Below are 112,645 nucleotides of genomic sequence, written 5' to 3'. Positions count from 1 at the left end.
GACGATCGCATCGCGCCACTTGTCGGCGCCCGCGCTGGTGAGCTGCACCACGACGACGTCGCCGAAACGGTCCGCGATCACGCCGGGCAGGCCGTCGGATTCGCCATGGATCAGGCGCACGCCGCTCTCGTGCGCGAGCAGCGGATGCGTCGCCCGGCGGGCAACCGATTCGGCGACGCGGCGCTTGAAGAAGACATGATCGATCGATACATCCGGCGCAAAGGTCCACATGCGCGCGCGGATCTGCGACTCCGGCGACCACGCGGCGCGCCCGAGCGGACGGCCGTCGTCGGCGACGACCTCGACGGTGTCGCCGGGCCGCGCGCGGCCTTCGAGGCCGGCCACGGAACCGGCGAACACCCACGGGTGGCGGCGCAGGAGCGAACGCTCCTTGCCGGGATGGAGAACGAGCTTGGACATGGTGCGGATCGCAAAGGAAATCAGGCGCGTGAGTTTATCGCCGCGCGTCCCGCCTCGCCAGCCAACGCGCCGCCGTCCGATGGCGACGCGCCACGTCTCACTCCTGCATGCGTCGGCGGATGCGGTCGGCCGTGTCGAGCAGTTCGGGCAGATCGCGCGAGCCCAGCAGGCTGCCGAAATGATCGATCGCGCGTGGCGTCAGGAACAGATGGCCGTTCTCGCGGCGCACGATCCAGCCGAGTTCGACGAGATGCACGATCTTGCGCCGCACCGTCTCGCGCGGCAGACCGGTCGCGGCGGCGATCGAATAGGCATTGCAGGGACGCATGACGGAAGCGAGCCGGTCGGCGTCGAGGTCCAGGGCGGACTCGCTGTTGTTCTCGAGCGCACCGAGGTTATGCAACGCGATCTCACCGAGCAGCAGCGGCAACAGGATGTCGCGCTCGAACTCTTCAAACAGGCGCCTCAGGCTGCGGATCTGGTAGCGCGCAAGCAGGATCGCCGCAGCACGCAGCGGGCTCGCGCAAGCGCCCTCCTCCACCGCATACCCGCGCTCGCCGGCGTTCGGGCTGATGGCTTCGTTGTATTCTTTAGTAGTGCGGCTCATGGCTGCCTTGCTCCTGACGTCCCCACCAACGGACGTAAGGCAGACTTGTTGGGGTCGGACAACCGGGCTTATCCGGTTGTGCTCGTTTTGAGCATAGCGCACGCGCGACTTCCAATCGGGATTTTCGCTACCCGATTTGGGCATGCATTTGCAAGCCCCTAATATCTAGAAAGTATTTCCGCCCGAAACGTCCTCAGCGACGGCGGGCGCGGGGGTGCGCGGCGTCGTAGACCTTTGCGAGATGCTGGAAATCGAGGTGCGTATATACCTGTGTGCTACGAATGCTGGCATGGCCGAGAAGTTCCTGAACCGCACGCAGATCGCCGCTCGACTGCAGCACGTGGCTCGCGAAACTGTGGCGCAGCATATGGGGATGCACATGGACGCCGAGCCCGCGCGTCTGCGCCCAGCGCGCCAGGCGCGAGCGGATCGCCCCGGCGCTCATGCGCGTGCCGCTACGCGTGACGAACAGGGCGGCCTCGTCCCCCGCGGCGAAATTGCCGCGTTGCGCGAGCCACGCCTGCAGCGCTTCGACGGCCCGGGAGCCGACCGGAACCGTACGCATTTTGTTACGCTTTCCCCGCACGGTCACCAGCCGCTCGACGAGGTCGAGGGCGGGGCCGACGTCGAGCGCGGCCAGCTCCGCGAGGCGCAGCCCGGAGGAATAGAGCAGCTCGAACATCGCGTGATCGCGCACGTCCAGCCCGTCGTCGGGCTCGGCGTCGAGCAGCGCCTGCGCCTGATCGGGCGACAGCGCCTTCGGCAGCGGCTGCGGGGATTTCGGCGGACGCACGCCTTCCGCGGGGTTGACCTCCATCTCCCGGCGCTGGCGGATGAACCAGCGGAACAGCCCGCGCCAGGCCGACAGCACGCGCGCAATCGAACGCCCGCCCAGGCCCTCGCCATGCATGCGCGCGACGAAGCGGCGGATGTCGTGCCCCGTGAGCGCCTGCGGCGGACGCCCGTCGGCGAGCCGCTGCAGGCGCTCGAGATCGCGGCGGTAGTTCTCCAGCGTCAACGCCGCGGCGCGGCGCTGGGTCGCGAGATAGCCAAGATAGTCCGCCAGCCACGCCGGCGGCGGCTGATCCGCGACAACGGCGGGGTCGTCGCGGCCCGTCATGCTCAACCCAGCTGGCGACGCAGCGCGGAGGCGACGATGTCGCCGATGCGCGAGACGTAGAGCGTGCCCATCTCGGGGTAGAAGCGCTCGCTCTCCTGGCTGCCGAGCGCGAGCAGGCCGAACACCTGCGCCTCGCGCCGCAGGGGGATCAGCGCGACCGAGCGCACGTGCGCGGCGGCGGCGCCGAACCACTCGAGCACTTCGAGATTGACCGGCGCGCCGCAATAGGGATGGCGCATGTCGCCGACGAAGGAGCGCACGGCCTCGCTGATCGGCGCGAAATCGTCGCCCTCGCGGGTCAGCACCGAGTTCCAGACGCGCAGCGCGATGTTGGGCACGGCGAAATCGTCGCGCAGGTTCTCGAACAGCGCATGGCGCAGGCCTTCGTAGTCCTCGGCCTCGAGCAGATCGAGCGTCAGCCGATGGATCTTCTCGCCGATCTCGTCGTTCTCCTCGCCGAAACGGATCAACTCGGAGAGCTTGCCTTCGAGGAGCCGGATCTTGTCGCGCAGCGCGTGCAGCTGGCGCTCGGCGAGCGAGATCGCCTGCCCGCCGTGCGGATGCGGCACGGTCAACTGGGTGAAGAGTTCGCCGTGGTCGGCGAGAAAATCCGGATGTTCCTTGAGATAGCGTGCGACGTCGGCTGCATTCATGGAAAGACCACTCCCTGCGGACGGTTCGCGCCCGCACGTGTTCGTTGGCAATCGGCACGGCGCGTGGATGGCACGGCACCGCCCGCTTCGATCAGGCGAGCTCGATCTCGCCTGCAAATACCGTCACGGCCGGCCCCGTCATCAGCACCGGCTCACCGACTCCCCCCCAGGCGATCTCGAGCTCACCGCCGCGCGTCTCGACGCGCACCGGCGACGCCAGCAGCCCGCGCCGGATGCCCGCGACCACCGCCGCGCACGCGCCCGTGCCGCAGGCGAGCGTCTCGCCGGCACCGCGCTCATACACGCGCAGGCGGATGCGGTGCTCGTCCGCCACCTGCATGAAGCCCGCATTGACGCGGGCGGGGAAACGCGCATGGTTCTCGATCAGCGGTCCCTGCGCCGCCACCGGTGCGGCATCGACGTCGGCGACGACCTGCACCGCGTGCGGATTGCCCATCGACACGGCGGTGATCGCGACCGCGGTGCCGCCCACGTCGAGCGGCTGCACGACGGCCTCCGAATCCGAAACGAAGGGCACGCGCGCCGGCTCGAACACCGGCACGCCCATGTCGACGGTGACGAGGCCGCTGTCCTCGAGGCGCGGCGCGATCACGCCGGACTTCGTCTCGACGCGGATCTCGCGCTTCGCGGTGAGCCCCTGCTCATGCACGAAGCGCACGAAGCAGCGCGCGCCGTTGCCGCACTGTTCCACCTCGCCGCCGTCGGCGTTGAAGATGCGGTAGCGGAAATCCACGCCTGCCTGCGTCGCCGGCTCGACGACCAGCAGCTGGTCGCAGCCGACGCCGAAATGGCGGTCGGCGAGGAAACGGACGCGCCCGGGCGTGAGGTCGACGTGCTGGCGCACGGCGTCGATGACGACGAAGTCGTTGCCGAGGCCGTGCATTTTGGCGAAGCGCAGGTGCATGGAGGGTTCCGTCAGAAGGGTTCGAAGCGGCGCGAGCCGAATCCGAAGATTCTCGCGCAGCATGCGGGGGGAGTCCAGCGACGTCCCGATGGCACTACGCCAGCCGGCTCAGGATCGGTAGGGACGCTTCTCGCCCGGCGGACGCGTCTTGAAGCGCCGATGCACCCAGTAATACTGCTCCGGCATCGTGCGCACGACCGACTCGATCCACTGGTTCACGCGCAGGGTGTCGGCCTCGGCGTCCGCGGTCGGGAAGTCGGGCAAGGGGGCACCCAGTTCGACGACGTAGCCGCGCCCGCCGGGCAGCTGGCGCGTCACGCAGGGCACGACCGCCGCGCGGGCGAGCCGCGACAGGCGCGACACCCCGGTGATCGTCGCCGCCGGCACGCCGAAGAAGGGCACGAAGATCGTCTCCTTGCGGCCATAGTCCAGGTCCGGCAGGTAGTAGAACGGCCGTCCGGCCCTCATCGCCTTCACGGTGCTGCGCACCCCGTCCTGGCGCGACAGCAGCTGCTGGTCGCCGAAGCGGTTGCGGCCACGGTAGAGCAGGCGGTCGAAGACCGGATTGTTCTGCCGCGCATAGACGGTCACGCAGTCGAACTCCATCCCGATGCGCACGCCGCCCAGGTCGAGGCCCACGAAGTGCGGCGACAGCAGCATCACCGGCGTGCCGGCCTCGACCAGCGCACGCAGGCGCTCCAGTCCGGTGAAACGGACAATCCCCTTCAGCCGCTCCTCGCTCGCCCAGAACACCAGCCCGCGCTCCAGCAGGCTGCGGCCGAGCGCGCGGAAATGCGCACGCGCGAGGCGCCGGCGCGCCGCGGCGTCGAGTTCCGGAAAGCACAGGCGCAGGTTGACGTCGACGACGTGGCGGCGGTGGCGCGCGACCAGGTGCAGCAGCTCGCCGAGGCCTTGCCCCAGGAAAGCCAGCATCGGCAGCGGCAGCCAGTGCAACAGCCAGAAGAAGGCGACCGCGAGATAGCTGAAGAGCCTCATTGCGCCCGCCCTTCAGCCGGCGCCGGTTCGACCCCGGCAGGGCGCTTGTAGCGGTTGTAGCCCCACAGGTATTGCTGCGGGCAGGCGAGGATCAGGCGCTCGATCGCCCGGTTGATCGCCACGCAGCGCTCCTCGAGCGAACCGGCGATCGGCTCGGCCGGCTCCGACAGGCGCAGCACGTAGCCCGCGCCGCGCGGCAGGCGTTCGGTCCACAGCATGATCACGCGCACGCCCTTCACTTCGGACAGGCGCGCCGCGAGCGTCATCGTCCACGCAAACTTGCCGAAGAACGGTACCCACACCCCTTCGCCCTGCCCCGGCGCCTGGTCCGGCAGCATGCCGACCATCTCGCCGCCGCGCAGCGCCTTCACGAGGCGGCGCACGCCGGAGACGTCGGCCGGCGCGACGCTGATGTTGCCGCGCGCGCGCCCCGCCTCCATCAGCGGTCCCAGCGCGGCCTTGCGAGGCGGGCGGAACAGCACGGTGATCGGGCCGTGCGTCGAACAGTACTGCGCGCACAACTCGAAGCAGCCGAGGTGCGGCGTCAGCAGCAGCACGCTCGCGCCGTCGGCACGCGCGCGTTCGAGCAGCTCGGCACCTTCGACGCGGACGATGCGCGACAGCACCTCGTCCTGCGGACGCAACCACACGTAAGGCAGCTCCAGCGCCTGGCGACCGGCTTCGCGGATCGCCGCGCGCAGGATCGCGGGATCCTCGCGCCCAAGCGCACGCGCGAGGTTTTCTTCGAGGCGGCGGGCGTACTTCGGCGAGAAGCGCCAGGTCAGCCAGCCGGCGAGGCCGCCCAGCCGGTGCAGCCAGGCGAGCGGAAAGCGGGCGAGAACACGGAACAGGAAATCGACGGTCACGGTCACAAGCGTCGGCGCGGGCACAGCCCGTCGGGCGGCGCACATTTGACCGACTGAATTCGGAAGCTATAATTATCGCTTACCCGCCGAGTTAATACGACAACTTGCAGGGCGGGGCCGCGAGCGCACCAGACCGGTCGCGGCGAACAAATACTGCTAAAGCGTCGCCTGCTCGACGAAATCCCCGGAGCCGGCAACGCCGGACAGCACCGGGGATTTTTGTTTTCAGGAGCAGTGCATGAGCAAGGAATTCCTCTTCACCTCGGAATCGGTCTCGGAAGGCCACCCCGACAAGGTGGCGGACCAGGTGTCCGACGGCGTCCTCGACGCCATCCTCGCGGACGACCCGAAGGCGCGCGTCGCCTGCGAGACGCTGGTGTCAACCGGCCTCGTCGTGATCTCCGGCGAGATCACCACCTCTGCGCACCCGAATTACCGCGAGATCGCGCAGGAAGTCATCCGCCGCATCGGCTACGACAACTCCGACATCGGCTTCGACTACAAGAGCTGCGCGGTGCTCGCCGCGATCAACCGCCAGTCGGCGGACATCGCCCAGGGGGTGAATGAAGGCGAAGGCATCGACCTCGACCAGGGCGCGGGCGACCAGGGCCTGATGTTCGGCTACGCGTGCAACGAGACGCCGAGCCTGATGCCGCTGCCCATCTACTATGCGCACCGCATCATGCAGCGCCAGGCCGAGCTGCGCAAGGACGGCCGCCTCAACTGGCTGCGCCCGGACGCGAAGAGCCAGCTCACCGTGAAGTACGTCGACGGCAAGCCGGTCGCGATCGACACCGTGGTGGTGTCGACGCAGCACAGCCCGGAGGTGTCGCATGCGCAGATCAGCGAGGCGGTGATCGAGGAGGTCATCAAGCCGGTGCTGCCGAAGGAGCTGATGCAGGGCGACGTGCGCTACCTCATCAACCCGACCGGCCGCTTCGTCATCGGCGGCCCGCACGGCGACTGCGGCCTCACCGGCCGCAAGATCATCGTCGACACCTACGGCGGCGCGGCCCACCACGGCGGCGGCGCGTTCTCCGGCAAGGACCCGTCCAAGGTCGACCGTTCGGCGGCCTACGCCGGCCGCTGGGTGGCGAAGAACATCGTCGCCGCGGGCCTCGCCGAGCGCTGCGAAGTGCAGGTCGCCTACGCGATCGGCGTCGCGAAGCCGGTGTCGCTGATGGTCAACACCTTCGGCACCGGCAAGGTCGCCGACGAGAAGATCGTCGAGTTGATCCGGCGCCACTTCGACCTGCGGCCGAAGGCGATCATCCAGGAACTGGACCTGCTGCGCCCCATTTACAGCAAGACCGCCGCCTATGGCCACTTCGGCCGTGACGAGCCGGAGTTCACGTGGGAGAACACCGACAAGGCCGCCGCGCTGCGCGCCGACGCCGGGCTGTAACACGCCTCATCGCGGGGCGCATGCCGCCCCGCGATGCGGCGCGCGCCGGGGCGGTCAGCGCCCGCGGGCGTCCGCCGTGTCGCTCAGGGCAGCTGGGCCGGATGGGTGAAGACGAAGTCGCGATCCTTCACCGGCTGATGGCAGTTGAAGCACTCCTGCACGAAGTTCGCGTCGGTGCCGTAGGGCTTCTGCGCCATGCCGACCCAGCGCGCGAAGCCCCAGCCGCCGGTCGCGGGGTACCTGGCGCTGTCCTTGACCATGAACTCGGCATGCACGAAATCGCCCGGCGCCAGCGCCGTTTCCCAGCGATCGTGCTTCACCCCCTTCCACACCAGCTTGCCGAGCACGGCGCCGTCCGGCCACGGATTGGTCTTGCCTTCGCGCACCGCCTTCACGGCGGCGTCGTTGCCGAGCACGGCACGCAGCGTGGTGTTGTCCGAGCGCTGATGCACGGCCAGCACCTGCCACTGGCGGTAGCCTTCGGGCAGCGTGATGCCGTTGGGGGCTGGCTCAACGGCAAAGGCCGATGTCGCGGCGCAAACCAGCGCGCCGATCAGCATGGGAAATCGTTTGCTCATGGAAAAATCCTCGTCGTCGGGGAAGGACGTGCCCGCAGGCGCGGCGCACGCTCAACTCAAACAGTCGACGAGCGCGAATTGTTCCAGGCAGAAAAAAGTTTCAGCGACGGCGCCGCTGCTGCGGGCTCACCGGGCCACGACCTTCGATGTGGCGGAACGTGATGCGCCCCTTGCTCAGGTCGTAGGGCGACAGTTCCAGCGAAACCTTGTCGCCGCACAGGATGCGGATGTGGTGTTTGCGCATCTTGCCTGCGGAATACGCCACAAGGTCGTGACCGTTGTCCAGGGTCACACGGAATCGGGCATCGGGCAGGACTTCGGTCACTACGCCACCCATTTCGATCAGTTCTTCCTTGGCGATGACAGTTTCTCCGGGGAAAGATGAAAAAAAGAAAAGGCCGGGCTTGTGCCAGGCCTTTCGGGGATGCGTTCCGGAACGGATTCCGGGATCCCGGTCCCGCCAGGGACCGGGGCGCGGCACGGTTGCCGCGCCGGCGCGGGCTTAGTCAGCCGCGCGGATGTTCGACGCCTGCTGACCCTTCGGGCCGGTCGTGATGTCGAAAGTGACACGCTGACCTTCGGCCAGGGTCTTGAAGCCAGACCCTTGAATCGCGGAAAAATGGGCGAAGAGATCGTCACCGCCGTTTTCCGGGGTGATGAAACCGAAGCCCTTGGCGTCGTTGAACCACTTCACAGTACCTGCTGCCATGTCTTGAATATCCTGAAAAACTGAAAAAATTGCCCTAAGGCGCGGGCGAAGGTCAAGACGGCAGGATGCAGAGGATGGAGTACCGCAGAAACAACAGCAGAGACCGAACCAGACAAACAACTGTGCTACTTGAAGATCGCTGGGCGCACTATGGACTGCATTGCCCGGTCTTGCAAACAAAATATGAATTCTTACATTTTTCGCTGTGCGGCCGGAGCCCGGCGCGTCCCGCCGGAGGGCATCGTTACATCCCGCCTCGTGCATGGCTTGCAGCGCCTGAAGCAAGGGGCGAGAGGAACCTGTATCGCCGAACCGCGAGCCCCCGGGATGCTCTAATATCCATTCTCGCACCCCCACTCCGGATTTACCCCATGCTTCATCCCGCGCGTCGCCTTCCTGTCCTGCTTTCGGGACTGCTGCTCGCCGGCTGCGCCTCCGCGCCCCCTCCCGCCGCCTACGAGGGCGAGAGCTTCTCCGCCGAATCGCCCTTCGTCACCTGGAGCACCCGCGACCCGGATGCCGCGTGCGAGGTGGCCAAGCGCGCGCTGCTGAGCCAGGGTTACCAGGTCGACGCGACCAAGGCGACGCGCATCAAGGGCGAGAAGTTCTTCCTGCCGAAGGCCAACTACGGCATGACGCTCGACATCACGCTGGTGTGCCTGCCCAGCAACGTCGGCACCGCGATCTACGCGAACGCGCTGCAGACGCGCTACGAGCTGAAGTCCGCGGCGACGAGCGCCGGTGTCGGCGTCGCGGGCATCGGCTCCATTTCGCTGCCGTGGACCGCCGACAAGGAGGCGCTGATCAAGGTCGGCGAGGAGACGATCTCAGACCCGGACTTCTACAAGCGGCTCTTCAGCCTGATCGATTCGCTGCAGGGCAGTTGACCGGCGGCGCCTTGCGGCATCCGGCAGTGCGTACGCTATAATCCGCTTCTGCCGAGGAGCGCTGCGAGACCTTCGTCCCAGGCTCGGCTATCCGGAACTGCGCTCACCTTAACCCGTGCCGGGCACGGGGTGACGAGGTGAGTCCACCCGCAGCACCCCTTCCCGGCCACACGTTCAAGGAGTTCACATGAACACTGTGGCTGAAACCTTCACCGATTACGTCGTCGCCGACCTCAAACTCGCCGACTGGGGCCGCAAGGAAATCCGCATCGCGGAAACCGAGATGCCCGGCCTGATGGCGATCCGCGAGGAATTCGCCGCCGCGCAGCCGCTCAAGGGCGCACGCATCACCGGCTCGCTGCACATGACGATCCAGACCGCGGTGCTGATCGAGACGCTGACCGCGCTCGGCGCCGAAGTCCGCTGGGCCTCGTGCAACATCTTCTCGACGCAGGACCATGCCGCCGCCGCGATCGCCGCGCAGGGCATCCCGGTGTTCGCAGTGAAGGGCGAGACGCTGGTCGACTACTGGGACTACACCCACCGCATCTTCGAATGGAAGGATGGCGGCTACTCGAACATGATCCTCGACGACGGCGGCGACGCGACGCTGCTGCTGCACCTGGGCGCGAAGGCCGAGCAGGACATCTCGGTACTGGCCAAGCCGGGCTCGGAAGAGGAGACCATCCTCTTCGCCGCGATCAAGGCCAAGCTCGCGGTTGATTCCAAGTGGTACTCCACGCGCCTCGCGCAGATCAGGGGCGTCACCGAAGAGACGACGACCGGCGTGCATCGCCTGTACCAGATGCACGCGCGCGGCGACCTCAGGTTTCCGGCGATCAACGTCAATGACTCGGTCACCAAGTCGAAGTTCGACAACCTGTACGGCTGCCGCGAGTCGCTCGTCGACGGCATCAAGCGCGCCACCGACGTGATGATCGCCGGCAAGGTCGCGGTGGTGGCCGGCTACGGCGACGTGGGCAAGGGCTCGGCGCAGGCGCTGCGCGCGCTCTCCGCCCAGGTGTGGGTCACCGAGATCGACCCGATCTGCGCGCTGCAGGCGGCGATGGAAGGCTATCGCGTCGTCACGATGGAATATGCCGCGGCGCACGCCGACATCTTCGTCACCACCACCGGCAACTTCCACGTCATCACGCACGATCACATGGCGGCGATGAAGGACCAGGCGATCGTGTGCAACATCGGCCACTTCGACAACGAGATCGACGTGGCCTCGCTGGAAAAATACCAGTGGGAAGAGATCAAGCCGCAGGTCGATCACGTGATCTTCCCCTCAGTTGATGGAAAACCTGGCAAGCGCATCATCCTGCTCGCCAAGGGCCGCCTGGTGAACCTCGGCTGCGCGACCGGCCACCCGTCCTACGTGATGTCGTCCTCGTTCGCGAACCAGACGATCGCGCAGATCGAGCTGTACACGCGCACCGCGGACTACCCGGTGGGGGTGTACACGCTGCCCAAGCACCTCGACGAGAAGGTCGCGCGCCTGCAGCTGAAGAAGCTCAACGTGCAGCTCACCGAGCTCACCGACGAGCAGGCGGCCTACATCGGCGTGCCGAAGCAGGGGCCGTACAAGTCGGCCCACTACCGCTACTGATCGAGGTGCGTCATGCACAAGCCTGAACTTTCGATCGAGTTCTTTCCGCCGCAGACGCCCGACGGCGTCGAGAAGCTGCGGGCGACGCGCGACAAGCTCGCGCGCCTCAAGCCCGCGTTCTTCTCGGTGACCTACGGCGCCGGCGGCTCGACGCGCGAGCGCACCTTCGCGACCGTGAAGGAGATCGCCGCGCAGGGCTTCGAGGCGGCGCCGCACCTGTCGTGCATCGGCTCGACGCGCGCGGGCATCCGCGAGATCCTCGCCGACTACGCGGCCGCGGGCATCCGCCGCATCGTCGCGCTACGCGGCGACCTGCCGTCGGGCGTGGGCGATCCGGGCGAGTTCCGCTACGCCAACGAGCTGGTGGAATTCATCCGCACCGAGACCGGCGACCGCTTCCGCATCGAGGTTGCGGCCTACCCGGAATGGCACCCGCAGGCGAAGAGCCCGCGGGACGACCTGAAGGCGTTCAAGCGCAAGGCGGACGCGGGCGCGAATTCGGCGATCACGCAGTACTTCTACAATACCGACGCGTACCTGCATTTCGTCGACGAGGTGCGTGCGATGGGCGTCGACATCCCCATCGTGCCGGGGATCATGCCGATCGTCAGCTTCTACAAGCTGGCGCGCTTCTCGGACGCGTGCGGCGCGGAGCTCCCGCGCTGGATGCGCCGGAAGTTCGAGGCCTTCGGCGACGACGCGGAGTCCATCCGCGCCTTCGGCCTCGACGTGGTGACCGAACTGTGCGAAAGGCTGATCGCCGCCGGCGCCCCCGGCCTGCACTTCTACAGCATGAACCAGGCCGGCCTCACGACGGCCATCTGCGAGCGTCTCAAGCTGGTGTGAGCGGAGGGCCGGCCCACTCCTGCGGGAGCGGCTTCCGTCGCGAGACTGCCGATCGCACGATCCGGCAGTCTCGCGGCGGAACCGCCCGCAACGATCTTCTCCCGACGTTCAGGACATGCCGTGGCGGCGCATCCACGCACGGAAATCCGCCTTCGCCGCGGCGCCGCGCAGGCGCCCCAGATGCAGCACCAGGTTCTCGACCATCGTGTGCGCCGCGATGGCCGCCATCACCTCCAGCCGGCTCTCCGCGCTCAGGCCGTGCTCGGCGAGCCGGCGGTCGATGTCGCAGAAATGGCGCGCCATGAGGCTGCGCGCCTCCTCCTCGCCGATGGCGAGGTCGCCGAAGTCGATATGCTCCTCGGCCTCGATCTCGGCAATCAGGGACTCGACGGATTCTGGCGTCATTGCGGGACCTCGCGCGAGTGGTGATGCCCGGTTGGACAGCCCCCGCTCCCCGCGAGTTGCCGCGAACGGGCGTCAGCGCCGCGCCATGACCAGCACGCCCGCGATCACCAGGGCCGCGCCGGCGAGCTGCGACACGCCGAGCGCCTCGTCGAGCAGCAGCCAGCCGAGGAAGATCGTGACGACCGGCCCCAGCGAGCCCATCAGCGAGACCGGCCCGGCGCCGAGGCGGCGGATCGCCTCCGATACCAGCCACACCGGGGCGACGGTCGACATCAGGGCCATCGCGGCGCCGAGCGCGTACACCTGCCAGGGCAGGTCGAGCGCGGACACCGGCCGCAGCACGAGGAACTGCCCGATGCACAGCACGCACGCGACGCTGGTCGCGAAGGCGGTCACACGCATCGCCCCGAGGCGGCCGACGACCTGGCCGTTGCCCATCAGGTACAGCGCGTAGAAGAGCGCACTGGCGAACACCAGGGCGCCGCCCATGGCGACGTCGCGCGCCTCGCCCGCGACGTGGAGGTCGTGTCCGACGGCGAGGCCGATGCCCGCGTAGCACAACGCCAGCGCCGCCAGCGTGCGCCGGCCGATCGGTTTCGCGAGGAACAGCGCCGACAGGAGGATCACGAGCGTCGGATAGAGGAACAGGATCAGGCGTTCGAGCGCCGCGGTGATGTAACGCAGGCCGAGGAAGTCGAGGTAGCTCGACAGGTAGTAGCCGGAGAAACCCAGCGCCACCATCCACAGCCAGTCGCCGCCCCCCAGCCGGTGCGTGGCCCGCCGGTCGGCAACGAGCCCCATCACGAGGAAGAAGGGCAGCGACAACCCCATGCGCAGGGCGAGCAGCGTCTCCGCGTCGACGCCGTAGCGGTACGCGAGCTTGACGAAGATCGCCTTGAACGAGAATCCGACCGCGCCGAGCGTCGCGAAGAGCAGCCCGGTGCGGTTCGGGGAGGCCCGTCCGCTCAGTTTCGGTGCCTCATCGGCGGCGTCCGCCCAGCAGCGAACCGAGCAGGCCGCGCACGATCTCGCGCCCGACCGAACTGCCTATCGTGCGCACGACGGTCTTTGCCGCGACCTCGACCAGCCCCTCGCGCTTGCCGCCGCGCGGCCCGGTCGAACCGAAGAGGATGTCGCTCATGCCGCCCAGCATGCCCCCGCCCGCCTGCGCTGCCGGCGCCTGTCCCGCCGGCGCACCGGCGGGGGTCCCGGCCGTGCCGGCGCCGCCCTGCCCGCGCAACCTCTCGTAGGCCGATTCGCGGTCGAGCTGCTGCTCGTAATGCCCGTACAGCACCGAGCCCTGGATCGCGGCCTTGCGCTCCTCGGGCGTCATCGGGCCGAGACGCGACGCGGGTGCGATCACGAAGGCGCGCTCGACGACGTCCGGGCGGCCCTTGTCGTCGAGGAAGGACACCAATGCCTCGCCCACGCCCAGTTCGGTGATCGCGGTCGCGGCGTCGAAGGCCGGGTTCGCGCGCATCGTTTCGGCCGCGGTCTTCACCGCCTTCTGGTCGCGCGGCGTGAAGGCGCGCAGCGCATGCTGCACGCGGTTGCCGAGCTGGCCGAGCACCGTCTCGGGCACGTCGAGCGGGTTCTGCGTGACGAAGTACACGCCGACGCCCTTCGAGCGGATCAGGCGCACGACCTGCTCGACCTTCTCGACCAGCGCCTTGGGCGCGTCGCTGAACAGCAGGTGCGCCTCGTCGAAGAAGAACACCAGCTTGGGCTTGTCCAGGTCGCCGACTTCGGGCAGCTGCTCGAAGAGCTCCGCCAGCATCCACAGCAGGAAAGTCGAATACAGCTTGGGCGAGTGGTAGAGCTTGTCCGCCGCGAGGATGTTGATCACGCCGCGGCCCTCGCCGTCGGTCTGGATCAGGTCGGCGAGATCCAGCATCGGCTCGCCGAAGAAGCTGTCGCCGCCTTCCTGCTCCAGCGCCAGCAGGCCGCGCTGGATCGCGCCGATCGACGCCGCGGAGACGTTGCCGTATTCGGTCGTGAAGGACTTCGCGTTGTCGCCGACGTGCTGGATCATCGCCCGCAGGTCCTTCAGGTCGAGCAGCAGCAGGCCGCTGTCGTCGGCGATCTTGAACACCAGCTGCAGCACACCCGCCTGCGTGTCGTTGAGGTTCAGCAGGCGCGCGATCAGCAGCGGCCCCATGTCGGAGATCGTCGCGCGCACGGGGTGCCCGCCTGCGCCGAAGACGTCCCAGAACACCACCGGGTTCGCGCGCGGCGTGTATTCGGTGATGCCCAGCGCCGCGAGGCGCTGCATCAGCTTGTCGGACGCGACACTCGCGGCGCCGGCCCCCGACAGGTCGCCCTTCACGTCGGCGAGGAACACCGGCACGCCGATGGACGAAAAGGCCTCGGCCATCTTCTGCAGCGTCACGGTCTTGCCGGTGCCGGTCGCGCCGGTGATGAGTCCGTGGCGGTTGGCCAGGCGGGGCAACAGGGTGATGTCCTTCTGGGCGTTCTTTGCAATCAACAGTGGTTCGGCCATTTCGGATGCCTCATGGGTACGTTCAGGGCGGATTCGGTACAGCAGCGGCGCATCGCGCGCCGCTCAGGGCGGCGAGCGGAAATCGCACAGGCTCGCGCAGCGCTCGTAGGCGTCCTCGCACGCGGCCGTGCGCGGCGCGCAGGCGCGCAGGCGTGCGCCACAGCCGCGCACGCAGGCGTTCCATTCGGGCTGCGCCGGCGTCGGGCGCGTGAGGATGCGGCGGGCGGCGGTCTCCGCGGCGCAGGCGCGCAGCGCGAAGGCTCGCGGCGGCCCCGGGACGCGCTCCCACTCCCCGTCGGCGAACTTCAGGTCGCGCTCGAGCGCGTCGATGCGCGCCGCATCGAGCAGCCCCGAGCGCAGCAGTGACGCGAGGCCGTGGCAGTCGGCGCGCCGCGCATCGGCTTCCGAACGCGCACCGGCGAGCGGCTGGCCGAGATTGTGGCGGGCGCATTCGTGTGCGAACAGGAACAGCCGCGTCTCGGGCTGCAATCGCGGCAACGCGGACTCGTTGTAGCGGATCTCGGGCGCGCCCGGCCGGCTGGCCACGACGCGGTCGAGGGCGGGATCGCTCACCGCGGCCACGGCACGGCCGTCGGCGTCCGTGCAGCCGTGGTAGGTCGTCTGCTCCTGGGCCTGCGCCCATCCGCCCGCGCACAGCTGCGCGAGTACTGCGACCAGCATGAGCCTGCGCCGCATCGTCTCTCCCTTCGCATCGCGCCGTCGCGTCACGCCGGCCCTCCGGCATGCACGACCGCAAATAATGACGGGAATCTACCAGAGCAGGCCGCCGCCGGGACAGCCCGCAAGCAGTGAAGTCGCGGGCAGCGCGCCTGTATAATGCCCGCGGTTCTGTTCTTTCAACGCCACCCGGCAGGATTCGAGGTTTTTATGGCTGGTCATTCCAAATGGGCCAACATCCAGCACCGCAAGGGCCGTCAGGACGCCAAGCGGGGCAAGGTCTTCACCAAGCTGATCAAGGAAATCACCGTCGCCGCGCGCATGGGCGGAGGCGACCCGAACTTCAACCCGCGCCTGCGCCTCGCCGTCGATAACGCGAAGACGCAGAACATGCCGGGCGAGAACATCGACCGCGCGATCAAGCGTGGCACCGGCGAACTCGAAGGCGTGAGCTACGAGGAAGTGCGCTACGAGGGTTACGGCATCGCCGGCGCCGCGGTGATGGTCGACTGCCTCACCGACAACAAGACCCGCACCGTCGCCGACGTGCGCCATGCCTTCTCCAAGTACGGCGGCAACATGGGCACCGATGGCTGCGTCGCGTTCCAGTTCAAGCACTGCGGCCAGCTGATGTTCGCCCCGGGCACGAGCGAGGACGCGCTGATGGAAGCCGCGCTCGAGGCCGGCGCCGAGGACGTGATCCCCAACGACGACGGCTCGATCGAGGTCGTCACGGCGCCGTACGAGTTCTCCAGCGTGAAGGACGCGCTCGAGAAGGCCGGCTTCAAGGCCGAGTTCGGCGAAGTGACGATGAAGCCGCTGAACGAGACCGAACTCACCGGCGACGACTCCGTGCGCATGCAGAAGCTGCTCGATGCGCTGGAGTCGCTCGACGACGTGCAGAACGTGTATACGTCGGCAGTGCTGGACGACGAGGAATAAGCCTCCCGCCTCACCATCGCCACAAGCAGGGCCGCCACGGGGCGGCCCTGTGCTTTTTGCCCCCGTACTTCGGTATCCGCTCGGCAATATCGATCACGCACAGGTACTATCGTGCACTTTCGATTCTCCGCCGCCGACCGATGCCCCCACAGCCTTCCCGCCTCACCGCCGCGGCCCCGCTGCTGTTCGTGCTGCTGTGGAGCACCGGCTTCCTCGGCGCGAAGTTCGGCCTGCCCTACGCGGAGCCGCTGACCTTCCTGAGCACGCGCTACGTGCTGGTGATCACGCTGATGGGCGCCCTGGCGCTGGCGATGCGCGCACCGTGGCCGCGCGACTGGCGCCAGGTCGCGCATATCGGCATCGCCGGCCTGCTGGTGCAGGCGACCTACCTCGGTGGCGTATTCATGTCGATCCACCGCGGCCTGCCGGCCGGCGTCACCTCGCTGGTGGTCGGCATGCAGCCCCTGCTGACCGCGCTCGGCGCGGGCTGGCTGCTGCGCGAACGGGTCACGCCGCGCCAGTGGACGGGCCTCGCGCTCGGCTTCGCGGGCGTCACGCTGGTCGTCAGCAACAAGGTCGGCGTCGGCACCGGCGGGGATCTCGGCTGGATGCTGATGCCGGCACTGGCGGCGCTGGCCGGCATCACCTGCGGCACGCTGTACCAGAAGCGCTTCTGCCCGAGCTTCGACCTGCGCACCGGCGCGGTGATGCAGTTCATCCCCAGCCTGGCCGTCACCGCCTTCCTCGCCAGCCGCACCGAGACGATGCATGTCGCCTGGAGCGGCGACTTCGTCTTCGCCCTGCTGTGGCTCGTGCTGGTGCTGTCGCTGGGCGCGATCAGCCTGCTCAACCTGCTGATCCGCAGTGGCAGCGCGGTGAAGGTCGCGAGCCTGTTCTACCTGACGCCGCCCACCACCGCGCTGCTGGCCTGGCTGCTGTTCGGCGAGACGCTGACGGGGCTCGCGCTCGTCGGCATGGCCGTGGCGGTGGCCGGGGTGTGGCTCGCGCGCAAGATTTGACACCGGCCATGGACAGCCATGGTGCCGGTGTCATACGGCTTGCTCCTGTACGATGCCTCCGTCGGCGCGCCGGGAATTCGTTTTCCCGGCGCGCCGAATCGGCTGTGCGATTCTGCCTCCGGTCTAGTCGTCCTCAGCCGGCAGCAGGTGCCCGCGGATCACCCCGCCCGGATGGGCGACGGAGTGAACGTTGACGTACACGTTGCCGGCCCGGATCGCTGCGACGAACGCCGCAAGGCCCGTCCCGCACACGGGGTGGTCAATCACGCTGGCATCGGTCAGCGTGGCGTTGGCAATCCACTTCCCATCGACATCGTAACCGCGCTCGGGGGTCACCCAGTGCGCGAGGGACACCACGATAGGGCCGTTCTCGCCGGGCACGCCGCAATGCAGGTGGGACCCGATGATGCTCATCCCGTCCCGGACCACCAGCCTGACCTCGGCTTCATTCGCCAAGCTGTCGAACTCGAGCCTGAACTTGCCGATGGTGTCGGTAACGACTGGCGGGACCTCCTGATCCCCGGTCAACATGGCCTTGAACGTTTCCGTTTCTGCAGCCCAGACAACCGGGGAAATGGCGAACACCGCGAGAGCCAGCGCAGCGATGCGCCGGCAACCGCTTCGAGTACCGAAGTTCGTTTGTTTCATTTTCGTTCTCCTCTCTCCGTGGGTATGACCGCGATCACGATGCGGTCGCCTCGCAACGGGTCAGGCCAGCGGTCCTGGTGCCGAATGCCGCAAGAGGGAGGGGTGTGCTGGGCGCAGGCCCGGTCATGAAATCCGCCCGGCCCGCGCGAGTTCGAGGGGGCCGATTGCCGGCCCTGCACCCCCCGATTCCGGAGTGCATCGGACAGAACGCGCCCGTCTGATCCGATTTGAATTTAACCGTAGGCAATACACCGCCGGTTGCAAGAATTTCACCCCCGCATCGGCGCATGTTTGCAGTAACAGTTGGTAACTGCCTGCAACGGGACTGCCGGTCGGACAGGACCGTTACGCGCAACGCGGAATCCCTGCCACTGCGCGCGCAGCGTCCGATCTCCGTGATATCCACAATGCGGAAATTCACACTGCCCACAAAATGGGCTTATGGAAATAATCGCGCCACAAATGGAGGAGAAAACCGTGGCCAAGACACCGCTTTACCGTTCGCTGTATTTCCAGGTCATCGTCGCCATCGTCATCGGCGTGCTGCTCGGGCACTTCCATCCCGAGACCGGCGCGGCCATGAAGCCGCTGGGTGACGGCTTCATCAAGCTGATCAAGATGATCATCGCCCCGATCATCTTCTGCACCGTCGTCGTCGGCATCGCCGGCATGGAGGACATGAAGAAGGTCGGCAAGACCGGCGGCCTCGCGCTGCTTTACTTCGAGGTTGTCAGCACCATCGCACTCCTCATCGGCCTCGTGATCGTCAACGTCGTCCAGCCCGGCGCCGGCATGAACATCGATCCGACGACGCTCGACACGAAGGCGCTCGCCGCCTACACCGACCCCAAGAAGATGCAGGGCACCGTCGAGTTCCTGCTCAACGTGATCCCGACGACCGTCGTCGACGCCTTCGCGAAAGGCGAAATCCTGCAGGTGCTGATGTTCTCGGTGCTGTTCGGCTTCGCGCTGCACAAGTTCGGCGGCCGCGGCACGCTGGTGTTCGACTTCATCGAGAAGTTCTCGCACGTGCTGTTCGGCATCGTCGGCTACATCATGAAGGTCGCCCCGATCGGCGCGTTCGGCGCGATGGCCTTCACGATCGGCAAGCACGGCGTCGGCGCCCTCGCCCAGCTCGGGATGCTGATGGGCACTTTCTACCTGACCTGCATCGTGTTCATCTTCGGCGTGCTGGGCCTGATCGCCCGCATCCACGGCTTCTCGGTCGTGAAGCTGATCGCCTACATCAAGGAAGAGCTGCTGATCGTGCTCGGCACTTCGTCGTCGGAATCGGCACTGCCGCGCCTCATGGCGAAGATGGAAAACCTGGGCTGCAAGAAGTCGACCGTCGGCCTCGTGATCCCGACCGGCTACTCGTTCAACCTCGACGGCACCTCGATCTACCTGACGATGGCGGCCGTGTTCATCGCGCAGGCGACCAACACCCCGCTCGACCTCACGCAGCAGCTGACGCTGCTCGCCGTGCTGCTGCTCACCTCGAAGGGCGCCGCCGGCATCACCGGCAGCGGCTTCATCGTGCTCGCCGCGACCCTGTCGGCCGTCGGCGGCGTGCCGGTCGCCGGCCTCGCGCTGATCCTCGGCATCGACCGCTTCATGTCGGAAGCGCGCGCGCTGACCAACCTGATCGGCAACAGCGTCGCGACGGTCGTGGTGGCGAAGTGGTGCAAGGACGTCGACATGAAGACGCTCAACAGCCACCTCAACAACGAGACGCTCGAGGAAGCCAACGACCCCGAGGCCGTGCTCGACCTGCAGGACGCGCACATGGACCTGCGCCCGGCCGTGGCAAAAGTGGAGCAGCAGGCCGAATTGCCGCACCACGCAGTCCCTGCCCGGGCGTAAGCACTTCCCGGTGGCCGTTCCGCGGCCACCACGATGAAAATCGGCCCGCCGGCAAATGTCGGCGGGCCGATTGCTTTGGCAACGGCGCACGGAGCCGGGACGCCCGGCTCGCGATCCGGTCAGCCGGGCAGCAGCACGCCCGCGTTGCGGATCGCCTTCTGGTATTCGGTCGTCGATTCGTCGATGTTCTTGAGCGCACCTTCGAACTCGTTGCGCCTGGCCTGGGCATCGGCTTCGGTGCGCAGCTTCGCGGCGCGGTCGAGCATGTCCTTGAGGCGTGCATCGCGCGCACTGCCGTTCTGCACCAGCATCGGGATCAGCATGCGGTAGGTCTCGTTGCGATCCTGCTCGTAGCGGTATTCGTCGCCCTTGCTGTCGAACTGCAGCGTGCGCACCAGCGTCTCGCCGCCGCGCAGGCGTTCGATCTGGACCTTGGTGCGCAGGTAGGCATGATCGAGAATCGCGCGGCCACGCCTGGCGTTTTCGGCGCGTTCGGTATCGGCATCGCGCATCAGCTTGTCGATGACCTGCACTTCGGCCCGGCCCTTGTCGTCGTTCTTTTCGTCGGCGATGCGGGCCAGCGCGTCACGCAGCGCCTGCGTCGACTCCTTGCGTGCGGCATAGTCCTTCTGTTCCCGCGGATCGGGCGTGTCGCGGCCGGCTGCGGGCGCCGCGGGCCTGGCGGCCGGCGGCGCCGCCTGCACCATGTCCGCGATCGCGAGCTTGGCCGCCAGATAGGCGTCCTCGAGCATCAGGCGCGCATCGACGATCTTGCCGTCGGCCGCCGCGGCTTCCGCCTGCTTGATCTTGGCGTCGTTGTCCTGCACCACGCGCGAGTTGTCGACCTTCCTCTGCTCGCTGACGCGCTTGAGCGCCTTGTTGAGTTCCCTGGCGCTGTCGAGCAGGCGCGGGAAGGCGCTTTTCATGCGTGCTTCCTCGGCGGCCACGACGCGGGCCGACTGTGCGTCGGCAAGCACGTCGGCCGTCGCCAGCAGGCCGGCAGACGCGATCAGCGCAGCTCCGAGCGCATGTTTCGATCTGTTTTTCATGATTTTCCCCTCGTTTTGGCTATCCAGAGCCCGGCCTCCCCGCTCCGGGCCTCCCGGAGCATCAATCCGGAAACGGGGCAGCCACACGACTCATGTTGCCAGTCTAGCTCATTGACCATGACATGATCGTGGATTTGATCGAGACGGGGAGACGTGCCGGCCGCTGGCGACCGTCGGGGAAAGGCGGCGCCGCGCCCGCCAGGCCGCGGGATATGCCACGGTCGACGGGCGCGGGGGAACGACCCGTCGTGCGCAGGTCAGAATCCGAGACTGAGGCCGGCCTGCAGCGCCCAGGCGCGCACGTTGTCCTGTGCGACGCGGGTCGACAGTGCCAGGTTGCCGCTCAGGGCCGGCGAGAACTTGGCGCCGACACCCACCGCGGCCGTCCCCCAGGTGCGCTCGGGCGCGAAGGCCGGCAGCGCGAAGCTGTTGGCCGGCAGGCTGGCGAGGTTGGCGCGCACCGTGCGGTCGTCGTCCTCGAAGTCGTGGTGGAGGGCGACGCGCGCGTACGGCAGGTAGCGGCCGAGGTCCCAGCTCGCCTGATAGCCGATGCTGCCGACGAGGGAATCGCGGTCCTGGCTGCGGAAGGCCATCGTCGTCGAGGACTGCCCCTTCTCGGCGAAGCCGTCGACTTCGACCTGCTGCACATGCACGCCGGCGGTCGGCCCGTGCCGCAGCGCCCCGGCGCTGAAGTCGTAGCCGGCCTGCAGCCCGAGCGAGACGTTCGTGCCCGACGTGGAGCCTTTCATCGTGCGCTGCGCCGCGCCGAGCGTGACATCGCGCCGGGTGTCGTAGTCGATGTTGCCGAAGGCGCCGACGGCGGTCGCATGCAGCGGGCCGCTGCGGTAGCCGGCGTACACCGCGACGGTCTGCTCGCGCTGTTCGTAGTCGCCGCCGTCACGGGCGAAATCGGCCTCGAGCGTGGCAAGACCGAGCGCCGCACCGACGCTGAGCGAGGGCGTCACCCAGGTATCGACGCCGACCGCCAGATCGTAGGGGTCGCCGCTGGCGCCGGGGATGGCCTCGCTCGACGAATACTTCAGGCGCCCGCCGCCGAGGCTCGCCCACACGTTGCGTCCGCTCTGCCCGCGCGCCCAGGCGCCGAGCGCGAGCTGGTCCTGCACCGTGGTGTACAGCGCCTCGCGCGTGTAGAGGGGCGACTCGGCGAGCAGCGACACGGCGCCCGGCGCACGCAGCACGCTCAGCGCGTAGTCGGCGATCACGCGGTGGCCGGCAGTCGTCGGATGCACGCCGTCGGCGAACAGGAAGCTCCGGTCGGCGCCGGGTGCGATGAGATCGGCGGACGTGCACAGCAGCGAAGGCGTCGCCCCGCACGCGGGGAGCGTCACGTTCGCGAAGCCGTAGCGTGCCGGATCGGCACCGACCTCGCGCAGCAGCGCGAAGGTATCGAGCGGAATCACCTGGATGCGGGCGGCGGCGAGCCCGCCGAACAGCACCTGGTTGTAGGCGCCGACCAGCGCGGTGACGCCTGCCGCGGCCGGCCCCAGCGAGGCGCCGAAGGGCGTGGCGCCGACATCGGGCAGGTTCGGCACAAGGATGTAGCGCGCGCCTGCAGCCTGTAGGGTGCCGACGGCTGCCACCTCGTCGCTGGCAGCCGTGACGACGCCGACCAGCGGGGTGGGGGAACTTTGGAGCGCCACGAAGAGGTCGTTGGCACCGCCCCACACCGAATAGAGGGCACCGGGATCGGCGCGTCCGCCGTTCGCGGCGAGATGGGCGTCGATCTGGCTGCGGATCGGCGTGGCGAACCGGGTCGGGTTCTGGTCGGGGAAACCGGGCAGGGACGAGATGCGTGCGCCGCCCGCCGCGAAGTTCGTGCCCCCCACCACGGCCGGCCTCGCGCCGGTGCCAAGCCCAGCGGCGAGGTTCTCACTCCACACCGGCCCCGGATTGGTCGTGAAGCGGCCGGTTCCCGGCGGCAGGAAGGCGGAGAAGGTCCCCGCGTCGCTCAGGCTGTCGCCGAAGAAAATCGTGTTGCTGAAGTCGGCGGCGAGGGCGCTCGCGCTGAATGCCGCCGTGACGGCCATGCCGAGCAGTGCGGGTCTGATCATCGGGGGATCTCCGGTTTGTTATTGACGCTGCATCGGGTGGCAGCGAGAAACGGGTATCTTACCGGCATCGACCGCAATCAACCCGTTCGTCATGAAAGGATTTGTATATGAAGGCATCCGGGCGACGGAGCGCGGCCTTCCTTTAGAATGCGCGGATGAAGGAATCCTCCGCATCGCGCATCGTCGCCACCCGCATTCTCGGCCTGGACCCGGGGCTGCGCATCACCGGCTTCGGCGTCATCGACAAGCTCGGCAGCCAGCTGCGTTACGTGGCGAGCGGCTGCATCCGCACGCGTGACGGCGAACTGCCGGGGCGGCTGAAGACCCTGCTCGACGGCGTGCGCGAGGTCGTCGCGAGCTATTCGCCCGACCAGGTCGCCGTCGAGAAGGTGTTCGTGAACGTGAACCCGCAATCGACACTGCTGCTCGGGCAGGCGCGCGGGGCGGTGATCTGCGGCGCGGTGTCCTGCGACCTGGCGGTGCACGAATACACCGCGCTGCAGGTCAAGCAGGCCGTCGTCGGCTACGGCAAGGCGAACAAGGAGCAGGTGCAGCACATGGTGCAGCGCCTGCTGGCGCTCGACGGCAGCCCCGGCCCGGACGCCGCGGACGCGCTCGCCTGCGCGATCTGCCATGCGCATGGCGGCGAAGGGATGACCGGCGGGATCGGCGGACGCCGCCGCGCCGGGCGCATCCTCGTCGCCCCGGAGCGGCGCTGACGCCGGTCGCGCGGCGGCGGACTCAGACCTTGGGCAGGCGCCCCATCAGGTAGAACTCGTCGTTCGGCCGCATGCTGGTCATGTTGGCGAGGCGGTTGCTCAGCGCGAAGAAGGCGGCGATCGCGCCGATGTCCCAGATATCGGCCTCGCCGAAACCGTGTTCGCGCAGCGCGGCGAAGTCGGCCTCCTCGACCGCCGCCGCCTCGAGCGCGACCTTCATCGCGAAGTCCAGCATCGCGCGCTGGCGTGGCGTGATCTCGGCCTTGCGGTAGTTGGTCGCGACCTGGTCGGCGACGCGCGGGTTCTTCGCGCGGATGCGCAGGATCGCGCCGTGCGCGACGACGCAGTAGAGGCAGTTGTTGGCGCCCGAGGTCGCGACGACGATCATCTCGCGCTCGGCCTTGGTCAGCCCCTCGTTCTTTTCCATCAGCGCGTCGTGGTAGGCGAAGAACGCGCGGAACTCGTCCGGGCGGTGGGCGAGCGTGAGGAAGACGTTGGGCACGAAGCCCGCCTTGTCCTGCACCGCGAGGATCTTCTCGCGGATGTCGTCGGGCAGGTCCTTGAGTTCGGGGACCGGAAAACGGCTGATCGCTTGTTCGCTCACGTCACCACTCCTTTCTGGAAAACATCAGATTCTTCTTATTTTGAGATTCTATCCGCAACCCGGCCCTGCATCAGCTTCGCCGCGACCAGGCCGTTGACGAGGCCGAACAGCGTCGCGGCGGCGGCGAAGAGCGGCACGAGGTAGAACACGCCGTCGTGCGGCACGAGCCATAGCCGCGCCAGCGCGAGCTGACCGCCGATGTGCGCAAACGCAGCGAACACGCTGAGGCTCACGGGGCCGAACCAGCGGCGCGGCAGATGCATCGCGAGCCCCAGCGTCGCCAGGCTCGCGACCGCGCCCGACAGGCTGAGGAAGAAACCGGGCGCGAAGAGCTGCCCGAGCAGCAGGCTGCCGGCGAGCACGCGCAGCAGCGCGACCCACACCGCGTCGCGCCAGCCCCAGCGCGCGAGCACGATCAGCGTGACGATGTTCGCCAGCCCCGGCTTCACGCCGGGCAGCGGCAGCGGGATCGCGGCCTCGGCGACGGTCAGCACGATCGCGGCGGCGGCCAGGCGCGCGATGCGCCGGTCGTCGGGCGTCGGCACGATCTCAATAGTTGAGCGAGTCATAGTCCGCGGCACCGCCGGCGAGGCTCAGGGACACCTGGTTGGGCGCACAGATCGCGACCGCGCCCGAGCGCGTGAGCCAGCCCTGGCGCACGCAGTACTGGCGCGGCCCCGGGTCGGCGGCGACGCGCGCGCGGCCCGGGGCGATCTCGATGCGCGTGACCCCCAGCGGGCCGGGCACTTCGAGGATCTGCGCGCGGGCGAGCCCCACTTCGGCAAACACCTTGCCGCCGGCACGCACGACCGCCTTGTCCGGCGCGCCGCCGCGCCACAGCGTCAGGGCGGACAGCACGCACAGCGCGAGCGCGCCGACGAGCACCAGCCAGTCGCCCGGCCGCAGCAGGACGATCCACTCGGCCAGCCGCGCTCTCACTGATCGGTCGGCCGTGCCCCGCGATCGACGTCGCGGCGCGCAGCCGAGCGATGGCGAACGAGCACGCGGACCGATCCGGCGAAGTGCTGTCCCAGCCGCTCGGCCAGATACACCGAACGGTGCTGGCCACCGGTGCAGCCGATCGCGACGGTGAGGTAGCTGCGGTTGTCGCGCGCGTAGCTCGGCAGCCAGCCGGCGACGAAGCGGCGGATATCCTCGTACATGCGCTCGACTTCCGGCAGGTTGGCGAGGAAATCGATCACCGGTTGGTCCTTGCCGGTGAAGGGGCGCAGCAGCGGGTCGTAGTGCGGGTTGGGCAGGCAGCGCACGTCGAACACGAGGTCGGCATCGAGCGGAATGCCGTACTTGAAGCCGAAGGATTCGAACATCAGCGTGAGCCCGGCGGTGGGCTCGATCTGCATGAAGTCCTTGATCCACGCGCGCAGCGTGTTGGCCTGCAGCTCGCTCGTGTCGATGCGATGGCCCAGCGCGGCGATCGATTCGAGGGCGTCGCGCTCCTTCTGGATCGCCTCCTCGAGCGAGACCTCGTCGCTCGCCAGTGGATGGCGCCGGCGCGTTTCGGAGAAGCGCGCGAACAGCACGTCGTCGCGCGCTTCGAGAAAGATCACGCGCAGGTCGCCGACGGTTCTGCGCAGATACTCGACCTTCTGCGGCAGCGCGTCGATGTTGACGCCCGAGCGCACGTCGACGGCAACCGCGACCCGTTCGTAGCCGGTGCGGCGCAGCTCCGCGACGAGCTTCGGCAGCAGGCTCGCCGGCAAGTTGTCGACGGCGTAATAGCCGGCGTCTTCGAGCACCTTGAGTGCGACGCTCTTCCCCGAACCCGACAAGCCGCTTATCAGAACGATCTGCATGACCCCAAACTCCGCCGTGGAGCGGTGATTATCGCCAAAGCGCCCCGTGGCGGCCAGCGCGCGACGATGACACGTACGACGAAAGTCGGATCAGGCGGCGACGAGGAAGTCGCCTTCGCGCCGGGCGACGCCCGCGCGCGTCAGCTCACCGACCAGCCAGTCCGCGAGCGCGTCGGGCGCGAGGCCGAGGAAGCGGGCGTTGGCCTCGCGGTACAGCGGCACGCTGGCGAGATGCGCGGCGAGCGTGTCGATCGGCATGCTGCGCGTGTCGAGCAGCGAGAAGGTCACGCAGGCGCGGATCGCGTTGCGCGCCATGCGCGTGCCGTCCTCCTCGAAGGCGCGCAGGCGCGCAAACGCGCGCGCGAGCGCATCGTCGAACTCGACGAAAGGCGCGCCGTGGCCGGGGATCACGACGTCGACCGGCAGGCGCGCGATCGCCTCCAGCGTGCGCCGTGTCGCGCCGATGCCGTCGCCCAGGCCCAGCACCTCGGCGAACAGGATGCCGAAGCCGTCGCGCCACAGCGCGTCGCCCGAGATCAGGATGCGCCGGTCGGGGTTGTGGAACACCAGCGCATCCATGTCGTGGCCGGGCGCGGCGATCGCCTGCCACACCAGTTCGCCCATCTCCAGCGTGTCGCCCGGATGCAGCGCGCGGTCGGCGTGGAAGCGCTCGGCCGACTGCGCGGCGGTCGTCAGCAGCAGCGCGTCCTCGTCCCACGCCGCGACCGCCGGCAGCATGCCCGCCGGCACCGTGATCGCGCAGCCGAAGGTGCGCTGCAGCAGCGCATTGGCGCCGATGTGGTCGGAATGCGAATGCGTGTTGACGAGATCGGCGAGTTCCCGCCCCGCCAGCACTTCGCGCAGCAGCGCGACGGTCTGCTCGCCGTGGCTGACGTAGCCGCTGTCCACCACGGTCGCCCTGCCGCCATCGAACAGCACGACGTTGTTGGCCGACAGCCAGCCGCGTTCGAGCACGCGGATGGTGTCGGGGAGCCTGGCCGCGGCGCTCATTCGGAGCCTTCGCCGATCTGCACGGCGACGTTGTCGGGCAGCGGCGGCGCAGCCGGTTGCGGCGCCGGTTGCACCTCGGGCACGGGAACGCCGTCGATCTCCTCGGGCGTGCGCCCGCAGCCGAGACACACGCCCGAGTCCCAGTCGATCATGCACACGCCGACACACAGGGATTCGCTCACCGGACTACCCTCCTGTCGCTGTGCAACATCCTCCCCGAGGGAGGAAGAGCGCCCCCTTCGGGCGGCCGGGCGGGGGCGCTCATGCGCCCTCCGTCGAAGCGAGCGTCGGCGCCGCCGCGGCGCCCGGGTCGGCGCGGCGCTGCGCAACCCGTTCGAGGATGCGCAACTTCTCCGCGTCGTCGTGGCGGCTCCAGCGGGCGATCTCGTCGAGGCTGCGGAAACAGCCTTCGCACAGGCCGGTCGCCGCACTCATGCGGCAGATGTTGATGCAGGGGGAGGCGATGCTCATGTCGGGGTCGGGGGTGTCCTTGGGATCGGGCGCGGCGTGTTGTGTGGGTTGGTCCGCCGCTGCCCGATTGAGTTCATTGTGCGGGTGCGGCATCAGCCGGCGCACGCCGCCTTCGCGCGCTTCGCGAGCACCGCGCGGGCCACGCGGGAGGCCGGCTCGCGCCCGAGCACGCTACTGATCCAGGCCGCGATGTCGACGAGGCGTTCGAGATCGATGCCGGTCTCGATGCCGAGGCCGTTCAAGAGCCACACGACGTCCTCGGTCGCGACGTTGCCCGACGCGCCGGCCGCGTAGGGGCAGCCGCCCAGCCCGCCGACCGACGCGTCGAACACCGCAACGCCCATCTCGAGCGACGCGTAGATGTTCGCCGCCGCCATGCCGTAGGTATCGTGGTAGTGCCCGGCCAGCTGCTCCACGGGCACGCGCTTCATCACGGCTTCGAGCATGCGCGCGATGGTGGCCGGATTGCCGCTGCCAATCGTGTCGCCGAGCGACACTTCGTAGCAGCCCATCTCCATCAGGGTCGCGGCGACTTCGGCGACCTTCTCCGGTGCGACCGGCCCCTCGTAGGGGCAGCCGGCGACGCAGGACACGTAGCCGCGCACCTTCACCCCAGCCGCATGCGCCGCTTCGGTGACGGGGCGGAAGCGCTCCAGGGATTCCGCGATCGAGCAGTTGATGTTCTTCTGGCTGAAGGACTCGGACGCCGCGCCGAACACCGCGACCTCCTGCGCGCCGGCGGCGAGCGCCGCTTCGAACCCCTTGAGGTTGGGCGTCAGCACCGGATAGGCGACGCCCGGACGGCGCGCGATGCGCGCCATCACCTCGGCGTTGTCGCCCATCTGCGGTACCCATTTCGGCGACACGAAGGACGTCGCCTCGATCGTCCTCAGGCCCGCATCGGCGAGCCGCGCGATCAGCTCGACCTTGGTGTCGGTCGCGACGACCAGCTTCTCGTTCTGCAGCCCGTCGCGCGGGCCGACCTCGACGATGCGTACGCTTTTCGGCAATGGCACGATCTTCTCCTCGCTGTTACTGCGCCGGAATCCACGCCGCCGGACGCTTCGACAGGAAGGCGTCGAGCCCCTCCTTCGCTTCCGGCGTCGCGCGCAGGCTGGAGATGCGGCGCGCGGTGTCCTCGACGAGCTCGTCCGACACCGGCCGGTTCGCGACCGCGCGGATCAGGTCCTTCGCCGCCGCCTGCGCCTTCGGCCCGCCCTGCAGCAGCGCGGTCACGATCTCGGCGACCTTCGCATCGAGTTCCTCGGCCGCGACGACTTCGTGCGCGAGGCCGATCTCGCCCGCGCGCCCGGCGGAAATCCGCTCCGCCGACTGGAAGTAGCGGTAGGACTGGCGCTCGCCGATCGCACGGATCACGTAGGGGCTGATCGCCGACGGGATGATGCCGAATTTCACTTCGGAGGTCGCGAACACCGCCTTGTCCGACGCCACGCAGATGTCGCACGCGGACGCGAGGCCCATGCCGCCACCGAGCGCCGCGCCCTGCACGCGCGCGATCGTGGGTTTGCGCATCTCGGACAGCGTACGCAGCATGCCCGCGAGCTTGCGTGCGTCGGCGAGGTTCTCCTCGACGCTCGCTTCGCCCGCGGCCTTCATCCAGTTGAGGTCGGCGCCGGCGGAAAAGCTCTTGCCGCGCCCGGCGAGCACCACGACGCGCACCGCGTCGTCGGCATCGAGCTCACGGCAGGCCGCAGTGATGTCGGCGATCAGTTGCGCGTTAAAGGCGTTATGGACGTCCGGACGGTTCATCCAGATCGTCGCGACGCCCTGTTCGAGCGCGATTTCGAGGGTTTCGTAGGTCAAGATCGTCTCCTGTATCGTGGCGCCGGCGCTCTGCATGGCGCCGGTCGATGACGCATAAAGGATCCCGCGGGACGCCGGGGGCATCGAGAGGAAGGCTGCAGGGAGAACCCCCAGGCGCCTGCTCCCGCAGGATCGGAAAACACTGCCGTGGCCGCGCGATGTGCGAGGGCGGATGAGCCGAAGGCGTTATCCGCCGAATGAAGCGGGCGGAAACCCGCATGCGGCGGAAGGCGCTACGCTTTTCCGCCCTACGTGGGCTACGGCAACTTGCTGCTCAAACCGCCAGAGAACGGCCGATCACGAGACGCTGGATGTCGCTCGCACCTTCGTAGATCTGGCACACCCGCACGTCGCGGTAGATGCGCTCGACCGGGAAGTCGCTGACGTAGCCGTAGCCGCCGTGGATCTGGATCGCATCCGAGCACACCTTCTCGGCCATCTCGGAAGCGAACAGCTTCGCCATCGACGCTTCCTTCAGGCAGGGCCGACCGGCGTCCTTCAGGCTCGCGGCGTGCCACACGAGCTGGCGCGCGGCTTCCAGTTGCGTCGCCATGTCGGCGAGGCGGAAGTTCACCGCCTGGTGCTCGAAGATCGGCTTGCCGAAGGTCTCGCGCTCGTGGGCGTACTTCACCGCCGCCTCCAGCGCCGCCCGCGCCATGCCCAGGCACTGCGCGGCAATGCCGATGCGGCCCGCTTCGAGGTTCGACAGCGCGATCTTGTAACCTTCGCCTTCGGCACCGAGCAACGCACCGGCCGGCACGCGGCAGTTCTCGAACAGGATCTGCGCGGTGTCGGAGGCCTTCTGGCCCATCTTCTCCTCGATGCGCGCGACGATGTAGCCCGGGGTGTCCGTCGGCACGAGGAAGCACGAGATGCCCTTCTTCCCGGCGGTCTTGTCGGTCACCGCGAACACGATCGCGACGTCGGCCTCGCGGCCGGTGGTGATGAACTGCTTCACGCCGTTGATGACCCACGAGTCACCGTCACGCACAGCCGTCGTTTTCAATGCGGACGCGTCGGAGCCCACGTGCGGCTCGGTCAGGCAGAAGCAGCCGAGCTTCTCGCCGCGCGCGAGCGGCTTCAGCCACTCCTCCTTCTGCGCATCGTTGCCGTAGCGGTTCGGGATGCCGCAGGCGAGCGAGTTCTGCACGCTGACGATGGTCGAGGTCGCGCCGTCGCCGGCCGCGATCTCTTCCAGCGCGAGCACCAGGCTCACGTAGTCCATGCCCGCGCCACCCCACTGCTCGGGCACGACCATGCCCAGCGCGCCGAGCTCAGCCAGTTCCTTCAGGGCTTCGCGCGGGAAGGTGTGGTTGCGGTCCCATTCGGCGGCGAAGGGCGCAAGGCGCTCCTGCGCGAAGGCGCGCAGGGAGTCGCGGATCATTTCCTGTTCTTGCGTGAGGATCATTTACGCGAGCTCCACCGCAACCGCCGTCGCCTCGCCGCCGCCGATGCACAGGCTGGCGACGCCGCGCTTCTTGCCGTACTTCTTCAGCGCACCGAGCAGCGTGACGAGGATGCGCGCGCCCGAAGCGCCGATCGGATGACCCAGCGCGCAGGCGCCGCCATGCACGTTGACCTTGTCGTGCGGCAGGTCGAGCTCCTTCATCGCCGCCATCGTGACCACCGCGAAGGCTTCGTTGATCTCCCACAGGTCGACCTGGTCCTTGGTCCAGCCGGCCTTCGCCAGCACCTTCTGCATCGCACCGACCGGGGCGGTCGTGAACCAGGCGGGTTCCTGCGCGTGGGTCGCGTGACCGACGATGGTCGCGAGCGGCTTCAGGCCCAGCTTGTCGGCGGTCGAGCGGCGCATCATCACGAGGGCGGCCGCGCCGTCGGAGATCGAGCTCGAGTTCGCGGCGGTCACCGTGCCGTCCTTCGCGAACGCCGGTTTCAGGCCGGCGATCTTGTCGATCTGCGCCTTCGGCGGCTGCTCGTCCTTGTCGATGACGATGTCGCCCTTGCGGCCCGACACGGTCACCGGAGCGACTTCCCACGCGAAGCTGCCGTCCTTGATCGCGGCCTGCGCGCGCGTCGTGGAAGCGATCGCGAACTCGTCCTGTGCAGCACGCGTGAAGTCAAAGTGGCTGGCGCAATCTTCGGCGAAGGTACCCATCAGGCGCCCCTTCGTTTCCTTCTTGTAGCTGTCCTCGAGGCCGTCATAGAACATGTGGTCGAGCAGCTGGCCATGGCCGAGGCGATAGCCGCCGCGCGCCTTCGGCAGCATGTAGGGCGCGTTCGACATCGACTCCATGCCGCCCGCGACCATCACGTCATTGGTGCCCGCCACCAGCAGGTCGTGCGCGAGCATCGTCGCCTTCATGCCCGAGCCGCACACCTTGCTGATCGTCGTGCAGCCCGCGGACAGCGGCAGGCCCGCGCCGAGCGCCGCCTGGCGGGCCGGCGCCTGGCCGACACCCGCGGGCAGCACGCAGCCCATCAGCACCTCCTGAACCTGCTCGGGAGTGATCCCGGCGCGCTCGACGGCGGCCTTGATCGCGACAGCGCCCAGCTGCGGGCCGGTCAGGCCGGACAGCTCGCCCTGGAAACCGCCCATCGGCGTACGCGCGGCGGAAACGATAACGACGGGATCACTCATGCTTCTCTCCTGTAAAACGTCTTGGTTACCCGGCTCTCAGGCCAGTGATTCCAGTGCCGCGACATAGCGCGGCATCAAGTCTTCCGGACGGCGCACGTTCAGTCCCAGGTCGCGCACCAGTCCGTCCTTCAATCCGTAGATCCATGCATGCACCGTCAGCGGCTGGCCGCGGCGCCATGCGTCCTGCACCACCACCGTCTGGCACACGTTCACGACCTGTTCCAGCGCGTTCAGCTCGCACAGGCGGTCGTGCGCGAGCTCCGCGGGCAACGCGTCGACCGCCTTCTGGTGCTTCACATGCACGTCCTGCACGTGCCGCAGCCACAGGTCGACCAGCCCGATGCGCTCGCGCATCAGCGCGGATTTCACGCCGCCGCAGCCGTAATGGCCGACCACCATGATGTGCTTGACCTTCAGCACATCGACGGCGAACTGGATCACCGACAGGCAGTTGAGGTCGGTATGCACGACCACGTTCGCGACGTTGCGATGCACGAAGACCTCGCCCGGCAACAGGCCGATGATCTGGTTCGCCGGCACGCGCGAATCGGAGCAGCCGATCCACAAATATTCCGGCGACTGCAGCTTCGACAGCTTCTCGAAGAAACCGGGATCGACCTGCTGCATGCGCTGCGCCCAGGCGCGGTTGAAATCGAACAGATGGAACAGGTTCTCGTTCGCGACCTCCTCCTCGGACCAGTTCTCGAGGTCGAGCGCCAGGAACAGCGTGCCCTCGACCGGCGTCGGGTAATACGCCGGCGCCTCGGTAAAGCCGAGTTCGCGATACAGCTTCACCGCGATGCGCATCGCGGGCAGCGTGTCGAGCATCATGCGGCGGTAGCCGAGCGACTTCGCCGTGCGGATCGCCGCCAGTACCAGGTCGCGCCCGATTCCCAGCCCGCGGAACGTCGGCTCGACGTACAGGCGCTTCATCTCGCAGATGCCTTCCGAGTACGGCCGCAGGCCCACGCATCCGGCCGGCTTGCCCTCGCACTCCGCGTAGAACAGCCGCCCCTCGGGAGCCGAATACGGGCCGGGCAGCGACGCCATTTCCTCGCCGAAGCCCTGGAACCCCAGGTCCACACAGAGCCACGCCGCGTAATTGCGGAAAAACTGGCGCACGTGCTCCAGTTCCACCTTGTCATCAACAGTCAGTACGCGAAGCTTCGCCGTCATCGTCACTCCCAGGAACAGTCACAGCGGGTGCGTCCCCGCTCGCGGATTATCGGTGTGCGCAGCGGACCGGAGGTCCCGCCGCATGCGCGTGCCCGCCGCTCACGGAAGCGGACGCGCCCAACTCACCATCCTGCCACAATCCGCGCACATCCCCGCACGCCACGGAAAGGCATGGGCGCCGCGAAATTCGTCACGCCGACCCGTACCGTCCCTACCGTTCCCGTTGTAATTACGTTTACGTCAACGTAAACTAACCGTCAAAAAAATCAAGCCCCGGCGCGCATGCGGCGCACGACTTCCGCGCGCTCCTCGGCGGCACGCGACGTATCGTGGCCGAGCAGTTCCGAGCACTGCTTTTCCAGCGAATCGATCTCGCCCAGCACCGCCTCGATGTCCTCGCGCTGCTGTTCGAGCGCCGCGCGGCGGTCGGCGAGCACGACGAGAAAACGCAGCAGCTGGGGCGCCGAATTGCCCACGCCGCCGTGCATCTCGATCAGCTCCTTGATCTCGGCGAGCGACAGGCCCAGGCGCTTGCCGCGCAGCGTGAGCTTGAGGCGCGTGCGGTCGGACTTGGAGTACACCCGGGTGCGGCCGGCGCGCGTCGGCTTCAGCAGGCCCTGGTCCTCGTAGAAGCGGATCGCCCGCGGGGTCACGTCGAATTCCCGCGCAAGTTCCGTGATGGTATAGGTCTGTTCGCTTGCCATTGGCCGATTGCTCGAAGTAAAACGGTCGGACACCGACCGTGTTTTTGCCGGAGCCGCCCCGACAGGGCGGAAAAGTTAATCAGAATTCAGGGGTTTGGGCAATGCTCGCGAGCCCCCGCCGACCGAGAGAGACGCAAATGACGACCTTGCAGGATCTGCAGTACCCGTTTCCCGACACCCCCGGCGCAGCCGAAGTGCGGCAGGTGGCGCCCGGCGTGGGCTGGGTCCGCATGCCCTTACCCTTCGTGCTGAACCACATCAACCTGTGGCTGCTCGACGACGGCGACGCGCTGACCGTCGTCGATACCGGCTTCGGCATCGACGCGGTGCGCGACAACTGGAGCGCGATCCTCGATCGCGACCCGCGCCCGCTGTCGCGCGTGCTCGTCACCCACAGCCATCCCGACCACCTCGGCCTCGCCGCGTGGCTCGCCGAACGCAACGGCGCGCCGGTCGTCATGACGCAGGGCGAGTTCTTCAACGGCCACGCAATCTGGAACGAAATCGCGGGCACCGCGGTGGATGAGATGGTCGCGCACTTCGCCGCGCACGGGCTGGACCCCGCACGCCAGGGGGCGCTGCGCGACCGCGGCAACTCCTATCGCCGCGGCGTGCCGGCGCTGCCCAAGTCCTATCAGCGGATCTTCGACGGCGACGTCGTCCACATCGGCGGCCGCGACTGGCACGTGATCGTCGGCTTCGGCCATTCCCCCGAACACGCGAGCCTGTATTGCGAGTCGCTCGGAGTGCTCATTTCGGGCGATATGCTGCTACCGCGCATCTCGACAAACGTCAGCGTTTACGCCCTCACGCCCGAGGACGACCTGCTCGGCTGGTTTCTCGAATCATTAAATCGCTTCAAGGACTTGCCGGACGATACGCTCGTGCTACCATCACACGGGCATCCGTTCCGCGGCATCCGTGCGCGCATCGCCCAACTCGAGGCGCACCACCGTGAACGCTGCAGTGCACTATTGAAAGAGATCGAGACCCCCCGCAGCGCAGGGGAACTGCTATCGACGCTGTTCCCCCGCGAACTGGATACGCATCAGGTCATGTTCGCCATGGGAGAGGCGATTGCCCACCTCAACTACCTTGCCGCGCGCGGCGAGGTCCGCAGGGTGGGCGACCGGACCAGCATCATCCGATTCGAAAAAACAGCTGAAGCTTGAAGAGAGGAGCAAGAACAGAATGGCCGCACCCACCCCCGAGACCGTGTTCGCCGACCTGCCCGACCCCAAGGAAGTCGCGAAGACCTACTCCGAAGTCGCCCAGCGGGCCTCGCACCTCATCAGCGAACACGTCCAGCGCCAGCTGAAGAAAGGCGTCGCCACCCCCAGCGACGAGCTGGGCATCGCCCAGGCTTTCATGGACATGATGGCCAAGCTGCTCGCCAACCCGTACAAGCTGGCGCAGTCGCAGATGAACCTGGTGTGGGACTACTTCTCGCTGTGGCAGCACTCGATGCTGCGCGTGATGGGCATGCACGGCACGCCGATCGCCCAGCCGGACAAGGCCGACAAGCGCTTCAAGGACGAGCAGTGGGAAGAGCATTTCCTGTTCGACTTCATCAAGCAGTCCTACCTGATCGCCGCGCGCCACGTACATGACACGGTGTGCTGCGTCGACGGCCTCGACGAGCAGACGCAGAAGAAGGTCAATTTCTACACCCGCCAGTACATCGACGCGCTGTCGCCGTCGAACTTCGCGCTGACCAACCCGGAAGTGTTCCGCGAGACGGTCAAGAGCAACGGCCAGAACCTGATCAAGGGCCTGAACAACCTGCTGCGCGACATGGAAGACGGCGGCGGCCAGCTGCGCGTCAAGATGACCGACACCAGCGCCTTCGAGCTGGGCAAGAACGTCGGCACGACGCCGGGCAAGGTCGTGTTCCAGACCGACATGATGCAGCTGATCCAGTACTCGCCGACGACCGAGAAGGCCTACAAGCGTCCGCTGCTGATCGTGCCGCCATGGATCAACAAGTTCTACATCCTCGACCTGCGCGAGAAGAACTCGTACGTGAAGTGGTGCGTCGACCAGGGCCACACGGTGTTCGTGATCTCGTGGGTGAACCCGGACGAGCGCCTCGCGGACAAGACCTTCGAGTCCTACGTGCTCGAAGGCGTCGTCGCGGCGCTGGACGCGATCGAGAAGCAGACCGGCGAGAAGGAAGTGAACGCCTGCGGCTACTGCCTGGGCGGCACCCTGCTGGCGACCACGCTCGCCTACCTCGCGGGCAAGAAGCAGAAGCGCATCGCCGCCGCGACCTTCTTCACGACCATGACCGACTTCGCCGAGCCGGGCGAGCTGGGCGTGTTCATCGACGAAGGCCAGGTGTCCAGCCTCGAGAAGAAGATGTTCGAGCGCGGCTACCTCGAAGGCGCCGAGATGGCGGGCACCTTCAACATGATGCGCGCGAACGACCTGATCTGGTCCTTCGTCGTCAATAACTACCTGATGGGCAAGGATCCCTTCCCCTTCGACCTGCTGTACTGGAACTCCGACTCGACGCGCATGCCGGCGAAGATGCACAGCTTCTACCTGCGCGCGATGTACATGGAAAACCGCCTCGTCCAGCCCGGCGGCATCGAGGTCGATGGCGTGCTGATCGACCTCGGCAAGATCAAGGTCCCCTGCTACTTCATCTCGACGCTGGAAGACCACATCGCCCCGTGGAAGAGCACCTACGCCGGCGCGACGAACTTCGGCGGTCCGGTGCGCTTCGTGCTGGGCGGCTCGGGCCACATCGCCGGCATCGTCAACCCGCCGGTGGCCAACAAGTACGGCTACTGGCTGAACCCCGCCGCGAAGCTCGCCGAAACCGCCGACAAGTGGTTCGAGGGCGCCGAGCACCAGCCGGGTTCGTGGTGGACCGACTGGCAGGCCTGGCTCACCGCGCACGACTCGGAACAGACCGACGTGCGCGATCCGGCGAAGGGCAAGCTGAAGGTGCTCGAGGACGCGCCGGGCTCCTACGTCAAGATCCGTATCGACGCCCAGGAAGCCGCCTGATTCCTGTCCGTCAGGGATGAAGCCGAGGGGGCATCGCCCCCTCGATTTCGTTTACCGCCTGCCGATGGCCACCGCTCCTGTGCCGCCCCTGCCCGCGCCTTCGACCCTGCGCCTCGTGCTCGATACCAACACCGTGATGGCGCTGTGGGTGTTCGAGGATCCCCGGCTCGCGCCGCTACGCGCGCTCGTCGACACCGGCGCGCCGGTGCTGCTCGCGAACGACGCGACGCTCGAGGAGCTGCGCCGCGTGCTCGCCTACCGCCAGTTCGGCATTGCGCCCGAGCGCCAGGACGCGCTCTGCGCCGCCTACGCGGCCCGCGCGGCCATACTGCCGGCGCAGGACGACGCCAGCGCCCCGCCGCTGCCCGCATGCCGGGACGGCGACGACCAGAAGTTCCTGACGCTCGCACGCGACGGCGGCGCGACCCACCTCGTCAGCCGCGACAAGCTGCTGCTGAAGCTCAACCGCCATCGCCTCATCCGGCCGCTGTTCGCGATCCTGACGCCGGAAGCCTTCGTCGCGGCGCTGGCCGCGGCCTGAGGACCGCCTCCTCAGCGCAGACGGCGGCGCAGCGCGGCGAGATAACGCATGCCGTCGATCGCGCGGCTGCCGTACCAGGACGCCATCTCGCCATCGATCATCGCCACCGGCCGCCCCGACAGCGCCTTCACTTCGTCGAGATGGGTCTCGTCGAAGCGGTAGGGTTCGCTCGACAGGAACACGCGCGTGGCGCGCCCCATCCACGGCGCCTGCCAGTCGACCTCCGGATAGCGTGCGCCCGCCTCCGCCGGCAGCGTGTCCCAGCCCACGGCGGCCAGCGTCGCGGAGATGTAGGTTTCGCGCGTGACCGTCATCCACGGCGCGCGCCAGATGAGGTAGAGCACCTCCTCCCGCGGCAGCTCGCGCGCGACCGCCTGCGCTTCCGCGAGCGCGCCTTCCAGGACCGTCACGAGCTGCTCCGCGCGGGCGGCGCACTGGAACACGCCGCCGAAGAGGCGATACAGCGTGATGTTGTCCGTCGGCGTACAGGGATGCGTGACGATCACGTTGGGCACGAAGGCGGCCAGTTCCTCGACCGTCTCGCGCCGGTTCTCGTCGATATTGACGATCAGGTGCGTCGGCGCGAGCTCCCGCACGGCATCGATCTTCACGTCCTTCGTGCCGCCGACCTTGGGGACGAGCTTCAGCACACTGCGCGGATGCACGCAAAAACCCGTACGCCCGACCAGGCGATCGGCCAGGCCGAGGTCGCACACCAGTTCGGTCAGCGAGGGCACGAGCGAGACGATGCGGACCTCGCCGGCGGCCGGCCGGTGTTCGGTGCCGATCGCATCGCGCAGGGGCAACGCCAAGTCCGGTGATAGGGAGTGACTCATCGGCAACCTCGCGGGATGATGGAGAGGGGATCACAGGCGATTGTAGGGCAGTCGCGGCAGCCGTGCGCAACCGGCTCGATGCGCTTGTCCTGAAAGGCTTTTTCCGGTGCCGCGGCAGCGCAAATTCCCCTGTCTCGGGTTGTTGCATTGCAGTATGCTTAGCCTCCCAAAAAAACAACCAGGTCCTGTCGTGCACACTGCAGACCGTGTGGAACAACCGGCCGCGGCCCCTCCCACCGAACATCGCGCTGGCCTCGCAGGGCTCGCCGTCGCCGCGATCGGCGTCGTCTACGGCGACATCGGCACGAGCCCGCTGTACACGCTGAAGGAAGTGTTCAACGGCCATCACGCCGTGCCGGTGACGCCGGCGAACGTGTACGGGGTCCTGTCGCTGGTGTTCTGGGCGCTGATGCTGGTGGTGTCGGCCAAGTACGTAGTCTTCATCACCCGCGCCGACAACCGCGGCGAAGGCGGCATCATGGCGCTGATCTCGCTCGCCCTGCGCGTCGTCCCCGACGGGCGCAAGGCCTGGGTGCTGTCGTCGATGGGCGTCTTCGGCGCCGCACTGTTCTACGGCGACGGCATGATCACGCCGGCGATCTCGGTGCTCTCGGCGGTCGAAGGCCTCGAAGTCGCGACGCCGGCCTTCGCGCCCTATGTGCTGCCGATCGCGCTGATCGTCCTCGTCGGCCTGTTCATGATGCAGCGCCACGGCACCAGCCGCGTCGGCGCGATCTTCGGCCCGGTGATGGTGTGCTGGTTCCTCGTGCTGGCGGCACTGGGCATCTCCGGCATCCGGCTGCATCCCGAGATCCTCGGCGCCCTCAACCCCGTCTGGGCGATCGGCTTCCTCGCCGACAATCCGCTGCTGGGCTGGCTCGGGCTGGGCGCCGTCGTGCTGGCGATCACCGGCGGCGAAGCCCTCTACGCGGACATGGGCCACTTCGGCCGCAAGCCGATCAAGCTCGCGTGGTTCACGGTCGTGTTCCCGGCCCTCTACCTGAACTACCTCGGCCAGGGCGCGCTGATCCTCGACCACCCCGACAACGTGCGCAACCCCTTCTACCTGCTGGTACCCGACGAACTCGTGTATCCGATGGTGGGCATGGCGACGCTGGCGACGATCATCGCCAGCCAGGCGGTGATCTCGGGCGCGTATTCGCTGACGCGCCAGGCCATGCAGCTGGGCTACGCGCCGCGCATGCGCACAATCTTCACCTCGGCACGCGAGATGGGCCAGATCTACGTGCCGAGCATCAACTGGATGCTCCTCGGCGCGGTGGTCGCGCTGGTAGTCGGCTTCCGCTCGTCGAGCGCGCTGGCCTCGGCCTACGGCATCGCGGTGACGATGACGATGATGATCGACACGGTGCTCGCCTTCGTCGTCGTGCGCGCGCTGTGGGGCTGGGGCAGGCTGAAGGCCGGCCTCTTCCTCGCGGTGTTCCTCGCCGTCGATATCGCCTTCTTCTCCGCGACGACGGTGAAGATCCTCGCCGGTGGCTGGTTCCCGCTGCTGATCGGGGCGGTGATCTTCACCTTCCTGACCACCTGGAAGCGCGGCCGCTCGATGCTCAACAGCCGCATCCGCACCGACACGATCCCGATCGACCTGTTCATCCAGTCGATGTTCACGAGTCCGCCGCCGCGCGTCGCGGGCACGGCGGTGTTCCTGACGACCTGGCTCGACGGCGTGCCACGCGCGCTGCTGCACAACCTGCTGCACAACAAGGTCCTGCACGAGCGCGTGGTGCTGCTGAAGGTGCATACCGCGGACGTGTCCCACGTGCCGGAGAAGGACCGCATCGAGATCGAGGAGATCGACTATGGTTTCTATCGCGTGCGCCTGACCTTCGGCTTCATGGACGACCCGGACATCCCCGCCGAACTGGCACGCTGCGCGGAGAAGGGGCTGCGCTTCGAGACGATGGAAACGTCGTTCTTCCTCGGCCGCGAAACCATCGTCCGCCGCATGGGCTCGGGCATGGCGCTGTGGCGCGAACGCCTCTTCATCGTCATGTTCCGCAACGCCGGCAGCGCCGCCGACTACTTCCACCTGCCGCCGAACCGTGTTGTGGAACTGGGCACGCAGGTCGAGCTATGATTCGAAAATAACCGGCTTTCCGGCAGAGGGGGGTACGCCAGCATGCAGTGGATCGTCTCGGCCGTACCCGGCCGCATCCGCATCCGCGATGCCCGGCTGCGCGACGCAGCGCGGCAGGAGCGACTGGGTGCCGCCCTTGCGGAAATCGACGGGGTCGTCGAAGTCGAGGGTAATCCGCGCACCGGCAGCATGCTGTTGCGCTACACCCCGGAACACGCGACGCGCGTCGAGATGGAGGCCCGCGTATCGGCCGCCGTCGGCGCCGAGCTCGCGCCGCCACCGGCAGCCCCGCGTGAGGAAGCCCGCACCCCGCGCACGCCGCGGCGGTGGCAGCGCGACCGGCGCCTCAACACCTGGGCCAAATACGGCATGCTCGGCAGCCTGGGCGTGTCGCTCGCGCTCGCCGCGGCCGGCAACAAGAAGGCGCATGCGGCAACCGGGGGCCTGTTCCTCGGCCTGCTGGGCATCCACATGGCGGTACACCGCCGTCATCTGTTCAAATAGCCGGCGCACGAACGCCGAGAATCCCTTCCGACCACTGCACCGATGGACGCATTCGAGCAACTGCAACGCTTCTCGCGCAACCTGCGCATCGCCCACCACATTCCGGGGCGCATCCGGCTCAAGCTCGAGAGCGATCTCGACGCGGGCCAGATGGACGCGATCGGCGACGCGAAACGCTTCGGCCGGGTACTCGACGACATCCCCGGGATCCGCTCGGTGAAACTGAACCTGCTCGCCCGCTCGTGCACCGTCGAGTACGACACCGGGGCGATCCCCGCCGCCGCGTGGCCCGACCTGCTCGGCGGCGTACGCTCGCCCGCGGCGGAAGTCCTGCTCGGCATCCTCGTCACCAAGCACCGCGAGGTGACGGGTGCGTAACTACGACGAGGCGATCCTGCGCGGCCGGCGGATCGAGCGCAAGGCGCCGTTCCCGCCCGCGCACCAGGCGCTGCGCATCGCCCTGTACGACGAATTCGCCGCGCGCGCCTTCTACCGCAAAGCCGTCGAGGCCTACGGCCCGCGCGAACCGTTCGCCGCGAGCCTGAAGGCGGCCGAGGCGCGCGTCGCGACGCTCGCGCGGCTGTGCCGGCGCTACGGTGTCGCCAGCCCGCTCGACCCCTTCCCGCTGGAGACCAGCCTCGCGCCGGGCTGGCGCGCGAACTGCGAGCGCGCGCTCGCGGGCACGCTAGCGCGGCTGCGGCTTTACGAAACGCTGATCGCGCGCACCGACGGCGCCCTGCGCAAGCGCCTGCGCCGGTTGCAGGCCGAGGATGCGCAGCAACTGCAGGTATGGCACGAAGCGCTCGCCGAGGCCGTCCGCCTCGAACAGCTGCATGCGCAAGGCGGCATCGCGCCCGACGAAGCGCACATGGAACACGGGCTGATCGGCGACTTCCTGGAAAGGACCTTTTCGGTGCTCAGCGGCCAGCACGCCGCCATCGGCGTCGTCGGCCCGCTGCTGAGCAGACTCAACCCCGCACTGCTGGCCGGCATCGCAGCCGGCGGCGCAGGCGTCCTGCTTGCCCGCGGCAAGCTCAATTTCACTCAAGACGGAAAGGAGGGATGAGATGTATCCCGTGCTTCCATTCGCAATCGGCGCAATGGTCGGTGCCGCGGCCGTAAGGCTGCTCAAGACGGTGAGCCTGCAGAGCAGCCTGGACAAGGCGCAGGAACGCCTGCGCGAGGCGACGATCTCCAGCCTCGACGCGATCGAACATTCGTCGGCCGGCCTGAAGGCCAAACTGGCGGCGGCACCCGCAGCGCCGGAAGCTGCAGCGCCGGAAGCCGCGGCCCCGGCGGCCAAAGCCGCACCCGCACGCAAGGCCCCGGCACGCCGGCGCAGCACGCCCCCCACGACGGGCACTCCCACGACGGGCACTCCCACGACGGGCTCTCCCACGACGGGCACCGCCAAGACGGCCGCGCCACGCACACGCGCGCGCAAGAAGACCACGCCGCCTGCCGACACCGGGGATTCGGCCTGATGCGAGCGATGCACAAGCTTCCGGTCAAGGTGAAGACGGGCGAAGCGCCGGCGAATTTCGTCCGCGGCTTCGTCGCCACCGGCCTCCTCGCGGCGCTGCAGGAACCGGGCGGGCGCGTCACGGCCGGCGCCGCCCGCGGCGTGCTGAAGCAGGCGCTGCAGGGCGGCGCGGCACTGGCGGCGGGTTGTGCCGCAGCCGACGCCTGGCAGCGCCAGGATTACCGCGGCGTGCTCGTCGCCGTCGCCGGCGGCGCGGCGGGACTGGCCGCCATCGATTACCTGGCGCGCAAATCGGCGCGCCGCAGCAACGGACACAGGGAGAAGCACCTTGGGCAAGAAGAAGCACAAGAAAGCGCAGCGTGACGAGTACGCCGGCTATGCGCCGGGCGGCTGGGGCAGCGGCTATGGCATGCCGGCCGGCGGCGCCGCGGGCCACGGCTTCGACGAAGGCCTGCTGAAGGCAATGCCCGGCCTGCTGAAATCGCGCCAGTACGACCAGTTCCTGCTCGGCGCGGCGATCGGTGCGGCGGCCGCCTACGTGCTCGGCGACGAGGAACTGCGTGGCAAGCTGCTGAAGACGGGCATGAAGCTGTATGCGGGCCTGCTCGGCGGCGTCGAGGAGTTCAAGGAACAGATGGCCGACCTGAAGGCCGAAGTCGAGGCGGAGCAGCACGGCGGCGCATGAGCGGCGGATCATGGTTCCGCTCGCTGACGGTCGCGCATCGCACGCGCGGGCGGGTGCGTTTCCGCTTCGCGTGCGCGCCCGGCACGCCCGCGACGCCGCTCGCGATCGAACGCGCGGCGGAGAACATTCCGGGCGTGCAGGAGGCGCGGGTCAATCCGCGCACGCACTCGCTGGTGCTGAGCTTCGATCCGGCCACGATCGGCGTCGAGGCCTTGCAGCAGGCACTTGCGGCACTGCCGCCGCCGGACGGGCGCGCGACACGGACGAAACCGGCTGACGCCGATGGCGGCGCGGGACCGCTGGTGGCGAGCCTCGCGACGCTGCTGGGCACGCGCTACCTGCCCGCCTCCGTGCAGTTGCCGGTGACGCTCGGGGCGGCCGCGCCGCTGCTCAAGCACGCGCTCGACGACTACCGCGACAACGGCATCTCCTCGCACGTGCTCGAGGCGCTGGCCGTGTCGATCTCACTTGCACGCGGCGACTTCAGCGCGGCCAACACGACGACCTTCATGCTCGCGCTGGGCGAGTACCTCGAGGACTCGATCGCGCGGCGCTCGGACGATCTCCTCAAGCACCTGCTGCGCCCGTCGAGCGACGAGGTGTGGGTCGTGCGCGACGGACAGGAAGTCCTCATCCCCGCCCCCGAGGTGCGCGTCGGCGACACGGTCGTCGTCGGCACCGGCGCCGTGATCCCGGTCGATGGCACCGTGCTCGGCGGCGAAGGCACCGTGAACGAGGCGGCGATGACCGGCGAGAGCGTCGCGGTCGCCAAGGCGCGCGGCGACGCCGTGCTTTCGGGCACGCTGATCGAGGAAGGCCGGCTGCAGATCTACGCCGAGCAGGTCGGCGCACGCACCGCCGCGGCGCGCATCGCCGACTACGTCGAGCAATCGCTCACGGCGAAGAGCGAGGCGCAGCTCGGCGCGGCGCGGCTCGCGGACCGGCTGGTGCCGATCGTGCTGGGGCTGGCCGGCTCGACCTACCTGCTGTCGCAGGACTGGCGCCGTGCCGCCGCGGTGCTCCAGGCCGACTACTCGTGCGCGCTGAAGCTCGCGACGCCGGTGGCGTTCAAGTCGGCGATGTACCGCGCCGGGCGCACCGGCATCCTCGTGAAGGGGGCGAGCGCGCTGGAACGGCTGGCCGAGGCCGACACTTTCATCTTCGACAAGACCGGCACGCTGACGGCCGGCCGGCTCGCGGTCACCGACTCGGTGACCTTCGACCGCAGCTACTCCGCCGACGACCTGATCTGGCTCGCCGCGTCGGTAGAGGAGCATTACTTCCATCCGCTGGCGCTGGCGGTCGTCGCGGCGGCGAAGGAAATCTCCGGCAAGCACTTCGATCACCAGGAAGTGCAGTTCATCGTCGCGCACGGCGTCGCCAGCGTGATCGACGGCCGGCGCATCGTCGTCGGCTCGCGCCACTTCATCGAGGACGACGAGAAGATCGACGTCTCGGCGCACACGGAGACGATCGATCGCCTGTACCGCGAAGGCAAGACGCTGCTCTACATCGGCTTCGGCGGCAAACTGCTGGGCGTGCTGGCGCTGAAGGACGAGGTACGCGCCAACTCGGCCGCGACCATCGCGCGGCTGCGCGCGCTCGGTGCCCGCCGCATCCTGATGCTGACGGGCGACCACCACGAACGCGCCGCCGAGCTCGCCGCGGAGCTGGGCCTCGACGGCTTCCACGCCGAACTGCTGCCCGAGCAGAAGGCGAGCATCGTCGAGGACCTCGGCCGCCAGGGCGCGCGCATCGCCTTCGTCGGCGACGGCATCAACGACGCCCCCGCGCTCGCCGGCGCCCACGTCGGCGTCGCGATGCAGAAGGGTGCCGACATCGCGCGCCTGACCGCCGACGTCGCGCTGCTGGAAGACGACATCGGCTGCGTCGCGGACGCCAAGGCGCTCGCGCAGGCGACGATGACGCGCATCCGCAACAACTACCGCCTGACGGTCGGCCTCAACACCGCGATCCTCGGCGCGGCGGCGATCGGCGTGCTGTCGCCGGTGACGACGGCGATGCTGCACAACGGCAGCACGATCGCGATCCTGCTCAACGCGCTGCGCGGCAGGACGGGCTAGCGGCGACTGCGCAGGGAGGATGAGCCGAAGGCCGCGTCCGGCAACCGAGCCGCCGAATGATCGGCCATTCAACCCCAGGCGCTGCGTGGCGGAAGGCGCTGCGCTTTTCCGCCCTACGATCCGTGCCTACGACACTCATTTCGGCAAAGCGTACCCTTTGGGAGTCGCTGAAACTTGAATTTTCGTTGATGCACCTGCCCTGTCGAACCGCCGATCTCCTTCCCCGGCTTCGCCGCCTGCTCGGCGTCGTGGTCGCGTCGATGTGCCTCGGCGCGCCGCCGGCCGATGCGCAGACCGCGACCGAGCAATGGCAGGGCGCCGCCTTCGAGGGCGATCGCGCCGCGCTGGAAAAGCTCGCAGTAGCCGGCGCACGCGTCGTGCGCGTGTATCGCGAGTCCGACGCGTGGGTGCTGGACGCCGCGCAGGCGCTCGGGCTGAAGGTCGTGATGGGCCTGTGGGTCGGCCATCCGCGCCACGGTTTCGATCTCGGCGACCGGGCCGCCGTGCAGGCGCAGGAACGCGCGATCCGCGCCTTCGTCACCCGCTATCGCAGCCACCCCGCGCTCCTCGCGTGGGGTGTCGGCAACGAGGTCGAAACGGGCGAGGCGGACCCCTTGCCTGCCTGGCGCGAGGTGGATCGGCTCGCCGGCATCGTCAGGGCGCTCGATCCCGCCCACCCGACGATGATGGTCGTCGCCGACACCGGCATGGCGCAGTTGCGCACGCTCGCCGGCTGCTGCCCGAACGTCGACCTGCTGGGCATCAACCTCTACGCCGGCGCCGTGTTCGACCTGCCGCAGCGCCTGCGCGACGCGGGCATCGCCAAACCCGCCGTCGTCACCGAACTGGGGCCGCTCGGCCAGTGGCAGGCCGGCAAGAAGCCGTGGGGCGCGCCGGTCGAGCCGACGAGCAGCGAGAAGGCTGTCTTTTTCCGCGATGCGCTCGCCTTCCTGCGCAAAGAGCGGCAGATCGCCGGGGTGTTCCCCTTCCTGTGGGGCGCGAAGCAGGAGCAGACGGCGACGTGGCACGGCCTGCTGCTGGCCGACGGCAGCCTCACGGCGATGACCGACGCGCTGACGCAGGCGTGGGGCAAGCCGGTCGCCGAGCCCGCACCGGCGATCCGCGGCATCGGCATCGCGGCGGACGTGTTCGCGCCGGGAGCGGAGATTTCCGCGGGCGTCGACGCCGCCTCGTTCGACGGCTCGCCGCTGACGGTGGAGTGGAACGTCTTCGCCGAAGCAACCGATCTACGCAAGGGCGGCGACACGGAAGCCGCGCCGCCGCGCATCGACGTGCGCATGCTGCATGCCGATGCGACCAGCGCGCGCTTCCTCGCCCCGCGGCAGCCGGGCGCCTATCGCCTCTTCATCACGCTACGCGACCGCCAGGGCAAGGCGGCGACCGCCAACCTCCCCTTCCTCGTGCGCTGACGCGCGCCCTCAGTCGCCAAGCTGCGGCCGCGTGCCCTTGCCGACGCGCCGGCCGACCACGTGCATCTCGCACTTCTTGCAGTCGAAGCGCAGCGTCAGCGGTTCGCGCACGACGCGCTCGCCGTCGCCGCGCTCCTGCCACAGCGTCATCGGATCGGGGCGGATGCCCTTCACCTGCTTCGGGCACAGGTTGAAGCTGTAGCGCAGGCAGTGCTTGGTGATCATCAGCGAGACGAGCCCGTCCTCGTGGTTCGCCTCGAAGGCGTCGGCGATCAGCTCGACGCCGTGCTTGCGGTAGAAGTCGCGCGCGCGGGCGTTGAAGACGTTGCCGAGGTAGTTGAGCGAGGTGTCCGGGTAGCGCGCCGGCGGATCGACCGGCACTGCCCGCGGCGGGCGCTGCCAGGCTGCCGCGCGCGCCGCGGCGAGCGCCTCCACCGCGGCACGCCGCAGCGCGTTGAGCTGCCCGACCGGCACGAACCACGGCTGCGCGGTGTCGAGCACGACCTCGGCTGCCGCGGTGACGAACATCGTGCCGCCGAGCTTCGCGAGGCTGTCGCGCAGCGTCGCCTCGGCACGCAGCGGGTCACGCGGCGCGGCCTTGTCGCAGGCGAGCGTGGCCGTCGCCGACACGCCGGCCTCGTCGGTGATCGTCAGGGCCAGCCCGTCCGCCGTATCGTCGAGACGCAGGCGCACCTGCACGCGGCGCTCGGCCGACTTGCCGGCCAGGAGCTTCTCGAACACGTGATCGACGTTGCGGTACAGCGTCGCGCCGGTGACGAGCCCCTGCGGCAGGTCGACGAGCTGGATGCGCCCGCCGTCGACACGATTCACGCGGGCGCCCTGCAACTCGCCCGTGGCGCCGTACCACGCCAGCCCGTCGCCATTCGCGAGCGGCTCGGCCGCCTCGACGGTGACGAAGCGCCCGCTCACGCCCAGCACACGCCCGACCGGGGCGCCGACAAACTTGGGCGACTCGAAGGACTCGATGTCGCCGTGGCGGCCATTCACGAAGTAATCCGTGCTGCCGCGATTGAAGGTCTTTTCCGGCCGCGGCGTGAAGCTGAAGGTCGAGCGCCCCCCCGAACTGCGTGCGAATTCGGGCCGCGTCTCGAGGATGCGGTCGAGCTGCTGGCGGTAGTGCGCCGTCACGTTCTTCACGTAGGCCAGATCCTTCAGCCGCCCCTCGATCTTGAACGAGCGGACGCCGGCGTCGATCAGCGCCTCGAGGTTCGCCGTCTGGTCGTTGTCCTTCAGCGACAGCAGGTGCCGCCGGTCGGCCACCGGCGTGCCGTCGGCGTCCTTCAGCGACCACGGCAGACGGCACATCTGCGCGCATTCGCCGCGATTCGCGCTGCGCCCGGTGAAGGCGTGGCTGATCGTGCATTGCCCCGAGTAGCTCACGCACAACGCGCCGTGGATGAAGAACTCCAGCGCGCAGCGCTCGCGGTCGGTCGCGTCGGCGATCGCGCGGATCTGGCGCAGATCCAGCTCGCGCGCCAGCACGATCTGCGAGAACCCCACGTCCTGCAGGAAGCGCGCCTTCGCTGGCGTGCGGATGTCGCACTGTGTGCTCGCGTGCAGCTGGATCGGCGGCAGGTCCAGCTCCAGCAGGCCCATATCCTGCACGATCAGCGCATCGACGCCGGCCTCGTAGGCCTGGATGACCACCTGGCGCGCACCGTCGAGTTCGTCGTCGCGCAGGATGGTGTTGAGGGCGAGCAGCACGCGCGCGGAATAGCGGTGCGCATGCGCGGCCAGCGCCGCGATGTCCGCCATGCTGTTGCCCGCCGACGCGCGCGCGCCGAACGACGGTCCGCCGATATACACGGCGTCGGCCCCGTGCTCGATCGCGGCGATGCCCGATTCGAGGTTGCGGGCGGGAGCGAGAAGTTCGAGGGCGAAGGCGTGCGACATCGGAAAGGCCGGGCGAAATCGAAAGGCCGTCCGGCACATCGCGGACGGCCCCGCATGATAGGCCTTTTCGCGCCGGACCGTCGTTCGCCGGGTCCGCGGCAACCGTGCTCGAAACAGATCGTTACATCCGTGACATGCGTCACGAAAGCTGCCCCGCCCCTGTACCTCCGGCCAATACCTCCCACATGCCTCCGGTCATATTCTGTTACCAAGTGTAATAGGCATCGCGCGACCGCCCCCGGCGGCTTCGCCAGACCATCAGAGGAGCAGCGAAAATGGCACAAGCAATTGCGGTAGTCGTGGCGGTCACGGGCAAGGCGTTTGCGCGCGATGTGAAGGGCAACCTGCGTCCGCTCAAGGCGGGTGACACGCTGCAGGAAGGCGAATCGGTCATCACGATGGCCGGCGGCCATGTCGAACTCGCCATGTCCGACGGCGCGCCGATGGCGATCGCCGCCGACCAGACGGTAACCCTCACCGCCGACGTGTCGGCAACGACCCGTCCCGCGCCCGAGGATGCACAGGTCTCGCAGGCTACCGTCGACCAGGTGATCCAGGCCCTCGAACAGGGCGGCAACCTCGACGACATCGAAGCCCCGGCGGCGGGTCTCGCCGGCGGTGGCGGCGGCGACGGCAACAGCTTCGTGCGCCTGCTGCGCATCAGCGAAGGCGTCGGCCCGCTCGAGTTCCAGTTCGGCCAGGAATCCATCGCCCGCATCGAGCCGGAGGAATCCGCGCCGCTCCCGCAGGAACCGCAGCCCCTCAACGCCACGGTCACGCTCGGCAACATCGTCGTCACTGAAGGATCGGGCACAGCCACCATCGTCGCGACCGTGAGCAGCCCCGTCACGGGCAGCGACCTGGTGATCACGCTGAGCAACGGTGCCACGATCACGATCCCGGTCGGCGCGACGACCGGCACCTCGACGCCCTTCCCGATCCAGGGCGACGACCCCTACATCGACCCCGAGACCTTCCCGGTGGATGTCGTCGGCAGCACCGGCAGCGACTTCGGCACGGTCACCCCGACGGGACCGGCCATCGTGGAGGTGCGTGACACGATCGACACCACGAATTCCGCCATCAACGTCGAACTCAACGCCGCCCCGACCTTCACCGAAGACGGCACCACCCTGACCTACGTCGTCACGCTGAGCGCAGCGGTTCGCCCCGGGGACGACCCGGTACGCGTGAGCTTCACCGACCTGGCCGGCAACGCCCAGACCATCGTGATCACGAGCGGCACGTCCGGCTCGGTCGCCGTGGCCATCCCCGAATCGCTGTTCGAGGATGTTTACGAGGAAGCGCCGGCCGACCTGCTCGTCGCCACCAATGTCACGATCGGCGGAGGTGCGAACTTCGAGGCGCTCAATCCACCCTCAGTCGGCACCGTGCAGCTGGTCGACACCGTCGATACGACCACCGTCAGCCTCGCCGCCGCCCCGAACTTCACCGAGGACGGCATCACCCTCACCTACACGGCGACCCTCGGGGCCGCCGTGCGCGCGGGCGATGATCCGGTCACGGTCAACTTCACCGACCTCGCCGGCAACGCCCAGACCATCACCATCGCCAGCGGCACCACCGGCACCGTCACCGCAGTGATCCCCGAGGCCACCTTCGAGGATCCCTACAAGGAGGCGGACGCCAACCTCGCCGTCGCCACCAACGTCACCGTCTCCGGCGGCGCGAACTTCGAGGCCCTGGGCACTCCCACGGTCGGCACCGTGCAGCTGGTCGACACCGTCGATACGACCACCGTCAGCCTCGCCGCTGCCCCGAACTTCACCGAGGACGGCATCACCCTCACCTACACGGCGACCCTCGGGGCCGCCGTGCGCGCGGGCGATGATCCGGTCACGGTCAACTTCACCGACCTCGCCGGCAACGCCCAGACCATCACCATCGCCAGCGGCACCACCGGCACGGTCACCGCAGTGATCCCCGAGGCCACCTTCGAGGATGTCTACAAGGAGGCGGACGCCAACCTCGCCGTCGCCACCAACGTCACCGTCTCCGGCGGCGCGGACTTCGAGGCCCTGGGCACTCCCGCGGTCGGCACCGTGCAGCTGGTCGACACCGTCGATACGACCACCGTCAGCCTCGCCGCTGCCCCGAACTTCACCGAGGACGGCACCACCCTCACCTACACCGTGACCCTCGGGGCCGCCGTGCGCGCGGGCGATGATCCGGTCACGGTCAACTTCACCGACCTCGCCGGCAACGCCCAGACCATCACCATCGCCAGCGGCACCACCGGCACCGTCACCGCAGTGATCCCCGAGGCCACCTTCGAGGATCCCTACAAGGAGGCGGACGCCAACCTCGCCGTCGCCACCAACGTCACCGTCACCGGCGGCGCGAACTTCGAGGCCCTGGGCACCCCCACGGTCGGCACCGTGCAGCTGGTCGACACCGTCGATACGACCACCGTCAGCCTTGCCGCCGCTCCGAACTTCACCGAGGACGGCACCACCCTCACCTACACCGTGACCTTGGGGGCCGCCGTGCGCGCGGGCGATGAGCCGGTCACGGTCAACTTCACCGACCTCGCCGGCAACGCCCAGACCATCACCGTCACCAGCGGCACCACCGCCACGGTCACCGCCGCGATCCCCGAGGCGACCTTCGAGGACGTCTATGCCGAAGCACCGGCCAATCTGACCGTCGCCACCAATGTCTCGGTCACCGGCGGCTCGGGCTTCGAGGCCCTGGGCACGCCCACGGTCGGCACCGTGCAGCTGGTCGATACCGTCGATACAACCACCGTCAGCCTTGCCGCCGCTCCGAACTTCACCGAGGACGGCACCACCCTCACCTACACCGTGACCTTGGGGGCCGCCGTGCGCGCGGGCGATGAGCCGGTCACGGTCAACTTCACCGACCTCGCCGGCAACGCCCAGACCATCACCGTCACCAGCGGCACCACCGGCACGGTCACCGCCGTGATCCCCGAGGCGACCTTCGAGGACGTCTATGCCGAAGCACCGGCCAATCTGACCGTCGCCACCAATGTCTCGGTCACCGGCGGCTCGGGCTTCGAGGCCCTGGGCACGCCCACGGTCGGCACCGTGCAGCTGGTCGATACCGTCGATACGACCAAACTCACGCTCACCGGCACGACCTCGGTTCTTCCCGGCGGAACGATCACCTATACCGCGACACTCGACCACGAAGTGCGCACAGGCGATGCGCCGGTAGTGGTGACTTTGTCCAATGGGTTGTCGTTCCAGATTACTTCGGGCACCACAGGCTCAATCACGGACACTGCCCCGAACGACGGGACCACCCCTGCTGTCGGGCCGATCACCGCGACGGCGACCCAAACCGTCAGCGGAACGCAAGGCTCGTTCGAGCTCCTGACCGCCACCGGATCGGTGACGACCGACATCAACTACACGCCTTCGCTCACCACATCGAACCAGACGGTCGATGAAACCGGCGGACTCGACAGCGTCATCGGAACGCTGACCGTCAATTACGGCGGCGACAGCGCGGGCACGCTGGCGCTCCGGGCATCCAACGCGACTTGGTCCGCAGGCACGAACACACTGACCGCCAACGACGGAAGCTGGAAGGTCGCCGTGAATGGCGACGGCACCTACACCTTCACGCAGCTGAAGGCGATGGCGCACCCCGATGCGTCGAACCCGAACGACGCGATCGATCTGACGATCACGGCGAATGTCGTGGATGGCGACGGGACGACCGCGTCGAAGACCTTCACGGTGACGGTGCTCGATGACGGTCCAGTTGCGTTCGTGCCCGCAACGACAGTGATGTTGAACATAACGACCTCGACTTTCACGGCCCCCCTGGATCTTGACATCAACATCGCGAACAACTACGGCACCGATGGCGGCACGATCCGTTTCGCACCCGGCCTCGCCGGCAGCACGACGCTGACCTCCGGCGGACTGCCGATCACCTATGCGCTCTCGACAAACGGGCAGGTTCTCACGGCCTCGACGGCAGCGGGCACCGTATTCACCGTGACGCTCGATCCGGCAAGCGGCCAGTACACGATGCAGATGCACGGCACTGTCGATGGCGGCGCGACAACGATCGACTTCAATGCGGGCGGATACAACTTCACGGGCGGCAATGCAAACTGGGCGGGGTTCTTCACCAATGCCAACGACAACAGTTCGGATCTGCTCATCACACCGATGGTCAAGAGTGCCGGTGGCAATTATGTGAGCGGTAGCACCGTCAATACCAACGCGAATGAGGGTGGCGTCGGGGGGAACAGCGTCGGCAGCGGAGAAGCCATCCGCATCGACTTCGTCACCGACCTGAGCGGGACTTCGGTCAGTGGCAAGGATTACGTTCCCGGCGACACGACCCATTCGTTCGATGGACATTACACGACGAACGGTGCATCGGCGCTCTTCACCGCCATTACCGGCGGAAGCGCGAAGAGCAGCGTACTCATCAAGGCATTCGATGATTTCGATTCCGACAATACTGTGGGGAATGGAACCCAGGACTCCGTAATCGCCATCGGCATTACCTACGGAGGCCAGACCCGCGTGATTTCGGAGAAAGAGATCGGATTGGGCGCAACGCTTATCACGATCGGAGGCAAGGAATTCACGGTCGACTTTGACGACGTTGATCCGGGCGCTGGAACGAAATACCAAGTCACGGTTTCCGGGGTCGTATCCAACACGCAGATCGCCACTTACACGGCGGATGGTTTCAGCAGCGTCGAATACCAGCACGCCGGCGGCCAGGACTTCAAGGTCGGCGACTTCGGCACCACCCATATCAACCAGGGGCTCCCGATCAACTTCGGCCTGCCGCTGGAAGTGGTGGATGCGGACGGCGACAAGGTCGGCGCCACGCTGGACATCAACCTCGTCCCGAACCACCTGACAACGCAGGACTACTCGGCCTCGGCAACGGGCGTCACGGCGGCCGCGACGACGGATGCACCGCACATCTTGGGCTCCGACCAAGGCGACACGCTCACCGGCAACAGCGGTGACAACGTGCTGTACGGCGGCAAGGGCGACGATCAGCTCTCCGGGCTGGGCGGCAACGACCGGCTGGGCGGCGGTGAAGGGAACGACACCCTGATCGGCGGAGGAGGCAACGACATCCTCACCGGCGGCATCGGCGCCGACACCTTCAAGTGGGCCCTAGTGGACGCCAGTAGCGCTTCGGTGCCCACCGACACGATCAAGGACTTCAACACCGCAGCCTTTGCGAGCGGCGGCGACCGCCTCGATCTGAAGGACCTGCTCGAAGGCAACTCGTCCGCCACCGATCCGCTGACGGACTACCTGCATTTCAGCTACGACGCAGGCACCAAGGCGACGACGATCGAGGTGCATTCCGGCGGCACGGGGGCTCCGATCGATCAGAGGATCGTGATCGAAAACGTCGATCTCACCAACGGCGGTGCGCTCACGAGCGATCAGGCGATCATCACCGACCTCATGAACAAGGGCAAACTCATCACCGACTGACGCCCTGACCACTCGCCCGGCGGCTCACGGCCGCCGGGCTTTTTTTCGTCCGCCCCGCTCACACCATCCCGCGCAACTCCCGCAACAGCACCGACAGCATCGACATCTCGATCGATTGCGTCGTCTTCACGTCGGCGAGGAGGTGGCGGTAGCGGTCGATCTGGGGCGTGCGGCGGGCCTCCCAGGCGGCGATGAGGTCGTCCGGCTGGGCGAGGTCGGGCGAGGCTTTCAGGGCTTCCGCGGCGAGCGCGCGGGCGAGGTTCGAGAGGTCGACGCGCAGGGCGCCGCGGGCGAGGTTCTGCCAGCGGGTGTCGGCCGGCAGGGCGTTGATCTGCGTGCCCAGCCAGTACAGGTCGAGGTGGCCGCCAAGGGTGAAATACACGGCGGCGACCGTCGGCCCAGGGCGGCCGGTGTCGGCGACGATCTCGACGAGGTCGAGCGCCGAGTAGAGTTCGTCGAGCGACGCGATGCGCAGCGCGAGCTCCTCGGGCACGCCGCGCTCGACGTAGCGCGCGACGGCCGCATCGAGCTGCGCACGGTAGTCGTCGGACACCAGGCGGTGGAGGTGTTCGGACAGCGCGGCGACGCCGGGCGAGAAGTAGGCGAGCGTGGCCGGCAGGTCGGCGAGCCATTCGCGGTGGCGCAGGAACCACAGCGTGCCGCGCTGCACGAGGCGGCCGCAGTCGATGATCATCGCGGTCTGCACGGCGTCCTCGACGCGGTTGTCGAGCGCCTCGATCGCATGCCACGTGGGCACCAGCCCGAACACTTCGCGCGTGGCCATGTAGGCGCGCACGACGTCCGCCGCGGTGACGCCGAGCTCGCCCTGCAGGCGGCCGACGAAGGTCGGGCCGACGCGGTTGATCATGCTGTTGATGACGTGCGTGGAGATGATCTCGCGGCGCAGCGGATGCCTGGCGATGTGCGCGGCGAAGCGCTCGCGCAGCGGTTCGGGGAAGTAGCGCGACAGCGCGCTGCCGATGTAGGGATCTTCCGGCACGTCGGACGCGAGCACCTCGTCGTAGAGCTCGATCTTGCTGTAGGCGAGCAGCACCGCGAGTTCCGGCGTGACCAGGCCGGTGCGGGCGGCGGCGCGTTCGGCGATCTCGTCGTCGAGCGGCAGGAATTCGAGCTTGCGGTTGAGGCGTCCGGCGAAGCTCAGGCGGCGGATGAACTCGGCCTGCTCGTCGAGCAGCGCCATGCCGCGCGCGCGCGTCACCGACAGAATCTGCGTCTGCGCGTAGTTGTCGCGCAGCACCAGCGCGGCGACCTCGTCGGTCATCTCGACGAGCAACGCGTCGCGCTGCTTGCCGGTGAGTTCGCCTTCCGCGATCACGCTGTTGAGCAGGATCTTGATGTTCACCTCGTGGTCGGAGCAGTCCACGCCGCCGGAGTTGTCGATCGCGTCGGTGCAGAGCTTGCCGCCCTTGAGCGCGTATTCGATGCGCCCGAGCTGCGTCATGCCGAGGTTGCCGCCCTCGCCGATCACGCGGCAGCGCAGTTCGGCGCCGTTCACCCGCACCGCGTCGTTGGCGCGGTCGCCGACCGCGGCGTCGGTCTCGTTCGTCGCCTTGACGTAGGTGCCGATGCCGCCGTTGTAGAGCAGGTCGACCGGCGCGCGCAGGATCGCACGGATCAGCTCGGACGGCGTCAGCGACTCGGCCGCGACGCCCAGCACCGCCTGCATCTGCGGCGACAGCGCGATCGACTTCGCGCTGCGCGGCCACACCCCGCCGCCCGCGGAGATCTTCGTGCGGTCGTAATCGTTCCACGACGAGCGCGGCAGCGCGAAGAGGCGCTCGCGCTCGACGAAGGACGCTTCCGGGTCCGGGTCGGGGTCGAAGAACACGTGGCGATGGTCGAAGGCGGCGATCAGGCGGATCTTGCGCGAGCGCAGCATGCCGTTGCCGAACACGTCGCCCGACATGTCGCCGATGCCGACCGCCGTGAAGGGCTGCTCCTGCGTGTCGAGGCCGAGCTCGCGGAAGTGGCGCTTCACCGATTCCCACGCGCCGCGCGCGGTGATCGCCATCTTCTTGTGGTCGTAGCCCGCCGAGCCGCCGGACGCGAAGGCGTCGCCGAGCCAGAAGCCGTATTCCGCCGCGACGCCGTTGGCATAGTCGGAGAAGCTCGCCGTGCCCTTGTCCGCAGCGACGACCAGGTAGGGGTCGTCGCCGTCGTGGCGCACCACGTCGGGCGGCGGCACGACGCGGCCCTGCACGAGGTTGTCGGTGAGATCCAGCAGGCCATGCAGGTACAGCCGATAGCAGGCGATGCCTTCGGCGAGCACGGCCTCGCGGTCGCCCGCGGGCGGCGGATTCCGGACGACGAAGCCGCCCTTGGAGCCGACCGGCACGATCACCGCGTTCTTGACGATCTGCGCCTTCACCAGGCCCAGCACCTCGGTGCGGTAGTCCTCCATGCGGTCCGACCAGCGCAGGCCGCCGCGCGCGACCTTGCCGCCGCGCAGGTGCACGCCCTCGAAGCGCGGCGCATAGACGAAGATCTCGAACATCGGCAGCGGCTGCGGCAGGTTCGGGATGCGCCTGGGGTCGAGCTTGAAGGACAGGTAGGGCTTGATCGCGCCGTCGGCGTCGCGCTGGTAGTAGTTCGTGCGCAGCGTCGCGCGCACCATCGCGAGGAACTGGCGCAGGATGCGGTCTTCGTCGAGGTTCGCGACGTCGTTGAGGGCGTCGTCGATGCCGGCGAGCACCGTCGCCTCGTGCCGTGCGCGCTCGGCCACGCGCGCCGGGTCCAGGCGCAGCGAGAAGAGCTCGATCAGCTGACGCGCGAGCCGCGGATGGGCCGCGAGCGTCTGCTGCATGTAGGCCTGGCTGAACGTGAAGGCCGCCTGCTTCATGTGCTTCGCGTAGGCGCGCAGCACCGTGATCTCGCGCCACGTGAGGCCCGCGAGCAGCGTCAGGCGGTTGAAGTCGTCGCTCTCGATCTCGCCGCGCCACGCGCGCAGGAAGGCGTCGTGGAAGAGCGGGCGCAGCGTGTCGATGTCGAGCTCCTCCGCCCCGTCGTAGGCCAGCCCGAAGTCGTGGATCCACACGCACTGGCCGTCCTGGCGCGCGATATCGGACGGCCGCTCGTCGATCACCTTCACGCCCATGCGTTCGAGCATCGGCAGGCTCTGCGACAGCGGCACCGGCGCGCCGACGCGGTAGATCTTGAAATTGAGCCGCCCCGACGGCGCCTCGAGCGGGATGTAGAGGCTCATCGCGAGGCCGTCGCCCGCCACCGATTCCATCTGCTCGATGTCGAACACCGCCACCCGCGGCGAATACTCCTCGCGGTAGCCCGCCGGGAAGGCGCTGCCGTAGCGGCGCAGCAGCGCCATGCCGCGCTCCTCGCCGCAGTGTTCGAGCAGCACGCGGTGCAGCTCGTCCTCCCAGCGCCGTGTCGCGCGCACGATGCGCTGCTCCAGTTCATGCACCTCGAAGGGCGGGATCGCCGAACCGCGCGTGCGCACGGTGATCAGCACGCGCGCCAGTGCGGATTCGAAGAACTGCACATCGAAGTCCGAGCTCACGCCGTTGAAGGCTTCCATCAGCACCGCCTGCATGCGCAGGCGCTGGTCGGTGTTGTAGTGCTCGCGCGGCACGTAGATCAGGCAGCAGACAAAGCGCGCGAACGGGTCGCAGCGCACGAAGAGCCGCGTGCGCTGGCGCTCGCCCAGGTGCAGGATGCCCATCGCCTGGTGGAAGAGTTCCTCGGCCTCGATCTGGAACAGCTCGTCGCGCGGATAGCGTTCGAGGATGGTCAGCAGCGCCTTGGCCGCATGGCTTTTGGGCATCAGGCCGGCGCGGGCGATCACCGCATCGACCTTGCGGCGCAGGAAGGGGACCAGCTTCGGGCTGGTGCTGTACGCGGTCGACGCCAGCAGGCCGATCACGCGGCGTTCGCCGCACACGTGGCCGTCCGCGTCGAAGCGCTTGATGCTGAAGCGGTCGATGTAGCCGACGCGATGCACGGTCGAGCGCGTGTTCGACTTCGTCACCGTCAGCAGCACGGGCAGGTTGGGCAGCGTCGTCTTCAGCTCCGGCGGCAGGGCGCCGAACGAGCGCGACTGCCGCTCGCCCTCCTTCTCGCGCAGCAGGCCCAGGCCCGAGCCGGCCACGATGCACAGCTCGGGCTTGCCGTCGAGCTCGGCCAGTTCGTAATCACGGCAACCCAGCAGCACGAGGTTGTCGTCCATCAGCCACTTCAGGAAGGCCACGCTCTCGCCGATATCCCCGACCGCCACCGGCGGCGGATTCTGCTCGACCTCCGCGATGATGTCCGCGACCCGCTGCTGCATCGCCGGCCAGTCGGCGACGGCGAGGCGCACGTCGGCCAGCACCTGCTCGAGCCCCACGCGCAGCGCGTCGAGGTCCTCCGCATCGGTGCGCCGGTCGACCTCCACGTGGATGATCGATTCGTAGTGCCCTTCGGACGCATCGGCGTCCTCGACGATGCGCTGATGCACGCCCTCCGCATCGCGCACGACGCGCATCACGGGGTGAATGATAAGGTGCAGCGTGAGGCCCTGGCGGTTGACCTCCATCGCGATCGAATCGACGAGGAAGGGCATGTCGTCATTGACGATCTCGATGACGGTGTGGGTCGACTCCCAGCCGTGCTCCTCGAGCTTCGGGTTATAGACCCGCAGCCGGGTGCCGCCGCGGTGCTTGCGCGCGAAGTTCCAGTGGCTGAGCACCGCGCCGTAGAGGTCGTCGACGGTGTAGTCGGCGATGTCCTCCGGGGTGACCTGGCCGAACCAGCGCCGGGCGAAGGCGCCGACGAGCGCCGCCTGGTCGGCGGGCAGCTTGATCGCGATCTGTTCCAGGATCGTTTCGAAACTTGCGGCACCGCTCTCCACATGGCGTGTCTGCATCGCTGTCTCCCGCGTGACGGGGGCCGCACCGCGACAAGGCGACGAGTCCGGCGACTGCCCACTTGATCCGGATAACCATACCCGCATCGCGTGCCGCGGGGAAGGGGCGGGAGCTGCGGCGGGGTGCGCCGCGTGCGGGGAACTACAGCGGCAATCCGCGCGGCTTGCGCCCGGCGCGCGCGAACAGGGCGTCGAAGACGGGATTGGGCAGCGCCCGCAGCACGCGCGCGACCACGCCCATCTGCCAGGGCACCACGGCATAGCCGCGGCCGGCGTCGATGAGCTTCGCCATGCGCCGCGCGGCCTCGTCGGCCTGCAGGATGAAGGGCATCGGATAGGGGTTCACGGCCGTCATCGGCGTCGCGATGTAACCGGGCGCGAGCGTCACAACCCGCACGCCGCTGCCACGCAGCTCGACGCGCAGGCTCTCGAGGTAGGCGATCGCCGCGGCCTTGGACGCACTGTAGGCGCCCGCCCCCGGCAGGCCGCGGATGCCGGCGACCGAAGCGATGCCCACGAGCCGCCCCGAGCCGCGCTCGCGCATCGCGTCGACGAAGGGCTGGAAGCTCGCGACGATGCCATTCACGTTGGTGCGCATGACGCGCTCGAAGGCGGGGAGGTCTTCCGCGCATTCGGTCAGCGTGCCGACCGACACGCCGGCATTCGCGATGACGATGTCGGGCACGCCGACGCGCGCGAGGTAGGTCCGGGCGGCGTCCGCGAGCGCCGCGCCGTCGCCGACATCCGCGGGCAGCACGAGATGCTCGCCGGGGAGCCCGGCCGCCAGCTGCGACAAGGCGTCGGTGCGCCGCGCGACGAGCCCGAGCTGCGCGCCGCGCTGCGCGTAATGGCGCGCGAACGCCTGGCCGAGGCCGCTCGAGGCGCCGGTCAGGAAAACACGAAGTCCGGCCAGAGCCGGACTTGCGGAGGATCGAACCATGCGGGATCGACGATCGGTTGCGTGCCCGGACGCGCGGCGGCCGGGCAGCACAGGCATCAGCCCTTGCCCTTCTCCGAGCGCGCGCGCGCGACGAGCTCGTCGACGGTCTTCAGCATCGCCTCGTGGCTGCCGGCGGTCGAGGCCGACACCATGAAGCGGCCGTCGACGGCCATCATCGGCACGCCGGTGACGCGGTAGGCGGCGGCGATCTGGTTGGCGCGCTGCAGGCGCGACTGCACGCCGAAGGACTTCCACGTATCGCTGAAACGCTTCGAGTCGGTGACGCCGCCGATCCACTCGAGCAGCACGTCTTCCTTCTGCAGCGGGCGCTTCTGCTCGTGGATCGCCGCGAACACGGCCGAACCGAGCTTGTCGGCCTCGCCCATCGCGTCGAGGGTGTAGTAGATGCGCGCGAGGTTGGTCCACTCGGGGCGGTTGAAGGTGATCGGCACCTTCACGAAATTGACGTCGGACGACAGCGTCTTCTTCCAGTTGTTCAGCAGCGGCTCGAAGTCGTTGCAGTGCGGGCAGCCGTAGGAGAAGAACTCGATCACCTCGATCTTCCCGGCGACTTCGGTCGGCACCTTGGTGGCGAGCGTCTGGAAGGGCTGGCCGGCCTTCTGGGCCCAGGCGGCGCCGCCGAGGACGGACAGGGCGGTCAGGGCAGACAGTTGCTTGAGTGCAGCACGACGATTCATTCAATACTCCCGAGTGGATGACAGGGTCTCAGACGGCAGACCCTGCGAGTGGTTCCCGAAACCTTTTCAGCATATCCGGAATGCCGTTCCGGCAAATGCTCACGGGGTGGCCTTCACCACCGTTGCGGTGAAGCCGGCCTCGGACAGGCGCGCGCGCACCGGATTCATGTCTTCCGGCTTGGCGAAGGGGCCGATGCGCACGCGATGCATCGTGCGGCCGTCCGGCAGCTGTGCGCGCTGCGCGCTGGCTTCGATGCCGTTGAGCGCGAGCTTGGCCTTGAGGTTGTCGGCTTCGGCCGGATTCTCGAAGGCGCCGATCTGCAGGTAGAGCTTGTCGGTCGCGGCCGGCGCGGCCGCGGCGGGTGCGGGCGGCTTGCTCTCGGTCGGCGCGCCCTCGCCCTGCGGCAGGATCTTGTAGAACTCGAAGTCCGGCTTCACCACCGGGCGGTCGCCCGGCTTGCCCGGCAGCGAGGCGGGCTGGTCGGACGCGGGCGGACGCGCCGCGGCAGGCGCCGGCGCGGCAGGCGTCTGGAAGGGCGAATTGCGCGTGAAGTACCACGCGGCACCGGCCGCGAACAGCGCGCCGAGCACCAGTCCGATGAAGATGCCGACGATCACGCCGCCGCGGCTCTTCGCCGGGCGGCTGGCTTTCCTGCTGGGCTTGCGGTCACGACTCACGGGGTTCTCCGACGTTTACATCGACTGCGGTGCCGACACGCCCAACAGCGCGAGGCCGTTGGCGAGCACCTGGCGCACCGCGGCGGCGAGCGCGAGGCGCGCGAGCTTCACCGCCTCGTCGTCGACCAGCATGCGCTCGGCGTTGTACCAGCTGTGGAACTCGCCGGCGAGGTCCTTGAGGTAGAACGCGATCTGGTGCGGCGCGTAGTCGGCGGCAGCGCCCTGGATCAGCTCGGCGAAGGCGCCGAGGCGCGCGCACAGCGCCAGTTCGCGCTCGTTCTCGAGGCGCGCGAGGTCGGCCGCGGCCAGCTCGCCCGCGTCGCCGCCCCACTGTTGCAGCACCGAACACACGCGCGCGTGCGCGTACTGCACGTAGTAGACCGGGTTCTCGTTGCTCTGGCTCTTCGCGAGGTCGAGGTCGAAGTCGAGGTGCTGGTCGCTCTTCCGCAGCACGTAGAAGAAGCGGCACGCGTCGTTGCCGACTTCGCGGCGCAGCTCGCGCAGCGTCACGAACTCGCCCGAACGGGTAGACATCGCGGCCTTCTGGCCGTTGCGGTACAGCACCGCGAACTGCACCAGCGCCACTTCGAGCTTTTCCGGCGGCAGCCCGAGCGCGGCGAGGGCGCCCTTCACGCGCGGGATGTAGCCGTGGTGGTCGGCGCCCCAGATGTCGATGATGCGGTCGAAGCCGCGCTCGTACTTGTTCAGGTGGTAGGCGATGTCGGACGCGAAGTACGTATACAGGCCGTTGTCGCGCTGCACGACGCGGTCCTTCTCGTCGCCGAAGGCGGTCGAACGGAACCACTTGGCGCCGTCCTGCACGTAGAGGTGGCCGCGCTTCTCGAGCTCGGTCACGGCGCGCTCGACCAGGCCGGTGTCGAACAGGCTGCGCTCGGAGAACCACCGGTCGAAATGCACGCCGAACTCGTGCAGGTCGTCGCGGCCGTCGCCGAGCTGCTCGTTGAGCGCGAAACCATGCACGAACGGGTAGTCCTCGCCGAGCAGGTGCTTGGCATTGGCGATCAGCACGTCGAGGTGCGTCTCGCGCTGGTTCTTGGCCTCGTCGTCCTTGCGGTCCGAAGCGGGCAGGCCGGGCGTGCCGGCGAGGATCTGCGCGACGGTGACTTTCGCGAAGCGGTCCTTGTGGCCCTCGCGCATCTCGCGCGCCATGTCGATGACGTAGTCGCCCTGATAGGCGTTGGGCGGGAAGTCGATCTCGATGCCGTGGAAGGCGAGGTAGCGCAGCCAGGTCGACAGCGCGAGGATGTCCATCTGCCGGCCGGCGTCGTTGATGTAGTACTCGCGCGTGACATCGAACCCGGCGAAGTCGAGCACCGCCGACAGCGAGGCGCCGTAGGCCGCGCCGCGGCCGTGGCCGACGTGCAGCGGTCCGGTGGGGTTGGCCGAGACGAACTCGACCTGCACCTTGGTGTCGCGGCGCACGCCGCGCCCGAACGCCGCGCCGCGGGCCAGGACGTCGGCGACGACCGAGGTCTTGGCGCCGGAATTCAGCGTGAAGTTGATGAAGCCGGCACCGGCCACCTCGGTCTTCGCGACCAGCGGCGAGGCCGGCAGCTCGGCCAGCAGCATCGTCGCGAGATCGCGCGGGCTGCGGCGCAACGGCTTGGCGAGCTGCAGCGCGAGGTTGGTGGCGAAGTCGCCGTGACCGGCCTGCTTGGGGCGTTCCAGCTGGATCGGGGTGTCGGTGAGGTCGGGCGCGACGCTCTTCAGCGCGGCGCGCAGCAGGTCGGCAAGTTGGACTTTCGGATCGGCGCTCATGGCACTCGGAAAAGAAACTAAACGTGCGATTATAGCGGATCGCCCCGGCAAGGCCCGACGTGCACGTGTCGGCGCTTGTGCAGTGCGTCGCATGACGGGCCGGGATGCGGATCGGCGCGTCGGCCGACCGTCCGGCCACCCCGCGACCCTTTCCTCGCACGCCCCTTCGGGCTAAAGTCCCGCCTTTCCCCGCCCGGCAATCCAAAGTGCGTCTCTTCCGTCTTGCCAAGATCATCACCGTCGGCCTGCGCTTCGGCCTCGACCAGATGGTGCTCGAAGCCGATCCGAGCGGACGCCTGGTGAAGCTGTGGCAGGCGGTGTTCTTCTGGCGCCACCCGACCGCGCCGCGCGGCGAGCGCCTGCGCCGGGCGCTGGAGTCGCTCGGCCCGATCTTCGTGAAGTTCGGCCAGATGCTGTCGACGCGCCGCGACCTGCTGCCGCCCGACCTCGCCGACGAGCTCGCGCTGCTGCAGGACCGCGTCCCGCCCTTCCCCACCGAGCAGGCGCTGAAGGTGCTGGAGGACTTCTACGGCAAGCCGGTCGACGAAGTCTTCGTCGACTTCGAGCGCACGCCGGTCGCGTCCGCGTCGGTCGCGCAGGTGCATTTCGCGCGCCTGCCCGACGGCACCGAAGTCGCAGTGAAGATCCTGCGCCCGGGCATCGAGCCGGTGATCGCGCACGACCTCGCGCTGCTCGACACCGCGGCGACGCTGCTGGAAAAGCTGTGGCCGGAGGCGCGGCGCCTCAAGCCGCGCGAAGTGGTCGCCGAATTCAGCAAGTACCTGCACGACGAGCTCGACCTGATGCGCGAGGCGTCGAACTGCTCGCAGCTGCGGCGCAACTTCACGAACTCGAAGCTGCTGCAGGTGCCGGAGGTGCACTGGGACTGGTGCGGCAAGAACGTGATGGTGATGGAGCGCATGCGCGGCGTGCCGATCTCGCAGCTCGACGCGCTGCGCGCGCAGGGCACCGACCTCAAGGCGCTGTCGCGCGCGGGGGTCGAGATCTTCTTCACGCAGGTGTTCCGCGACGGCTTCTTCCACGCCGACATGCACCCCGGCAACATCTTCGTGCATGCCGACGGGCGCTACATCGCGCTGGATTTCGGCATCGTCGGCACGCTCAACGCGGAGGACAAGAGCTACCTCGCGCAGAACTTCCTCGGCTTCTTCAAGCGCGACTACAACCGCGTCGCGCGCGCCCACATCGAGGCCGGCTGGGTGCCGGCGCACACGCGCGTGGATGAGTTCGAGAGCGCGATCCGCGCGGTGTGCGAGCCGATCTTCGACCGCCCGCTGAAGGACATCTCCTTCGGCAAGACGCTGCTGCGTCTGTTCCAGACCGCGCGCCGCTTCGAGATGGAAGTGCAGCCGCAGCTCGTGCTGCTGCAGAAGACGCTTCTGAACATCGAGGGCCTCGGGCGCCAGCTCGACCCCGAGCTCGACCTGTGGAAGACCGCGAAACCCTTCCTCGAACGCTGGATGGAAGAGCAGATGGGCTGGCGCGGCCTGCTGCGCAACCTCAAGGACGAGGCGCCGTCCTGGGCCGGCACGCTGCCGCAGCTGCCGCGCCTCGTGCATCGCGTGCTCGACTCGACCGCGCACCGCCACGAGGTGCAGAGCGGCGAGCTGGAACGCCTCGCCGCCGCGCAGCGCACGCACGGGCGCGTGCTGTGGCTCGTCTCGACGCTGCTCGCGGCCATCCTCGGGCTGGAGCTGTACCGGCTCCTCGGCTGACCGCCCCGCGCGGCCGGCGCGCACTCCGTCACGCGCCGGCCCGCGCACGCCGGCAGCCCCTGAACGAATCCCTGCGGTGTACGTCGAATGCGTAAGCGCATCGATTATTCGTCCGCACTCCTGCGGGCAGGGAGGATGGCCATGACTCACTCCGCGCCGCTGCACGTCCCGTCCCATGCCGACCTGCGCGCCGTCGTGCGCATCGTCGGCGTCGCGTCGGCCCTCGGCGCCCCCGCGCCGGGACCGGAAGCGGCCCCTGCCGCGCTCGAACGCAACGGACTGCTGCAGCACCTGCAGGGACTGGGCGTGGCGGCGAGCTGGCAGGAAACGCTCGTGCCGCTCACCGTGCCGCCCGCGGGCGCGCCGATGCGCGAGCGCCTGGACGCGGTCGGCGAACTCGCGCGGCGCGTCGCGGACCACCTGACCGCGCTCGCCCCCGAGGTCTTTCCCCTCGTGATCGGCGGCGACCACGCCATCGGCATCGGCACGTGGCGCGGCGTCGCCACCCGCGTCGCCTCGCGCGGCGCGCTGGGGCTGATCTGGATCGACGCCCACCTCGACAGCCACACCGAGCTCAGCACGCATTCGGGCAACATCCACGGCATGCCGCTCGCGGCCCTGCTGGACGAGGGCGATCCGGCCCTGACCGGGATCGACGGGCCGAGAATCGATCCGGCGAACGTCGCCGTGATCGGCGCCCGCAGCTGGGACCCGGAGGAGCGCGAGCGCCTGCAGCGCCTGGGCGTGCAGATCTTCGACATGGCGGAAGTGCGCGATCGCGGCATCGCCGCGGTGTTCTGCGACGCGCTGAGCGTGGTGCGCGAACGCACGGGCGCGTTCGGCGTCAGCATCGACCTCGACGCGCTCGACGCCTCGGCCTTCCCCGCGGTCATCTGCCCGGAAAGCGCGGGCATCGCGCCGGAGGAGCTGTGCGACGCGCTGCTCGCGCTGCGCGGCTGCGGCGACTTCGCCGCGATGGAGATCGTCGAGTACCTGCCCGACCTCGATCCCGGCGGCACCTGCGCGGGCTGGGTCGCGAACATCGCCGGCGCGGCGCTGGGCCCGTCGACCTATCTGCTTCGCGCGAAGGAACGCGAGTTCGGCGCGCACAACTACGCGCCGCTGCCGGTCGTCTTCCGCCACGGCCGGGGCGTGTGGCTGTGGGATGTCGAGGGGCGGCGCTACCTCGACATGATGAGCGCCTACTCGGCGGTCAGCTTCGGCCACGCCAACCCGCGCCTGCTGCGCGCGCTCAACGACCAGGCACAGCGCCTCGCGCTGACCTCGCGCGCCTTCTCCAACGACCGCCTGCCGGTCCTGATGGAGCGCCTGTGCGGCCTGCTCGGCTACGACCGCGTGCTGCCGGTGAACACCGGCCTCGAGGCGGTCGAGACCGCGTTGAAGACGGCGCGCAAGTGGGGCTACAAGGTCAAGGGCATCGCCCCCGACCAGGCGGAGATCATCGCCTGCGAAGGCAACTTCCACGGCCGCTCGATCACCATCGTCGGCATGTCCTCGGAAGAACAGTACCGCGACGGCTTCGGCCCCTTCCCGGCCGGCTTCAAGCGCATTCCCTACGGCGACGCGGACGCGCTCGAAGCGGCGATCACGCCCGACACCACGGCCTTCCTCGTCGAGCCCATCCAGGGCGAAGGCGGCATCCTCGTGCCGCCGGCGGGCTACCTCGCGCGCTGCGCGGAGATCTGCCGCCGCCACAACGTGCTGCTGATCGCCGACGAAGTCCAGACCGGCCTCGGCCGCACCGGGCGCCTGCTCGCCTGCGACCACGAGGGCGTGCATCCGGACGGGCTGATCCTCGGCAAGGCGCTGGGCGGCGGCCTGCTGCCGGTGTCGGCCTTCCTCGCGGACGCGCCCGTGCTCGACGTGCTGCAGCCGGGCGACCACGGCTCGACTTTCGGCGGCAACCCGCTGGGCGCCGCCGTCGCGCTGGAAGTGCTCGCGATCCTCGACGAGACGCGCCCGTGGGAACACGCGACGCGCCTGGGCGAACGGCTCATGGCCCGCTTCCGCGACGCGCGCCTGCCGTGCGTGCGCGAGGTGCGCGGGCGCGGCCTGCTGGTGGGCATCGAGCTCGATCCGGCGCAGCTGCGCGCGACGACCGCGGCGGAGCTGCTGCTCGCGCGCGGCATCGCGACCAAGGACACGCACAACACGGTGATTCGCTTCGCCCCGCCGCTGATCATCACCGAGGCCGAACTCGACGCGGCCGCGGACGTCGTGCTCGACACCCTGGCCGCCGCGACCACGCATCGCGGGCAGACGCCGCTGCAGCCCTGACAGGCGCCGCCGGCGGCACGCCGACGGCCTTTTGCGTCGCACCACAAAGGTGCGTCAAATCCACGCCGCGCAAGGGATCCAGCCCCCCGCGCGGCTGGATTCGTTGCTAAACTTTGCGCCCGCTGTTTTTGTTCAGCCTCCACCCATCACCGCGCAAAGGCCTTAGCATGCTGGTCGGCTTCGTCATCGCTTATCTCCTGGTCTCGATCGGCGTCGGCCTGTACGCCGCCACCCACGTCAAGAACACCTCGGACTATGTCGCGGCCGGCCGCCACCTGCCGCTGTACATCGTCACCGCGACGGTGTTCGCGACCTGGTTCGGCGCCGAGACCGTGCTCGGCATCTCGGCGACCTTCCTCGACGAAGGCCTGCGCGGGCTGTGGTCCGACCCCTTCGGCGCCTCGCTGTGCCTGATCCTCGTCGGCCTGTTCTTCGCTCGCCCGCTGTACCGCCTGAACCTGCTGACCCTGGGCGACTACTACCGCATGCGCTACGGCCGCACGGTCGAGGTGCTGTGCTCGATCGCGATCGTGCTGTCCTACCTCGGATGGGTCGCGGCGCAGATCACTGCGCTGGGCCTGGTGTTCAACATCCTCTCCGACGGTGCGATCCCGAACGAGCTGGGGATGCTGATCGGCGCGGGTGTCGTGCTCGTGTATACGCTCTTCGGCGGCATGTGGTCGGTCGCGCTCACCGACTTCATGCAGATGACCATCATCATCATCGGCCTCTTCTACATCGCCTGGCTGATCGGCGACATGGCGGGCGGCGTCGGCACCGTCGTTTCGCACGCCAGCGCGGCGGGCAAGCTCGACTTCCTGCCGGCCTTCGATGCGAGGGACATGCTCGCCTTCGTCGCCGGCATCCTGACCATGGGTTTCGGCTCGATCCCGCAGCAGGACGTGTTCCAGCGCGTGAACTCCGCACGCAACGAGCGCATCGCCGTGACCGGCACGCTGCTCGGCGGCTCCGGCTACTTCCTGTTCGCGTTCGTGCCGCTCTTCATCGCCTACTCGGCGACGCTGATCGATCCGGCGCTCGTCGCGCAGTTCCAGGAAAGCGACAGCCAGCAGATCCTGCCGCAACTGATCCTGCAACACACGCCGCTGTTCGCGCAGGTGATGTTCTTCGGCGCCCTGCTCTCCGCGATCATGAGTACCGCGTCGGGCACGCTGCTCGCGCCGTCGGTGACCTTCTCCGAGAACATCCTGCGCGGCACCTTCCCGAAGATGAGCGACCACAAGTTCCTGTGGCTCACGCGCGGCGTCGTCGTCGCGTTTGCGCTGCTGATCACCTGGTACGCGACGCACACCGACGAGAGCATCCACGGCATGGTCGAGAACGCCTACAAGGTCACGCTCGCGACCGCCTTCGTGCCGCTCGCCTTCGGCCTGTACTGGAAGCGCGCAACGACGCAGGGCGCGCTGGCGTCGATCTTCGCCGGCCTCGTGAGCTGGGTGCTGCTCGAGATCGTCGCCCCGGAGGCCGCAGTGCCGCCGCACTTCGCCGGCATGCTTGCGGGCGTCGCCGCGATGCTCGCCGGCTCGCTGCTGCCGCAGACCCTGGTGAAGCCGACCCACGGCCACGTCGCCGAGCACCTGCAGACTGCGCACCAGCGCACGGGACATTGATTGATCGTCCGGGCGGACAGGGTTCCGCCCGCCCTCGGGAACGCCCGTTCCGACGGGAGGGGCGCCCGCGCTGACGACGGCACGTCGAGCGCCGCCCCCGGCATCTCTCCCGGCAGGATCGCATCGCGGTCCTGCGCTGCATTCTCCCCGGATATCCTTCCTCGCCTTTCGCCCGACGAACCGGAATGGCTCGCGCACGGCGCCTGCAATGCCTATGCTGCCATCAGGGGTAATGCCCTGCCATGCGGGACGGTATCGCCTCCACCGACGTAGGTACAGGCCTATTACCTGTGCCCGGTGACGCGATGAAATACTGCTCGGCAATCAGGGCACTCAGTCCCTGACAAGACGAGGAGACAAACCATGCAAGCAATCCGGATCGCCGCGGCGATTCGCGACGGGTCGTCGTCCACGGCGTCCGGCCGCGATCTGCCGCTGACGCGGCGCCAGTTCCTGAAAGGCTCGGGCATCCTGTTCGGCACGCTCGCGATCGGCACCCCGCTCGCCGCGCTCGCCCCCTCTCCGGCGTGGGCGCTGGAACTCAAGACGCTCGACACGGCCACGGGCGAGACCCTGCTCAAGTTCGGCCGCGTCCTCTTCCCCCATCCCAGCCTGCCGGACGCCGTGTATGCCGTGCTCGTCAAGGATCTCGACGCGATGGCGGCGGCCGACCCGAAGCTCGCGCTGCAGCTGCGCGAAGGCGTGGCCGGGCTCGACCAGGCGACCGGCGGCGCCTTCGCCAAGGCCGACGCGGCAGCGCAGCTCGTGGCCGTCAAGGCGATCGAGGGCAGCCCCTTCTTCGCCACCGTACGCGGCAAGTGCGTGACCTCGCTCTACGACAACGACATGACCTGGGCGACCTTCGGCTACCCCGGCGAATCGTGGAGCAAGGGCGGCTACATCACCCGCGGCTTCCAGGACCTGAAGTGGCTGCCGGCCCCGCCCGAGAGCGCCAGCCCGCCGCCATACATGGGCTGAACGGCGTCACGACAATCAAAATATTCGGAGACGGGACATGGGCAAGATCGCATTCGACGACGTTTCGGCGGTCGTCATCATCGGCTCGGGCGCGGGCGGCGGCACGCTGGCGAACGAGCTGTGCCAGAAGGGCATCAAGGTGGTGTGTCTCGAAGCGGGGGCGATGCAGTCGAGCGCCAGCTTCATCAACGACGAGTGGAAATCGTTCGCGCAGCTCGCGTGGCTGGACGCGCGCACGACCTCGGGCAGCTGGCGTATTGCGAAGGACTTTCCCGGCCTGCCGGCGTGGATCTGCAAGACGGTGGGCGGCTCGACGACGCACTGGGCCGGCGCGTCGCTGCGCTTCCAGGAGCATGAATTCAAGGTGCGCACGCACTACGGCGCCATCGACGGCGCCAGCCTGATGGACTGGCCGCTGACGCTGAAGGAGATGGAGCCCTGGTACGCGAAGGCGGAAGACAAGATGGGCGTCACCCGCAGCAACGGCATCCCGGGCCTGCCGGGCAACAACAACTTCAAGGTGATGCACGCCGGCGCGACCAGGCTCGGCTACAAGGAAGTGCATACCGGCCGCATGGCGATCAACAGCCGGCCGCGCGACGGGCGCGGGCGTTGCCTGCAGCTCGGCTTCTGCTTCCAGGGCTGCAAGAGCGGCGCCAAGTGGTCGACGTTGTACACCGAACTGCCCAAGGCCGAGGCGACGGGCAAGCTCGACCTGCGCCCCGAATCCCACGTCACGCGCATCGAGCACAATGCGGCGGGCAAGGTCACCGGCGTGGTGTATTTCGACAAGGACGGCCGGGCACAGCGGCAGAAGGCGCGTGCCGTGTGTGTCGCCGGCAACTCGATCGAGACCCCGCGCCTGCTGCTGATGTCGGCGTCGGACAAGTTCCGCGACGGGCTGGCGAACTCGTCGGGCCAGGTGGGGCGCAACTACATGCGCCACATGACCGGTTCGGTGTACGCGGCCTTCAAGGAGCCGGTGCATATGTACCGCGGCACGACGATGGCCGGCATCGTCGGCGACGAGGCGCGCCACGACACGCGGCGCGGTTTCGTCGGCGGCTACGAGATGGAGACGCTGTCCTTGGGCGTACCCTTCATGGCCGCCTTCCTCAACCCCGGCGGCTGGGGCGAGGATTTCACGTGGTGGATGGAACACTACAGCCAGCTCGCCGGCATGTGGCTGGTCGGCGAGGACATGCCGCGCGAGAGCAACCGCGTCACGCTGAACCGCGACGTCAAGGACAAGTACGGCAACCCGGTGCCCAACGTGCACTTCGACGACCACGCCAACGACATCGCGATGCGCGAGCATGCGTACACGCAGGGCGAGCGGGTCTATCAGGCCGCGGGGGCGATCCGCACCTTCCGCACGCCGCCCTACCCGTCGACGCACAACCTCGGCACCTGTCGCATGGGCGCCCGGGCGGCAGACAGCGTGTGCAACGCCTTCGGCCGCACGCACGACATCCCCAACCTGTTCATTTCGGACGGCAGCCAGTTCACGACCGGCGGCGCCGAGAACCCGACCCTCACGATCGTCGCCCTCGCCATCCGCCAGGCCGATCACATCGCCGACCTGATGAAGCGCAAGCAGCTCTGACCGCCCCGACGCGAGGACCCTTTCATGTGCGAATACTTCGTCAAGGCCGACCCGATCCAGTACGAGCAGCGCACCCGCACGATCCGCATCCACGGCGTGCTCACCAGCATCCGCCTGGAGAACATGGTGTGGGACATCCTCGCCGAGATGGCCGAGGAGGAGCAGTGCACGACCAACCACCTTGTCGTCACCTTCCACGACGAGATCCTCGCGCACCGCGGCGAAGTGCCGAACTTCGCCTCCTTCCTGCGCGTGACCTGCATGCGCTACCTGCGGCGCAAGCTCATCGCCGCGGAACGCGCGCTCCCAAACGCACCGTCGCCGGCGCTGCCGGCGTCGGCCTCGAAGATCGTCGCGATGGCGACTAGGCCGTAAGCCTGCGTCCGCCCGCGACACGATCGACCGAACCGGTTTTCCCCACTACGGAGTCTCCATGGCCAAAATCATCCACAGCATGATCCGCGTGCTCGACCTCGACAAATCGATGCGCTTCTACGCAGACGTGCTCGACCTGCGCGAAGCGCACCGCCTCGATTTTCCCGAGTTCACGCTGGTCTACCTGCGCAACGCGGAGAACGACTACGAACTCGAACTGACGCTCAACAAGGGGCGCGAGGAGGCCTACACGCACGGCACCGGCTACGGCCACATCGCCGTCGTCGTGCCCGACGTCGCCGCACGCCACGCCGAACTCACGGCCAAGGGCTACGAGCCCGCCCCGGTGAAGGAATTCAAGCGCGGCGACGAACTGCTCGCGCGCTTCTTCTTCATCCAGGATCCGGACGGCTACAAGATCGAGGTGCTCGAGCGCCACGGCCACTACCGGTGACGGCGCAGCACCGCTGAGCCTGCCCCGACCGGCCGCAACCGAGGCGCAAAATACCTGCCCGCGCATTGCCCCGATCAAGACCGCCGGACCTCCCGGAACACCGAAAAACCGCGGATTGCCGATATTCCGGCAATCCGCGAGGGCGTTCCGGCTATGCATGCACCTTCATATTTTCCTTTGCCGGGAACGGTGCTAGCATCGCCTCACCAAATTGTTTGATGTCAAACAATCAGTCCGATGAACCCCGCCGGATTTGCCCGCGGGACAGGAGGCGATGTGAAAAAACTGCTGACACTGACGGTAAACGGCCGCCTGCGTGAGGACGCCGTGGCCGAGAACGCGCTGCTGATCGACTACCTGCGCGACACGCTGGGCCTCACGGGCACCAAGCAGGGCTGCGACGGCGGCGAGTGCGGCGCCTGCACGGTGCTGGTCGACGGCGTGCCGCGCCTCGCCTGCAGCACGCTCGCGCACAGCGTCGAAGGGCGCAGCATCGAGACCGTCGAGGGCCTGAGCACCGCGGGCAACCTGTCGCGCCTGCAGCGCGCCTTCCATGAACATCTGGGCAGCCAGTGCGGCTTCTGCACGCCGGGCATGATCATGGCGGCCGAGGCGCTGCTGCGGCGCAATCCGCAGCCGTCGCGCGACGAGATCCGCGCCGCGCTCGCGGGCAACCTGTGCCGCTGCACGGGCTACGTGAAGATCGTCGATTCGGTCGAGGCCGCGTCGAAATGTGGCGAGGTGACGGCATGAACGCCCCCGACCGCATCCTGCCCCGCGTCGGGCGTGCCGGCGGCGAAGCGCACGGCGTCGGCGCCCGCCTGCCGCTGGTCGACGGCGTCGAGAAAGTGACCGGCGCTGCGCGCTACACCGCCGACCTGCCGGCCGTCGGCGCCTTGGTCGGCAAGATCCTGCGCAGCGCGTGGGCGCATGCCGAGCTCCTCGAAGTCGACGTCAGCGCGGCGCAGAAGCTCCCCGGCGTGCGCGCGGTGATCACCGGCGACGCCTGCGACATGCCTTACGGCGTGATCCCGATCGCGCAGAACGAATTCCCGCTCGCGCGCGGCCGCGTGCGCTACCACGGCGACCCGATCGCGGCGGTGGCGGCCGTCGACGAGGCCACCGCCGACGCCGCGCTCGCGCTGATCCGCGTCAAGGTGCGCGAACAGCCGGCCTGTTTCAGCGCCGCCGACGCGCGCAAGCCCGACGCGGTGCTGCTGCACGACAACAAGCCGGGCAACATCGAGCGCGAGGTGCATAACGAGTTCGGCGACGTCGCGGCCGGTTTCGCCGCCGCCGACCTGGTGCGCGAGGAGACCTACCAGTGCGCCGAAGTCCATCACGCGATGATGGAACCCAACGCCGCGCTCGCCGCGTGGGACGTCGAGCGCGGCCACCTCACGCTGTGGTCGGTGACGCAGGTGCCCTACTACGTGCATCTCACGCTCGCGCGCTGCCTGAAGATGGAAGCCGCGCACATCCGCGTGATCAAGCCCTTCGTCGGCGGCGGCTTCGGCCACCGCGTCGAGGCGCTCAACTTCGAGGTCATCTGCGCGCTCCTCGCGCGCGCCGCGCGCGGCACCGTGCGCCTGCTGCAGACGCGCGAGGAAGCCTTCCTGACCCATCGCGGCCGCCCGGAAACCCACATCCGCATGAAGCTGGGCCTCACCCGCGACGGCCGCGTCACCGCCTGCGAGGCCGAGATGGTGCAACGCGGCGGCGCCTACGGCGGCTATGGCCTCGTCACCATCCTCTACGCCGGCGCGCTGTTGAACGGCCTGTACGACATCCCGGCGGTGAAGTACGACGGCTACCGCGTGTATTCGAACACGCCGGCGTGCGGCGCGATGCGCGGGCACGGCACGGTCAACGCGCGCTTCGCGTTCGAATCGCTGCTCGACACGATGGCGGGCGAGCTCGGCCTCGACCCGATCGACGTGCGCCGCCGCAACCTGCTGAAGGCCCCGACCGACACGATCAACGGCCTGAAAGTGATGAGCTACGGCCTGCCCGAGTGCATCGACTGGGTCGAGCAGGCCTCCGGCTGGCGCGAACGGCGCGGCAAGCTTGTCGGCGACGGCCCGATCAAGCGGGGCCTTGGCATGGCCTGCTCGCACTTCGTCAGCGGCTCGGCGAAGCCCGTGCATTGGTCGGGCGAACCGCACGCGGTGATCGTGCTGAAAGTCGATTTCGACGCCAGCGTGACGATCCTCACCGGCGCATCCGACATCGGCCAGGGGTCGTCGACGATCATCACGCAGGTCGTCGCCGAAGTGCTCGGTATCGACTACTCGCGCATCCGCCTGATCGCCACCGATTCGGCGATCACGCCCAAGGACAACGGCTCGTACTCGTCGCGCGTGACCTTCATGGTCGGCAACGCCGCGCTCGACGCCGCCGAGAACCTCAAACGCATCCTTGTCACCGCGGCGGCGAAACGGCTGGGCGTGAGCGAAGCGGAAGTCGACTGGCTGGGCGAAGCGGCGGCCGTGGTCGGCGATCCTTCGCGCCAGATCCCCTTCGCCGACGTCGTCGAGGAAGCGCTGGTCGCCACCGGCACGATCACGGCGAAAGGCACCTTCACCTGCCCGCCCGAGTTCCAGGGCGGCAAGCAGCGCGGCGGCGCGGTCGGCTCGACGATGGGCTTCTCCTACGCCGCGCAGGCGGTCGAGGTGAGCGTCGACACCGAGCTCGGCACCGTCACCATCGACAAGGTGTGGACCGCGATCGACTGCGGCTTCGCGCTCAACCCGATGTCGGTCGAAGGCCAGGTGCAGGGCGCGGTGTGGATGGGCATGGGGCAGGCGCTGTGCGAAGAGACGGTGTACGAGAACGGTCGCCACAAGGCCGCGAACATGCTCGACTACCGCGTGCCGACGATGGCCGAGTCGCCCGAGATCGACGTGCATATCGTCGAGAGCATCGACCCGAACGGCCCCTTCGGCGCGAAGGAAGCGAGCGAAGGGCCGCTCTCCGGCTTCCTGTCGGCGCTCGCCGCCGCGGTCGAGGACGCGACCGGCGCGCGCATCCGCCAGACGCCCTTCACGCCCGACCGCGTCTTCGACGCGCTCAACCGCAACCCCAGACCCGCCGCCGCGGCTGCGGCAAACCCCACCGCCACCGCGAAAGGAGAAGCATGATGGGCGCGCTGTCCGAATTCCGTTTCTTCCGTCCGGCGAGCGCCGCCGACGCCGTGCGCCTGCGGGGCGAATTCCCGGCGAGCCGCTTCATCGCGGGCGGCACCGACCTGCTGCCGAACATGCGCCGCGGCCTCGGCGGCGCCGAGGCGCTGATTGACCTCGGCGCAGTCGCCGAAATGAAGGAGCTGCGCCGCGACGGCGAGCGCCTGCACATCGGCGCGGGCGTCACGCTCGCGACGCTCGCCGCCGACCCGATCGTCGTCTCCCGCCTGCCCGCGCTCGCCCAGGCCGCACTCGCCGTCGCCGGCCCGACGCACCGCAGCGCCGCGACGCTGGGCGGCAACCTGTGCCTCGAAACGCGCTGCCAGTACTTCAACCAGAGCGAACACTGGCGCGCCGCGAACCAGTTCTGCATGAAGCTCGATGGCGACACCTGCCGCGTCGCGCCGAAGTCGAGCCGCTGCTACGCGGCCTTCAGCGGCGACGTCGCACCGGCCCTGCTCGCGCTCGGCGCCGAAGTCGAACTCCTCGGCCCGCAGGGCGCGCGCCGCCTGCCGCTCGCCGAGCTCTACGTCGATGACGGCATGCGCTGGCTCGCGCTGGGCGCGGATGAACTCCTCGTCGCGGTGACGGTGCCGCTCGTCGCGGGCCGCGCGAGCGCCTACGCGAAGCTCCGCGTGCGCGGCGCGATCGACTTCCCGCTCGCGGGCGTCGCCGTGGTGCTGCGCCGCGACGGCGACACGCTCGCCGAACTGCGCATCGCCTGCACCGGCGTGTCGTCGCGACCGGAGCTCATCGCCGGGCTCGACGAGCTTGTCGGGCAGACGCTCGACGACGCGGCGCTGGCTACAATGGAACGTCAGGTCAAGCGCGGCATCCAGCCGATGGAGACGACGCTGATGAGCGTGCCCTGGCGCCGCCGCGCGACGCCGGTGCTGGCGAAGCGGCTCGTGCGCCGGCTGTGGGATGAAGCCAAAGGAGGCTGACATGGACAGCGTCAATCTCGAAGTGCTGCGCCAGGCGGTTGCGTGGGACGAGGCCGGCGTGCCGGTCACGCTCGCGACCGTCGTGCGCACCTGGGGCTCGTCGCCGCGGCCCGAAGGCGCGCTGCTCGCGATCGCCGGTGACGGCCGCCTGGTCGGCTCCGTATCCGGCGGCTGCATCGAGGACGACCTCCTCGACCGCCTGCGCACCGAGCGCCCCGCGCGCCCCGAGCAGCTCACCTACGGCATCACCGCCGAGCAGACACGCCGCTTCGGCCTGCCCTGCGGCGGCAAGCTGGAGCTGGTGCTGGAGCCGCTCGCTCCCGGCAACCGCCTCGCCGAGACGCTCGCCGCGATCGAACGCGGCGAAATGGTCGCGCGCCGCGTGGACCTCGAAACGGCAGCGGTCGACCTCCTCGGCGACGTCCCCGACGCCGCCGTCGTGTTCGACGGCAGGACGCTCGTGTCGGCCTTCGGCCCGCGCTGGCGCATGCTGATCATCGGCGCCGGCCAGCTGTCGCGCTACGTCGCGGAATTCGCGCTGGCGCTCGACTACCAGGTGACGATCTGCGAGCCGCGCGAGGAATACCGCGACAGCTGGGCCGTGCCCGGCGCGACGATCACGACCGAGATGCCCGACGACGCGGTCACCGCGCTGCGCCCCGACCGCCGCACCGTGATCATCGGCGCGACGCACGACCCCAAGCTCGACGATCTCGCGCTGATCGATGCGCTGAAGACCAACGCCTTCTACGTCGGCGCGATCGGCTCGCGCGCCAACAGCGAGCGCCGGCGCGAACGGCTGAAGCTCTTCGACCTCACCGACGCCGACGTCGACCGCCTGCACGGCCCGGTCGGCCTGCCGCTGGGCAGCCGCACCCCGCCGGAGATCGCGCTCGCGATCCTCGCCGACCTCACCGCGCGCCGCAACGGCGTCACGCTGGTCGCCGCCGCAACCCGCCCCGCCTCGGTCGGCGACGCCTGCCCCGCACGATGACGCGGGCGTTCGCCCGATCGGCGCTGCACCGGGTGAAAAGCGTAAGTTTCCTGTGCGCGGCGGTGACGTTTCGAGCGGGAGGGATCAAAGTAGCGATTCGCGGGCGGCGATGCGATGAAGGGAGGGGGACATGGGCACGCAGATCAACGGGCACGGCGCGGCGCCATCCTTCTCCTACCTGCTGTATCGCTACCTGTGGCCTTTCCAGTACTTCCGCGACGTCACGCGCGGCGGCCGCCTGGAGCGCCAGCAGGCCTACCGCCACAACCGCGCGATGCGCCGCTACCTGCCCGGCTTCGTCGCCAAATGGAGCTTCCTGACGCTGCTCGCGATGGCCGCCGGCAGCGCGCTGGAGCATTCCGGCCTCGCCATTCCCGCAGCCGGCAGCTTCATCTTCGCGACCTGGACGCTGATCGTCGCCCTCCTGCTGGCCGTCGACTGGTTCTGGCTCGAACGCTTCCCCGAGCTCTACTGAATCCGTCCGGCGTCTACTTGTACCAGGGCAGCGTGCGCCGCAACGACACGATCTCGCCCGCACCGGCGGCATCGTAGCCCGCCTGCGCCTCGGCCAGACGGCGGAAAGCGTCGCCGCGCAACGCCTCGAGCACGGCCCGCATCGCCGGCGACGCCAGCCCCTCCTTGAGGCACACGAGGAAGTACTGTTCGCGCACCAGCGGCACGAAATCGAGGCCGAAGCGCTGCGCCGCCGCGCGCAGGCCGAAGCCGCAATCGGCGCTCCCCGCGGCCACCTGCGCCGCCACCGACAGATGCGTGTGCTCCTCGGTCGCGTAGCCGGCGATGCCCTTCGGCGACAGGTGCGCCCGCGCGAGCAGCTCGTCGAACGCCAGGCGCGTGCCGGAACCCTTCAGGCGATTGACGAACACGACGTCCGGCCGCGCGAGGTCCGCGAGCGCCGCCAGTCCGCGCGGATTGCCGGGCGCGACGATCAGACCCTGCTCGCGGTGCGCGAAGCGGATCAGCTTGTGCACGCCCAGGCGCAGCTCGCGCCCGATCGCGGCATGAATGCGCGAGCCGCGCCGGCACAGGCGATCGTCGTCGAGCGGCAGATGGATGCCCGCGAGCGCACAGCCGCCCGCGTTGAGCCGCTGCAGCGCCTGCGTGCTGCCGACGTACTCGACGTCGAGCAGCACGCGCGCCGCTCCCAGCAGCGCCTCGCGCAGCCCGCCGAACAGCAGGTCGTGGCTCGCGGCCACGGACGCCACCTCGAGGCCGGGATCGACCGCCAGCCGCAGCTCGCGATCGAGCACGCCGGCAAGGCTCTCGGCCTGCGGCAGCAGGCGCGCCAGCGCGCGCTTCTCGGCCCACAGCAAGCGCTCCCCGAACGCCGACAGCCGCGCCGCGCGCCCCTGCCCGCCGGCGATCAGCGCCTGGCCGAAGGCCGCCTCGTGCCGCCGCAGCTCGCCCCACAGGTGGCGATACGACACCCCCAGCTGCCCGGCCGCCTTGGCGATCGAACCCTGCACGCGGATCGCGTCGAGCATCGCCGTCAGCGGATTGCCCAGCTGCACGGGGCCGCCCGGCTGCGGGTTGCCGGCACCGGCGGCGAAGCGGTAATCGAGTGTCACGCCCATGCAACGAGCTTAACCGAAATTCGCCCCTGCTCGCCGGCCCGGCCACGCCCGCCCGCCCGCAGCGCGGCGCAGCACGCGACAAAAAGCAACATGCCTTTGTGCCGACAGGCCGCGCCCCGCGACGGACGCACCGCTCGACGCCCCGGTCATGCCGGTCGCCACGCCCTGCCAATGACGGATGGACCTATGCAATCACCTGCATAAGCTCGCAACCCGCATCTGCTGCCGTTCGCCCACGGCCGCGCGGCTTTTGATACAAGGGTTGCTGCACGCGCGCGCCGCGCGCGATCCGCCCATCACAACCCAATCACAACAACTCCACGGAGACCCTTTCATGGCCAGTCTGTTCCGCCCCCTGCTGCTCGCCTGCGCCTGCCTGCTGGGCATCGCCGGCGCCCACGCCGAAGACCCGTTCATCACCGTCGCGTCGACCACCTCGACCGAACAGTCCGGCCTCTTCGGCCACCTGCTGCCGCGCTTCGAGCAGCAATCGGGCATCAAGGTGCGCGTCGTCGCGCTCGGCACCGGGCAGGCGCTGGACACCGCGCGCCGCGGCGACGCCGACGTCGTGTTCGTGCACGACCGCGCCGCGGAGGAGAAATTCGTCGCCGAAGGCTACGGCGTCGAGCGCAAGGAAGTGATGTACAACGACTTCATCCTCGTCGGCCCGAAAGCCGACCCGGCGAAAGTCGCCGGCGGCCACGACATCGTCGACGCGCTGAAGAAGGTCGAAGCCGCGAAGGCGCCTTTCGTGTCGCGCGGCGACAAGAGCGGCACGCACGCGGCCGAACTGCGCCTGTGGAAGCTCGCCGGCATCGACCTCGAACAGGCCAGGGGCCCGTGGTACCGAGACTCCGGCTCGGGCATGGGCCCCGCACTCAACATGGCGGCCTCGCTCGGCGCCTACATCCTCGCCGATCGCGGCACCTGGCTGTCGTTCAAGAACCGCCAGGATCTCGTGATCGCCGTCGAGGGCGACAAGCGCCTCTTCAACCAGTACGGCGTGATCCTCGTGAACCCCGCGAAGCACCCGCACGTGAAGCGCGAACCCGGCCAGCGCTTCATCGACTGGATCGTCTCGCCGACCGGCCAGCAGGCCATCGCCGACTACAAGATCGGCGGCGAGCAGCTCTTCTTCCCCAACGCCGCCAAGTAGCGGAGGCCCCGCCGCGGGCCCACGCACCGGCCGCGCCCGCGGCTTTTCTGCCGCCCGCGGGCACGCCCCTTGATTCGCGTCAACGCGGGCCGGACGCTGGCGAACTATGGTTGCGGAGCTTTTTTCCCCAACCCCCGCCATGACCTCCAATACGAAAATCGAACTCGTCTGCCCGGCAGGGAGCCTGCCGGCGCTAAAGACGGCCGTCGACCATGGAGCCGACTGCGTCTATCTCGGCTTCAAGGACGCGACCAACGCCCGCAACTTCACCGGCCTGAACTTCGACGCCAAGGCGCTGACCGAAGGCGTGCGCTACGCCCACGACCGCAAGCGCAAGGTCCTCGTCGCCCTCAACACCTACCCGCAGGCCGGCAACTGGGCCGGCTGGACCGCCGCCGTCGATCGCGCCGCCGATATGGGCATCGACGCGATCATCGTCGCCGACCCCGGCCTGATGGCCTACGCGCAGAAAAAGCATCCGCAGCTGCGCCTGCACCTGTCCGTGCAGGGCTCGGCGACCACCTACGAGGCGATCAACTTCTACGCCGAACGCTTCGGCATCCAGCGCGCCGTGCTGCCGCGCGTGCTGTCGCTGCCGCAGGTGCAGCACGTGATCGCCAACACCCAGGTCGAGATCGAAGTGTTCGGCTTCGGCGGCCTGTGCGTGATGGTGGAAGGGCGCTGCGCGCTGTCCGCCTACGCCACCGGCGAATCGCCCAACTGCAACGGCGCCTGCTCGCCGGGCAAGCACGTGCGCTGGGAACAGACGCCCCAGGGCATGGAAACGCGCCTTAATGGCATCCTCATCGACCGCTTCGACGACGGCGAGCGCGCCGGCTACCCGACGCTGTGCAAGGGCCGCTTCGACGTGAACGGCGAGACCTACTACGCGATCGAGGAGCCGACCAGCCTCAACACGCTGGAGCTGCTGCCCGACCTCGCCCGCGCCGGCGTGCGCGCGATCAAGATCGAAGGCCGCCAGCGCAGCCCCGCCTACGTCGGCCAGGTCACGCGCGTGTGGCGCGAGGCGATCGACAAGGTGATGCGCGACGCCGACAGCTTTGCCGTGCAGCCGGCGTGGATCGCCGAGCTCGACAAGGTTTCCGAAGGCCGCAGCCATACGCTCGGCGCGTACTACCGGCCGTGGAAGTGAACACCATGAAAATCGCCCTGGGTCCCCTGCTCTACTACTGGTCGCGCCAGCAGACGCTCGACTTCTATGCACAGGTCGCGCAAAGCCCCGCCGACATCGTCTATCTCGGCGAGACGGTGTGCTCGCGCCGCCACGAACTGCGCGCCGAAGACTGGCTCGACGTCGCGGCGATGCTCAAGGCCGCCGGCAAGGAAGCCGTGCTGTCCTCGCAGTCGCTGATCGAGTCCGAATCCGACCTCAAGGCCCTGCGCCGCATCGTCGCGCAGGACGAGTTCCGCGTCGAAGCCAACGACATGTCGGCGGTGAACCTGCTGACCAAGGCCGGCCGTCGCGACTGGATCGCCGGCCCGACGCTCAACATCTTCAACCCGCCGACCCTGTCGATGCTGGCCGATGCCGGCGCGACGCGCTGGATGGCGCCGCCCGAGATGTCCGGCGCGGTGCTCGCGGAACTCCTCGCCTCCGGCGCGCCCGCGATCGAGACCGAAGTGCTCGCCTGGGGGCGGCTGCCGCTCGCGCACTCGGCGCGCTGCTTCACCGCCCGCCACTTCAACCTGCAGAAGGACACCTGCGAGTTCAAATGCCTCGGCATGAAGGACGGCCTCGTGCTGCGCACGCGCGAAGGCGAACCTTTCCTGACCTTGAACGGCGTGCAGACGCAGTCCGCCCGCGTGCACAACCTCCTCGCCGACCTGCCGACGCTGCGCGAGACGGCGCAGGTGCTGCGCGTGAGCCCGCAGGGCGACAACACCGTGAGCGTGCTCGAACTCTTCCGCGACGCCATCGCCGGCACGCTGTCGCCACAGGACGCCTTCGCCCGCAGCAAGACGCTGATGGTCGAAGAGCCGTGCAACGGCTTCTGGCACGGCCGCCCCGGCGTCGAACAGTACGTCTCCGCCTGAATCCGTCTTCCTGGAGTGCCCCGATGAGCAGCTTCCGCATCCCCGCCTTCACGCTCCCCGCGCCGCTCGCGCGCCTCGCGTCGCACCTGCCGCAGCGCCCGCCCACGCTGGCGCTGACCACGGCGCTCAACCTCGCCCTCGGCCGCGTGCTGTCGCGCGAGGACCTCGAGCCGCTGACCGGCCGCCACCTGCGCATGCGCGTGCGCGACGCCGGCCTGACACTCGACTTCACGCTCGGCCCGCGCGGCTTCGTGCCGCTGGCGAGCGGCGGCGAGCCCGACCTCACGCTGACCGCCAACGTGCGCGACTACATCGCGCTCGCGCTGCGCGAGGAAGATCCCGACACGCTGTTCTTCGGCCGCCGCCTGCTGATGGAAGGCGCGACCGACCTCGGTCTGCTGGTGAAGAACACGCTCGACGCGGTCGACTGGGACGCGCTGCGCGCGGAATACGCGCCGGCGAGCGTGCTGCGCCGCTTCAACCCGCTCACGCGCCACCGCCCGCAGCAGTCGCTCGGCGCGCACTGACGCAACCGCCCGAGGCGCCGGCCGCGCGCGGCGACCTCGGCCGGCCGACGCTTCAGTCGACGCGCTCGTTGCCGCCGTTGAAGGTCTTCATGTAGCGGAACACCAGCGCCGCGCGCGAACGCACCCCCAGCTTCGCGTACACCGTCTTGAGATAGGAGCGGACGGTGAATTCGCTGATGCGCAGCCGGTCGGCCACCTGCTTGGTGAGATAGCCCATGCACAGCAGCTGGACGATCTGCAGCTCGCGGCTGGTCAGCACCCGGGCGATATCGGGCGGCGCATTGTCGACGACGGGATCGCGCGGCGCGTCCGCCCCGGCCGGCGCGGCGGGATCCGCGACCACGGCGTAGCGGTGCCCCTCGAAGTCGAAGTGGGCAATCTCGCCTTCCGCGTAGGTCAGCCGTACGCCCTTGTCCCCCGCAATGGCGCGGTGGCCGGGAATCACGCCATCGACCAGCAGGAAGCGGCACATGCGGCCGGCGAGCTCGATCCGGCCGATTTCCCGCGGGGGGTCGCCACAGGCGGATTCCGCCCCATCCCGACGGCCATGCCTGCCGGCGATCGGCCAGACCTCATCCTCGCGCCCGATGGTCACGGCGAGCACGCTGGCGCGAAACCGGACGACGCCCGATGCGCGGCCCTGCAGGATCCAGGCTGCATGACTCCTCCTCCTTGCCAGTCCGCATGAAAGACGCGCACGGACTCGCCCCGCAACGTCCTCGCTCACGGGACACGCGCTTGCGCACCGGATGCCCGGCGCCGAACCACGATCGCACCGGCGAAACGTCCCCACCGACCGAAAACCGGGGCGACCCGTCGCGTTGTCGGGAGGCGCGGCGCATCCCTTTGGTATGAAGTTTTGTCTTTTTGGCATATGCACCGACAAAGTGCAAGCCCTCAGAAAACGGTATAGGCGGCTACCCGACTTCGGCTAGCACGCCTGAGCGACCGCGTCCGCGCCCACCCGTTTCGCGGCGCCCGTCCGTGCCCGCCCGAAGGCGCCGGCGCATCGCGGCGCCCCCCGTCGCACTAGCGGCAACGGGCGATTTCGCGCTCTGGCGGCCCCGCCTAGAGTGCAGCTATGGCGGGTTCGGGTCCGCGTCCAGGCGGGCTGCACGTCCCCGCCTCACGGCCGGATCGATTGCGGAGGCATGCGATGGGACCATTCGACACCAACCTGATGGATGACGCGGATGCCGTCGGCGACGGCATGGACGAGACCGCAGGCTTCGACGAGGCGGACGCGGGCGCGGACTTCGGTTCCGATCTGTTTGCCGCCGAGTACGACGCCGCCGGCGAGGAATTGTCCGGCGACGCGGCCGCGGACCTCGGCGATTCCGCCGTCGATCTCGGCGAAGGCGGGGACGAGGGCGTCGACGACATGGCGCTGTGGGACGCGTTCGAGGAAGAGGTCGCCGATGCGCTCGACGCGGCCGACGACGAGTTCTTCGGCCGCCTGCTGGGCGGGCTGGGACGCGCCGCCGGCGTCATGAGCCGCGGCCTGGGCGGCGCGGCCCGCGTCGCCGGACGCGCCCGCGGTCTCGCGCGCCAGGCGGGGCGGGTTGCCGGACGCGTCGGCCAGGCAGCCGGCGCCGTGTCGCCCGCGGCCATGGCCGCGGCGCGGCTTGCCGGCATGCTCGGCGCCCCGGGCGCGGCGAACGCACTCGGGCAGATCGGTCACGCCGCGCAAGGCGTCGGACGCGCCGCGGGCCACGCCCGCGGGCTGGCCGGTTCCTTCGGTCAGGCGGCCGGCGGCGCGCAAGGCCTATTCGCTCAACTGAGCCAGTTGCTGAGTCAGAGCGAGGGCGCCGATGAGGCCTTCGACGCGATGGCCGACCTCTACCTCGAGGACGGCATCGACGAGGCCCTGCCCGCCGCCGTCGCCCTCGCGGCACGCGCGGCCGCGCGCGGGCTGGGGTTCCGCAACGTCGGCCAGCTGTCGCTCGCGGCACGCCGCGCGCTGGTGCGGGGCGTGGCCGCGGCAGCACGCGAGCTGGTGCGTTCGCGCGGACCGCAGGCCGTCCGCGCGCTGCCGCGCCTGGCGCGTTCGGCCGCGCGCGTGGCACAGCGCCAGGCGCCCACCCCGCAGCGCGCCGTGCAGATCGTGCGCCGCGGCCTGCCGCAGGCCGCCCGGCGCGTCGCGCAGAACCCGCGCCTGGTCCGCACGCTGACCCAGGCGCGCCCCCCGCGGCCGCTCGCACGCCCCACGGACATCGGCCACGGTATGCCGACAAGCGGCATCGACTCGCGCCGCACCCTCCACATCAACGGGCCGGCCATCCTCACGATCACCCCCGTTGATCCCAGCCGCTGAAAGGAGACCACCATGGACCGATTCGAAACCGATGTGATGGACGACCTCATGGACGAGGCAGCCGAAGGCCCCAGCCGCACGGCGATGGATGCCTACGACGAAATGGATGAGGACGCGTACGACGCCGAGGACTATGGCGACGAAGGCGACGACGAGTTCCTCGGCCGCCTGCTCGGCGGGGTCGGGCGCGTCGCCGCAGGCCTGTTCGGCGGCGGCGGCGGCGAGGGCTTCGACGAATACGACGAAGCGGACGAGTACGAGTCGGGCGACGCCGCCGACGAATGGGACGAATACGCGGCGGACGGCTGGGATGCGGCCGATGGCGCCGACGCGATGGACGAGGTCGTGGCCGATGCGATGGACGCCGCCGACGGCGACGAGTTCTTCCGCCGCCTCGGGCGCATCGCCCGCAGTGTCGGCCGCGGCGTCGGCAGCGTCGCGCGCGTCGTGGGGCCGATCGCGAGCATGTTGCCGATCCCGCAGGCGCAGCTGATCGGCCGCATCGCCAACGTCGCCGGCCGCCTGCTCGCCGATGGCGCCGACGAATTCGAGGTGTTCGACGAACTGGTCGACGGCCTCGACGAGGACGGCATCGACGCCGCGGCGCCGGTGCTCGCGGGCATGGTGGTGCGCCGCGCCCTGCCGGCGGTGGCGCGTACCACCCCGCAGGTGCGCCGCGCCGTGGTGCGCAGCGTCGCGCGTGCGGTCCGCACCGCGGCACGGCGCCAGGGCCCCCCGGCCGCGCGGGCCGTCGCACGCGCCGTGCGGGCGACGCGCCGCATCGTGCAGCGCCGGCGCATCGCACCGCGCGCGGCCGGTCGCGTGGTGCAGCGCGTCGCGCAGCAGGTGGTGCGCCAGCCGCAGGCGGTCAGCCGCCTCGCGCGCCCGCTGGTGGCCCCCGCGCAACGCGCCACGCCGCGCGGACAGGCGGCGCGCGTGATCGCCCGCACCATCGCCCCTGTGGCACGCCGTGTCGTCACCGCCACGGCCACGACCCCGGTGCGACGCGCGCCGGCGACGATCGTCGGCGGCTGCCCGCGCTGCGGCGTGCGCACGATGCGCCTGCACGGGCCGGTGACGATCACGATCCGCGGACGCTGAGCCGGGAAACCGGGCGCCATCGGGAGCGGACATCATGGACCTGCGGCAATTTCTCCGGGCCAAGATCAACGGGCTGTCGGCCCGCCTGTCGCGGCTCGCGCGGATCGACAATGCCTTCGTCGGCTTGCGGCCGCAGGACATGCCGTACGCGCCCTCGCCCCGCCACGTCCAGGTCGCCAACGAACACCTGGCGGCCGTCGAGCAGCGCATCCGCGCGCGTTTCGCGACCCTGCACGAGGGCTGGGAACGGCGCCCGCCGCAGCGCGTGCTGATCGACATCGCGCTGGTCGAGCGCGAACTGGACCGCGCGCGGCGCCTGTTCGGGATGTTCTACGAAGTGTTCGCGCAGCGCGGCACGAGCTTCGGCCCGGCGCTGGCCGCCCACGACGCGATCGCCGAGGACTGCTACCAGGCGATCCGTCAGGCCGCGCCGCGCATCTTCGACACGCCGCTGCTGAAACCCGTGTGCTACATGGAACACGGCTATTCGCCGGCGACGATGCGCCGCGGCGTGCAGCTGTCGCGCCTGCTGGGCGAGGCCAACCCCTTCCCGCTGATCCGCATCCCCTGGGATCGCGACCAGCCGTGGCAGTCGGTGTTCCTGCACGAGGTCGCGCACAACCTGCAGGCCGACCTCGGCATCTGGCAGGAGAACCGCCAGGCGGTGCTGCGCCGGATCATGGGCCGTGCGCGCGACCCCTTCCTCGCGACCGTGTATGGCCGCTGGCACAAGGAGATCTTCGCCGATCTGGCGGCGATCCTGCTCGGCGGACCGGCGGCCGCATGGGGCATGGCGGACTTCCTCGCCCACCCGCAGCCGCGCACGATGACCTATCGCCCCGGCGGCGCCCATCCCACGGCCTACCTGCGGGTGTACCTGCTCGCGGAGATGATGCGGCGGATGGGCTTCACCGGCGACGCGACGAAGCTGCTCCGCACGTGGCAGGGCCTCTACCGGCCGCAGCGCGGCCACCGCATCCCCGCGCCGCTGATGAGCAGCGCACCGCGGCTCATTCCCGACGTCGTCGACGAGATCGCCTTCCAGACGCGGCGCAATCTCGCCCAGCGCGCGCTGGTCGACATCATCCCCTTCGCCCGCGAGGACGAGGTGGCGATCCGCGCAGGCGCCCGCGAGATCGAGGCGGGCGGGCGGCCGCAACTCGCGCCGCGCCACCTGGTCAGCGCCGCGCATTACGCGCTGGGACGCGGGCGCATCACCGCCGCCGCGCTCGCGCGGCGCGTCATCGAACAGCTCAACGGCACGGGCTTGCAGCGCACGCCGCTGCGGCGCGTCGCATAACGCAGGCCCGCCCCTGCTCACCACGAGGATCCGAACATGCCCAGCTACGCCTCTTCCTCATCGAATCCGGCCGCCCTCACGGCCAATCAGGATCGCCTGGTGCTGGACAACCTGATCCGGCGCGAACTCAAGGTGGGCGATCCGAGCGACCCGCAGCAGGTGGCGCAGGCGCTGCTCGAGCGCTACCGCGGCGACCCGCGCGCCCAGGCGATCACGCAGGAATCGCGCGGCCTGCCCTTCCTGCAGGCCGTGGCGCCGGTGGCGACCGTCCCGGCGCAGTCCGCCGCCTGCGGCGCGGAATGGCAGCAGGCGCTCGACGACATCGAGAGCGACCTGCGCAGCCTGACGGCCGACGCCATCCTCAAGGACGTGAAGCCCGAGCTGCACGGCTGGGCGCAGGCGATCCGCACGGCGCTGGCCGAAGGCTACAACGCCGCGCGCTTCGCGCTCGACCCGCGCAACCGCGACAAGGGCCTGGCGATGCGCCGCCAGCTCAACGACTACGCCCGCCTCGCCCGCCTGGTCGGCGCGCACACGCCGGCGCTGGTGGCGAACTTCCGCAAGTTCGCGCAGAGCCTCGACGAGGCGGCCAACCTGCTCCTCGTGATCATGGGCGAGGCGCTCGCCAACGTCGGCTTCGGCGGCGGGCGCTACCTGCCGCAGGTGGCCTACAGCGAGCTGCAGACGCGGCGCGACGCGGCGATCTACGCGCTGCGCAACCTGGTCGGCAGCACGCAGATGGCCTACGGCCCCGAAGACTGGCCGCGTGGCCTCGACGCCTACCGCCAGCTCACCGAGCTGCTGGAGGCCCAGGGCCAGAACGACCTGCGCTCGCTGCTGGTGGAGACGGAGCTTGCGCGCACGATGGACGAGCTCGTGCAGCGCAGCGGCGACAGCACCGCGGACGGGCTGCGCGCGGTCGGCTCGACGGCGCTGCTCGCGCTCGAGCGCTTCCGCCGCATGGTCAAGGTGGCGCGCCGCGGCATCAGCCCCGAGTCGCCGGCGCTGTATGCCTACCTCGAAGCGCTGCAGCTCTTCGCGTCGGCCTTCGACTCCGCCGGCGGCTTCCGCCTGATGAAGATCGCCCGCCCGCCGATCCTGTTCTACGGCCTGTACGGCAACACCGGCATGGACGACGCCGACCGCCGCCTCATCGACCTGATCACGCGCCGCGGCATCCTCGCCGAGACGCTGGACTGCCTCGCCGGCAGCTGCTGCCTCACGAACCGCAGCTGCCTGGTGCTGCTCGACAAGGTGCTGTACGACCTCGACCGCGCGATCGACCTGTACGCGCTCGGCTTCTCCGACTTCGGTGCGACCGAGCGGCGCGCCTCGGCCTACGGCTTCGTGATCGACGCCGTGATCGGCGCGGACCGCCCGTGCGGCACGCTCGACCAGCCGGTCGTGGAGGGCCTGCAGACACTCGCCGACACCGTGCTGCGCCCGCAAATCGACATCGCACGCGACGAGGGCATGCGCGTCGCGGTGCGGCGCATCCGCGGCCTTGCGCAAGACATCCTCGACGCGCTCGCCGCCGCCTCCCTGCCGGACGACGAAGGCGTCGGCGACCGCCTGGCCGCCCTGCCCGCCGGCACGACGGGCAAGGCCGGCATCGTCGCCCTGACGCGCCTGTACGCCGCGATCGTGCGCAGCGCAGCGGCCCTGCAGGACGCCGGCGTCGTCGTCGAGGGCGACGCCGAGGTCGGGGCCTACGTCGGCGTGGTCGAACAGGAGCTGTGCCTGCAGCGCGAGATGGAAACGCGCTGGAGCAACCTGGTGCATTCGATGGTCGCCAACTGCGGAACGATCGACGTCTCGCTCGGCCAGCTGCGCGAGGTGGTCGACGCCGCCACCGAAGCCGTCGCCGGCGAAGCGTGCCGCGAAGAGGCCCCGATCGACCTGCCGCCGGCGCTGGAGACCTCGCTCGACACGCTGGTCGACAGCGTCGAGCGCACCGGCCTCGGCCGCCCGAACCGCGTCGCAGCCCTGCAGAAGCGCCGCTAACCGCCCCGCGCCGGGTTTGCAAGGAGTCACGCCATGCTCGCCTACGTTCCAAAATTCCATGAGCGCGTCGATCGCGCCCTGTCGCGCGCGCTGAACGGCGTCACGGTGCTGTCCGACATCCGCGCCGCCGTCGTCACCACCCTGCCCGGCGCGATCACGCCGGTGGCGCAGGACATCGCCGCAATCCGCGAGGACGTCGAGGCGATGCCCGCCCACATCGACCGCTCGCAGGCCGACGTGCTCACCGAGCTCAAGGCCGGGCTGGCGGCCACCGCGGCGCAGATCGTCCGGGACCTGAAATCCGCACCGACCCTGCCACCGGCACCGGACCTCGATGCCCGCCTCGCGCCCGTGCTGCGGATCCTGATCCAGGCGCAGGCCCTCGCACTCGACGCCACGCCGGACGAAACCGTCGGCAAGCCGAAGCAGTTCAAGGATGACGTGGCGATCGAGGCGCTGCGCACGTCGGACACAGCCGACACCGCGCGGAAGATCCTGCCGCCGACGCTCGCGCAGCGCTTCGACCGCGCGCTGCGCAAATTCGACGACCCCACGCCCGCCCACCGCGGCCGGCGCTGGGGCGAAATGCAACAGCTGTGCGCGGAGATCGCCGCCCTGCATCTCCAGGACGACCACGGAAAAGCCTGACGCCCGTCTGCCCCCAGGAGCGAAACCATGAGCTTCCAGACCACCGAAACCATCCAGCGCCTTTGGGAAACCTTCCTGCGCGACCAGCTGGCCAACCTGCCGCCCGAGCAGCGCCAGCCCTTCGAACAGCAGTTCGAACAGCGCTTCGGCGAACTGCTCAAGGGCGCGGCCAACGGCAGCGGGCGCGACGGCTTCCTCGACCTGATCGGCTTCGGCGACGACGGCGCGCCGGAGTTCGACCAGATCGCCTATCCGTACATCCAGCCGGATTTCGACGACGCGGTCGTGCCCAGCCAGCTGCACGCGGCGGCCGAGCTGTACTACATCTACCAGCACGAGCGCATGAAGATCTTCCAGGTCATGGACGTGCTGCTGCGCCTCTTCCGCCTCGGCAAGATGCGCATCCAGCGCGGCCCCGGCGCGCGCGGCCTGTACCTGCTGCAGAAATGGACGCCGCTGCGCTACACGCTCAACGACCGCATGATCGCCTACCGCCGCGCCTTCAACTACGGCACCGCGCAGGCGCCGGCGGGCGCGGTGGTGAACCGCAACTTCCATCGCCAGATCGTCGGCTTCATGGTCGCCGTCGGCCAGTACTTCCGCGACCTGCTGATCGGCGAAGTCATCCGCGGCGGCCAGCTCATCGAGCAGCGCCCCTTCGGCAGCGTCGCCACCGTGCAGCGCATCGGGCTGGACCTGCGCTACGCGCTCGACCGCTCGACCTACGGCAACATCTTCGCGCTGGCGATGGAGACCGGCCACTACCTGAAGACCGTGCTGCAGCTCCTCGACGCGCCGGACATCAAGAAGGCCTTCGACGCCAACACCAAGTGGGACGTCGTCGAGATCGTCTCCAACCGCCACCTCGGCGGCGTCGCCGAGCCCTCGCAGCGCGCCAAGATGGCCGAGAGCGGGCGGCGCATCCTGCAGTTCGTCGCCGACAACGACTTCAAGACCGCGATCGACCCGATCCTGTTCCAGAGCGTGATCCGCCCGATGGGCGCCCACGCCGAGGCGTGGATCGCCGCCTACCGCATGACGCCGGAAGGCCGCGGTTTCCCCGGCGTGACGCCGGCCCTGAACAGCGTGCTGGGCGTGCCCCAGCCGGTCAGCGCCTGAGCGGCGCCGCGGAAGTGATGCGCGATGCTGGCCGACGACCTCCTCGTCTCGGTGCGCAGCCGCAAGCTCCCGTGCGTGCTCGACCCCGCGCTGGTGCTGGGCTCGGCGTACGGACTGGAGCTCGCGTTGCGGCTCACCGCGGTGACCGAGCCGTGGCTCACGCGCGCCTTCTGGCAGCTGATCGATGCGAGCGAGCTGCTGATGCCGCAGCTGGCGGACGCGGACACCCCCGGCCTGCTGCAGCCGCGCAACGACGTGCTGCGGGCCTGGATCGCCCTGCGCGACCAGACCGACGCCGGCTCGTGGCCGTTCCGCTGGGTGGGCGACCGCTTCGCCGAATCCCAGCTCAAGGATCACGCCGACGCCGGCCTGGTCGACCGCTATGAAAGCCTCGCCGAAAGCCTCGCCGGCCGCGCGCGCGACGGCGAGGCCGAGTTGCGGCACGGCTGGCCGCTGATGTGGGATCCGCTGCAGGCGAGCACCGACACGCTGGCGCTGTCCGCCGCCCTCGACGCAGCCGTGGTGCTGACCGCGCGCGTGCGCGACGAGGACCCCTGGCCGGTGCGCGCGCTGCGCCGCCTCGACCTGCACGCCACCCTGCTCGACCCCCTGCCGGCGGATTCGCTGTTCGCGGCCGAACGTACGCTGCTGCGCGACGCCCTCGCCGCGGCGGGGCTCGCGAGCCTGGCGCAACGCCTGCCGCCCCTCGCGGTCGTGCACGTGATGGCCGGGGACCCCCGCGGGGACGTCCCTCGGGCGATCGACGGCGAAGACCTCCCTGGCGGACGCGGACACGGCACGGCCGATCCCTGGCGCGACGCGCGCGCCTGGTGGTATCTCATCTAGCCCGAGGGGAGGAACCCATGCACACCCGAGCGCCAGCCGCCACGCCGCGCCTCAACACCGACGAGCTCGTCGCCGTCGCGGTGCAGGGCCGGATCGCCCACCCGGTCGGGCGCGCATCCGCCTACCGCATCGGCCACGACGGCGTGCCGCGCGTCCTCCCCGGCACCGGCGGCATCGTGCTGAACCAGCGCATCGGCGACCCCTGCGTGGGCCTCGCCGGGGACCACGTCGAGCCGGGCGTCGCCCTGCACAACAACGGCCGCGAGGTGGTCGGGCCGCGCGACGGGCCGAACAACGCCCTCATCACCTACGCGTGCGTCGGCAACCTCGCGCGCATCGTCAGCGGCCCCTGCACCGGCAAGGCGGGCCTCGTCACCGGCAAGCACGGCGGGATCAATCACGTGCTGGTGGACTTCCCCACCGACGTGCTGCTGCGCCTGCGCATCGGCGACCGCGTGCAGATCGTGTCGCACGGCCAGGGCCTGCGCCTCGCCGACCACCCGCGCATCGAAGCGCTCAACTGTGCCCCCCGCCTGCTGCGCCGCTGGGGCCTCGTCGAGCGCGACGGCCGCCTGCAGGTGCCGGTCACGCATCTCATACCGGCGCGCATCATGGGCTCGGGCCTCGGCAAGAACACCGCCTGGCGCGGCGATTACGACATCCAGCTGGCCGACCGCGCGACCCGCACGCGCTACCGCCTGGGCAGCCTGCGCTTCGGCGACCTGGTCGCGATCACCGATTCCGACACCCGCCGCGGCCCCGTGTACGGGGCCGGGCGCGTCACGATCGGCGTGATCGTGCACGGCGACAGCACCGTGAGCGGCCATGGCCCCGGCGTCACGCCGCTCCTCACCGGCCCCGCCGCGCTGCTGCGCCCGGTGCACGATGCGCGCGCGAACCTGGCCGAGATCTTCGGCGTGCGTCCGGCCGCGGCGCCGCGCGAACGCCCCATCCTCGCCGAAGCCGATCGCCGGCGGCGCCGCGTCGTATGCGCGGCCCCGCCCCGGCTGGCGTTCTGAGCGGAGCCCGCAAACCCGCCCGCTGCGCCCCCGCGGGCCCGACCGAAAACGTGTTCGGGGTAGAATCGGGGCTCCGACTCCCGCCCCGACCCGACGATGACCACCGCGCGCGCCGTGTCATCCCTGCCGCGCAATCTCGCCTTCGCCTACGGCCTGCTGATCGTCTACGCATGCCTGCACCCGCTGACCGGCTGGCGTTCGACGGGGCTCCCGCTGCTCGATTTCCTCACCGCCCCCTGGCCGAAGTACTTGCGCAGCACCGACGTCGTGCTCAACGTGCTCGGCTTCCTGCCTTTCGGCTTCGTCCTCGTGCCGGCGCTGCCGCAGCGCATCGGCCGCATCGCGGGCATCGCGCTCGCGACGCTGGTCGCGGCGCTGCTGTCCTTCAGCATGGAGCTGACGCAGAACTTCCTGCCCTCGCGCGTTTCGTCCAACATCGATCTCGCCTGCAACACCGCCGGCGCCTTCCTCGGCGCACTCGTCGGCGCACGCTGGGGCCATGCGATGTTCGACGAGCGCGGCTGGCTGCAGCGCTGGCGCACGGCACGCATCATCCCCGGGCACATCGGCGACTTCGGGCTGATCCTGCTCGGGCTGTGGCTGCTCGCGCAGTTCACGCCCGACCGCGTGCTGTTCGGCAGCGGCGATCTGCGCCAGCTGCTGGGCCTGCCCACCCCGCTGCGCTTCGAGCCGGAACGCTACATCCTGCTCGAGACGGTGCAGGTCGCGATCACCGTGGTCAGCGTCGGGCTGTTCGCGCGCAGCATGATGCGCGGCCCCTCGCCGTGGCCGGTCGTGCTGCTCCTGCTGCTGGGCGTCGGCGCCAAGTCGATCGCGACGGCCTCGTTCTACCTCCCCGGCGACGCCCTGCTGTGGCTCACGCCCGGCACGCAGCAGGGGCTGCTGCTGGGCGTGCTGGTGCTCGGCGTGGCGCTGCTGCTGGCGCGCGTGCTGCAACACGCCTTCGCCGGCGTCGCGCTGCTCGCGGCCACCAGCCTCACCAACCTGCTGCCGCAGAATCCCTATGTCGAGGTCGGCCAGCGCATGGTGGCCCAGGGCAACTTCCTGAACTTTCACGGCCTCACCGAACTGAGCGCCAACCTGTGGCCTTTCCTCGCACTCGCCTACCTGTCCGCGGTGGGCCTGTGGCGGGGCGAGCATCTGACCAGGCGTTGAGCGGCCCGGCGGCTATAATCGGACGCATTGCGGAGCGGCCCGACGCCGCGCCCGCCCCCTTCCGGAGTACCTGATGAGTTATTTCAAGCACCATGTGTTCTTCTGCTGCAACCAGCGCGAACCGGGCAACACCTGTTGCAACGACCACAAGGCAACGGCGATGCAGACCTACGCCAAGGACCGCATCGCCGCACTGGGCCTCAAGGGCCGCGGCAAGATCCGCATCAACAAGGCCGGCTGCCTCGACCGCTGCGACGAGGGCCCGGTGCTGGTCGTGTACCCGGACAACGTCTGGTACACCTACATCGACAAGGACGACATCGACGAGATCATCGACGAGCACCTCGTGCATGGCCGCATCGTCGAACGCCTGCGCCTTTCCGATAACCCATGACCCGCCCGCACGCTCCTGAAAGCGTCCTGCTGCGCGGACGCGACGGCGCCATCGAGGCGCTGATCGACACCCCCGACACCGTGCGCGGCATCGCGCTGGTGTGCCATCCGCACCCGCTCTTCGGCGGCACCAACACCAACAAGATCGTGCACACGCTCGCGCGCACGCTGCGCGAGCTCGGCTACGCGGTCGTGCGCCCGAACTTCCGCGGCGTCGGCAAGAGCGAAGGCGAGCACGACCACGGCAACGCCGAGACCGAGGACATGCTCTCGGTGATCGCGTGGATGCAGTCGCGCTGGGGCACGCTGCCGCTCGCGCTGGGCGGCTTCTCCTTCGGCGCCTACGTGCAGACGCGCGTCGCCGCACGGCTCGCCGACGGCATGACGCCTGCGCAGCGCATCGTGCTCGTCGGCACCGCGGCGGGCGAGGTGAGCGGCGCACGCAGTTACACGACCGGCCCGGTACCCAAGGACACGCTGATCATTCATGGCGAGGCGGACGAAACGGTGTCGCTCGCGAATGTGCTCGACTGGGCGCGGCCGCAGAACCTGCCGGTCGTCGTCGTGCCCGGCGCGGACCACTTCTTCCACGCCCGCCTCACCCTCATCCGCGACATCATCACGCGCAACTGGGCGCCGCTCTGAGCGGCCTCTTCACAAGGAGATCGCCATGAAGCTCTTCGCCTCGCTCACCAGCCCCTACGCCCGCAAGATCCGCATCATCCTCGCGGAGAAGGCGCTGCCGTACGAACTGGTCGTCGATTCGCCCTGGGAGGCCAACACGCGCGTGCCGAGCGTGAATCCGCTCGGCAAGGTGCCCGCGCTGGAAACCGACGCGGGCGAGATCTTCTTCGATTCGCCGGTGATCGCCGGCTATCTCGAGACGCTCGACGCCGACCCGAAGCTGCTGCCGGCCGACGAGCTCGAGCGCGTGCGCGTGCGCCAGATCGAGGCGCTCGCGGACGGCGTGACCGACGCCGCCGTGCTCGCGCTGCTCGAATCGCGCCGCCCCGCCAGCCTGCGCAGCGAGCCCGAGATCGACCGCCAGATCGACAAGGTCGACCGCGCCCTCGACGCGCTGGAGGCGCGCGCCAACGGGCGCGACTGGATGTACGGCAACGCGCTGAGCCTGGGCGACATCGCGGTCGCTGTCGCACTGGGCTACCTCGACCTGCGCTTCCCGCAGCACGAATGGCGGCGCGAGCATCCCTCGCTGGCGGGGCTGGCGCGGCGCATGTTCGCGCGCCCGAGCTTCGTCACGACCAAGCCGCCGGTTGGCTGAGGCCGTGACGGGCGAACGCCTCACGCCGCACGCCCTCGCGAGCCCGCTGGAGATCCGCGGCCTGCGCAAGCGCTACGGCGATAACGAGGTCGTCGCCGGCATCGACCTCCGCCTGCACGCGGGCGAATGCTTCACGCTGCTGGGTCCCAACGGCGCCGGCAAGACCACGACGCTGCGTTGCGCGCTGGGCCTCACGCGCCCCTCCGGCGGCGAGATCCTCCTCGCCGGCCTGCCGGTGCCCGAGCGCGCACGCGAGGCGCGCATGCGCGTGGGCGTCGTGCCGCAGCAGGACAACCTCGACCCCGACTTCACCTGCGCCGAGAACCTGCTCGTGTACGGCCGCTACTTCGGCCTCGACGACGCCGCGATCACGGCGCGCATCCCCGAACTGCTCGCCTTCGCCGGCCTCGAAAGCAAGCGCGACGCACGCATCCAGTCGCTCTCGGGCGGCATGAAGCGGCGCCTGACGCTCGCGCGCGCGCTGGTGAACCGCCCCGACCTGCTGATCCTCGACGAGCCGACGACCGGCCTCGACCCACAGGCGCGCCACCTGATCTGGGAACGCCTCAAGCAGCTGATCCGCAACGGCACGACGGTGCTGCTGACGACGCACTTCATGGACGAGGCCGAGCGCCTCGCCGACCGGCTGGCGATCCTCGACGCCGGGCGCATCCTCACCGAGGGCAGCCCACGCGACGTGATCGCGGCGCAGATCGAGGCGCAGGTGGTCGAGGTGTATGGCGACTGGAACGGCGCCGGACGCGAGAGCCACGGCGCGGTCAGCGGCGCACAGGCGTGGGCCGAGGCGCACGCGGGCGCCTTCGCGCGGCGCTACGAGGTCAGCGGCGAGACCGCCTTCTGCTACCTCGACGACGCGGCGCCGCTGATGGCGCACCTCGCCGAACAGCCGGGGCTGCGCTACCTGCGCCGGCCGGCGAACCTCGAGGACGTGTTCCTCAAGCTCACCGGGCGCGACCTGCGCGACTGAGGAGTCCCGACCGATGAACGCGACACCGCTTGCCCTGATCTTCCGCATCCCCCGCCTGTCGCGCCGCTTCGTGCCGGTGTGGCAGCGCAACTTCCTCGTGTGGCGCAAGCTCGCGCTGCCCTCGGTGCTGGGCAACCTCGCCGACCCGATGATCTACCTCTTCGGCCTCGGCTTCGGCATCGGCATGCTGGTGCCCGAAATCGGCGGCGTGTCCTACATCAGCTTCCTCGCCGCGGGCATGGTGTGCTCATCGACGATGAACAGCGCATCCTTCGAAGTGCTGTATTCGTCCTTCTCGCGCATGCACGTGCAGCGGACCTGGGACGCGATCCTGAACGCGCCCGTGGAGCTCGATGACATCGTGTTCGCGGAGCTGGTGTGGGGGGCGTCGAAGGCGCTGCTGTCGGGGGTGGCGATCCTCGTCGTGATCGCCGTGTTCGGCCTCGTCGACAGCCGCTACATCCTGTGGCTGCTGCCGCTGATCTTCCTGATCGGCCTGAGCTTCGGCGCGCTCGGCCTGGTGGTGACCGCGATCGCGCCGAGCTACGACTTCTTCATGTACTACTTCACCCTCTTCATCACGCCGATGACCCTGCTGTCGGGCGTGTTCTTCCCCGCCGAACAGCTCCCCGCCGCGGTGCAGGTCGCCGCCTCGCTGCTGCCGCTCGCGCACGCGGTCGAGCTCGCGCGCCCGCTGCTGCTGGGCAAGCTGCCCGACGACATCGTGCTGCACCTCGCGGTGCTCGCGGCCTACGGCACGGGCGCCTTCTGGATCGCGCTGGGGCTCACGCGGCGGCGCCTGCTGGGGTAAGAAAAGCGCCCTGGAAAGCGCCGATCAGGTCTTCGATGCGTCGAAACCATTGGCGTACGGGGGCGTGCCCGCAGCGCCTTGCCGGGCGAACGGCGGCACCCGGCGAACCGCCGCCACTCAGTTCTGCCGTTCGCGCCACGTATTCAGGAACTGCCGAAGGCGCGGGCTCTGCGGCGCGGCGAAGATCTGCTCGGGCGGTCCCTGCTCCTCGATCAGCCCGTCGGCGAGGAACACCACCTTGTCCGACACCTTGGCGGCGAATCCCATCTCGTGGGTGACGATGACCATCGTCATGCCCTCGTCGGACAGGGTGCGGATCACGTTGAGCACTTCGCCGACCAGTTCGGGATCCAGCGCCGAGGTCGGCTCGTCGAACAGCATGATCCTGGGCTGCATCGCCAGGGCGCGTGCAATCGCCACGCGCTGCTGCTGACCGCCCGACAGCTGGCCGGGCCAGGCATCGGCCTTGTGCGCGAGGCCGACATGTTCGAGCTGCGCCCGCGCGCGTTCGCGCGCTTCGGCCACGGGGATGTCCTTGACCAGCCGCAGCGGCAGCGCGACGTTGTCGATCACCGGCAGGTGCGGCCACAGGTTGAACTGCTGGAACACCATGCACACGTCGCGCAGGCTGTCGCGGACGATGCGGCCCGGCAGCCGGTGGTAGTCGCCCGTGACGCGGATGCCATAGCCGATGAGCTGGTTGTCGATCAGGATTTCCCCGCTGTCGTATTCCTCGAGGAAGTTCATGCAGCGCAGCAGGGTCGACTTGCCCGACCCGGAGCCGCCGATGATCGTGACGACCTCGCGCGGCGCGACGTCGAGGCTGATGCCCTTGATGACCTCATGGCTGCCGTAGGACTTGCGGACGTTCCTGAGCTGGATGGCGAGCGGACTGCTCATGGCGGATTCCTCATGCTGCGCGGACGAGATGGCGGGTGAAGCGGTGCTCGAGGCGCGCGCCGACGAGGCTGACGCCCAGGGTCAGCGCCCAGTAGGCGAGCGCCAGCACCAGATAGGGTTCGAGCACGGAGAAGCTCTCGGTGGCGATGCGCATCGCCACCGTGGTCAGCTCCGGGATGGTGATGATCGAGAGCACCGACGATTCCTTGACCAGGATCACGGTCTGACCGACCAGGGGCGGCAGGCAGCGCGACAGGGCCTGCGGCCACACCACCCAGCGCAGGGTCTGCAGCCGGTCCAGGCCGAGGTCGCGCGCCGCCTCGAGCTGGCCGCGGGGCACCGCTTCGAAACCGGTGCGGAAGATCTCGGCGAAATAGGCCGCGCCGTAGCAGGCCAGGCCGAACAGGCCGACCTGCTCGGCACTCAGGTCGATCCCCAGATGCGGACCGCCGTAATACACCAGATACAGCTGCACCAGGAAGGGTGTGCCGCGGAACAGGCCGACATAGCCCTGGTAGAGCGGGCGCAGCCGCGGTCCGAGCAGCTGGCGCAACGCCAGCAGCACGAGTCCGCCGGCCAGCCCGAGGGCGATGCCGCCGGCACACAGCCGCACGGTCAGCCATAGCCCGGCGAGCAGGGCATCCGTATTGGACGTGAGCAGGGAAAAATCGAACATCGGCAATCCTCCTCAGGCGGCGCGCAGGCGGCTTTCCAGCCACCTGCCGCAGCGCGCCACGAACAGGGTCAGCAGCAGATAGAGCAGTCCGGCGCTGACGAAGAACTCGATCGGACGGTAGGTCGTCGACGCCAGGACCTGCGCGGTGCGCATCAGCTCGGTGACCGCGACGGCCGACACCAGCGCCGAGTTCTTGATGATGTCGATGGTCTCGTTGGTCAGCGCCGGCAGCATGCTGCGGAACACCTGCGGCATCTGGATATGGCGCAGCACCTGCCAGCGGCTCAGGCCCAGGTCGCGCGCCGCCTCCATCTGCCCGCGCGGCAGCAGCCGGAAGCCGGCGCGCAGGATCTCGCCCTGGAAGGCCGAGGTGTTCAGGGTCAGCGCGACCACCGCGGCCAGCAGCGGCGGCAGGCTGATGCCCAGCGCGGGCAGCGCGTAGAACACCAGGGTCAGCTGCACCAGCAGCGGCGTGCCGCGAAAGAAGCTGACATACAGCCGGCAGGCGAGCGACAGGGCGCGCAGCGGACCGACGCTGCCGAGACAGATCGCCCAGCCGAACACGAAGCCGAGCACGATCGCGGCCATCGATACGCCGAAACACACCCCGAGGCCGGCCAGCAGTTGCGGCCAGTGCGGCAGGATCACGGAAAAGTCGAACATGACGGGCTCCGCGCGAACCGGCGCGCGGCCGGTTCGCACATGCCGGGCTCAGCGCCCGGATTGCTCAGTTGAGCGGGGCGGGAACCGCATCGACGGGCAGGTCCATCGTGAAGCCGAACCATTTCTTCTGCAGCTCGGCCAGCCGGCCGCTCTTGTTCAGCCTGGCGATCCCGTCGCTGAAGAACTGCACCAGCGTGGCGCTGTCGGCGTCGTTGCGCGCGGCCCAGGCGTAGTAGGTGGCGGGTCCGAAGGCGGGCTGGACGATCTCGAACACGTCCGGCCGTTCCTTGACCAGCGGAGCGAGATTGGGGAGCGACTGCACGACGGCATCGACGCGCTTCGCGGCCAGCGCGGCATAGGCCTCGTTGTAGTCCATGAATTCCTTGACCTCCTTGAGGCTCTTGCCCTTGGGCGCGAGCACCGCCTTCTCGTAGTCACGCACCACGGCGATCTGCGGCGCCCCCGACTGGCTGCCGACGACCATGCCGGCCAGATCCTCGGCGCTGTGGATGCGCGTATCGCCTTTGCGCTTGAGCACCGTGACGCTCGCGGTCGAGATCGGCAGCGTGAAGGCGTACTTGCGCGCGCGCGCCTGGGTGATGGTCAGCGACGTGGCGACGAAGTCGAACTTGCCGCTGCTCAGGCCGGGCAGGATGCCCTGGAAAGGCACGTCCATCTGCTTCAGCTTGACCCCGGGCACATCCTTCATGATCTCGTCGAGGATGTCCTTGCCGTAGCCGACGATCTTGCCGTCCTGCAGCATCTCGAACGGCGCGTAGCGCGCTTCGGTGGCCACGACGATTTCCCCCTTCTGCCGGACAGTGGCGAGTACGTCGGCGTGGGCTGCGGCTGCGGCGGTGAACGGCAGCAGCACGCCGACGAGCAGGCGGCTGAGCACGGAACGGATGGTTTTCATGACGGGTCTCCCTTGTCGGTGTGTAGCGGAATTCGGTGCGGCGTTTGCGGGATCTAGCGTGCCGCAGGGTTGGTGCACGGCACAAACGGCCATTCCTAATTCACACCGATTAGCAGGATTAATGCCGGCACATCGCTTGCTAGATCCAGGCAGAGCTTCCTGCCGCCCGATTGCCATGATCGCCACCCGTCGCCTGCCCCCGCTGGAATCGCTGCGCTATTTCGAAGCCGCCGCCCGCCACGGCAGCTTTACCCGCGCTGCACGCGAGCTGTGCCTGACCCAGAGCGCGGTCAGCCAGAAGATCCTCGCGCTCGAAGCCCGCCTGGGCTACCGCCTGTTCGAGCGCCTGCCGCGCGGCCTGCGCATGACCGTCGAGGGCGACAGGCTGTTCTCCGGGGTGAGCGCGGCCTTCGAGCAGCTGCTGGCGACGGTCGGCGCGATCGGGGACGAGGCGCTCGAAGGCACCATCAAGGTGCGTGCCATGCCCTCATTTGCGACACGCTGGCTGATGCCGCGCCTGGCGCGCTTCGACGCCGCGCACCCGCAGATCCAGCTCGACATCGACGCCAGCATCAGCCGGACCGACTTCCGCGTCGAGGCCGTGGACGTCGCGGTGAGCTGCGAATGGAGCGATGACGCACGGCTGATGCAGCTGCCGCTGTTCGACGACGTCAGCTACCCGGTGGCGAGCCCCGCGCTGCTCGCGCGCCAGCCCCTCGGCGACTATGCGGACCTGGTCGCCCCCCGGCTGCTGCACGATTCGATGCCGCAGGCCGATTACAGCACCAGCTGGGACGGCTTTTTCGCCCGGCTGGGGCGTTCCGACATTCCGACGCGCGCGGGCGCGGCGTTTTCCCGCGCCGACATGGTGATCCAGGCCGCCTGCGCCGGCCAGGGAGTGGCGCTGGCGCGGCACTCCCTGGTTGCCGAGGAAATCGAGCGCGGCCTGCTCGTTCGTCCGTTTGCCGACGTGATGGCGGAAGGCACGGTCTATGTCGTGTGCCCCCGCCAAAACGCCGCGCGGCCGCGCGTCGCGGCCCTGATCGAATGGCTGCAGCGCGAGGCGGCCGAACATGTCGCCGCCCGTGAGGCCGTGCTCGCTGCGGGCAACGTTCGCTGACGGCAGCCCTGCGCCCGTCAGTTCTGCAGGCGCAGCGGATGACGTGCGCTGCGGTTAATAACGGGGAGAGAATGCAGGCCTCAGCGCCGCAGACTCTCCAGCGTCGCGATCAGCAGTCGAAGCCGCCGGCGCGCGTCTTCGCGGCGCTCCCCATCGGCCTCCGTGAGCTGGTGGCGCAGGCTCGCGATCTCGCGCCGCAGCAGCACTTCCTGCGGCACGAAGCCGGCGTTCTTCAGGATGCGGTTGGCCATGCGCTGCTCGGGCGACTGGAAGAGCTCGTCGTCGAACACGAGCGGCCGCCCTGCACCCGGCAGGTGCTCGAACTCGCCGCGCTTGAGGGCGTCGGCGATGCGCTGCTCGGCAAGGATGTCGAAGATCGAGGACATGGCGATCGCGCGGTGGTCGCACCGCCGCACGAGGGCGGCGCTCCCTCGGATGATAGCCGAAGCGCGCCACGCCTCACGGCAGGATGAAGCTGCTCGGCTCCTGCACGCTGCGCGCCGCTTCGTCCCCGGCCGCGATGTGGAAGGTGATCGGACGCACGCCGGAAAACGACGTGTCGCCGGGCGCGGACAGGGTCAGCGATACGGGGCGCACGCTGCCCGCCGCGACCTCGAAGCTGCGCTCCCCGACCACCTCGAGGCCGGGCACGCCGCTCGCCTCGACGACGAATTCGCGCGGCGCATCGTCGAGGTTCTTCAGCTTCAGCGTGTAGGCGTTCTCGATCCGTCCGGCAGACGTTTCACGTAGCAGCGCACCGCGGTCGCGCAGCACGTCGACCTGCAGCAGCGACCGCTGGCTCAGCACCCAAGCACCGAGCGCGGCGACCGCCAGCAGCAGCCCCCCATACACCGCGAGACGCGGCCGCCGGCCCGGCGCCGTGCCGGCGAGCTCCCGCTCCGACGCGAAGCGGATCAGGCCGGTCGGCGTGCCGACCCGTGTCATCACTGCGTCACAGGCGTCGATGCACAGCCCGCAGTTGATGCAGCCGAGCTGCAGGCCTTCGCGGATGTCGACGCCGGTGGGGCAGACCTCCACGCAGATGCCGCAATCGACGCAGTCTCCGCCGCCCCCGGCCTTGCCGCGCGCGCGCCGCGGCTCGCCACGCCGCAGGTCGTAGCTGACGGTGGCGGTGTTGCGGTCGAACATCACGCCCTGGAAGCGCGAGTACGGGCACATGTGCTGGCACATCGCCTCACGTGCGAAACCGGCCTGGACGTAGGTGAAGAGGGCGTAGAAGATCAGCCAGAAACTCTCCCACGGACCGGTGTCGCCGGCGGCAAGCGCCGGCAGCAGCTCGCGGATCGGCGTGAAGTAGCCGACGAAGGTGATCGCCGTCCACGCCGCGATCAGCAGCCACAGGCCGTGCTTGACGCCCTTGCGCAGGAGCTTGCGCGCGCTCATGGGGCTGCGGTCGAGCTCCAGGCGCGCGAGGTGATCGCCCTCGACCTTCGCCTCGACCCACGTGAAGATCGTCGTATACACCGTCTGCGGACAGGCGAAGCCGCAGAAGAGGCGCCCTGCGAGGGCCGTGACGAGAAACAGCGCAGTCGCCGCGAGGATCAGCGCCAGCGCGAGCAGCAGCGCGTCCTGCGGCCACAGCACGAGACCGAAGAAGTGGAACTTCTCGCGCCCGATGTCGAACAGGACGGCCTGGCGCAGGGCGCCGTTGCCCTCCCACGTGAGCCAGCAGCCGCCGTAGAAGACGACCTGCGTGAGCCACACCAGCGCCCAGCGCAGCGTGTTGAAGCGGCCCGCGACGGCGCGCGCGTGGATTTTCCCCTTCTTGCGGTAAAGCTCCAGCTTTGCTTCGCGCACCTTGCTGACGGATCTGCCCATTCCTGCCTTCCTCCGGATGCTGATCCCGGGGGAAAATTTCCCGGGTCGACGCCGGAGGCGAGTACATCATCATGCGATCAGCCGGAACAGTTTCAGAAACTCACATTTCCGACCGGAACAGATTTCACTCCATCCCCGATATTCGAGCCTAACTGTGCCGATCACAAACCCGATCGGCTGTGTCTGTGATCGACGACCGGATCGGGCAACAATGAATGCATTGCACAATGGGCGCACAGCCATGACAACGATCGCGATTCCCGCTCCCCCGCCGCGCCAGGACGCTGCGCCGACGGGGCGGGTCCCCGGCAACAGCGGCATCTGGGTGGGCATCACCTGCGAATTCGTCGAGTTCGCGGTGCTCTTCATCGTCTATTTCGTCTCCCGCGCACACTTTCCCGAGGCCTTCGAGCATGGTTCGGAACGCCTGTCGCGCATCGCCGGCACCGTCATCACGCTGCTGATGGTGACGAGCAGCTTCTTCATCGCCGCCTCGGTCGTGACGATGCGTGCCGGCCAGCGCCGGCGCTCGCTGTGGTGGCTGGTCGCCGGACTGGTCGTGGCGCTGGGCTACCCGGTCGCGAAGGTCCTCGAGATCCGCTGGAACCTCGCGCACGGCATCGACGGCGAAGCGGGCATCTTCTTCACCGTTTATTACTACCTGACCTTCAACCACCTGGTGCATGCGACCTGGGGCATCCTCGGCATCCTGTGGGTGCTCGCACGCCATGTCGCCGGCGCCTACACGGCCGAGGAACACAGCGGCCTCGAGGCGCTGGCGAGCTACTGGCACGCCACCGACATCATCTGGCTGGTCCTCTTCCCCTTCTTCTACGTGCTGGCGTAAACGATGAGCCCGACCGAACGGAAACCCGCCACCGCGCTGGCCCCGCTGACCGCGGCCTGGCTGATCCTGGTGGCGCTGACACTCGCGAGCCTCGGCCTCGGTCAATGGTTCCACGGCGCGGCCTGGCTGCCGGTGGTGGTCGCGGCCATCGTGTGGGCGAAGGGCATGCTGGTCGCGCAGCGCTTCATCGAGGCGGAGCTCGCGCACGCCTTCATCCGCCGCGTGCTGAAGGTCTTCGTCGCCTTTGCGCCGCTCGCGCTGGTGCTGATCGCCTTTTTCGGCCGCGAGTTCGCGCGCTGGGCGACGCTGTAGGCCGCCCACGAGGCCCCGGAATCGCGAACGCCGGCAGCATCGCCGGCGCGTTCCCGCGGCCCGCCCCTGTCCCGAAGCGCCGTTCTTGGCGACAATGGCGGCCTTCGGCACGTCCGTGCCTGACAAGGAGAACGAGCAGTGCTCGAAACCCTGACGACCGCCGCCTTCTGGGTGTCGGTGCTGCAGATCATCGCGATCGACATCCTGCTCGGCGGCGACAACGCCGTGGTGATCGCGCTCGCGTGCCGCAAGCTGCCCGAGCACCAGCGCAACAAGGGCATCGCGTGGGGCGTGGTCGGCGCGATCGCGCTGCGCATCGTGCTGATCTTCTTCGCGCTGCAGCTCCTCGCGCTGCCCTTCCTGAAGGTCGTCGGCGCGCTGCTGCTCTTGTGGATCGGCGTGAAGCTGCTGCAGCCGGAGGACGAGGACGGCCACGGCAACATCGAGGGCGCGACGCATCTGCTCGGGGCGATCAAGACCATCGTCGTCGCCGACGCGGTGATGAGCCTCGACAACGTGATCGCGGTCGCCGGCGCGGCCAAGGGCGACCTCGCGCTGGTGGTGTTCGGCATCGTCGTCAGCATCCCGATCATCGTGTGGGGCAGCAAGTTCGTGCTCAAGCTCATGGACCGCTTCCCGGTCGTCATCACGCTGGGCGCGGCGTTGCTCGGCTGGATTGCCGGTGGCATGCTGGTGGGTGACGTGGTGGTGAAGCCGTATGTCGAGCACCTGCCCGGCTGGCTGCACTACGCGACCTCGGTCGCGGGCGCGGTGCTCGTCGTCGCGCTCGGCACGTGGCTCGCGCAACGCAAGGCGGGGGCGCAGGCGCCGCTCGTCGAGCTCGCGGTCGAAGACACCGGCGACAGCCATTCCCGGCGCCACTGACCGGGCGGACAAGGAGATCGTGATGCTCAAGGTGCTCATCCCCCTCGACGGCTCGGAGAACGCCAACCGCGTGCTCGACCACCTGATGAAGCTGCGCGCGGCGAGCGGCGCGCTCGAGCTCCACCTGCTCAACGTGCAGATCCCCGTCGACGGGCACGCGCGCAGCTTCGTCAGCCGCGACAACCTCGAAACCTGGTACCGCGAGGAAGGGCTCGCCGCGCTGGCGACCGCGCGCGCGGCGCTCGACACGGCCGGCATGCCGTACAGCCATCACATCGCGGTCGGCCACATCGCCGACACCATCGTCCGCTACGCCACCGAGCACCGCTTCGACCAGATCGTCATGGGCACGCACGGCCGCGGCGCGCTGCTGCAGGCGCTGCTCGGCTCCGTCGCCAAAGGCGTGCTGGAGCGTTCGCCGGTCCCGGTGACCCTCGTGAAGCCGCTGCCGCCGGGCTGATCTGCCCGCCCCTCACCCGCTTCCTGCGGCCGCCATCGCGGTGGTCTAGAGTGGGGTAGCGGCGCCGTGACCGCACGGCGGCGGACCTAGGAGGGGACATCATGGCGGAACTCGACAAGGAAGCGGTCGTTGCGGCACTGAACCGGATCCTCGAAGCGGAACTCGCCGGGGTCGTGCGCTACACGCATTACTCCTTCCTCGTGTTCGGCTTCGGACGCATTCCGATCGTGTCGTGGCTCAACACGCAAGCCGACGAATCGCTGCAGCACGCGCGCGCGGCCGGCGAATGGATCACCACGCTGGGCGCCCACCCCTCGCTCGCGATCGGCGCGCTGCTCGACTCGCACCAGCACGACATCGGCGCGATGCTGCGCGAATCGCTCGACGCGGAGCGCGCCGCGCTGAAGCTCTATCACGAGCTGCTCGCGCTGGTCGCGGATCGCTCGGTCGCGCTCGAGGAATATGCGCGCCAGATGGTGCAGGCCGAGGAGCTGCATCTCGCCGAAGTCGACAAGATGCTGCGCAAGCCGGGCGACCTCACGGCCTTCTCGCCGACGCCGCCGGCCTAGCGCCTAGCGCCTAGCCGCCGAAGAACGCGCCGCGCGTGAGGAAGATGTAGTCGCCCTCGAGCACCATCAGGGCGACGAGCACCAGCACGCACAGCGGCGGCACCAGGATCGCATACACCAGCGCCAGCCGCTCCCAGCGCAGGTGCATGAACACGGCCACGATCAGGCTCGCCTTCATCAGCATGAAGACGACGATCAGGCTCCAGCGCAGCAGGCCCTGGAGGTGGAAGTAGTCGACCAGGTAGGACATCGTGCTCAGCACGAAGAGCAGGGCCCACACCTTCAGGTAGACGCCGATCGGATGCTGCTGTCCGGACGCATGGTCCATGGCCGTGCCCTCCCCTACCACAGGTAGAACAGCGCGAAGATGAACACCCACACGAGGTCGACGAAGTGCCAGTACAGGCCCGCGATCTCGACGATGGTGTAGTCGCCGCGCGCCTCGTAGCGTCCGCCGAGCACGCGCGCGGCGATGGTCAGGAGGTAGATCACGCCGACGCTCACGTGCAGGCCGTGGAAGCCGGTGATCATGAAGAAGCTCGCGCCGAACTGCGCGGCCCCCATCGGGTTGCTCCACGGGCGCACGCCCTCGGCGATCAGCTTGCTCCATTCGAAGGCCTGCATGCCGACGAAGCTCGCGCCGAGCAGCGCGGTCGCCAGCATCAGCGCCGCGCAGCGCACCCGGTCGCGGCGGTAGGCGCAGTTCACCGCCATCGCCATCGTGCCGCTGCTGGTGATGAGGATGAAGGTCATGATCGCGATCAGGATCAGCGGCACGCTCGCGCCGCCGATGGTGAGCGCGAAGACCTCGGACGGGTTCGGCCAGGCGGCGGTGGTCGCGATGCGCACCGTCATGTAGCCGGTGAGGAAGCAGCCGAAGATGAAGGTGTCGGAGATCAGGAAGATCCACATCATCGCCTTGCCCCACGGCACCGCGAAGGCCAGGCGGTCGCCGGACCAGTCGGCGACGAGGCCGCGCCAGCCGCTCGCGGCGGTGCCGGCAGCGGGGGGTGCGATCGTGGTCATGGTGCACCTCCTCCCTCAGCGGATGCCGCAGATGTCGGCCAGCGCGGCAAGCGTCGCGGGCGGGCTGGCGAGCAGCGCGAAGAGCACGAGCCACACGGCGAACAGGAAATGCCAGTACAGCGCACAACGCGCCACCCCGGCGTGCACGCGCACGCACGACCGCTCGCGCCACGCCCGCGCGACGCTGCGCCCCAGCGCGACCAGGCCGCCGGCGAGATGCAGGCCGTGCACGCCGGTGAGCAGGTAGAAGAAGCTCGCTGCCGGATGACTCGCGACGAAATGGCCCGTGGCGATGAAGAGCCACCACACCCACCCCTGCCCGGCGAGGAAGGCGAGCGCGGCGGCGCCCGCCAGCACCAGCCCGAAGCGCGTCGCCGCAAGCCGGCCGCGCCGCGCCGCGCCGCTCGCCGCCTGCAAGGCCAGGCTGCTCGCCGCAAGCAGCGCCGTGTTCGTCCACAGCGGCCCCAGCCCCGCGAGCGGGCTCGTCGGCGTGCCCGCGAGCGGCTGCCAGTCCGGCAGGCGCGCGCGCACCAGCAGCGCGATCGCGAACAGGCCGAACAGCACGCCGATCACGCCCAGCAGCACGCGCAGCCCCACCGTCGCGGCCGGCAGGCGCGGCGCCGCCACGGGCGGCAGCGGCTGCGGCAGCCACGGTTTCGTCGCGAGGGCGGCGAGGATGCCCGAGCGCGCGCTCATGCGTGGCCCTCCCCTGCGTGCCGATCGGCGGGCGGCGCGTCGTCGCCCGCGGGCGCCGCCGACTGCGGCACGTTCTGCGGGATGAAGTCGCGCGCGGCGCCGGGCACGCTGTAGTCGTAGGCCCAGCGATGCACCTCGGGCAGCGTCTCGCCCCAGTTGCCGTGCCGCGGCGGCGTGTCCGGCGTCTGCCACTCAAGCGTCGTCGCGCCCCACGGGTTCGGCCCCGCCGGCCGGCCGTGGCGCAGGCTCCACGCGAGGTTGAACAGGAACACGAGCTGCGTGACGCCGACCACCAGCGCCGCGACGGTGATGAAGGCGTTGAGGTCCTGCGCCGACGCGGGGATGAATTCGTAGCCCTCGTACGCGTAATAGCGCCGCGGCATGCCGAGGAAGCCGAGGTAGTGCATCGGCATGTAGATCGCGTAGGTGCCGAGGAAGGTCACCCAGAAGTGCAGCTTGCCGAGGCGCTCGTCGAGCAGGCGCCCGGTCAGCTTCGGGTACCAGTGATAGATGCCGCCGAAGATCGCGAGGACCGGCGACACGCCCATCACCATGTGGAAGTGGGCGACGACGAAATAGGTGTCCGACAGCGGGATGTCGACGCTGACGTTGCCGAGGAAGAGCCCCGTCAGCCCGCCGATCGCGAAGGTGCTGATGAAGCCGATCGCGAACAGCATCGGCACGCGCAGGTGGATGTCGCCACGCCACAGCGTCAGCACCCAGTTGTACACCTTGATCGCGGTCGGCACCGCGATGACCAGCGTGGTCGTCGCGAAGAAGTAGCCGAAGTACGGATTCATGCCCGAGACGTACATGTGGTGCGCCCACACGACGAACGAGAGCCCGCCGATCGCGACGATCGCCCACACCATCATGCGGTAGCCGAAGATGTTCTTCCTCGCATGGGTGCTGATCAGGTCCGAGATGATGCCGAAGGCGGGCAGCGCGACGATGTACACCTCGGGGTGGCCGAAGAACCAGAACAGATGCTGGAACAGCACCGGGCTGCCGCCGGCGTGCTTGAGCGGCTGCCCCATCGACACGATCGCCGGCATGAAGAAGCTGGTGCCGAGCAGCTTGTCGAACAGCATCATCACGCCGCTCACGAACAGCGCGGGAAACGCGAACAGCGCGAGGATGGACGCGACGAAGATGCCCCACACCGTGAGCGGCAGGCGCAGCAGCGTCATGCCGCGGGTGCGCGCCTGCAGCACGGTGGTGACGTAGTTGAGGCCGCCCATCGTCGCCGCGACGATGAAGATCAGCAGCGACACCAGCATCAGCACGATGCCCCATTCGGTGCCGGGCGTACCGGGGAGGATCGCCTGCGGCGGGTACAGCGTCCAGCCCGCGCCGGTCGGCCCGCCGGGCACGAAGAAGCCGGCCATCAGCACCAGCACCGCGAGCAGGTACATCCAGAACGACAGCATGTTGAGGTAGGGGAAGACCATGTCGCGCGCGCCGACCATCAGCGGGATCAGGTAGTTGCCGAAGCCGCCGAGGAAGAGCGCGGTGAGCAGGTAGATCACCATGATCATCCCGTGCATCGTCACGAACTGGTAATAGCGCGCCGGATCGATGAAGGGAAAGGCGCCGGGAAAGCCCAGCTGCAGGCGCATCAGGTTCGACAGCACGAGTGCGACCAGCCCGACGGCGATCGCGGTGAGGCTGTACTGGATCGCGATGACCTTGTGGTCCTGGCTCCACACGTATTTCGTCCAGAAGCTGCGCGGTTCGCCGTGCGCATCGTGCTCGCTCATCGCCCCTCCCCTCCCGCCGCGACGAAGGTCGGCTGGGCGGCAAGCCAGGTGCGGAACGCGGCCTCGTCCTCGACGACGACAAGGCCGCGCATGTTGTAGTGCGCGAGCCCGCACAGCTCGGCGCACAGGACCTCGAAGCGGCCGGCGCGCGTCGGCGTGAACCAGAAGCGCGACACCAGGCCCGGCACCAGGTCCATCTTGGCGCGGAACTGCGGCACGAAGAAATCGTGCAGCACGTCGCGCGAGCGCAGCAGCAACAGCACCGGGCGGCCGAGCGGCAGGTGCAGCTCGGGGCTGTCGACGAGCACGTCGTCACGCCCGGCGGGATCGTCCGGATTCACGCCGAAGGGATTGTCCAGGGCGACGAAACGCGTGTCGGTGCGCCCCAGGCGGCCATCGGCACCGGGAAAGCGGAAGCGCCACTGCCACTGCTGGCCCAGCACCTCGACCCCGGTCGCGTCGGCCGGCGGGCCGATCATCTCCGAATACACGTACAGGCCCGGCGCGAGCATCGCGACGATGCCGACCGTCGTCAGCAGCGTCAGCCGCCCTTCGAGGCGCCGATTCTCCGGCTCGAAGGCAGCACGATGCCCCTCGCGATGGCGGAAGCGCAGGATCGCCACCGCGACGAACAGGTTCACCGCCACGAACACCGCGCCGGTGATCACCAGCGTGATCAGGATCGTGTCGTCGAGCTGCTCCCAGTTCGACGCCAGCGGCGTGAACCACCACGGGCTGGCAAAGTGGAACACCACCGACGCGACGACGATCACCACCAGCGCGATTACCATTGCCATGGACCGTCCTCCGGTCGCTGCCCGCCCGCGGGCGTTGTCTTTGTCTTATGGAAACGCCGGAATGGTCGGTTCCGTGCCCTCGATGTCGGCCTCGGGATGATGCTGCCGGATCATGTCCTCGAACTCCTCGACGCGGTCCTTCGGCACATCGACCATCATCAGCAGCATGCCCTGCCCGATCGCGGCCTCGAAGCGCGCGAGATGCGAGTTGGGCATGCCGACCCCGATCATCGCCGACACCCAGGCGCCGAAGCCCGCCCCGCCGAGGGCGCCGAACAGGATGGCCCCCCCCGCCGCGACCATGCCGGCCGGCGGAAACACCAGCGCTGCCAGCCCGGCGAGCACGCCCACCGTGCCGCCGACGGCCAGCCCGCGTTCGATCGCCGGCACGAGGTCGGTGCGCTGCGCGACGCCGGCCTCGGGGAGCTCCTCGAGCGGCGTCTCGGCGCGCGCCAGCACATGGATGTGTTCGTAGGGGATATGGGCGAGCAGCAGCTCATCGACGATCCTGCGCACGATTCCGACATCGGGTAGCAGGAAATACAGCCTCCTCAAGCCTCTCATGACGACCTCCTTGCCCGGGTCGCCTGCGACGCGCCACGCCGCGGCCGCCATCGAATCCGCACCGCCCCCGCCGCACCGGCCTCCATGTGGCTATGACCATCGCGTCCGGCGCGAGTTTTCGGCGCCGCCGACAACGGCAGCGCGCGAGCGGGACCGTTTCAGCCACCGCGTCCGGCGTACGGCGGCAGCGAACTCAGGCGCGCATCCTCGATCGGCCCGCCGACGGTGAAGTGGTACAGGCTCTGCCACGCATCGCCCGTGAGGCCCAGCAGTTCGTGCATCGCGTCGTCGAAGAAGCAACCGATGCCGGTGCCGCGCAGGCCCGCCGCTTCCGCTTCGAGATAGAGCACCTGGCCGATCAGGCCGCACTCGCGATAGAGCTGCGCATAGCGCCACGGCTCGCGCGCGACGAGCCCCGTGTGCGCCAGCATGCCGAGCGCGAAGCACGAATCGGCGGCGATCTCCTGGTGGCAGCTCACCAGCTGCGCCGCCGCACGCAGGTCGTAGGGAATCAGCAGGTAGAGCGGCACGTGCGCGGGGCCGGTCTTGTGCCACAGCCAGTCTGCGCGCAGCGCGGCGCGCAGCTCGGCGAGGGCCGCGGGGTCGCGCACGAGCACGTACAGCCCCGGCTCCAGCCCGTCCACGCGATGCACGAAGAATGCCGGATGCACCTGCGGCGGCCACGGCCACGCCGACCACGGTGGAACGTGCGCACGCGGCAGCAGCGCATCGAGCAGCGCGAAGAACGCGGCGCGGCCCATCGTCGTGACGCCGTCGAAGGCCACCGCGCTGCGGCGCCGGCGCGCGAGCGTCGCGAAGGGCGGATCGTTTGCAGCGGCCGCGGGCAGGGGCAGGGCCGGGCGTGCCGCTGCCGGCGCGGCCGCGGTGCGCGGCTTGCGTGCCGCCGCATCGACGACGCCGATGTCGGGCCAGTCGACATGCCCGGCGCTCAGGCGGTTGGCCCGCCCGTGCCACGAAGCGGCCGCCGCCAGCGCGACGAGTTCATCGACATCGACTTCCCCCTGCGCGCCCCCGATCCACATCAGCACCTCGGGCGCCTCGCGCTCGGCGGTGCCGAAATCACCCTTGCGGTCGAGTCCGGCCAGGCGGGCGATGGCGTCGTCGCCGACGCGGTCGAGCACGCGCGCAGACCAGCCGAGCGCCGCAGCGGCAAGCGACAGCGCGGCCACCGCATGGCCACAGTCGTGCTGGCAGTAGCGCCACGCGCGCATGCCGTACTTCCACGCCTCGCGCCAGTGGATCGAGCTCAGCGCGACCAGCACCGCCTCCCCGCCGAGGGCTACCTGATCGCGCCGTCCC

General features: G+C 69.1%; 109 protein-coding genes and 1 riboswitch (1 of these 110 cut by a window edge). Of the genes, 57 read left to right on the top strand and 52 right to left on the bottom strand.

Annotated elements, in window-relative coordinates; translation table 11 throughout:
- The 7 genes from GPA22_RS06130 to GPA22_RS06100 all read right to left on the bottom strand — a co-directional run.
- On the bottom strand, positions 1–420 hold the start of the coding sequence (locus GPA22_RS06130; RefSeq protein WP_169255208.1) for a class I SAM-dependent rRNA methyltransferase. It extends 771 nt beyond the left edge of the window; the window shows 420 of its 1,191 coding nt (coding positions 1–420); its start codon is at positions 418–420; the stop codon falls past the left edge of the window.
- 97 nt (positions 421–517) lie between these two features.
- Positions 518–1,027, bottom strand: coding sequence for an IclR family transcriptional regulator (locus GPA22_RS06125; protein WP_211168964.1), 510 nt, complete (start codon positions 1,025–1,027; stop codon positions 518–520).
- 193 nt (positions 1,028–1,220) lie between these two features.
- Positions 1,221–2,147, bottom strand: coding sequence for a tyrosine recombinase XerC (xerC, locus tag GPA22_RS06120; protein WP_169255207.1), 927 nt, complete (start codon positions 2,145–2,147; stop codon positions 1,221–1,223).
- A gap of 2 nt (positions 2,148–2,149) precedes the next feature.
- Positions 2,150–2,800, bottom strand: coding sequence for a DUF484 family protein (locus GPA22_RS06115; RefSeq protein WP_169255206.1), 651 nt, complete (start codon positions 2,798–2,800; stop codon positions 2,150–2,152).
- A 91-nt stretch (positions 2,801–2,891) separates the two neighbouring features.
- Entirely contained in the window at positions 2,892–3,725 is an 834-nt protein-coding gene (gene dapF, locus GPA22_RS06110; protein ID WP_169255205.1) for a diaminopimelate epimerase, read from the bottom strand.
- Positions 3,726–3,833: 108 nt separating this feature from the next.
- Positions 3,834–4,721: a lysophospholipid acyltransferase family protein gene (locus GPA22_RS06105; protein ID WP_169255204.1), complete on the bottom strand. Its 888-nt coding sequence runs from the start codon at positions 4,719–4,721 to the stop codon at positions 3,834–3,836.
- Positions 4,718–5,632: a lysophospholipid acyltransferase family protein gene (locus GPA22_RS06100; protein ID WP_169255203.1), complete on the bottom strand. Its 915-nt coding sequence runs from the start codon at positions 5,630–5,632 to the stop codon at positions 4,718–4,720. Before GPA22_RS06100 ends, GPA22_RS06105 begins: the two co-directional genes overlap by 4 nt.
- A gap of 193 nt (positions 5,633–5,825) precedes the next feature.
- On the opposite strand from GPA22_RS06100, the gene metK reads away from it, so the two are divergent.
- Complete coding sequence (gene metK, locus GPA22_RS06095) at positions 5,826–6,992, top strand: methionine adenosyltransferase (protein ID WP_169255202.1); 1,167 nt, start codon at positions 5,826–5,828, stop codon at positions 6,990–6,992.
- Between the two features lie 83 nt (positions 6,993–7,075).
- Here metK and GPA22_RS06090 read toward each other — a convergent pair whose 3' ends face one another.
- The 3 genes from GPA22_RS06090 to GPA22_RS06080 all read right to left on the bottom strand — a co-directional run bounded on the left by GPA22_RS06090 (position 7,076) and on the right by GPA22_RS06080 (position 8,279).
- Positions 7,076–7,570 carry a cytochrome P460 family protein gene (locus GPA22_RS06090; protein ID WP_246264107.1) on the bottom strand — a complete coding sequence of 165 codons (495 nt, stop codon included), beginning with the start codon at positions 7,568–7,570 and terminating at the stop codon, positions 7,076–7,078.
- 100 nt (positions 7,571–7,670) lie between these two features.
- Positions 7,671–7,931: a translation initiation factor IF-1 gene (gene infA / locus GPA22_RS06085; protein ID WP_169129604.1), complete on the bottom strand. Its 261-nt coding sequence runs from the start codon at positions 7,929–7,931 to the stop codon at positions 7,671–7,673.
- 141 nt (positions 7,932–8,072) lie between these two features.
- Entirely contained in the window at positions 8,073–8,279 is a 207-nt protein-coding gene (locus GPA22_RS06080; protein ID WP_169255201.1) for a cold-shock protein, read from the bottom strand.
- 371 nt (positions 8,280–8,650) lie between these two features.
- On the opposite strand from GPA22_RS06080, the gene GPA22_RS06075 reads away from it, so the two are divergent.
- From GPA22_RS06075 to metF, 3 genes are all read left to right on the top strand, one after another.
- Entirely contained in the window at positions 8,651–9,166 is a 516-nt protein-coding gene (locus GPA22_RS06075) for a DUF2242 domain-containing protein (RefSeq protein ID WP_169255200.1), read from the top strand.
- Positions 9,167–9,213: 47 nt separating this feature from the next.
- Positions 9,214–9,278: riboswitch (S-adenosyl-L-homocysteine riboswitch) on the top strand.
- A gap of 75 nt (positions 9,279–9,353) precedes the next feature.
- A complete protein-coding gene (gene ahcY / locus GPA22_RS06070) occupies positions 9,354–10,781 on the top strand; it encodes an adenosylhomocysteinase (RefSeq protein WP_169255199.1) in 1,428 nt (475 codons plus the stop codon).
- 12 nt (positions 10,782–10,793) lie between these two features.
- A complete protein-coding gene (gene metF, locus GPA22_RS06065) occupies positions 10,794–11,627 on the top strand; it encodes a methylenetetrahydrofolate reductase [NAD(P)H] (protein ID WP_169255198.1) in 834 nt (277 codons plus the stop codon).
- Positions 11,628–11,735: 108 nt separating this feature from the next.
- Here metF and GPA22_RS06060 read toward each other — a convergent pair whose 3' ends face one another.
- The 4 genes from GPA22_RS06060 to GPA22_RS06045 all read right to left on the bottom strand — a co-directional run bounded on the left by GPA22_RS06060 (position 11,736) and on the right by GPA22_RS06045 (position 15,213).
- On the bottom strand, positions 11,736–12,032 hold the full coding sequence (locus GPA22_RS06060) for a hypothetical protein (RefSeq protein ID WP_169255197.1): 297 nt from the start codon (positions 12,030–12,032) through the stop codon (positions 11,736–11,738).
- A 72-nt stretch (positions 12,033–12,104) separates the two neighbouring features.
- Positions 12,105–12,968 (bottom strand): DMT family transporter, encoded by an 864-nt coding sequence (locus GPA22_RS06055; protein ID WP_343035963.1) that lies wholly within the window; start codon positions 12,966–12,968, stop codon positions 12,105–12,107.
- Between the two features lie 43 nt (positions 12,969–13,011).
- Positions 13,012–14,532 (bottom strand): helicase HerA-like domain-containing protein, encoded by a 1,521-nt coding sequence (locus GPA22_RS06050; protein WP_169255196.1) that lies wholly within the window; start codon positions 14,530–14,532, stop codon positions 13,012–13,014.
- Between the two features lie 63 nt (positions 14,533–14,595).
- Positions 14,596–15,213: a hypothetical protein gene (locus tag GPA22_RS06045; protein ID WP_246264105.1), complete on the bottom strand. Its 618-nt coding sequence runs from the start codon at positions 15,211–15,213 to the stop codon at positions 14,596–14,598.
- A gap of 207 nt (positions 15,214–15,420) precedes the next feature.
- On the opposite strand from GPA22_RS06045, the gene GPA22_RS06040 reads away from it, so the two are divergent.
- Together GPA22_RS06040 and GPA22_RS06035 are read left to right on the top strand one after the other, a co-directional pair.
- Positions 15,421–16,152: a YebC/PmpR family DNA-binding transcriptional regulator gene (locus tag GPA22_RS06040; RefSeq protein ID WP_169255194.1), complete on the top strand. Its 732-nt coding sequence runs from the start codon at positions 15,421–15,423 to the stop codon at positions 16,150–16,152.
- Between the two features lie 140 nt (positions 16,153–16,292).
- The gene (locus GPA22_RS06035) at positions 16,293–17,171 is read left to right on the top strand and encodes a DMT family transporter (protein ID WP_169255193.1); all 879 of its coding nucleotides are present in this window, start codon (positions 16,293–16,295) and stop codon (positions 17,169–17,171) included.
- Positions 17,172–17,294: 123 nt separating this feature from the next.
- On the opposite strand, the gene GPA22_RS06030 is transcribed toward GPA22_RS06035, so the two are convergent.
- Complete coding sequence (locus GPA22_RS06030; RefSeq protein ID WP_169255192.1) at positions 17,295–17,819, bottom strand: CHRD domain-containing protein; 525 nt, start codon at positions 17,817–17,819, stop codon at positions 17,295–17,297.
- A 477-nt stretch (positions 17,820–18,296) separates the two neighbouring features.
- On the opposite strand from GPA22_RS06030, the gene GPA22_RS06025 reads away from it, so the two are divergent.
- Positions 18,297–19,682 carry a dicarboxylate/amino acid:cation symporter gene (locus GPA22_RS06025; protein WP_343035960.1) on the top strand — a complete coding sequence of 462 codons (1,386 nt, stop codon included), beginning with the start codon at positions 18,297–18,299 and terminating at the stop codon, positions 19,680–19,682.
- A 119-nt stretch (positions 19,683–19,801) separates the two neighbouring features.
- On the opposite strand, the gene GPA22_RS06020 is transcribed toward GPA22_RS06025, so the two are convergent.
- Together GPA22_RS06020 and GPA22_RS06015 are read right to left on the bottom strand one after the other, a co-directional pair.
- The gene (locus tag GPA22_RS06020) at positions 19,802–20,731 is read right to left on the bottom strand and encodes a hypothetical protein (protein ID WP_169255190.1); all 930 of its coding nucleotides are present in this window, start codon (positions 20,729–20,731) and stop codon (positions 19,802–19,804) included.
- A 257-nt stretch (positions 20,732–20,988) separates the two neighbouring features.
- Entirely contained in the window at positions 20,989–22,803 is a 1,815-nt protein-coding gene (locus tag GPA22_RS06015; RefSeq protein WP_169255189.1) for an autotransporter domain-containing protein, read from the bottom strand.
- Positions 22,804–22,958: 155 nt separating this feature from the next.
- Here GPA22_RS06015 and ruvC point away from each other — a divergent pair, with 155 nt between their 5' ends.
- Positions 22,959–23,522, top strand: coding sequence for a crossover junction endodeoxyribonuclease RuvC (gene ruvC, locus GPA22_RS06010; RefSeq protein ID WP_169255188.1), 564 nt, complete (start codon positions 22,959–22,961; stop codon positions 23,520–23,522).
- Positions 23,523–23,544: 22 nt separating this feature from the next.
- On the opposite strand, the gene GPA22_RS06005 is transcribed toward ruvC, so the two are convergent.
- From GPA22_RS06005 to GPA22_RS05945, 13 genes are all read right to left on the bottom strand, one after another.
- Positions 23,545–24,126 (bottom strand): peroxidase-related enzyme, encoded by a 582-nt coding sequence (locus GPA22_RS06005; RefSeq protein WP_169255187.1) that lies wholly within the window; start codon positions 24,124–24,126, stop codon positions 23,545–23,547.
- 35 nt (positions 24,127–24,161) lie between these two features.
- Entirely contained in the window at positions 24,162–24,695 is a 534-nt protein-coding gene (locus GPA22_RS06000; protein WP_211168963.1) for a Gx transporter family protein, read from the bottom strand.
- Entirely contained in the window at positions 24,676–25,065 is a 390-nt protein-coding gene (locus GPA22_RS05995) for a NusG domain II-containing protein (RefSeq protein ID WP_169255186.1), read from the bottom strand. The genes GPA22_RS06000 and GPA22_RS05995 overlap by 20 nt, the downstream gene beginning before the upstream one ends.
- Positions 25,062–25,940 carry an RNase adapter RapZ gene (rapZ, locus tag GPA22_RS05990; RefSeq protein ID WP_169255185.1) on the bottom strand — a complete coding sequence of 293 codons (879 nt, stop codon included), beginning with the start codon at positions 25,938–25,940 and terminating at the stop codon, positions 25,062–25,064. The genes GPA22_RS05995 and rapZ overlap by 4 nt, the downstream gene beginning before the upstream one ends.
- A gap of 90 nt (positions 25,941–26,030) precedes the next feature.
- Positions 26,031–26,951 (bottom strand): MBL fold metallo-hydrolase, encoded by a 921-nt coding sequence (locus GPA22_RS05985; RefSeq protein WP_169255184.1) that lies wholly within the window; start codon positions 26,949–26,951, stop codon positions 26,031–26,033.
- On the bottom strand, positions 26,948–27,103 hold the full coding sequence (locus tag GPA22_RS05980) for a DUF1289 domain-containing protein (protein WP_169255261.1): 156 nt from the start codon (positions 27,101–27,103) through the stop codon (positions 26,948–26,950). The genes GPA22_RS05985 and GPA22_RS05980 overlap by 4 nt, the downstream gene beginning before the upstream one ends.
- Before the next feature lie 109 nt (positions 27,104–27,212).
- Positions 27,213–27,422: a DUF1289 domain-containing protein gene (locus tag GPA22_RS05975; protein ID WP_169255183.1), complete on the bottom strand. Its 210-nt coding sequence runs from the start codon at positions 27,420–27,422 to the stop codon at positions 27,213–27,215.
- Between the two features lie 92 nt (positions 27,423–27,514).
- The gene (locus GPA22_RS05970) at positions 27,515–28,438 is read right to left on the bottom strand and encodes a hydroxymethylglutaryl-CoA lyase (RefSeq protein ID WP_169255182.1); all 924 of its coding nucleotides are present in this window, start codon (positions 28,436–28,438) and stop codon (positions 27,515–27,517) included.
- 16 nt (positions 28,439–28,454) lie between these two features.
- On the bottom strand, positions 28,455–29,246 hold the full coding sequence (locus GPA22_RS05965; RefSeq protein WP_169255181.1) for an enoyl-CoA hydratase/isomerase family protein: 792 nt from the start codon (positions 29,244–29,246) through the stop codon (positions 28,455–28,457).
- A 274-nt stretch (positions 29,247–29,520) separates the two neighbouring features.
- On the bottom strand, positions 29,521–30,654 hold the full coding sequence (locus GPA22_RS05960) for an acyl-CoA dehydrogenase (RefSeq protein ID WP_169255180.1): 1,134 nt from the start codon (positions 30,652–30,654) through the stop codon (positions 29,521–29,523).
- The gene (locus GPA22_RS05955) at positions 30,655–31,845 is read right to left on the bottom strand and encodes an acetyl-CoA C-acetyltransferase (RefSeq protein WP_169255179.1); all 1,191 of its coding nucleotides are present in this window, start codon (positions 31,843–31,845) and stop codon (positions 30,655–30,657) included.
- A gap of 36 nt (positions 31,846–31,881) precedes the next feature.
- Complete coding sequence (gene can, locus GPA22_RS05950) at positions 31,882–33,021, bottom strand: carbonate dehydratase (protein WP_169255178.1); 1,140 nt, start codon at positions 33,019–33,021, stop codon at positions 31,882–31,884.
- A gap of 266 nt (positions 33,022–33,287) precedes the next feature.
- Positions 33,288–33,725: a MerR family transcriptional regulator gene (locus GPA22_RS05945; RefSeq protein ID WP_169255177.1), complete on the bottom strand. Its 438-nt coding sequence runs from the start codon at positions 33,723–33,725 to the stop codon at positions 33,288–33,290.
- A gap of 137 nt (positions 33,726–33,862) precedes the next feature.
- Between GPA22_RS05945 and GPA22_RS05940 the strand changes: the two genes are divergently transcribed.
- The 3 genes from GPA22_RS05940 (at position 33,863) to GPA22_RS05930 (ending at position 37,281) form a co-directional block, all read left to right on the top strand.
- Positions 33,863–34,897 carry an MBL fold metallo-hydrolase gene (locus GPA22_RS05940; RefSeq protein ID WP_169255176.1) on the top strand — a complete coding sequence of 345 codons (1,035 nt, stop codon included), beginning with the start codon at positions 33,863–33,865 and terminating at the stop codon, positions 34,895–34,897.
- A 19-nt stretch (positions 34,898–34,916) separates the two neighbouring features.
- Positions 34,917–36,740: a PHA/PHB synthase family protein gene (locus tag GPA22_RS05935; RefSeq protein ID WP_169255175.1), complete on the top strand. Its 1,824-nt coding sequence runs from the start codon at positions 34,917–34,919 to the stop codon at positions 36,738–36,740.
- A gap of 64 nt (positions 36,741–36,804) precedes the next feature.
- Positions 36,805–37,281 (top strand): PIN domain-containing protein, encoded by a 477-nt coding sequence (locus GPA22_RS05930; protein WP_169255174.1) that lies wholly within the window; start codon positions 36,805–36,807, stop codon positions 37,279–37,281.
- Positions 37,282–37,292: 11 nt separating this feature from the next.
- Here the strand turns inward: GPA22_RS05930 and GPA22_RS05925 are convergent, their stop codons facing one another.
- Positions 37,293–38,117, bottom strand: a complete 825-nt coding sequence (locus GPA22_RS05925; RefSeq protein WP_169255173.1) for a helical backbone metal receptor — start codon at positions 38,115–38,117, stop codon at positions 37,293–37,295.
- Between the two features lie 154 nt (positions 38,118–38,271).
- Between GPA22_RS05925 and GPA22_RS05920 the strand changes: the two genes are divergently transcribed.
- The 9 genes from GPA22_RS05920 to GPA22_RS05880 all read left to right on the top strand — a co-directional run bounded on the left by GPA22_RS05920 (position 38,272) and on the right by GPA22_RS05880 (position 46,404).
- The gene (locus GPA22_RS05920) at positions 38,272–40,218 is read left to right on the top strand and encodes a potassium transporter Kup (RefSeq protein WP_211168962.1); all 1,947 of its coding nucleotides are present in this window, start codon (positions 38,272–38,274) and stop codon (positions 40,216–40,218) included.
- Positions 40,219–40,260: 42 nt separating this feature from the next.
- On the top strand, positions 40,261–40,722 hold the full coding sequence (locus GPA22_RS05915; protein WP_169255171.1) for an HMA2 domain-containing protein: 462 nt from the start codon (positions 40,261–40,263) through the stop codon (positions 40,720–40,722).
- Between the two features lie 42 nt (positions 40,723–40,764).
- The gene (locus tag GPA22_RS05910; protein ID WP_169255170.1) at positions 40,765–41,100 is read left to right on the top strand and encodes an HMA2 domain-containing protein; all 336 of its coding nucleotides are present in this window, start codon (positions 40,765–40,767) and stop codon (positions 41,098–41,100) included.
- Positions 41,093–41,788 carry a ferritin family protein gene (locus GPA22_RS05905; RefSeq protein ID WP_169255169.1) on the top strand — a complete coding sequence of 232 codons (696 nt, stop codon included), beginning with the start codon at positions 41,093–41,095 and terminating at the stop codon, positions 41,786–41,788. The genes GPA22_RS05910 and GPA22_RS05905 overlap by 8 nt, the downstream gene beginning before the upstream one ends.
- Before the next feature lie 10 nt (positions 41,789–41,798).
- Positions 41,799–42,206 carry a hypothetical protein gene (locus tag GPA22_RS22605; protein ID WP_211168961.1) on the top strand — a complete coding sequence of 136 codons (408 nt, stop codon included), beginning with the start codon at positions 41,799–41,801 and terminating at the stop codon, positions 42,204–42,206.
- A gap of 8 nt (positions 42,207–42,214) precedes the next feature.
- On the top strand, positions 42,215–42,568 hold the full coding sequence (locus GPA22_RS05895) for a hypothetical protein (RefSeq protein ID WP_211168960.1): 354 nt from the start codon (positions 42,215–42,217) through the stop codon (positions 42,566–42,568).
- On the top strand, positions 42,534–42,890 hold the full coding sequence (locus tag GPA22_RS05890) for a DUF5132 domain-containing protein (protein WP_246264103.1): 357 nt from the start codon (positions 42,534–42,536) through the stop codon (positions 42,888–42,890). The genes GPA22_RS05895 and GPA22_RS05890 overlap by 35 nt, the downstream gene beginning before the upstream one ends.
- Positions 42,887–44,974: a heavy metal translocating P-type ATPase gene (locus GPA22_RS05885; RefSeq protein ID WP_169255168.1), complete on the top strand. Its 2,088-nt coding sequence runs from the start codon at positions 42,887–42,889 to the stop codon at positions 44,972–44,974. The genes GPA22_RS05890 and GPA22_RS05885 overlap by 4 nt, the downstream gene beginning before the upstream one ends.
- 260 nt (positions 44,975–45,234) lie before the next feature.
- Positions 45,235–46,404: a glycoside hydrolase 5 family protein gene (locus tag GPA22_RS05880; protein WP_169255259.1), complete on the top strand. Its 1,170-nt coding sequence runs from the start codon at positions 45,235–45,237 to the stop codon at positions 46,402–46,404.
- Positions 46,405–46,413: 9 nt separating this feature from the next.
- Here the strand turns inward: GPA22_RS05880 and GPA22_RS05875 are convergent, their stop codons facing one another.
- The gene (locus GPA22_RS05875) at positions 46,414–48,318 is read right to left on the bottom strand and encodes a peptidase U32 family protein (RefSeq protein ID WP_169255167.1); all 1,905 of its coding nucleotides are present in this window, start codon (positions 48,316–48,318) and stop codon (positions 46,414–46,416) included.
- Between the two features lie 275 nt (positions 48,319–48,593).
- Between GPA22_RS05875 and GPA22_RS05870 the strand changes: the two genes are divergently transcribed.
- Positions 48,594–53,792: a retention module-containing protein gene (locus tag GPA22_RS05870; RefSeq protein ID WP_169255166.1), complete on the top strand. Its 5,199-nt coding sequence runs from the start codon at positions 48,594–48,596 to the stop codon at positions 53,790–53,792.
- 58 nt (positions 53,793–53,850) lie between these two features.
- On the opposite strand, the gene GPA22_RS05865 is transcribed toward GPA22_RS05870, so the two are convergent.
- From GPA22_RS05865 to argS, 5 genes are all read right to left on the bottom strand, one after another.
- A complete protein-coding gene (locus tag GPA22_RS05865; protein WP_169255165.1) occupies positions 53,851–58,671 on the bottom strand; it encodes an NAD-glutamate dehydrogenase in 4,821 nt (1,606 codons plus the stop codon).
- Positions 58,672–58,813: 142 nt separating this feature from the next.
- Positions 58,814–59,611, bottom strand: a complete 798-nt coding sequence (locus GPA22_RS05860; protein ID WP_211168959.1) for an SDR family oxidoreductase — start codon at positions 59,609–59,611, stop codon at positions 58,814–58,816.
- A 56-nt stretch (positions 59,612–59,667) separates the two neighbouring features.
- The gene (locus tag GPA22_RS05855; RefSeq protein ID WP_169255164.1) at positions 59,668–60,309 is read right to left on the bottom strand and encodes a thiol:disulfide interchange protein DsbA/DsbL; all 642 of its coding nucleotides are present in this window, start codon (positions 60,307–60,309) and stop codon (positions 59,668–59,670) included.
- A gap of 99 nt (positions 60,310–60,408) precedes the next feature.
- A complete protein-coding gene (locus GPA22_RS05850; protein ID WP_169255163.1) occupies positions 60,409–60,987 on the bottom strand; it encodes an SPOR domain-containing protein in 579 nt (192 codons plus the stop codon).
- A gap of 15 nt (positions 60,988–61,002) precedes the next feature.
- Positions 61,003–62,766 (bottom strand): arginine--tRNA ligase, encoded by a 1,764-nt coding sequence (argS, locus tag GPA22_RS05845; RefSeq protein WP_169255162.1) that lies wholly within the window; start codon positions 62,764–62,766, stop codon positions 61,003–61,005.
- A 206-nt stretch (positions 62,767–62,972) separates the two neighbouring features.
- Between argS and ubiB the strand changes: the two genes are divergently transcribed.
- The 12 genes from ubiB to GPA22_RS05785 all read left to right on the top strand — a co-directional run bounded on the left by ubiB (position 62,973) and on the right by GPA22_RS05785 (position 77,439).
- Positions 62,973–64,502 (top strand): ubiquinone biosynthesis regulatory protein kinase UbiB, encoded by a 1,530-nt coding sequence (gene ubiB / locus GPA22_RS05840; protein ID WP_169255161.1) that lies wholly within the window; start codon positions 62,973–62,975, stop codon positions 64,500–64,502.
- A gap of 141 nt (positions 64,503–64,643) precedes the next feature.
- Complete coding sequence (rocD, locus tag GPA22_RS22905) at positions 64,644–66,800, top strand: ornithine--oxo-acid transaminase (protein WP_169255160.1); 2,157 nt, start codon at positions 64,644–64,646, stop codon at positions 66,798–66,800.
- A gap of 167 nt (positions 66,801–66,967) precedes the next feature.
- Positions 66,968–68,431, top strand: a complete 1,464-nt coding sequence (locus GPA22_RS05830) for a high affinity choline transporter 1 (protein WP_169255159.1) — start codon at positions 66,968–66,970, stop codon at positions 68,429–68,431.
- Between the two features lie 363 nt (positions 68,432–68,794).
- A complete protein-coding gene (locus GPA22_RS05825; RefSeq protein ID WP_169255158.1) occupies positions 68,795–69,409 on the top strand; it encodes a twin-arginine translocation signal domain-containing protein in 615 nt (204 codons plus the stop codon).
- A gap of 37 nt (positions 69,410–69,446) precedes the next feature.
- Positions 69,447–71,015, top strand: a complete 1,569-nt coding sequence (locus GPA22_RS05820) for a GMC family oxidoreductase (RefSeq protein WP_169255157.1) — start codon at positions 69,447–69,449, stop codon at positions 71,013–71,015.
- A gap of 24 nt (positions 71,016–71,039) precedes the next feature.
- The gene (locus GPA22_RS05815; RefSeq protein ID WP_169255156.1) at positions 71,040–71,390 is read left to right on the top strand and encodes a ribbon-helix-helix domain-containing protein; all 351 of its coding nucleotides are present in this window, start codon (positions 71,040–71,042) and stop codon (positions 71,388–71,390) included.
- Between the two features lie 58 nt (positions 71,391–71,448).
- Positions 71,449–71,844 carry a VOC family protein gene (locus tag GPA22_RS05810; protein WP_169255155.1) on the top strand — a complete coding sequence of 132 codons (396 nt, stop codon included), beginning with the start codon at positions 71,449–71,451 and terminating at the stop codon, positions 71,842–71,844.
- Between the two features lie 276 nt (positions 71,845–72,120).
- The gene (gene hcrC / locus GPA22_RS05805) at positions 72,121–72,597 is read left to right on the top strand and encodes a 4-hydroxybenzoyl-CoA reductase subunit gamma (RefSeq protein WP_169255154.1); all 477 of its coding nucleotides are present in this window, start codon (positions 72,121–72,123) and stop codon (positions 72,595–72,597) included.
- Positions 72,594–74,984: a 4-hydroxybenzoyl-CoA reductase subunit alpha gene (gene hcrA / locus GPA22_RS05800; protein WP_169255153.1), complete on the top strand. Its 2,391-nt coding sequence runs from the start codon at positions 72,594–72,596 to the stop codon at positions 74,982–74,984. The genes hcrC and hcrA overlap by 4 nt, the downstream gene beginning before the upstream one ends.
- A complete protein-coding gene (gene hcrB, locus GPA22_RS05795; RefSeq protein ID WP_246264101.1) occupies positions 74,981–75,970 on the top strand; it encodes a 4-hydroxybenzoyl-CoA reductase subunit beta in 990 nt (329 codons plus the stop codon). The genes hcrA and hcrB overlap by 4 nt, the downstream gene beginning before the upstream one ends.
- A gap of 1 nt (position 75,971) precedes the next feature.
- Complete coding sequence (locus tag GPA22_RS05790) at positions 75,972–76,964, top strand: XdhC family protein (protein WP_169255152.1); 993 nt, start codon at positions 75,972–75,974, stop codon at positions 76,962–76,964.
- A gap of 130 nt (positions 76,965–77,094) precedes the next feature.
- Complete coding sequence (locus GPA22_RS05785; protein WP_169255151.1) at positions 77,095–77,439, top strand: hypothetical protein; 345 nt, start codon at positions 77,095–77,097, stop codon at positions 77,437–77,439.
- A 13-nt stretch (positions 77,440–77,452) separates the two neighbouring features.
- On the opposite strand, the gene GPA22_RS05780 is transcribed toward GPA22_RS05785, so the two are convergent.
- The gene (locus GPA22_RS05780) at positions 77,453–78,556 is read right to left on the bottom strand and encodes a substrate-binding domain-containing protein (RefSeq protein WP_169255150.1); all 1,104 of its coding nucleotides are present in this window, start codon (positions 78,554–78,556) and stop codon (positions 77,453–77,455) included.
- A gap of 334 nt (positions 78,557–78,890) precedes the next feature.
- Here GPA22_RS05780 and GPA22_RS05775 point away from each other — a divergent pair, with 334 nt between their 5' ends.
- The 4 genes from GPA22_RS05775 (at position 78,891) to ubiT (ending at position 82,294) form a co-directional block, all read left to right on the top strand.
- A complete protein-coding gene (locus GPA22_RS05775) occupies positions 78,891–79,712 on the top strand; it encodes an ABC transporter substrate-binding protein (RefSeq protein WP_169255149.1) in 822 nt (273 codons plus the stop codon).
- Positions 79,713–79,851: 139 nt separating this feature from the next.
- Positions 79,852–80,865, top strand: coding sequence for a ubiquinone anaerobic biosynthesis protein UbiU (ubiU, locus tag GPA22_RS05770; RefSeq protein ID WP_211168957.1), 1,014 nt, complete (start codon positions 79,852–79,854; stop codon positions 80,863–80,865).
- Positions 80,866–80,870: 5 nt separating this feature from the next.
- Positions 80,871–81,767: a U32 family peptidase gene (locus GPA22_RS05765; RefSeq protein WP_169255147.1), complete on the top strand. Its 897-nt coding sequence runs from the start codon at positions 80,871–80,873 to the stop codon at positions 81,765–81,767.
- A 23-nt stretch (positions 81,768–81,790) separates the two neighbouring features.
- Entirely contained in the window at positions 81,791–82,294 is a 504-nt protein-coding gene (gene ubiT, locus GPA22_RS05760; protein WP_169255146.1) for a ubiquinone anaerobic biosynthesis accessory factor UbiT, read from the top strand.
- A gap of 52 nt (positions 82,295–82,346) precedes the next feature.
- On the opposite strand, the gene GPA22_RS22900 is transcribed toward ubiT, so the two are convergent.
- Positions 82,347–82,898, bottom strand: coding sequence for a helix-turn-helix transcriptional regulator (locus GPA22_RS22900; protein WP_211168956.1), 552 nt, complete (start codon positions 82,896–82,898; stop codon positions 82,347–82,349).
- A gap of 552 nt (positions 82,899–83,450) precedes the next feature.
- Between GPA22_RS22900 and GPA22_RS05750 the strand changes: the two genes are divergently transcribed.
- The 14 genes from GPA22_RS05750 to GPA22_RS05685 all read left to right on the top strand — a co-directional run bounded on the left by GPA22_RS05750 (position 83,451) and on the right by GPA22_RS05685 (position 97,295).
- Entirely contained in the window at positions 83,451–84,608 is a 1,158-nt protein-coding gene (locus GPA22_RS05750; RefSeq protein ID WP_169255145.1) for a hypothetical protein, read from the top strand.
- Positions 84,609–84,620: 12 nt separating this feature from the next.
- Positions 84,621–85,709 carry a transposase family protein gene (locus GPA22_RS05745; protein WP_169255144.1) on the top strand — a complete coding sequence of 363 codons (1,089 nt, stop codon included), beginning with the start codon at positions 84,621–84,623 and terminating at the stop codon, positions 85,707–85,709.
- Between the two features lie 34 nt (positions 85,710–85,743).
- Positions 85,744–87,009 carry a hypothetical protein gene (locus tag GPA22_RS05740; protein ID WP_169255143.1) on the top strand — a complete coding sequence of 422 codons (1,266 nt, stop codon included), beginning with the start codon at positions 85,744–85,746 and terminating at the stop codon, positions 87,007–87,009.
- Positions 87,010–87,045: 36 nt separating this feature from the next.
- Positions 87,046–89,013, top strand: a complete 1,968-nt coding sequence (locus tag GPA22_RS05735; protein WP_169255142.1) for a hypothetical protein — start codon at positions 87,046–87,048, stop codon at positions 89,011–89,013.
- A gap of 33 nt (positions 89,014–89,046) precedes the next feature.
- Positions 89,047–89,661 carry a hypothetical protein gene (locus GPA22_RS05730; RefSeq protein ID WP_169255141.1) on the top strand — a complete coding sequence of 205 codons (615 nt, stop codon included), beginning with the start codon at positions 89,047–89,049 and terminating at the stop codon, positions 89,659–89,661.
- A gap of 27 nt (positions 89,662–89,688) precedes the next feature.
- Positions 89,689–90,780: a hypothetical protein gene (locus tag GPA22_RS05725; RefSeq protein WP_169130312.1), complete on the top strand. Its 1,092-nt coding sequence runs from the start codon at positions 89,689–89,691 to the stop codon at positions 90,778–90,780.
- A 24-nt stretch (positions 90,781–90,804) separates the two neighbouring features.
- Positions 90,805–91,626, top strand: a complete 822-nt coding sequence (locus GPA22_RS05720) for a hypothetical protein (protein ID WP_169255140.1) — start codon at positions 90,805–90,807, stop codon at positions 91,624–91,626.
- 17 nt (positions 91,627–91,643) lie between these two features.
- Entirely contained in the window at positions 91,644–92,645 is a 1,002-nt protein-coding gene (locus tag GPA22_RS05715; RefSeq protein WP_169255139.1) for a DUF4438 domain-containing protein, read from the top strand.
- A gap of 96 nt (positions 92,646–92,741) precedes the next feature.
- Complete coding sequence (locus GPA22_RS05710; RefSeq protein ID WP_169255138.1) at positions 92,742–93,821, top strand: VanZ family protein; 1,080 nt, start codon at positions 92,742–92,744, stop codon at positions 93,819–93,821.
- Between the two features lie 73 nt (positions 93,822–93,894).
- A complete protein-coding gene (locus GPA22_RS05705) occupies positions 93,895–94,215 on the top strand; it encodes a (2Fe-2S) ferredoxin domain-containing protein (RefSeq protein WP_169255137.1) in 321 nt (106 codons plus the stop codon).
- Positions 94,212–94,859: an alpha/beta hydrolase gene (locus tag GPA22_RS05700; RefSeq protein ID WP_169255136.1), complete on the top strand. Its 648-nt coding sequence runs from the start codon at positions 94,212–94,214 to the stop codon at positions 94,857–94,859. The genes GPA22_RS05705 and GPA22_RS05700 overlap by 4 nt, the downstream gene beginning before the upstream one ends.
- A gap of 25 nt (positions 94,860–94,884) precedes the next feature.
- Positions 94,885–95,496, top strand: coding sequence for a glutathione S-transferase (locus GPA22_RS05695; protein WP_169255135.1), 612 nt, complete (start codon positions 94,885–94,887; stop codon positions 95,494–95,496).
- 4 nt (positions 95,497–95,500) lie between these two features.
- Positions 95,501–96,484 carry an ATP-binding cassette domain-containing protein gene (locus GPA22_RS05690; RefSeq protein ID WP_343035959.1) on the top strand — a complete coding sequence of 328 codons (984 nt, stop codon included), beginning with the start codon at positions 95,501–95,503 and terminating at the stop codon, positions 96,482–96,484.
- Positions 96,485–96,497: 13 nt separating this feature from the next.
- A complete protein-coding gene (locus GPA22_RS05685; protein ID WP_169255134.1) occupies positions 96,498–97,295 on the top strand; it encodes an ABC transporter permease in 798 nt (265 codons plus the stop codon).
- Positions 97,296–97,412: 117 nt separating this feature from the next.
- Here the strand turns inward: GPA22_RS05685 and GPA22_RS05680 are convergent, their stop codons facing one another.
- The 4 genes from GPA22_RS05680 to GPA22_RS05665 all read right to left on the bottom strand — a co-directional run bounded on the left by GPA22_RS05680 (position 97,413) and on the right by GPA22_RS05665 (position 100,450).
- The gene (locus GPA22_RS05680; protein ID WP_169255133.1) at positions 97,413–98,195 is read right to left on the bottom strand and encodes an amino acid ABC transporter ATP-binding protein; all 783 of its coding nucleotides are present in this window, start codon (positions 98,193–98,195) and stop codon (positions 97,413–97,415) included.
- A 10-nt stretch (positions 98,196–98,205) separates the two neighbouring features.
- Positions 98,206–98,871, bottom strand: coding sequence for an amino acid ABC transporter permease (locus GPA22_RS05675; RefSeq protein WP_169255132.1), 666 nt, complete (start codon positions 98,869–98,871; stop codon positions 98,206–98,208).
- Between the two features lie 12 nt (positions 98,872–98,883).
- The gene (locus tag GPA22_RS05670; RefSeq protein ID WP_169255131.1) at positions 98,884–99,534 is read right to left on the bottom strand and encodes an amino acid ABC transporter permease; all 651 of its coding nucleotides are present in this window, start codon (positions 99,532–99,534) and stop codon (positions 98,884–98,886) included.
- A gap of 64 nt (positions 99,535–99,598) precedes the next feature.
- A complete protein-coding gene (locus GPA22_RS05665) occupies positions 99,599–100,450 on the bottom strand; it encodes a transporter substrate-binding domain-containing protein (RefSeq protein WP_169255130.1) in 852 nt (283 codons plus the stop codon).
- Positions 100,451–100,625: 175 nt separating this feature from the next.
- On the opposite strand from GPA22_RS05665, the gene GPA22_RS05660 reads away from it, so the two are divergent.
- The gene (locus GPA22_RS05660; protein WP_169255129.1) at positions 100,626–101,570 is read left to right on the top strand and encodes a LysR substrate-binding domain-containing protein; all 945 of its coding nucleotides are present in this window, start codon (positions 100,626–100,628) and stop codon (positions 101,568–101,570) included.
- 80 nt (positions 101,571–101,650) lie between these two features.
- Here the strand turns inward: GPA22_RS05660 and GPA22_RS05655 are convergent, their stop codons facing one another.
- Together GPA22_RS05655 and ccoG are read right to left on the bottom strand one after the other, a co-directional pair.
- On the bottom strand, positions 101,651–101,956 hold the full coding sequence (locus tag GPA22_RS05655) for a DnaJ family domain-containing protein (RefSeq protein ID WP_169255128.1): 306 nt from the start codon (positions 101,954–101,956) through the stop codon (positions 101,651–101,653).
- A gap of 73 nt (positions 101,957–102,029) precedes the next feature.
- Entirely contained in the window at positions 102,030–103,409 is a 1,380-nt protein-coding gene (ccoG, locus tag GPA22_RS05650; RefSeq protein ID WP_169255127.1) for a cytochrome c oxidase accessory protein CcoG, read from the bottom strand.
- A gap of 241 nt (positions 103,410–103,650) precedes the next feature.
- Between ccoG and GPA22_RS05645 the strand changes: the two genes are divergently transcribed.
- The 5 genes from GPA22_RS05645 (at position 103,651) to GPA22_RS05625 (ending at position 106,482) form a co-directional block, all read left to right on the top strand.
- Positions 103,651–104,256 (top strand): cytochrome c oxidase subunit 3 family protein, encoded by a 606-nt coding sequence (locus GPA22_RS05645; protein ID WP_169255126.1) that lies wholly within the window; start codon positions 103,651–103,653, stop codon positions 104,254–104,256.
- Between the two features lie 3 nt (positions 104,257–104,259).
- Positions 104,260–104,568, top strand: a complete 309-nt coding sequence (locus GPA22_RS05640) for a hypothetical protein (protein WP_169255125.1) — start codon at positions 104,260–104,262, stop codon at positions 104,566–104,568.
- Between the two features lie 138 nt (positions 104,569–104,706).
- Positions 104,707–105,453, top strand: a complete 747-nt coding sequence (locus GPA22_RS05635; RefSeq protein WP_169255124.1) for a YjbE family putative metal transport protein — start codon at positions 104,707–104,709, stop codon at positions 105,451–105,453.
- A 22-nt stretch (positions 105,454–105,475) separates the two neighbouring features.
- Positions 105,476–105,913: a universal stress protein gene (locus GPA22_RS05630; RefSeq protein ID WP_169255123.1), complete on the top strand. Its 438-nt coding sequence runs from the start codon at positions 105,476–105,478 to the stop codon at positions 105,911–105,913.
- 101 nt (positions 105,914–106,014) lie between these two features.
- The gene (locus GPA22_RS05625) at positions 106,015–106,482 is read left to right on the top strand and encodes a ferritin-like domain-containing protein (RefSeq protein ID WP_169255122.1); all 468 of its coding nucleotides are present in this window, start codon (positions 106,015–106,017) and stop codon (positions 106,480–106,482) included.
- 10 nt (positions 106,483–106,492) lie between these two features.
- Here GPA22_RS05625 and GPA22_RS05620 read toward each other — a convergent pair whose 3' ends face one another.
- The 7 genes from GPA22_RS05620 to GPA22_RS05590 all read right to left on the bottom strand — a co-directional run.
- Positions 106,493–106,810, bottom strand: a complete 318-nt coding sequence (locus tag GPA22_RS05620) for a cytochrome C oxidase subunit IV family protein (RefSeq protein ID WP_169255121.1) — start codon at positions 106,808–106,810, stop codon at positions 106,493–106,495.
- 14 nt (positions 106,811–106,824) lie between these two features.
- Entirely contained in the window at positions 106,825–107,508 is a 684-nt protein-coding gene (locus GPA22_RS05615; RefSeq protein WP_169255120.1) for a heme-copper oxidase subunit III family protein, read from the bottom strand.
- Positions 107,509–107,523: 15 nt separating this feature from the next.
- Positions 107,524–108,204, bottom strand: a complete 681-nt coding sequence (locus tag GPA22_RS05610) for a cytochrome c oxidase subunit 3 (RefSeq protein ID WP_169255119.1) — start codon at positions 108,202–108,204, stop codon at positions 107,524–107,526.
- The gene (gene ctaD, locus GPA22_RS05605) at positions 108,201–109,964 is read right to left on the bottom strand and encodes a cytochrome c oxidase subunit I (protein WP_169255118.1); all 1,764 of its coding nucleotides are present in this window, start codon (positions 109,962–109,964) and stop codon (positions 108,201–108,203) included. The genes GPA22_RS05610 and ctaD overlap by 4 nt, the downstream gene beginning before the upstream one ends.
- Positions 109,961–110,761, bottom strand: a complete 801-nt coding sequence (locus GPA22_RS05600; RefSeq protein WP_169255117.1) for a cytochrome c oxidase subunit II — start codon at positions 110,759–110,761, stop codon at positions 109,961–109,963. Before GPA22_RS05600 ends, ctaD begins: the two co-directional genes overlap by 4 nt.
- Positions 110,762–110,806: 45 nt before the next feature.
- Positions 110,807–111,325, bottom strand: a complete 519-nt coding sequence (locus GPA22_RS05595) for a DUF1269 domain-containing protein (protein WP_211168954.1) — start codon at positions 111,323–111,325, stop codon at positions 110,807–110,809.
- A 158-nt stretch (positions 111,326–111,483) separates the two neighbouring features.
- Positions 111,484–112,645: nitroreductase family protein (locus GPA22_RS05590; protein ID WP_169255116.1), on the bottom strand; the 1,162-nt coding region annotated here is incomplete at its 5' end.

It is taken from the genome of Aromatoleum toluvorans (genome assembly GCF_012910905.1).
In the GTDB taxonomy this organism is placed as follows: Bacteria; Pseudomonadota; Gammaproteobacteria; order Burkholderiales; family Rhodocyclaceae; genus Aromatoleum; species Aromatoleum toluvorans.
Note: the sequence above shows the minus strand (reverse complement) of the source record. Positions and strands in the feature narration are given on the sequence as shown.

What these genes read in the sequence shown, in the direction of transcription:
- GPA22_RS06125 (WP_211168964.1), bottom strand. Translation starts at nt 1,027, where the DNA reads ATGAGCCGCACTACTAAAGAATACAACGAAGCCATCAGCCCGAACGCC.
- xerC (WP_169255207.1), bottom strand. Translation starts at nt 2,147, where the DNA reads ATGACGGGCCGCGACGACCCCGCCGTTGTCGCGGATCAGCCGCCGCCG.
- GPA22_RS06115 (WP_169255206.1), bottom strand. Translation starts at nt 2,800, where the DNA reads ATGAATGCAGCCGACGTCGCACGCTATCTCAAGGAACATCCGGATTTT.
- dapF (WP_169255205.1), bottom strand. Translation starts at nt 3,725, where the DNA reads ATGCACCTGCGCTTCGCCAAAATGCACGGCCTCGGCAACGACTTCGTC.
- GPA22_RS06105 (WP_169255204.1), bottom strand. Translation starts at nt 4,721, where the DNA reads ATGAGGCTCTTCAGCTATCTCGCGGTCGCCTTCTTCTGGCTGTTGCAC.
- GPA22_RS06100 (WP_169255203.1), bottom strand. Translation starts at nt 5,632, where the DNA reads ATGTGCGCCGCCCGACGGGCTGTGCCCGCGCCGACGCTTGTGACCGTG.
- metK (WP_169255202.1), top strand. Translation starts at nt 5,826, where the DNA reads ATGAGCAAGGAATTCCTCTTCACCTCGGAATCGGTCTCGGAAGGCCAC.
- GPA22_RS06090 (WP_246264107.1), bottom strand. Translation starts at nt 7,570, where the DNA reads ATGAGCAAACGATTTCCCATGCTGATCGGCGCGCTGGTTTGCGCCGCG.
- GPA22_RS06080 (WP_169255201.1), bottom strand. Translation starts at nt 8,279, where the DNA reads ATGGCAGCAGGTACTGTGAAGTGGTTCAACGACGCCAAGGGCTTCGGT.
- GPA22_RS06075 (WP_169255200.1), top strand. Translation starts at nt 8,651, where the DNA reads ATGCTTCATCCCGCGCGTCGCCTTCCTGTCCTGCTTTCGGGACTGCTG.
- ahcY (WP_169255199.1), top strand. Translation starts at nt 9,354, where the DNA reads ATGAACACTGTGGCTGAAACCTTCACCGATTACGTCGTCGCCGACCTC.
- metF (WP_169255198.1), top strand. Translation starts at nt 10,794, where the DNA reads ATGCACAAGCCTGAACTTTCGATCGAGTTCTTTCCGCCGCAGACGCCC.
- GPA22_RS06060 (WP_169255197.1), bottom strand. Translation starts at nt 12,032, where the DNA reads ATGACGCCAGAATCCGTCGAGTCCCTGATTGCCGAGATCGAGGCCGAG.
- GPA22_RS06050 (WP_169255196.1), bottom strand. Translation starts at nt 14,532, where the DNA reads ATGGCCGAACCACTGTTGATTGCAAAGAACGCCCAGAAGGACATCACC.
- GPA22_RS06045 (WP_246264105.1), bottom strand. Translation starts at nt 15,213, where the DNA reads ATGCTGGTCGCAGTACTCGCGCAGCTGTGCGCGGGCGGATGGGCGCAG.
- GPA22_RS06040 (WP_169255194.1), top strand. Translation starts at nt 15,421, where the DNA reads ATGGCTGGTCATTCCAAATGGGCCAACATCCAGCACCGCAAGGGCCGT.
- GPA22_RS06035 (WP_169255193.1), top strand. Translation starts at nt 16,293, where the DNA reads ATGCCCCCACAGCCTTCCCGCCTCACCGCCGCGGCCCCGCTGCTGTTC.
- GPA22_RS06030 (WP_169255192.1), bottom strand. Translation starts at nt 17,819, where the DNA reads ATGAAACAAACGAACTTCGGTACTCGAAGCGGTTGCCGGCGCATCGCT.
- GPA22_RS06020 (WP_169255190.1), bottom strand. Translation starts at nt 20,731, where the DNA reads ATGAAAAACAGATCGAAACATGCGCTCGGAGCTGCGCTGATCGCGTCT.
- GPA22_RS06015 (WP_169255189.1), bottom strand. Translation starts at nt 22,803, where the DNA reads ATGATCAGACCCGCACTGCTCGGCATGGCCGTCACGGCGGCATTCAGC.
- ruvC (WP_169255188.1), top strand. Translation starts at nt 22,959, where the DNA reads ATGAAGGAATCCTCCGCATCGCGCATCGTCGCCACCCGCATTCTCGGC.
- GPA22_RS06000 (WP_211168963.1), bottom strand. Translation starts at nt 24,695, where the DNA reads ATGACTCGCTCAACTATTGAGATCGTGCCGACGCCCGACGACCGGCGC.
- rapZ (WP_169255185.1), bottom strand. Translation starts at nt 25,940, where the DNA reads ATGCAGATCGTTCTGATAAGCGGCTTGTCGGGTTCGGGGAAGAGCGTC.
- GPA22_RS05985 (WP_169255184.1), bottom strand. Translation starts at nt 26,951, where the DNA reads ATGAGCGCCGCGGCCAGGCTCCCCGACACCATCCGCGTGCTCGAACGC.
- GPA22_RS05980 (WP_169255261.1), bottom strand. Translation starts at nt 27,103, where the DNA reads ATGATCGACTGGGACTCGGGCGTGTGTCTCGGCTGCGGGCGCACGCCC.
- GPA22_RS05975 (WP_169255183.1), bottom strand. Translation starts at nt 27,422, where the DNA reads ATGAGCATCGCCTCCCCCTGCATCAACATCTGCCGCATGAGTGCGGCG.
- GPA22_RS05960 (WP_169255180.1), bottom strand. Translation starts at nt 30,654, where the DNA reads ATGATCCTCACGCAAGAACAGGAAATGATCCGCGACTCCCTGCGCGCC.
- GPA22_RS05955 (WP_169255179.1), bottom strand. Translation starts at nt 31,845, where the DNA reads ATGAGTGATCCCGTCGTTATCGTTTCCGCCGCGCGTACGCCGATGGGC.
- can (WP_169255178.1), bottom strand. Translation starts at nt 33,021, where the DNA reads ATGACGGCGAAGCTTCGCGTACTGACTGTTGATGACAAGGTGGAACTG.
- GPA22_RS05945 (WP_169255177.1), bottom strand. Translation starts at nt 33,725, where the DNA reads ATGGCAAGCGAACAGACCTATACCATCACGGAACTTGCGCGGGAATTC.
- GPA22_RS05940 (WP_169255176.1), top strand. Translation starts at nt 33,863, where the DNA reads ATGACGACCTTGCAGGATCTGCAGTACCCGTTTCCCGACACCCCCGGC.
- GPA22_RS05935 (WP_169255175.1), top strand. Translation starts at nt 34,917, where the DNA reads ATGGCCGCACCCACCCCCGAGACCGTGTTCGCCGACCTGCCCGACCCC.
- GPA22_RS05930 (WP_169255174.1), top strand. Translation starts at nt 36,805, where the DNA reads ATGGCCACCGCTCCTGTGCCGCCCCTGCCCGCGCCTTCGACCCTGCGC.
- GPA22_RS05925 (WP_169255173.1), bottom strand. Translation starts at nt 38,117, where the DNA reads ATGAGTCACTCCCTATCACCGGACTTGGCGTTGCCCCTGCGCGATGCG.
- GPA22_RS05920 (WP_211168962.1), top strand. Translation starts at nt 38,272, where the DNA reads ATGCTTAGCCTCCCAAAAAAACAACCAGGTCCTGTCGTGCACACTGCA.
- GPA22_RS05915 (WP_169255171.1), top strand. Translation starts at nt 40,261, where the DNA reads ATGCAGTGGATCGTCTCGGCCGTACCCGGCCGCATCCGCATCCGCGAT.
- GPA22_RS05910 (WP_169255170.1), top strand. Translation starts at nt 40,765, where the DNA reads ATGGACGCATTCGAGCAACTGCAACGCTTCTCGCGCAACCTGCGCATC.
- GPA22_RS05895 (WP_211168960.1), top strand. Translation starts at nt 42,215, where the DNA reads ATGCACAAGCTTCCGGTCAAGGTGAAGACGGGCGAAGCGCCGGCGAAT.
- GPA22_RS05885 (WP_169255168.1), top strand. Translation starts at nt 42,887, where the DNA reads ATGAGCGGCGGATCATGGTTCCGCTCGCTGACGGTCGCGCATCGCACG.
- GPA22_RS05880 (WP_169255259.1), top strand. Translation starts at nt 45,235, where the DNA reads ATGTGCCTCGGCGCGCCGCCGGCCGATGCGCAGACCGCGACCGAGCAA.
- GPA22_RS05875 (WP_169255167.1), bottom strand. Translation starts at nt 48,318, where the DNA reads ATGTCGCACGCCTTCGCCCTCGAACTTCTCGCTCCCGCCCGCAACCTC.
- GPA22_RS05870 (WP_169255166.1), top strand. Translation starts at nt 48,594, where the DNA reads ATGGCACAAGCAATTGCGGTAGTCGTGGCGGTCACGGGCAAGGCGTTT.
- GPA22_RS05865 (WP_169255165.1), bottom strand. Translation starts at nt 58,671, where the DNA reads ATGCAGACACGCCATGTGGAGAGCGGTGCCGCAAGTTTCGAAACGATC.
- GPA22_RS05860 (WP_211168959.1), bottom strand. Translation starts at nt 59,611, where the DNA reads ATGGTTCGATCCTCCGCAAGTCCGGCTCTGGCCGGACTTCGTGTTTTC.
- GPA22_RS05855 (WP_169255164.1), bottom strand. Translation starts at nt 60,309, where the DNA reads ATGAATCGTCGTGCTGCACTCAAGCAACTGTCTGCCCTGACCGCCCTG.
- argS (WP_169255162.1), bottom strand. Translation starts at nt 62,766, where the DNA reads ATGAGCGCCGATCCGAAAGTCCAACTTGCCGACCTGCTGCGCGCCGCG.
- rocD (WP_169255160.1), top strand. Translation starts at nt 64,644, where the DNA reads ATGACTCACTCCGCGCCGCTGCACGTCCCGTCCCATGCCGACCTGCGC.
- GPA22_RS05830 (WP_169255159.1), top strand. Translation starts at nt 66,968, where the DNA reads ATGCTGGTCGGCTTCGTCATCGCTTATCTCCTGGTCTCGATCGGCGTC.
- GPA22_RS05825 (WP_169255158.1), top strand. Translation starts at nt 68,795, where the DNA reads ATGCAAGCAATCCGGATCGCCGCGGCGATTCGCGACGGGTCGTCGTCC.
- GPA22_RS05820 (WP_169255157.1), top strand. Translation starts at nt 69,447, where the DNA reads ATGGGCAAGATCGCATTCGACGACGTTTCGGCGGTCGTCATCATCGGC.
- GPA22_RS05815 (WP_169255156.1), top strand. Translation starts at nt 71,040, where the DNA reads ATGTGCGAATACTTCGTCAAGGCCGACCCGATCCAGTACGAGCAGCGC.
- GPA22_RS05810 (WP_169255155.1), top strand. Translation starts at nt 71,449, where the DNA reads ATGGCCAAAATCATCCACAGCATGATCCGCGTGCTCGACCTCGACAAA.
- hcrA (WP_169255153.1), top strand. Translation starts at nt 72,594, where the DNA reads ATGAACGCCCCCGACCGCATCCTGCCCCGCGTCGGGCGTGCCGGCGGC.
- hcrB (WP_246264101.1), top strand. Translation starts at nt 74,981, where the DNA reads ATGATGGGCGCGCTGTCCGAATTCCGTTTCTTCCGTCCGGCGAGCGCC.
- GPA22_RS05790 (WP_169255152.1), top strand. Translation starts at nt 75,972, where the DNA reads ATGGACAGCGTCAATCTCGAAGTGCTGCGCCAGGCGGTTGCGTGGGAC.
- GPA22_RS05785 (WP_169255151.1), top strand. Translation starts at nt 77,095, where the DNA reads ATGGGCACGCAGATCAACGGGCACGGCGCGGCGCCATCCTTCTCCTAC.
- GPA22_RS05780 (WP_169255150.1), bottom strand. Translation starts at nt 78,556, where the DNA reads ATGGGCGTGACACTCGATTACCGCTTCGCCGCCGGTGCCGGCAACCCG.
- GPA22_RS05775 (WP_169255149.1), top strand. Translation starts at nt 78,891, where the DNA reads ATGGCCAGTCTGTTCCGCCCCCTGCTGCTCGCCTGCGCCTGCCTGCTG.
- ubiU (WP_211168957.1), top strand. Translation starts at nt 79,852, where the DNA reads ATGACCTCCAATACGAAAATCGAACTCGTCTGCCCGGCAGGGAGCCTG.
- GPA22_RS05765 (WP_169255147.1), top strand. Translation starts at nt 80,871, where the DNA reads ATGAAAATCGCCCTGGGTCCCCTGCTCTACTACTGGTCGCGCCAGCAG.
- ubiT (WP_169255146.1), top strand. Translation starts at nt 81,791, where the DNA reads ATGAGCAGCTTCCGCATCCCCGCCTTCACGCTCCCCGCGCCGCTCGCG.
- GPA22_RS05750 (WP_169255145.1), top strand. Translation starts at nt 83,451, where the DNA reads ATGGGACCATTCGACACCAACCTGATGGATGACGCGGATGCCGTCGGC.
- GPA22_RS05745 (WP_169255144.1), top strand. Translation starts at nt 84,621, where the DNA reads ATGGACCGATTCGAAACCGATGTGATGGACGACCTCATGGACGAGGCA.
- GPA22_RS05740 (WP_169255143.1), top strand. Translation starts at nt 85,744, where the DNA reads ATGGACCTGCGGCAATTTCTCCGGGCCAAGATCAACGGGCTGTCGGCC.
- GPA22_RS05735 (WP_169255142.1), top strand. Translation starts at nt 87,046, where the DNA reads ATGCCCAGCTACGCCTCTTCCTCATCGAATCCGGCCGCCCTCACGGCC.
- GPA22_RS05730 (WP_169255141.1), top strand. Translation starts at nt 89,047, where the DNA reads ATGCTCGCCTACGTTCCAAAATTCCATGAGCGCGTCGATCGCGCCCTG.
- GPA22_RS05725 (WP_169130312.1), top strand. Translation starts at nt 89,689, where the DNA reads ATGAGCTTCCAGACCACCGAAACCATCCAGCGCCTTTGGGAAACCTTC.
- GPA22_RS05720 (WP_169255140.1), top strand. Translation starts at nt 90,805, where the DNA reads ATGCTGGCCGACGACCTCCTCGTCTCGGTGCGCAGCCGCAAGCTCCCG.
- GPA22_RS05715 (WP_169255139.1), top strand. Translation starts at nt 91,644, where the DNA reads ATGCACACCCGAGCGCCAGCCGCCACGCCGCGCCTCAACACCGACGAG.
- GPA22_RS05710 (WP_169255138.1), top strand. Translation starts at nt 92,742, where the DNA reads ATGACCACCGCGCGCGCCGTGTCATCCCTGCCGCGCAATCTCGCCTTC.
- GPA22_RS05705 (WP_169255137.1), top strand. Translation starts at nt 93,895, where the DNA reads ATGAGTTATTTCAAGCACCATGTGTTCTTCTGCTGCAACCAGCGCGAA.
- GPA22_RS05700 (WP_169255136.1), top strand. Translation starts at nt 94,212, where the DNA reads ATGACCCGCCCGCACGCTCCTGAAAGCGTCCTGCTGCGCGGACGCGAC.
- GPA22_RS05695 (WP_169255135.1), top strand. Translation starts at nt 94,885, where the DNA reads ATGAAGCTCTTCGCCTCGCTCACCAGCCCCTACGCCCGCAAGATCCGC.
- GPA22_RS05685 (WP_169255134.1), top strand. Translation starts at nt 96,498, where the DNA reads ATGAACGCGACACCGCTTGCCCTGATCTTCCGCATCCCCCGCCTGTCG.
- GPA22_RS05680 (WP_169255133.1), bottom strand. Translation starts at nt 98,195, where the DNA reads ATGAGCAGTCCGCTCGCCATCCAGCTCAGGAACGTCCGCAAGTCCTAC.
- GPA22_RS05675 (WP_169255132.1), bottom strand. Translation starts at nt 98,871, where the DNA reads ATGTTCGATTTTTCCCTGCTCACGTCCAATACGGATGCCCTGCTCGCC.
- GPA22_RS05670 (WP_169255131.1), bottom strand. Translation starts at nt 99,534, where the DNA reads ATGTTCGACTTTTCCGTGATCCTGCCGCACTGGCCGCAACTGCTGGCC.
- GPA22_RS05665 (WP_169255130.1), bottom strand. Translation starts at nt 100,450, where the DNA reads ATGAAAACCATCCGTTCCGTGCTCAGCCGCCTGCTCGTCGGCGTGCTG.
- GPA22_RS05660 (WP_169255129.1), top strand. Translation starts at nt 100,626, where the DNA reads ATGATCGCCACCCGTCGCCTGCCCCCGCTGGAATCGCTGCGCTATTTC.
- GPA22_RS05655 (WP_169255128.1), bottom strand. Translation starts at nt 101,956, where the DNA reads ATGTCCTCGATCTTCGACATCCTTGCCGAGCAGCGCATCGCCGACGCC.
- ccoG (WP_169255127.1), bottom strand. Translation starts at nt 103,409, where the DNA reads ATGGGCAGATCCGTCAGCAAGGTGCGCGAAGCAAAGCTGGAGCTTTAC.
- GPA22_RS05645 (WP_169255126.1), top strand. Translation starts at nt 103,651, where the DNA reads ATGACAACGATCGCGATTCCCGCTCCCCCGCCGCGCCAGGACGCTGCG.
- GPA22_RS05640 (WP_169255125.1), top strand. Translation starts at nt 104,260, where the DNA reads ATGAGCCCGACCGAACGGAAACCCGCCACCGCGCTGGCCCCGCTGACC.
- GPA22_RS05630 (WP_169255123.1), top strand. Translation starts at nt 105,476, where the DNA reads ATGCTCAAGGTGCTCATCCCCCTCGACGGCTCGGAGAACGCCAACCGC.
- GPA22_RS05625 (WP_169255122.1), top strand. Translation starts at nt 106,015, where the DNA reads ATGGCGGAACTCGACAAGGAAGCGGTCGTTGCGGCACTGAACCGGATC.
- GPA22_RS05620 (WP_169255121.1), bottom strand. Translation starts at nt 106,810, where the DNA reads ATGGACCATGCGTCCGGACAGCAGCATCCGATCGGCGTCTACCTGAAG.
- GPA22_RS05615 (WP_169255120.1), bottom strand. Translation starts at nt 107,508, where the DNA reads ATGACCACGATCGCACCCCCCGCTGCCGGCACCGCCGCGAGCGGCTGG.
- GPA22_RS05610 (WP_169255119.1), bottom strand. Translation starts at nt 108,204, where the DNA reads ATGAGCGCGCGCTCGGGCATCCTCGCCGCCCTCGCGACGAAACCGTGG.
- ctaD (WP_169255118.1), bottom strand. Translation starts at nt 109,964, where the DNA reads ATGAGCGAGCACGATGCGCACGGCGAACCGCGCAGCTTCTGGACGAAA.
- GPA22_RS05600 (WP_169255117.1), bottom strand. Translation starts at nt 110,761, where the DNA reads ATGGCAATGGTAATCGCGCTGGTGGTGATCGTCGTCGCGTCGGTGGTG.
- GPA22_RS05595 (WP_211168954.1), bottom strand. Translation starts at nt 111,325, where the DNA reads ATGAGAGGCTTGAGGAGGCTGTATTTCCTGCTACCCGATGTCGGAATC.